99 protein-coding genes, 3 tRNA genes, 4 pseudogenes and 1 riboswitch (1 of these 107 running past the window's edge) are annotated in these 115,343 nt (G+C 52.8%); of the genes and pseudogenes, 65 read left to right on the forward strand and 41 right to left on the reverse strand.

Going from position 1 to position 115,343, the window contains the following annotated elements; translation table 11 throughout:
• Both RJ38_RS19350 and RJ38_RS16455 read right to left on the reverse strand, forming a co-directional pair.
• Positions 1-688, reverse strand: a pseudogene (locus RJ38_RS19350) (IS3 family transposase); the annotation flags it as partial.
• 12 nt (positions 689-700) lie between these two features.
• Complete coding sequence (locus tag RJ38_RS16455; protein ID WP_039019973.1) at positions 701-1,261, reverse strand: hypothetical protein; 561 nt, start codon at positions 1,259-1,261, stop codon at positions 701-703.
• A 427-nt stretch (positions 1,262-1,688) separates the two neighbouring features.
• Here RJ38_RS16455 and RJ38_RS16460 point away from each other — a divergent pair, with 427 nt between their 5' ends.
• Positions 1,689-3,260, forward strand: coding sequence for a bifunctional metallophosphatase/5'-nucleotidase (locus tag RJ38_RS16460; protein ID WP_039019974.1), 1,572 nt, complete (start codon positions 1,689-1,691; stop codon positions 3,258-3,260).
• Positions 3,261-3,362: 102 nt separating this feature from the next.
• Here RJ38_RS16460 and RJ38_RS16465 read toward each other — a convergent pair whose 3' ends face one another.
• Positions 3,363-3,866 carry a hypothetical protein gene (locus RJ38_RS16465; protein ID WP_039019975.1) on the reverse strand — a complete coding sequence of 168 codons (504 nt, stop codon included), beginning with the start codon at positions 3,864-3,866 and terminating at the stop codon, positions 3,363-3,365.
• Between the two features lie 209 nt (positions 3,867-4,075).
• Between RJ38_RS16465 and RJ38_RS16470 the strand changes: the two genes are divergently transcribed.
• A tRNA-Gly gene (locus RJ38_RS16470) sits at positions 4,076-4,149 on the forward strand.
• Between the two features lie 59 nt (positions 4,150-4,208).
• On the opposite strand, the gene RJ38_RS18315 is transcribed toward RJ38_RS16470, so the two are convergent.
• Both RJ38_RS18315 and RJ38_RS16480 read right to left on the reverse strand, forming a co-directional pair.
• Positions 4,209-4,397 (reverse strand): recombinase family protein, encoded by a 189-nt coding sequence (locus RJ38_RS18315; protein WP_052245502.1) that lies wholly within the window; start codon positions 4,395-4,397, stop codon positions 4,209-4,211.
• Positions 4,398-4,641: 244 nt separating this feature from the next.
• Positions 4,642-4,848: a cold-shock protein gene (locus RJ38_RS16480; RefSeq protein WP_039019976.1), complete on the reverse strand. Its 207-nt coding sequence runs from the start codon at positions 4,846-4,848 to the stop codon at positions 4,642-4,644.
• A gap of 708 nt (positions 4,849-5,556) precedes the next feature.
• Between RJ38_RS16480 and RJ38_RS16485 the strand changes: the two genes are divergently transcribed.
• Positions 5,557-7,341 (forward strand): ABC transporter transmembrane domain-containing protein, encoded by a 1,785-nt coding sequence (locus RJ38_RS16485; protein WP_039019977.1) that lies wholly within the window; start codon positions 5,557-5,559, stop codon positions 7,339-7,341.
• A 126-nt stretch (positions 7,342-7,467) separates the two neighbouring features.
• On the forward strand, positions 7,468-9,357 hold the full coding sequence (locus RJ38_RS16490) for an acyl-CoA synthetase (RefSeq protein WP_039019978.1): 1,890 nt from the start codon (positions 7,468-7,470) through the stop codon (positions 9,355-9,357).
• A 151-nt stretch (positions 9,358-9,508) separates the two neighbouring features.
• On the opposite strand, the gene cpaB is transcribed toward RJ38_RS16490, so the two are convergent.
• From cpaB to RJ38_RS16505, 3 genes are all read right to left on the reverse strand, one after another.
• Positions 9,509-10,336, reverse strand: coding sequence for a Flp pilus assembly protein CpaB (cpaB, locus tag RJ38_RS16495; RefSeq protein WP_039019979.1), 828 nt, complete (start codon positions 10,334-10,336; stop codon positions 9,509-9,511).
• Positions 10,337-10,495: 159 nt separating this feature from the next.
• Positions 10,496-10,681, reverse strand: a complete 186-nt coding sequence (locus RJ38_RS16500; protein ID WP_039019980.1) for a hypothetical protein — start codon at positions 10,679-10,681, stop codon at positions 10,496-10,498.
• Positions 10,682-10,871: 190 nt separating this feature from the next.
• A complete protein-coding gene (locus tag RJ38_RS16505; RefSeq protein WP_039019981.1) occupies positions 10,872-11,081 on the reverse strand; it encodes a Flp family type IVb pilin in 210 nt (69 codons plus the stop codon).
• A gap of 439 nt (positions 11,082-11,520) precedes the next feature.
• Between RJ38_RS16505 and RJ38_RS16515 the strand changes: the two genes are divergently transcribed.
• Positions 11,521-12,405 (forward strand): lytic transglycosylase domain-containing protein, encoded by an 885-nt coding sequence (locus tag RJ38_RS16515; protein WP_238321745.1) that lies wholly within the window; start codon positions 11,521-11,523, stop codon positions 12,403-12,405.
• A 103-nt stretch (positions 12,406-12,508) separates the two neighbouring features.
• Here RJ38_RS16515 and RJ38_RS16520 read toward each other — a convergent pair.
• From RJ38_RS16520 to RJ38_RS16535, 4 genes are all read right to left on the reverse strand, one after another.
• Positions 12,509-12,583 (reverse strand) — tRNA-Gly (locus tag RJ38_RS16520).
• A 44-nt stretch (positions 12,584-12,627) separates the two neighbouring features.
• Positions 12,628-12,702 (reverse strand) — tRNA-Gly (locus tag RJ38_RS16525).
• Positions 12,703-12,804: 102 nt separating this feature from the next.
• Positions 12,805-13,197 (reverse strand): MAPEG family protein, encoded by a 393-nt coding sequence (locus RJ38_RS16530; protein ID WP_039019983.1) that lies wholly within the window; start codon positions 13,195-13,197, stop codon positions 12,805-12,807.
• 116 nt (positions 13,198-13,313) lie between these two features.
• Entirely contained in the window at positions 13,314-14,168 is an 855-nt protein-coding gene (locus tag RJ38_RS16535) for a phosphodiesterase (RefSeq protein ID WP_238321746.1), read from the reverse strand.
• Between the two features lie 313 nt (positions 14,169-14,481).
• Between RJ38_RS16535 and RJ38_RS16540 the strand changes: the two genes are divergently transcribed.
• Positions 14,482-16,044, forward strand: coding sequence for a right-handed parallel beta-helix repeat-containing protein (locus tag RJ38_RS16540; protein WP_039019984.1), 1,563 nt, complete (start codon positions 14,482-14,484; stop codon positions 16,042-16,044).
• Between the two features lie 71 nt (positions 16,045-16,115).
• Here the strand turns inward: RJ38_RS16540 and RJ38_RS16545 are convergent, their stop codons facing one another.
• On the reverse strand, positions 16,116-19,556 hold the full coding sequence (locus RJ38_RS16545; protein ID WP_039019985.1) for a pyruvate carboxylase: 3,441 nt from the start codon (positions 19,554-19,556) through the stop codon (positions 16,116-16,118).
• A 222-nt stretch (positions 19,557-19,778) separates the two neighbouring features.
• Here RJ38_RS16545 and RJ38_RS16550 point away from each other — a divergent pair, with 222 nt between their 5' ends.
• On the forward strand, positions 19,779-22,259 hold the full coding sequence (locus tag RJ38_RS16550; RefSeq protein ID WP_039019986.1) for an ATP-dependent helicase: 2,481 nt from the start codon (positions 19,779-19,781) through the stop codon (positions 22,257-22,259).
• An 85-nt stretch (positions 22,260-22,344) separates the two neighbouring features.
• On the opposite strand, the gene RJ38_RS16555 is transcribed toward RJ38_RS16550, so the two are convergent.
• Positions 22,345-22,959 (reverse strand): LysE family translocator, encoded by a 615-nt coding sequence (locus tag RJ38_RS16555; protein ID WP_039019987.1) that lies wholly within the window; start codon positions 22,957-22,959, stop codon positions 22,345-22,347.
• Between the two features lie 98 nt (positions 22,960-23,057).
• Here RJ38_RS16555 and RJ38_RS16560 point away from each other — a divergent pair, with 98 nt between their 5' ends.
• The gene (locus RJ38_RS16560) at positions 23,058-23,501 is read left to right on the forward strand and encodes an Lrp/AsnC family transcriptional regulator (RefSeq protein WP_039019988.1); all 444 of its coding nucleotides are present in this window, start codon (positions 23,058-23,060) and stop codon (positions 23,499-23,501) included.
• A gap of 84 nt (positions 23,502-23,585) precedes the next feature.
• Complete coding sequence (locus tag RJ38_RS16565) at positions 23,586-24,173, forward strand: aspartyl/asparaginyl beta-hydroxylase domain-containing protein (RefSeq protein WP_052245504.1); 588 nt, start codon at positions 23,586-23,588, stop codon at positions 24,171-24,173.
• A 46-nt stretch (positions 24,174-24,219) separates the two neighbouring features.
• Here RJ38_RS16565 and RJ38_RS16570 read toward each other — a convergent pair whose 3' ends face one another.
• Positions 24,220-25,710, reverse strand: a complete 1,491-nt coding sequence (locus RJ38_RS16570; RefSeq protein ID WP_039019989.1) for an inorganic phosphate transporter — start codon at positions 25,708-25,710, stop codon at positions 24,220-24,222.
• Between the two features lie 364 nt (positions 25,711-26,074).
• Positions 26,075-26,287 (reverse strand): DUF1127 domain-containing protein, encoded by a 213-nt coding sequence (locus RJ38_RS16575; protein WP_039019990.1) that lies wholly within the window; start codon positions 26,285-26,287, stop codon positions 26,075-26,077.
• A gap of 268 nt (positions 26,288-26,555) precedes the next feature.
• On the opposite strand from RJ38_RS16575, the gene RJ38_RS16580 reads away from it, so the two are divergent.
• The 9 genes from RJ38_RS16580 to murD all read left to right on the forward strand — a co-directional run bounded on the left by RJ38_RS16580 (position 26,556) and on the right by murD (position 37,416).
• On the forward strand, positions 26,556-27,626 hold the full coding sequence (locus tag RJ38_RS16580) for an Mrp/NBP35 family ATP-binding protein (protein WP_039019991.1): 1,071 nt from the start codon (positions 26,556-26,558) through the stop codon (positions 27,624-27,626).
• A 603-nt stretch (positions 27,627-28,229) separates the two neighbouring features.
• The gene (gene mraZ / locus RJ38_RS16585) at positions 28,230-28,730 is read left to right on the forward strand and encodes a division/cell wall cluster transcriptional repressor MraZ (RefSeq protein WP_202903902.1); all 501 of its coding nucleotides are present in this window, start codon (positions 28,230-28,232) and stop codon (positions 28,728-28,730) included.
• Positions 28,731-28,733: 3 nt separating this feature from the next.
• On the forward strand, positions 28,734-29,732 hold the full coding sequence (rsmH, locus tag RJ38_RS16590; protein ID WP_039019993.1) for a 16S rRNA (cytosine(1402)-N(4))-methyltransferase RsmH: 999 nt from the start codon (positions 28,734-28,736) through the stop codon (positions 29,730-29,732).
• Positions 29,732-30,103 (forward strand): cell division protein FtsL, encoded by a 372-nt coding sequence (ftsL, locus tag RJ38_RS16595; RefSeq protein WP_039019994.1) that lies wholly within the window; start codon positions 29,732-29,734, stop codon positions 30,101-30,103. Before rsmH ends, ftsL begins: the two co-directional genes overlap by 1 nt.
• The gene (locus RJ38_RS16600) at positions 30,100-31,881 is read left to right on the forward strand and encodes a peptidoglycan D,D-transpeptidase FtsI family protein (protein WP_039019995.1); all 1,782 of its coding nucleotides are present in this window, start codon (positions 30,100-30,102) and stop codon (positions 31,879-31,881) included. Before ftsL ends, RJ38_RS16600 begins: the two co-directional genes overlap by 4 nt.
• A gap of 33 nt (positions 31,882-31,914) precedes the next feature.
• A complete protein-coding gene (locus RJ38_RS16605) occupies positions 31,915-33,444 on the forward strand; it encodes a UDP-N-acetylmuramoyl-L-alanyl-D-glutamate--2,6-diaminopimelate ligase (protein WP_052245506.1) in 1,530 nt (509 codons plus the stop codon).
• Positions 33,441-34,838, forward strand: a complete 1,398-nt coding sequence (locus RJ38_RS16610; RefSeq protein ID WP_039019996.1) for a UDP-N-acetylmuramoyl-tripeptide--D-alanyl-D-alanine ligase — start codon at positions 33,441-33,443, stop codon at positions 34,836-34,838. Before RJ38_RS16605 ends, RJ38_RS16610 begins: the two co-directional genes overlap by 4 nt.
• A gap of 6 nt (positions 34,839-34,844) precedes the next feature.
• Entirely contained in the window at positions 34,845-35,930 is a 1,086-nt protein-coding gene (gene mraY / locus RJ38_RS16615) for a phospho-N-acetylmuramoyl-pentapeptide-transferase (RefSeq protein ID WP_039019997.1), read from the forward strand.
• Positions 35,931-36,018: 88 nt separating this feature from the next.
• Complete coding sequence (gene murD, locus RJ38_RS16620) at positions 36,019-37,416, forward strand: UDP-N-acetylmuramoyl-L-alanine--D-glutamate ligase (RefSeq protein WP_039019998.1); 1,398 nt, start codon at positions 36,019-36,021, stop codon at positions 37,414-37,416.
• Here murD and RJ38_RS16625 read toward each other — a convergent pair.
• Positions 37,413-38,087 (reverse strand): M23 family metallopeptidase, encoded by a 675-nt coding sequence (locus RJ38_RS16625; RefSeq protein WP_082005811.1) that lies wholly within the window; start codon positions 38,085-38,087, stop codon positions 37,413-37,415. The two genes, murD and RJ38_RS16625, sit on opposite strands and share 4 nt — an antisense overlap.
• A 12-nt stretch (positions 38,088-38,099) precedes the next feature.
• Positions 38,100-39,284, reverse strand: coding sequence for a BaiN/RdsA family NAD(P)/FAD-dependent oxidoreductase (locus RJ38_RS16630; protein WP_039020000.1), 1,185 nt, complete (start codon positions 39,282-39,284; stop codon positions 38,100-38,102).
• Between the two features lie 210 nt (positions 39,285-39,494).
• Here RJ38_RS16630 and RJ38_RS16635 point away from each other — a divergent pair, with 210 nt between their 5' ends.
• The 19 genes and pseudogenes from RJ38_RS16635 (at position 39,495) to RJ38_RS16730 (ending at position 58,715) form a co-directional block, all read left to right on the forward strand.
• Complete coding sequence (locus RJ38_RS16635) at positions 39,495-40,691, forward strand: peptidoglycan glycosyltransferase FtsW (RefSeq protein WP_052245534.1); 1,197 nt, start codon at positions 39,495-39,497, stop codon at positions 40,689-40,691.
• A 6-nt stretch (positions 40,692-40,697) separates the two neighbouring features.
• On the forward strand, positions 40,698-41,801 hold the full coding sequence (locus tag RJ38_RS16640; RefSeq protein WP_039020001.1) for a UDP-N-acetylglucosamine--N-acetylmuramyl-(pentapeptide) pyrophosphoryl-undecaprenol N-acetylglucosamine transferase: 1,104 nt from the start codon (positions 40,698-40,700) through the stop codon (positions 41,799-41,801).
• A gap of 33 nt (positions 41,802-41,834) precedes the next feature.
• Positions 41,835-43,235: a UDP-N-acetylmuramate--L-alanine ligase gene (murC, locus tag RJ38_RS16645; protein WP_039020002.1), complete on the forward strand. Its 1,401-nt coding sequence runs from the start codon at positions 41,835-41,837 to the stop codon at positions 43,233-43,235.
• Positions 43,236-43,573: 338 nt separating this feature from the next.
• Positions 43,574-43,846 (forward strand): DUF2484 family protein, encoded by a 273-nt coding sequence (locus RJ38_RS16655; RefSeq protein ID WP_039020004.1) that lies wholly within the window; start codon positions 43,574-43,576, stop codon positions 43,844-43,846.
• Positions 43,846-44,100, forward strand: coding sequence for a DUF2484 family protein (locus RJ38_RS16660; protein WP_039020191.1), 255 nt, complete (start codon positions 43,846-43,848; stop codon positions 44,098-44,100). The genes RJ38_RS16655 and RJ38_RS16660 overlap by 1 nt, the downstream gene beginning before the upstream one ends.
• Positions 44,101-44,402: 302 nt before the next feature.
• Entirely contained in the window at positions 44,403-44,783 is a 381-nt protein-coding gene (locus RJ38_RS16665) for a hypothetical protein (RefSeq protein WP_156121916.1), read from the forward strand.
• Between the two features lie 65 nt (positions 44,784-44,848).
• Positions 44,849-45,178, forward strand: coding sequence for a hypothetical protein (locus tag RJ38_RS16670; RefSeq protein ID WP_039020006.1), 330 nt, complete (start codon positions 44,849-44,851; stop codon positions 45,176-45,178).
• 182 nt (positions 45,179-45,360) lie between these two features.
• On the forward strand, positions 45,361-46,305 hold the full coding sequence (murB, locus tag RJ38_RS16675; protein WP_039020007.1) for a UDP-N-acetylmuramate dehydrogenase: 945 nt from the start codon (positions 45,361-45,363) through the stop codon (positions 46,303-46,305).
• A gap of 113 nt (positions 46,306-46,418) precedes the next feature.
• Positions 46,419-47,351 carry a D-alanine--D-alanine ligase gene (locus RJ38_RS16680; protein ID WP_082005812.1) on the forward strand — a complete coding sequence of 311 codons (933 nt, stop codon included), beginning with the start codon at positions 46,419-46,421 and terminating at the stop codon, positions 47,349-47,351.
• Positions 47,348-48,400, forward strand: a complete 1,053-nt coding sequence (locus RJ38_RS16685; protein WP_238321747.1) for a cell division protein FtsQ/DivIB — start codon at positions 47,348-47,350, stop codon at positions 48,398-48,400. The genes RJ38_RS16680 and RJ38_RS16685 overlap by 4 nt, the downstream gene beginning before the upstream one ends.
• A 61-nt stretch (positions 48,401-48,461) precedes the next feature.
• A complete protein-coding gene (gene ftsA / locus RJ38_RS16690) occupies positions 48,462-49,796 on the forward strand; it encodes a cell division protein FtsA (RefSeq protein ID WP_039020009.1) in 1,335 nt (444 codons plus the stop codon).
• Between the two features lie 216 nt (positions 49,797-50,012).
• The gene (gene ftsZ, locus RJ38_RS16695) at positions 50,013-51,614 is read left to right on the forward strand and encodes a cell division protein FtsZ (RefSeq protein ID WP_039020010.1); all 1,602 of its coding nucleotides are present in this window, start codon (positions 50,013-50,015) and stop codon (positions 51,612-51,614) included.
• A 225-nt stretch (positions 51,615-51,839) separates the two neighbouring features.
• Entirely contained in the window at positions 51,840-52,775 is a 936-nt protein-coding gene (gene lpxC, locus RJ38_RS16700) for a UDP-3-O-acyl-N-acetylglucosamine deacetylase (RefSeq protein ID WP_039020193.1), read from the forward strand.
• 185 nt (positions 52,776-52,960) lie between these two features.
• Positions 52,961-53,842 carry an outer membrane protein assembly factor BamD gene (locus RJ38_RS16705; RefSeq protein WP_039020194.1) on the forward strand — a complete coding sequence of 294 codons (882 nt, stop codon included), beginning with the start codon at positions 52,961-52,963 and terminating at the stop codon, positions 53,840-53,842.
• Between the two features lie 24 nt (positions 53,843-53,866).
• Positions 53,867-55,536: pseudogene (recN, locus tag RJ38_RS16710) on the forward strand (DNA repair protein RecN).
• Between the two features lie 113 nt (positions 55,537-55,649).
• Positions 55,650-56,399 carry an alpha/beta fold hydrolase gene (locus RJ38_RS16715; RefSeq protein WP_039020011.1) on the forward strand — a complete coding sequence of 250 codons (750 nt, stop codon included), beginning with the start codon at positions 55,650-55,652 and terminating at the stop codon, positions 56,397-56,399.
• A gap of 25 nt (positions 56,400-56,424) precedes the next feature.
• Positions 56,425-57,390, forward strand: coding sequence for an alpha/beta hydrolase (locus tag RJ38_RS16720; protein WP_238321748.1), 966 nt, complete (start codon positions 56,425-56,427; stop codon positions 57,388-57,390).
• Positions 57,391-57,432: 42 nt separating this feature from the next.
• Entirely contained in the window at positions 57,433-57,864 is a 432-nt protein-coding gene (locus RJ38_RS16725) for a VOC family protein (RefSeq protein ID WP_039020012.1), read from the forward strand.
• 140 nt (positions 57,865-58,004) lie between these two features.
• Positions 58,005-58,715, forward strand: coding sequence for an alpha/beta fold hydrolase (locus RJ38_RS16730; RefSeq protein WP_039020013.1), 711 nt, complete (start codon positions 58,005-58,007; stop codon positions 58,713-58,715).
• On the opposite strand, the pseudogene phaZ reads toward RJ38_RS16730, so the two are convergent.
• Positions 58,716-60,010 (reverse strand): annotated as a pseudogene (phaZ, locus tag RJ38_RS16735) (polyhydroxyalkanoate depolymerase).
• Between the two features lie 134 nt (positions 60,011-60,144).
• On the opposite strand from phaZ, the gene RJ38_RS16740 reads away from it, so the two are divergent.
• From RJ38_RS16740 to RJ38_RS16755, 4 genes and pseudogenes are all read left to right on the forward strand, one after another.
• Positions 60,145-61,950, forward strand: a complete 1,806-nt coding sequence (locus tag RJ38_RS16740) for a PHA/PHB synthase family protein (RefSeq protein WP_039020014.1) — start codon at positions 60,145-60,147, stop codon at positions 61,948-61,950.
• A gap of 136 nt (positions 61,951-62,086) precedes the next feature.
• Positions 62,087-62,527, forward strand: coding sequence for a hypothetical protein (locus RJ38_RS16745; protein ID WP_039020015.1), 441 nt, complete (start codon positions 62,087-62,089; stop codon positions 62,525-62,527).
• Positions 62,528-62,695: 168 nt separating this feature from the next.
• Positions 62,696-63,237, forward strand: a pseudogene (phaR, locus tag RJ38_RS16750) (polyhydroxyalkanoate synthesis repressor PhaR).
• A 26-nt stretch (positions 63,238-63,263) separates the two neighbouring features.
• Entirely contained in the window at positions 63,264-64,250 is a 987-nt protein-coding gene (locus RJ38_RS16755; RefSeq protein WP_039020016.1) for a LysR family transcriptional regulator, read from the forward strand.
• 59 nt (positions 64,251-64,309) lie between these two features.
• On the opposite strand, the gene RJ38_RS16760 is transcribed toward RJ38_RS16755, so the two are convergent.
• The 10 genes from RJ38_RS16760 to secG all read right to left on the reverse strand — a co-directional run bounded on the left by RJ38_RS16760 (position 64,310) and on the right by secG (position 72,791).
• Positions 64,310-65,506 (reverse strand): DegT/DnrJ/EryC1/StrS family aminotransferase, encoded by a 1,197-nt coding sequence (locus tag RJ38_RS16760; RefSeq protein WP_039020017.1) that lies wholly within the window; start codon positions 65,504-65,506, stop codon positions 64,310-64,312.
• A gap of 137 nt (positions 65,507-65,643) precedes the next feature.
• Positions 65,644-66,483 carry an ABC transporter permease gene (locus RJ38_RS16765; protein WP_039020018.1) on the reverse strand — a complete coding sequence of 280 codons (840 nt, stop codon included), beginning with the start codon at positions 66,481-66,483 and terminating at the stop codon, positions 65,644-65,646.
• Positions 66,480-67,361: an ABC transporter permease gene (locus RJ38_RS16770; protein WP_039020019.1), complete on the reverse strand. Its 882-nt coding sequence runs from the start codon at positions 67,359-67,361 to the stop codon at positions 66,480-66,482. Before RJ38_RS16770 ends, RJ38_RS16765 begins: the two co-directional genes overlap by 4 nt.
• Positions 67,362-67,448: 87 nt before the next feature.
• Entirely contained in the window at positions 67,449-68,171 is a 723-nt protein-coding gene (locus RJ38_RS16775; RefSeq protein WP_039020020.1) for a transporter substrate-binding domain-containing protein, read from the reverse strand.
• 31 nt (positions 68,172-68,202) lie between these two features.
• Positions 68,203-69,003, reverse strand: a complete 801-nt coding sequence (locus RJ38_RS16780) for an ABC transporter ATP-binding protein (RefSeq protein ID WP_052245508.1) — start codon at positions 69,001-69,003, stop codon at positions 68,203-68,205.
• Between the two features lie 140 nt (positions 69,004-69,143).
• Entirely contained in the window at positions 69,144-69,575 is a 432-nt protein-coding gene (locus RJ38_RS16785) for a tellurite resistance TerB family protein (RefSeq protein ID WP_039020021.1), read from the reverse strand.
• Between the two features lie 57 nt (positions 69,576-69,632).
• Complete coding sequence (locus RJ38_RS19545; RefSeq protein ID WP_039020022.1) at positions 69,633-69,947, reverse strand: ArsR/SmtB family transcription factor; 315 nt, start codon at positions 69,945-69,947, stop codon at positions 69,633-69,635.
• A gap of 173 nt (positions 69,948-70,120) precedes the next feature.
• Positions 70,121-70,414, reverse strand: coding sequence for a DUF1330 domain-containing protein (locus tag RJ38_RS16795; RefSeq protein ID WP_039020023.1), 294 nt, complete (start codon positions 70,412-70,414; stop codon positions 70,121-70,123).
• A gap of 54 nt (positions 70,415-70,468) precedes the next feature.
• Positions 70,469-72,112, reverse strand: a complete 1,644-nt coding sequence (locus tag RJ38_RS16800) for a CTP synthase (protein WP_039020197.1) — start codon at positions 72,110-72,112, stop codon at positions 70,469-70,471.
• Between the two features lie 277 nt (positions 72,113-72,389).
• A complete protein-coding gene (gene secG, locus RJ38_RS16805) occupies positions 72,390-72,791 on the reverse strand; it encodes a preprotein translocase subunit SecG (protein ID WP_039020024.1) in 402 nt (133 codons plus the stop codon).
• Positions 72,792-73,005: 214 nt separating this feature from the next.
• Between secG and RJ38_RS16810 the strand changes: the two genes are divergently transcribed.
• Entirely contained in the window at positions 73,006-74,301 is a 1,296-nt protein-coding gene (locus RJ38_RS16810) for an adenylosuccinate synthase (protein WP_039020025.1), read from the forward strand.
• Positions 74,302-74,312: 11 nt separating this feature from the next.
• Positions 74,313-74,573 carry a DUF2842 domain-containing protein gene (locus tag RJ38_RS16815; RefSeq protein WP_039020026.1) on the forward strand — a complete coding sequence of 87 codons (261 nt, stop codon included), beginning with the start codon at positions 74,313-74,315 and terminating at the stop codon, positions 74,571-74,573.
• Positions 74,574-74,818: 245 nt separating this feature from the next.
• On the opposite strand, the gene RJ38_RS16820 is transcribed toward RJ38_RS16815, so the two are convergent.
• Positions 74,819-76,915 carry a prolipoprotein diacylglyceryl transferase gene (locus RJ38_RS16820; RefSeq protein ID WP_156121917.1) on the reverse strand — a complete coding sequence of 699 codons (2,097 nt, stop codon included), beginning with the start codon at positions 76,913-76,915 and terminating at the stop codon, positions 74,819-74,821.
• A gap of 123 nt (positions 76,916-77,038) precedes the next feature.
• Here RJ38_RS16820 and RJ38_RS16825 point away from each other — a divergent pair, with 123 nt between their 5' ends.
• Complete coding sequence (locus RJ38_RS16825; protein WP_039020198.1) at positions 77,039-77,767, forward strand: thiamine diphosphokinase; 729 nt, start codon at positions 77,039-77,041, stop codon at positions 77,765-77,767.
• Here RJ38_RS16825 and RJ38_RS16830 read toward each other — a convergent pair.
• From RJ38_RS16830 to RJ38_RS16840, 3 genes are all read right to left on the reverse strand, one after another.
• A complete protein-coding gene (locus RJ38_RS16830; protein ID WP_052245509.1) occupies positions 77,709-78,671 on the reverse strand; it encodes a DMT family transporter in 963 nt (320 codons plus the stop codon). The two genes, RJ38_RS16825 and RJ38_RS16830, sit on opposite strands and share 59 nt — an antisense overlap.
• A gap of 49 nt (positions 78,672-78,720) precedes the next feature.
• Entirely contained in the window at positions 78,721-79,779 is a 1,059-nt protein-coding gene (locus RJ38_RS18320) for a Hint domain-containing protein (protein WP_052245510.1), read from the reverse strand.
• Between the two features lie 148 nt (positions 79,780-79,927).
• Positions 79,928-81,304, reverse strand: coding sequence for an L-serine ammonia-lyase (locus tag RJ38_RS16840; protein ID WP_039020028.1), 1,377 nt, complete (start codon positions 81,302-81,304; stop codon positions 79,928-79,930).
• Positions 81,305-81,525: 221 nt separating this feature from the next.
• Here RJ38_RS16840 and rpiA point away from each other — a divergent pair, with 221 nt between their 5' ends.
• From rpiA to RJ38_RS16865, 5 genes are all read left to right on the forward strand, one after another.
• Positions 81,526-82,308, forward strand: a complete 783-nt coding sequence (rpiA, locus tag RJ38_RS16845; protein ID WP_039020029.1) for a ribose-5-phosphate isomerase RpiA — start codon at positions 81,526-81,528, stop codon at positions 82,306-82,308.
• A 47-nt stretch (positions 82,309-82,355) separates the two neighbouring features.
• Positions 82,356-83,732: a glutathione-disulfide reductase gene (gene gorA / locus RJ38_RS16850; protein ID WP_039020030.1), complete on the forward strand. Its 1,377-nt coding sequence runs from the start codon at positions 82,356-82,358 to the stop codon at positions 83,730-83,732.
• Positions 83,733-83,861: 129 nt separating this feature from the next.
• Positions 83,862-85,013, forward strand: coding sequence for an FtsH protease activity modulator HflK (gene hflK / locus RJ38_RS16855; protein ID WP_039020031.1), 1,152 nt, complete (start codon positions 83,862-83,864; stop codon positions 85,011-85,013).
• Positions 85,013-85,894, forward strand: a complete 882-nt coding sequence (gene hflC, locus RJ38_RS16860; RefSeq protein ID WP_039020032.1) for a protease modulator HflC — start codon at positions 85,013-85,015, stop codon at positions 85,892-85,894. Before hflK ends, hflC begins: the two co-directional genes overlap by 1 nt.
• A gap of 281 nt (positions 85,895-86,175) precedes the next feature.
• Complete coding sequence (locus RJ38_RS16865) at positions 86,176-87,600, forward strand: Do family serine endopeptidase (RefSeq protein WP_052245536.1); 1,425 nt, start codon at positions 86,176-86,178, stop codon at positions 87,598-87,600.
• A 59-nt stretch (positions 87,601-87,659) separates the two neighbouring features.
• Here the strand turns inward: RJ38_RS16865 and RJ38_RS18325 are convergent, their stop codons facing one another.
• Positions 87,660-88,337, reverse strand: a complete 678-nt coding sequence (locus RJ38_RS18325; RefSeq protein ID WP_052245511.1) for a peptidoglycan-binding domain-containing protein — start codon at positions 88,335-88,337, stop codon at positions 87,660-87,662.
• 197 nt (positions 88,338-88,534) lie between these two features.
• On the opposite strand from RJ38_RS18325, the gene RJ38_RS16875 reads away from it, so the two are divergent.
• Both RJ38_RS16875 and RJ38_RS16880 read left to right on the forward strand, forming a co-directional pair.
• Positions 88,535-88,858: a 2Fe-2S iron-sulfur cluster-binding protein gene (locus tag RJ38_RS16875; RefSeq protein WP_039020034.1), complete on the forward strand. Its 324-nt coding sequence runs from the start codon at positions 88,535-88,537 to the stop codon at positions 88,856-88,858.
• Positions 88,859-88,860: 2 nt separating this feature from the next.
• Positions 88,861-89,610 (forward strand): VCBS repeat-containing protein, encoded by a 750-nt coding sequence (locus tag RJ38_RS16880; RefSeq protein ID WP_156121918.1) that lies wholly within the window; start codon positions 88,861-88,863, stop codon positions 89,608-89,610.
• A gap of 57 nt (positions 89,611-89,667) precedes the next feature.
• On the opposite strand, the gene purD is transcribed toward RJ38_RS16880, so the two are convergent.
• Positions 89,668-90,930 (reverse strand): phosphoribosylamine--glycine ligase, encoded by a 1,263-nt coding sequence (gene purD / locus RJ38_RS16885; RefSeq protein ID WP_039020035.1) that lies wholly within the window; start codon positions 90,928-90,930, stop codon positions 89,668-89,670.
• 78 nt (positions 90,931-91,008) lie between these two features.
• On the opposite strand from purD, the gene xseA reads away from it, so the two are divergent.
• Entirely contained in the window at positions 91,009-92,616 is a 1,608-nt protein-coding gene (xseA, locus tag RJ38_RS16890; protein ID WP_039020203.1) for an exodeoxyribonuclease VII large subunit, read from the forward strand.
• A 1-nt stretch (position 92,617) separates the two neighbouring features.
• Here xseA and RJ38_RS16895 read toward each other — a convergent pair whose 3' ends face one another.
• Positions 92,618-93,061: a hypothetical protein gene (locus tag RJ38_RS16895; protein WP_052245512.1), complete on the reverse strand. Its 444-nt coding sequence runs from the start codon at positions 93,059-93,061 to the stop codon at positions 92,618-92,620.
• 170 nt (positions 93,062-93,231) lie between these two features.
• On the opposite strand from RJ38_RS16895, the gene RJ38_RS16900 reads away from it, so the two are divergent.
• On the forward strand, positions 93,232-94,917 hold the full coding sequence (locus RJ38_RS16900) for an NAD(P)H-dependent oxidoreductase subunit E (RefSeq protein WP_052245513.1): 1,686 nt from the start codon (positions 93,232-93,234) through the stop codon (positions 94,915-94,917).
• A 33-nt stretch (positions 94,918-94,950) separates the two neighbouring features.
• Positions 94,951-95,610, forward strand: a complete 660-nt coding sequence (locus tag RJ38_RS16905; RefSeq protein WP_039020036.1) for a lysoplasmalogenase family protein — start codon at positions 94,951-94,953, stop codon at positions 95,608-95,610.
• Here the strand turns inward: RJ38_RS16905 and RJ38_RS16910 are convergent.
• Complete coding sequence (locus tag RJ38_RS16910) at positions 95,605-96,381, reverse strand: BUD32 family EKC/KEOPS complex subunit (protein ID WP_156121919.1); 777 nt, start codon at positions 96,379-96,381, stop codon at positions 95,605-95,607. The genes RJ38_RS16905 and RJ38_RS16910 overlap by 6 nt on opposite strands.
• 115 nt (positions 96,382-96,496) lie before the next feature.
• Here RJ38_RS16910 and ftsY point away from each other — a divergent pair, with 115 nt between their 5' ends.
• The 5 genes from ftsY (at position 96,497) to RJ38_RS16935 (ending at position 101,278) form a co-directional block, all read left to right on the forward strand.
• Positions 96,497-97,510 carry a signal recognition particle-docking protein FtsY gene (gene ftsY, locus RJ38_RS16915; protein WP_039020038.1) on the forward strand — a complete coding sequence of 338 codons (1,014 nt, stop codon included), beginning with the start codon at positions 96,497-96,499 and terminating at the stop codon, positions 97,508-97,510.
• Positions 97,510-98,349, forward strand: a complete 840-nt coding sequence (locus tag RJ38_RS16920) for a hypothetical protein (RefSeq protein WP_039020039.1) — start codon at positions 97,510-97,512, stop codon at positions 98,347-98,349. The genes ftsY and RJ38_RS16920 overlap by 1 nt, the downstream gene beginning before the upstream one ends.
• Positions 98,350-98,355: 6 nt before the next feature.
• Positions 98,356-99,258, forward strand: a complete 903-nt coding sequence (locus RJ38_RS16925) for an EamA family transporter (protein WP_039020040.1) — start codon at positions 98,356-98,358, stop codon at positions 99,256-99,258.
• Between the two features lies 1 nt (position 99,259).
• Positions 99,260-99,880, forward strand: coding sequence for an inner membrane-spanning protein YciB (locus tag RJ38_RS16930; RefSeq protein ID WP_039020041.1), 621 nt, complete (start codon positions 99,260-99,262; stop codon positions 99,878-99,880).
• A gap of 432 nt (positions 99,881-100,312) precedes the next feature.
• Positions 100,313-101,278: a hypothetical protein gene (locus RJ38_RS16935; protein ID WP_202903903.1), complete on the forward strand. Its 966-nt coding sequence runs from the start codon at positions 100,313-100,315 to the stop codon at positions 101,276-101,278.
• A 296-nt stretch (positions 101,279-101,574) separates the two neighbouring features.
• Here RJ38_RS16935 and RJ38_RS16940 read toward each other — a convergent pair whose 3' ends face one another.
• Positions 101,575-102,282 (reverse strand): glutathione S-transferase N-terminal domain-containing protein, encoded by a 708-nt coding sequence (locus tag RJ38_RS16940; protein WP_039020043.1) that lies wholly within the window; start codon positions 102,280-102,282, stop codon positions 101,575-101,577.
• Between the two features lie 236 nt (positions 102,283-102,518).
• Positions 102,519-102,598: riboswitch (SAM riboswitch) on the forward strand.
• Between the two features lie 68 nt (positions 102,599-102,666).
• Here RJ38_RS16940 and metZ point away from each other — a divergent pair.
• From metZ to RJ38_RS16965, 5 genes are all read left to right on the forward strand, one after another.
• Positions 102,667-103,857, forward strand: coding sequence for an O-succinylhomoserine sulfhydrylase (gene metZ, locus RJ38_RS16945; protein ID WP_039020044.1), 1,191 nt, complete (start codon positions 102,667-102,669; stop codon positions 103,855-103,857).
• 97 nt (positions 103,858-103,954) lie between these two features.
• Positions 103,955-105,028, forward strand: a complete 1,074-nt coding sequence (locus RJ38_RS16950; protein WP_039020045.1) for a zinc ribbon domain-containing protein — start codon at positions 103,955-103,957, stop codon at positions 105,026-105,028.
• 158 nt (positions 105,029-105,186) lie between these two features.
• The gene (gene folE2, locus RJ38_RS16955; protein WP_082005813.1) at positions 105,187-106,287 is read left to right on the forward strand and encodes a GTP cyclohydrolase FolE2; all 1,101 of its coding nucleotides are present in this window, start codon (positions 105,187-105,189) and stop codon (positions 106,285-106,287) included.
• Positions 106,288-106,408: 121 nt separating this feature from the next.
• Positions 106,409-107,857, forward strand: a complete 1,449-nt coding sequence (locus RJ38_RS16960) for a TrkH family potassium uptake protein (RefSeq protein ID WP_039020207.1) — start codon at positions 106,409-106,411, stop codon at positions 107,855-107,857.
• Position 107,858: 1 nt separating this feature from the next.
• On the forward strand, positions 107,859-109,454 hold the full coding sequence (locus RJ38_RS16965; RefSeq protein WP_082005814.1) for a 5-guanidino-2-oxopentanoate decarboxylase: 1,596 nt from the start codon (positions 107,859-107,861) through the stop codon (positions 109,452-109,454).
• Positions 109,455-109,598: 144 nt separating this feature from the next.
• On the opposite strand, the gene RJ38_RS16970 is transcribed toward RJ38_RS16965, so the two are convergent.
• Entirely contained in the window at positions 109,599-111,380 is a 1,782-nt protein-coding gene (locus RJ38_RS16970; RefSeq protein ID WP_039020046.1) for a serine protease, read from the reverse strand.
• Positions 111,381-111,538: 158 nt separating this feature from the next.
• Complete coding sequence (locus RJ38_RS16975; RefSeq protein WP_039020047.1) at positions 111,539-112,897, reverse strand: hypothetical protein; 1,359 nt, start codon at positions 112,895-112,897, stop codon at positions 111,539-111,541.
• A 205-nt stretch (positions 112,898-113,102) separates the two neighbouring features.
• On the opposite strand from RJ38_RS16975, the gene RJ38_RS16980 reads away from it, so the two are divergent.
• Entirely contained in the window at positions 113,103-114,032 is a 930-nt protein-coding gene (locus RJ38_RS16980) for a glycine--tRNA ligase subunit alpha (protein WP_039020048.1), read from the forward strand.
• Between the two features lie 72 nt (positions 114,033-114,104).
• Here the strand turns inward: RJ38_RS16980 and RJ38_RS16985 are convergent, their stop codons facing one another.
• On the reverse strand, positions 114,105-115,343 hold the 3' portion of the coding sequence (locus RJ38_RS16985) for an FAD-binding oxidoreductase (protein ID WP_039020049.1). It continues 195 nt past the right edge of the window; the window shows 1,239 of its 1,434 coding nt (coding positions 196-1,434); the start codon falls outside the window, past its right edge — the gene reads right to left on this strand; the stop codon is at positions 114,105-114,107.

Below are 115,343 nucleotides of genomic sequence, written 5' to 3' on the forward strand. Positions count from 1 at the left end.
GTCCAAATGTAGCTGATGTCTCCAGCCCATTTCTGATTGGGGCCAGTCGCTGAGAAATCTTGATCCAACAGATTTGGTGCAATGTTGAACGTGTGGTTGCTGTCCGTTGACGCCTTGTATTTCTGGGTTCTGATGATCTTGATGCCATTCTCGCCCATCAGACGTCCGACCCTGCGATGGCCCACCGGTAATCCCAATTCTTGCAGTTCCTCGGTTATCCGAGGCCGCCCATAGCTTTGCAGGCTTAAGCGATGCTGTTCACGGATGTGAGCCAGGATCACCATATCATCGCGTTGACGCTGGCTCATCGGGCGAACCCGCCACGCGCGAAAACCACGTGATGTGACCCGCATAACTTTGCACAGGAACTCAACTGGCCATTCTTCTTTCCAGGCGTCGATGAACGCAAATCTCACCGGCTTTGGCCTGCAAAGAAGATTGCCGCCTTTTTTAACACTTCCCTCTCCTCGCGCAGCAGACGGACTTCCTTGCGAAGCCGCGTGTTCTCCTTCTCAACGTCTTCATGCGGTCCTGACATCAGGTCATCGTGTTGATGCTGTTAAACCCATTTGTTCAGCGTCGAAAGCCCAACCCCTAAATCTGATGAAAGTTGAGGCCGCGTTAAGCCACTCGTCGCCGCCATGCGCACCGCATCACGCCGAAACTCGTCTGTGTATCTCTTTGCCATTCTCTATCTCCTTCATAGCAAACATTGCTCGAAAGAGACCGGAACTAAACCGCGACAAGACCAAAGAGTGTCAATTACTAACGGAAGTGAACTGGGTAGGCCTGACTTCACAATTTCTTTGGTTCCACCACTTCTTACTGAGTTGAAAAACCAATCACCATTTTTGCCAAAAACAAATAACCAACTGCAACCTAGCGGGAGAGGGTCGCCTGTTGTTCTAAAAACAAGTGTTCCTTGATATGGCACGGCTCCCCATCGCCAATCCCCAGAAACGCCAAACTGTGCCGTCTCTACAAAAGCTTCATGATCCCGCATTTCGAACGTAGCTGTAGCCGTTTCATAGCCCGACCGCATAGCCTGAAGCGCCTCACCATTTGATGTATTCAAAGCGCGCGCTGTGGCAACAAGTATTTCTGGATACATATAGTCAATGCCATATTCGATTACTTCTTGTTGTTCAGCCAGATCGCTAAACCTTTTGGCAATTTCTATAATATCATCTTGCCAAGTGTCTTCCGCTAAGAGCGGCAAAGGAAAAATTAAAATAACTGCAATCAATGTAAAACGCTTCATGCCAAGCACCTTATGTAAGAGTTACATGGGCAGTTATCATTATGATCTGTCTATTTCAATATTTGCTCATGGCCGCAGCGGAGCAAATTAACTCTACCAGATCACCAAAAACGCTCCATTTTGGAACAACCGAAAAACGGCCTATTTTCGGCTGGCAAAAACCCCGTTCAAAACTCAAGCAGTTGTTGAAGGTTTTTGGTCCACACGTGCTAGCAGACATTATCTGCATTGGAGAAAATCGGCAAAGTGGGCTCGAAGCTATCACTCACTAGACAGGGCACACATTGGCTGTCGCCCTGTTGCTGTAAGCTTATTACACCTGCATTTTTTAGAACTACATTGGATCGCGTGGGTGTCGTGACGTCAAGGTTTTGACTCTGGGCGCGTTTGGCGTAACTCTGTGCGTATTCCAACCAGGGGGATTCCCATGAAGAACCGTTTTCTAACAACAGCAGCTGCGCTGGTGATGACAACAGGGGCTGCAAGCGCCGATTATTCACTGACCGTTCTGCACACCAATGACTTTCACGCGCGCTTTGAGCCGATCAGCAAGTATGATTCTGGCTGTTCCGCTGAGAAGAACGCTGAAGGCGAATGTTTCGGCGGCACGGCCCGTCTTGTGACGGCCGTTACAGATGCGCGCGCGCGGTCCAACAATTCCATCCTTGTGTCTGGCGGTGACCAATTCCAAGGCACGCTATATTACACCTATTATAAAGGTGCGATGGCTGCGGAATTCATGAACCAGCTGGGCTATGACGGCATGACTGTCGGCAACCACGAATTTGACGATGGCCCAGAAGTGCTGCGCGGCTTTGCGCAAACCATCAACTTCCCGATCCTGATGTCGAATGCTGATTTCACCAACGAACCACTGATCGCCGATGTGATTGAAAAGTCCACAGTGATTGAACGTGGTGGTGAAAAGATCGGCCTGATTGGTCTGACGCCACATGACACGGATGAGTTGGCAAGCCCTGGCCCGAATATCACTTTCTCTGATCCCGTGCCTGCTGTGCAAGCCGAAGTCGATCGTTTGACCGCGGAAGGTGTGAACAAAATCATCGTTCTGTCGCATTCCGGTTATGTTGTGGACCAACGTGTTGCAGCCGAAACCACTGGTGTTGATATCATCGTCGGCGGTCACTCTAATTCATTGCTGTCAAACACAAATGAACGCGCCGTTGGCCCATACCCAACCATGGTTGGCGACACAGCCGTTGTGCAGGCTTACGCATACGGCAAGCTGTTGGGCGAATTGAACGTTACTTTTGACGACGACGGTAAAATCGTTGAAGCGACCGGCGAACCACTGGTGATGGATGCGGAAGTTTCTGAGGATGAGGCGACTGTTGCGCGCATTGCTGAGCTGGCCGTGCCACTTGGTGAAATCCGCGAAAAGGTCGTGGCGCAATCTGCTGAAGTGATTGAAGGTGATCGTGCTGTCTGTCGCATCCAAGAATGCCAAATGGGCAACCTGATTGCAGACGCGATGCTTGCACGTGTTGCGGATCAAGGCGTGACCATTGCGATTGCGAACTCTGGCGGTATCCGCGCGTCTATCGACACCGGTGAAGTGACCATGGGCGAAGTTCTGGCGGTTCTGCCATTCCAAAACACCCTGTCCACATTCCAGGTTTCTGGGCAGACTGTGATTGATGCGCTTGAAAACGGTGTAAGCCAGATCGAAGAAGTCAAAGGTCGTTTCCCACAGGTTGCGGGTGTGCGCTTTACGTTTGACGCATCTATCGCAGCTGGCGAAGGTCGTGTGACCGAAGTTCTGGTTGCTGATGGTGACGCTTGGGTCGCGATTGATCCTGCGAAAACCTATGGTCTTGTGTCCAACAACTATGTGCGTGGTGGCGGTGATGGCTACAAAATGTTCCGTGAAGCTGAAAACGCATATGACTTTGGTCCAGACTTGGCTGATGTGCTTGCCGAATACATGGCGACACAGGGCGGTTACACGCCTTACCTAGACGGTCGTATCGCACAATAAGAGACTGACTTTATCCGCAACGAAAAGGGGCGCAGAAAGTACTGCGCCCCTTTTGCATGAATGGGCCACCGCATCTAAAACGCAGCATCGCTTGTTCGATTGTCAGTTGCTCGAAGAACTCAAAGACGTGTCTGGCGCGACGCCCCAGTAAATACGTCCGTTGCGCAGGCGAGACGTGCTAGATTTTGTTCGGCTGCCATTGGAATACGCGCTGAAAAAATCCTGATTTCCCGTTTGATTGATCAGCATATAGGTGGTTTGGTAGCCATAGATTGCCCCAGAATTCCACCCAACGCGACTGTTCGTTCCGTTGGCTTTGACCCGACGCGTTGAGCTGTCAAGGTTTTGAAATGCAATGATGTCCCCCTCCACAAGGTAGATTTCAGGGGGCATGAAGTCATTCTTGAAAATAGAAACTTCATACACACTTGGTTCCACTGCGGCCGTCGTTGGATCATCAATGTTTCGGTTAAGAACGTGGTCAATATCTGCGACACCTAAATAGGATTCGACTTGAGATTTTGACATGACTTGCTGGGCCGATGCCATCTGAGCGGAAAAGACTGCGGCAATACAAAGCGCTGAAGTTTTCATGAAATGTGCCATCTGGGCCTCCTTCGGATCAGGAATATCAGACCCGCTCAATTATATTGGCTTAGCCTACTGTGAAATTGGGGCGGTTTTGTGACATTTCCCCGGAACCCTTTACCGTAACAGCCAGGTTTCAGGCTGACATAGGTTTTTCAAAAATGCGAAAAGGAAACCTGCAGACCTCTTGACGTTCCCCGGCAGGTGACATAATCAACATCCAGAGTGCGGGTATGGTGAAATGGTATCATAAGAGCCTTCCAAGCTTAAGGCGCGGGTTCGATTCCCGCTACCCGCTCCAATTTATTATAATTCAATAAAATCAACTACTTAACTGAAGCGTGACACGCTGGATTTGCGTTAATGTGAATCAGTTTTGTTGTGATTTGCGATGCAGTTTTTATCGAATCTGAAATATGGCGGGCTGCGGGCAACGCGATCAAGCTTGTACGCGGTCAACACATCATCCGAATTGGATCGAAGATACGCCATGACTTCCTTCAACACAGGACGATCCTTCTTGGCCCCAGATGCAACTTCGGTGAACACCTTCTCACAGCCTGCATACTTCAGGCATCGATCTGGGCATCAACCGTCTGCCCATCCGTTGAAACTCTTGCGTAACTGGCCAAGCGTTGTCGGGGCGGTGAATCGGCGTAAGTTCATGCTTTCTGTGCAACATTTTAAAGCCACGCCAACCTGATGGTTAGCACGGCTTTTTTGTAAAATGGGCACGTCAGAGATGACGTGCCCATAATTTCATTTAGATTTAGTTCTTACTTAAGAAAGAACCTTAAGCCAGAGCGATGTTTGACGCGTTTTCGCGGCCATCGCGACCAGATTCGATATCGAAAGTCACTTTTTGGTTATCGTCCAGACCAGTCAAGCCTGCTTGCTCAACAGCAGAGATGTGTACAAATACATCATTTTTTCCGCCATCGGGAGCGATAAAGCCGAAGCCTTTTGTTGTGTTAAACCATTTGACAGTGCCAGTAGCCATTGTCGTTCTCCTTTAAAACTGCCCGCAGAATGCAGCAGATCGGCTAAGTCAGCGCAAGATCGAAGACTGAGCCTAAGGAGCAGTGTTGCAGATAGTGGTAACGTCGCGTGCACTACATGGGCATAAAAAAGGAAAAACACAAGGGAATATATAATTTTCAGATTGCGTGCTTTTGCGTGCCGGTGTCACTAAGCGTGTTCTTTGTGAGATTGTTGGTTAGCCATTTGGTGTCAAACGTGCCGTTGTTTTTGAATTATGCGTCAATGATTTGGTCGCATAATTCCGGTTCCAATATCGGTGGCCCTGTGTATCCAGTGTCGGTCGCAGTCTCACACTGTCTATCGTCCGAACAGTCAGGGCATATCGGCCCCAGATCACCCTTAGATGATTGCGCCGTGCCCACAGTGTCTACATGCACTCATATTCTTGCCCTTTCAATCCGGGACAATTCTCGCTGTTGCCCTCGGTGATCCAAGGGCAGGGGGAAGGCTTGTGCGGCAAAATGTGACTTGTTTTCCTTGGGACACATGTTAGGAAAACCCTTGAAAACTCAGGGGTTTCTATATCTGCCTCTTGGGACACAACTACATTGAAAAGATTGGGGAAAAGCTCGGTCGCGTAGCTCGCTATCCGTTCCAACCCTCTCCTCTGCAGTGTTAACATAACGAATTTCGTTTGACGTTCGTGTGCATATTGAGAGTGCAGACCATGGCCAGATCAACAGATTCCTCTGATGAGGATCGAGAAAAGTCCAAAAAAATCAGTGCGTTGCAGGGCCTTTCGCCGTTTGTGAAGCCTTACAAAATGCAGGTGGTTCTGACCTTAATTGCTTTGACCGCGACCGCAGCGTTGTCACTGATTTTGCCAATCGCGGTGCGCAGAGTTGTAGATGGGTTTACCGCTGGCGACGCGCATCTGCTCGATGAGTATTTTGGCGCGGCGCTGGCCGTTGCCGCTTTGTTGGCGCTTGGCACGGGAACGCGTTATTTCTTGGTGACCCGTTTAGGCGAACGCATCGTGGCCGACATGCGCAAAGCGGTGTTCTCGCGCGTGATTGGCTTGTCACCCGAATTTTTTGAGAAGACGTTGACGGGAGAAGTACTGTCACGGATCACGACGGATACCACGATCATTCAATCCGTGATTGGCTCGTCTCTTTCGGTGGCGTTGCGCAACATTCTGATGTTCATCGGTGGTATGATCTTGATGCTGTTTACCAGCGCGAAGCTGACAGGGCTTGTGTTGTTGATCGTCCCTGGTGTGTTGATCCCGATCATCGTTCTAGGGCGCCGTTTGCGGGTGCTTAGTCGAGAAAACCAAGATTGGATCGCGGCCAGCTCTGGCTCTGCTTCAGAAGCCTTGTCGGCGGTTGGAACTGTGCAAGCCTACACACACGAAGCCCGAACAATCGCGCAATTCGATGATGTAACCGAGAAAGCGTTTGGATCCGCGGCAAAGCGTATTTTTACGCGTGCGATCATGACGGTCATCGTGATTTTTCTGATTTTCTCTGGTGTTGTTGGCGTGCTTTGGGTTGGTGCGCGTGATGTGCAGGATGACCTCATGAGCACGGGCGCATTGGTGCAATTTGTGATCTATGCGATCTTGGTCGCTGGCGCGGTTGGGTCGCTGTCCGAAGTCTGGAGCGAACTGCAACGTGCCGCTGGTGCAACAGAACGTTTGGTTGAGCTGTTAGAGACACAAGATCAGGTCAATGATCCGGTGTCACCCGTGAAGTCGCTAGATCGCTCCAGCGGCAATATTCGTTTCGACGATGTGACGTTTCATTACCCTTCACGGCCTGATGTTGCTGCGTTGAAAGATCTAACGCTTGACGTAAAAGCGGGTGAGACCGTTGCGTTGGTCGGCCCGTCTGGGGCTGGGAAGTCTACAATCTTGCAGCTTTTGCTTCGCTTCTATGATCCGGATCAAGGGGATGTCTACCTTGATGGTCACGCATTGGGCGACATGGAACGCGCAGATTTTCGACGCCACATCGCCCTTGTTGCGCAGGACCCTGTGATTTTTGCTGGGTCTGCCATGGAAAACATTCGCTTTGGCCGTCCTGATGCCAGTGAAGATGACGTTATTGCGGCAGCCAAAGCAGCGGCCGCGCATGATTTCTTGCAAGCGCTGCCTGAGGGGTATCAATCAGAGCTTGGCGAACGCGGCGTGATGCTGTCGGGCGGGCAGAAGCAGCGTATTGCCATCGCACGGGCCATCTTGCGCGACGCGCCGGTTTTATTGCTGGATGAGGCAACGTCGGCACTTGATGCCGAAAGCGAACGTGCCGTGCAGCATGCAATTGATGACCTTGCAAAAGACCGCACGACTTTGATTGTGGCGCACCGTTTGGCAACCGTTAAGAAGGCCGACCGGATCGTGGTGTTTGAAGAAGGTCAGATCGTTGCGTCGGGCACCCATGAAAGCCTTGTGAAAGAGGGTGGCCTTTATGCGCGCCTTGCGAAGCTTCAGTTCACCTCTGAGGTTTAAGGTTTTTCCGCCTTCAGGTGCTGGGCCAATGATGGGGATGCAGCGTCAGGCTTGCGTCACGGCACAGTTCCGCCCATTGTGTGACAAAACGTCCATAAAAATGGGACATCAGGGAGGAAGATAAGGATGGGTAAATTTGCCAATCTGGAGGATCTGCTAAAGATCGAAGGCGAAGCCGAAACGTTTGGCGCGCGTGATTTGCCGCGCACCATGCATGACTTTTTAGCTTCGGCGAAAGACAAGAACCCTCACGGGTCGGCTATCAGCTATCAGATTACATCGGGGCCTAAGGATAAGGCGGAAACCCAAAATTGGACTGAAGTGTTTGAAAAGTCCGTCCAAGCCGCGAACCTGTTTCGCCGTCTAGGTGTTGGTGAAACCGATGTCGTTGCCTTCTTACTTCCCAACGCAATGGAGACGGCCCAAACTCTGTTGGGGGGGATGATCGCGGGGATCGTGAACCCGATTAACCCGCTGCTTGAGCCTGAACAGATTTCAGCCATTCTGCGCGAAACGAACGCGACGGTTTTGGTGACGTTAAAGGCCTTCCCAAAGACGGATGTGCCGCAAAAAGCATCAGAGGCGTTGAAAGATGCGCCCAATGTGAAAACCGTCCTTGAGATCGACCTGCTGCGGTATTTGTCACCACCAAAATCCTGGATCGTTCCGCTTATCCGCCCTAAGAATCCTGTAACGCACAGCGCACAAGTACTTGATTTTGTCCGGGAAGCCGCAAAAGAAAACACCACGCTTGATTTTGAAGACAAGAAGGAAGATCGGGTTGCGGCCTATTTTCACACCGGTGGCACCACGGGGATGCCCAAGGTCGCCCAGCATAAATATTCGGGCATGATCTATAATGGTTGGCTTGGCTCGACCCTGTTGTTTGAACCTGAAGACAACGTCATGTGTCCGCTGCCATTGTTCCATGTTTTCGCGGTGTATCCGATCCTGATGTCCATGATTGGTGCGGCGTCCCATGTGATTTTTCCAACGCCTGCGGGGTATCGCGGGGATGGTGTGTTCGACAATTTCTGGAAGCTGTGCGAACGCTATAAAGTCAGCTTTTTGGTCACCGTTCCAACGGCATTATCCGCCTTGATGCAACGTCCTATTGATGCCGATATTTCCACTTTATCTGGTGCATTTTCCGGGTCATCGCCTTTGCCATTGGAACTGTACCGTCGTTTTGAAGAAGCGACCGGGGTGCAAATCATTGAAGGCTATGGCTTGACGGAAGCAACCTGCCTTGTGTCTTGTAACCCTCCCGGTGGCAGTAAAAAGACTGGGTCTGTGGGCATGATGTTCCCGCATTGTGACGTGAAGATCTTGAAGAATACTTCGGATGGTCCAGTGGAATGTGCCGTGGATGAAATTGGTGAGATCTGCATCGACAACCCTGGGGTTTTTGAGGGGTCTACATACACCGAAGTCGACAAAAACCACGATTTGTTCCATCACGATGTCTATCTACGTACGGGTGATCTTGGGCGCATCGATGCGGAAGGGTATCTGTTTATTACGGGGCGGGCGAAAGATTTGATCATCCGTGGTGGGCACAATATTGACCCCGCTGAGATTGAAGAAGCCTTGTCAGGACACCCTGCGGTCGGCTTCGTTGGGGCTATTGGCCAGCCGGATGGGCATTCGGGTGAATTGCCCTGCGCTTATGTAGAGCTGATTGAAGGTGCAGAAACAACCCCTGAGGAATTGATCGCGTTTTCATGTGAACATATCCATGAACGTGCGGCATATCCGAAATATATTGAGATTTTGGATGAGCTACCCAAAACTGCAGTGGGGAAAGTGTTTAAGCCGGACTTGCGCAAACGTGCGATCACCCGGGTCTATAATGCCGCTTTGCTGAGTGCTGGGGTCTCCGCCGAGGTTCACGCGGTTCTTGATGATAAGAAGCGTGGTCTTGTTGCACAGTTGCAGAAAACCGGTGATGTGAGCGATGCTGAAGTGACAAGCTGCCTTGGTCAATTTGTTCGCCCGTGGGAATGGACAGCCTAATATTGGCCGATGTCATGTGAAGCCTCACATCTTCAGGGGCGGATATAGACAGTATAAAAAAAGACCAACCAAGGAAACTTGGTTGGTCTTTTTAAGTATTTAAGCGCATTAACGTTAGATCACCTTGCCAAATACAGATATGCATTGGCTGTTAATCGGGGCACGGGCGTTCAATGTCAGTAACCACTTTGTTTGCGCCGAAGCCGGTCGTCACGTAACATTTTTGTTCCGCTTGTTCGCGTTCTCCAAGCAGATCCCCGGTGCGTGTCAGAATAACTTCGCTGGGGTCCACCAGTTCGTCACTTTCGTTGAGAAGTGAAAGGGTCAAACGACCGCTGGCCTGCGCTTGCGCCAGTCGGGTGACCTGCTGGCGTGTGCCTTCCACCGTGATGGTGCGGGCAATCGTTGCGCCGAAATCTTCAGCGTTTTCTTGTTGGTCAATGGCGACGATCCGTACAGCATTTTGTATCAGCTGGGTCACGCCTTCGCCTTCGCTTTCGCCAGTCCAATAGACATCGACAAGGGCGCCAGGATGTAGGAAACCTGACACGCCAGACACAGCATCAACTCTGATTGTAAAGGCACTTAGGCCTGGGGTGATTTGTGATTGAATGCCCACGGTTTTTCCTGGTTCTGAGACTTTCACATTCAAAACCGGTTCGTTGACTTCCATGATGCGTGCCACGCTGCGATACGCAAGTGAGCTGTCCGGGAATAGCGTTTCTAAGGTCGAAAACGTGCCCTCAGGTAGTGAATCCACAGGCCATTTTACCAAGCGAACATGTTCAGCGGTTAGCTTCTGGCCATAGGAAAGTCGGCTGGTGACGACAAGAATATCGGTGGTTTGGATGTTGATTTGGGTCGATCGAGCATGCGCCAAGGCACCTTGGTAAGCATCCACGCGTTCTTTTACTTTAAATACGGCCAAACCTGCCAAACCGACACCCGCAACAAGCACAAGGCCAAATACAGCACGCATTCTAAATCCTTTCGAAATTCCTATTGTCTTACGGTTGGTAAGACAATTCATCTTTTTTTGAGCATTCCCGCAAAAGATGCAATAGGATAACCAAGTTCAGGTGACACTTGTGCTGAATATACCAATGTATTCGTGAAAAAATCGACAATATTGTGGGTTTTACTCGTCCAAAATCGTCACGGATTCGATTGAGGTCGCGATGGTTTCTGAGCCATCCATAAGGCCCGCTTTGAGAGGCACAAATACGGTGACCGTGAGGAGGATGATCCCGGCGGTCAGCACGACCCAATCTACGGTAATTGCCCCATCGTCATCGTGGGCGAATTTTTTCAACAAATATCTCATTAACTACTCCGCTGGATGGTATCAAACTGTGACTCTGGATGTGACCGTGGCACCGAAATGTGTCGGGAAGTTGATCGTGTTCTGTTGGGATTTTGTTATTTTACCTAACATTTTCGTATAAAAGGGCCACACGACAAAGTGTGGCCCTTCAAAGTTTGTGGCTGCGAAAACCTTGTTTCAGTTCGTCAGATTAGTCGCTAACTGTAGTGGCAATTGCAGATGCGTCAGGTTGGATTTTCCCTAGCTCTGCTGCGATATTAGCTGCTGCTGTGTTAGCACCAGTACCAACAGTTTGTGAGATTACGATGCCCAAGCCAACGATGGCGGCGGTCAGAACAACCCAGTCAACTGTTACAGCACCGGATTCGTCATTCGCGAAGTTTTTGATGAAGTTCAACATTTTGATTTCCTATTTGTTTAATCAACCGCAATGTGCGGCATGTGGTGGCCAATTAAGCCAGTGTTGAAGCCTGCCGTCTGTGCGTTCATCGGGTTGGCCGTTGTGTGCCGCTATATAGCTCTTAGAATGGGGCAAGACTTGGGCGGAGATCAGGTATTTTTTGGCAGGGCGATAATTATAAATAAAATTCGTAAGCAATTGAGATCTATAAACTTTATGAAAATTACTCACGATGAACCCTCGAAGGGGCCCCATGTATCCGTTCATTTGGGCACAAAGGACATATTTGAGCGAATAGTGCTGGCGTCGGGGTGAATGATTTGTCAGAATCCTAGGAATATCTTGAAACTAGGGGTCCGAACGGGGCGTTGAAATGCGAATTGCTTTATCTTGGCCTTCCAGTAGGATGGTCGTCATATCGGAAAACAAGGTGCGGAATATGTTCGAAACCTCTGTGATTAGGGGAATGGCGATTTTCTTGTGTTGTCTCCCTTTACCGATTGGCGCTGACCCTGCTCCGGCGCCAACCGAGTTCACGTTTAAACGTGTGGTGGTTCCTCAAAGCTTTGAGGGGCGTCGCCGGATCAACGTTCAAATTGATCCAGTTGAACAGGCCGCTGCTTTGGCGCTGCCAACGGGGCACCGTGATGCAGAGGTTTCGACGCCTGAAGTTGGCACAGATGACGCGCAAGATATTTTGCAGGCGACAGTACCTGATCTTCCTTATGCTTGGTTTTGGGAAAGCATTTCACCGTCGCTTGAAGATTCTGCCCCCAACCGTTTGGAAATTGCCGAACAGGTTCTAAGCAATCCGCCGGGAGACAGCAGTGTGGCTGTGCCAGCCATGCAAAATCTCCAAGCGGTCGCTGAAAAATATGGACGTGATATTCTTGGTGCGACTGTTGGCACGAAAGTGTCGCCAGCCTTGGCCTTGGCCGTGATCGGAGTGGAATCCTCTGGTAAAGTAGATGCCATCAGTTCTGCAGGGGCGTCAGGTTTGATGCAGTTGATGCCAGCCACAGCGGAACGATTTGGTGTGACGGATGTGAGTGACCCCGTTCAAAACATCAAGGGTGGCGTGGCATATCTGGATTGGTTGATGAAGGAATTTAATTACGATCCGATTGTCGTCTTGGCGGCCTATAACGCGGGCGAGAACGCGGTGCGGCGAAATGGCGGCGTGCCAGAATACGCCGAAACCCGCGGCTATGTGCCGAAAGTTGTCGCCGCATGGACTGTGGCGCGGGGGCTTTGTACAACGCCCCCGGAACTTGCAACGGATGGTTGTGTGTTCATCGTCAATTTGGATGGTAACGGAGGGTAGGGGAACTGTTCCCTACGTGGGGAGATCTTGGTGCCGAGACACGAATTAAAGCCAGCTCTGAAGAAAGCTTGCTTTAAGTTATGTGTATTCTGGCTAAATTATTTGGAGCGGGCGAAGAGATTCGAACTCTCGACCCCAACCTTGGCAAGGTTGTGCTCTACCCCTGAGCTACGCCCGCATCCATTTCCGAAAGGCCTAACCAAACACACTGGGTTGTGTATTTGGAGCGGGCGAAGAGATTCGAACTCTCGACCCCAACCTTGGCAAGGTTGTGCTCTACCCCTGAGCTACGCCCGCATCCTTTCGGTGAGGCTTGATCTAGTGAACCTGCCCTCGACCTGCAAGTGGAAAATGCAATGTGAGGGCAGATTTTTTGTGAAACGGCCTCAGAATACCGTTTTAGAAAATGGCGTGGGCGATATTGGCGATGGCGGCGAAGGTTAGCATCGCAAATGTGATGATCATGCCGTTTTTGCGCAGCGGGATGATTTGCGGGTCAGCGGCCAACCCATGGGCATGCATGACACGCCCCGCGACCAACATCAAACCAAGGATATGACACACCCAAAGCGGTGCGCCCTGAAGTTCCGCCATGAGAAGCAAGATCAAGCCAATAGGTGCGTATTCGACAAAATTTGCATGCACCCGGATACGTTTGTTCAGCAGGCTGTCATCGCCATCCCCAAGGGATACTTTGGCGCTTTTGCGGCGAAAAATGACCTGAAAGCTGAGGTAAACTAAGAAAAGGGCAAGGATGCCGGCGTAAAGTGGGGTAACTGTGGGAATGATCATGGTATGTCCTGTCGTGTGTCGTGGGGCCGCGTATGTGGAGAGGGGAACATGAGTGGTTGAAAATCACAACCTAAGCCAAGGCTTTTCACAGGTTTCCGTTGCGCAAACTACGGTTTCTAATCGTCGTACCCTTGAACGGCATGGCGGCGTGCTTCGTCAAAGTCTTCCGAATGAACGATCACGCCTTCATCGGACAGCAAGATGATCCCATATGCACCCGGTTCTGGAACGGAATGCGCGTAACCTGTTTCACCCAACATCATCGGCATTTGATGAGTCGGACTTTTGAAGATCGTAAAACCAATGCCATGTGCTGTGCCAGAAATTGTACGGTGGATATGTCCGGCAAAAATATGAGCAACATTGGGGTATTGTTTGACCAGGTCGTAAAAGGCGTCGTGATCCATCATTCGGATCGCATCCATCCCATCAAACCCCGTGTGGAAGGGCGGGTGGTGCATAAAGATTGAGACGCGACGCTCGCCTGCGGTATCCAGTTGTTCTTTCAGCCATTCCATTCGTGCGCGACAGAGCGCACCAGCATGGTGGTGTTCGCGCCAGGGCGGACCATCTAAAGTATCCAGACAGATCAGCCGATCTTTGGGACCAAAGGGTGCGGCCCCCTGAAGGTCAATCACGCGCATCAAATGGCCGCTCTCGGTGACCAACTGGTCAGGAAAAGCCTCAAGCAAAGTGTCGCGGCGATCATGGTTCCCAGTCATCAATGTGACAGGCAGTGGCAGATCAGCCAGCAACGGTTTGAGACGTGCAAATTGATCTGGGCGACCGTTATGGGTCAAATCACCGGTCAGGATTAAATGATCCGCGTCCGGATGATGCTTGAGCGCGTGTTTCAACCCAGTGTCAAATCGTTCCAATGGGTCATAGCCGACGATCTTCTCGCCCTCAGATTTGATGTGAATATCGGTAAAGACCAGAATTTTATGGTGCATACGATTTATGGTGGTCATTGGATCCAGTCCTCTGGAGAAAGTTCAAGTGCGAGGCCTCTACGGGTTTGCGCCATCCCGGCCTGCACGAGTGTCTACAACACAAAAGATAGGAGTGATACGAAACGCATTCGGCATCTGATTCCCTTTTAAATAACGTGGCGGGTATGCACTCAGAGGGCAAGGGGAAGCTTAAGCAAAAACCTTGATGGGGCTGTGCCAGAAACGACACGTCACCTGAACAGATGGCTATTGTTAACCGCTTATCGTTGGAACACTGTGAAGTCTGTGCATTGTCCAGACAATCTACGAATATTCAGAAAGGATATGTGTGATGCAATTGCAAACCAGACGCATTGGGCTGTCCACCATTTTGGCGGTCTTTGTAACAACGGGAGGGGGCCTCGCTATGGGGGCCTCCTTTGCGCAGCTCACATCCCTATATGAAACTCAACCGGAAGGCTGCAGTCACGTAATTAAGCCCGGGTGGCTCTGGACCTCCTCCGGTTTGATTAGCGACGCGGTGTCTACTGCACAGGATGGCGATCGTATTTGCATCGCATCCGGCGAATACAAAGATGCGATTACCATTACAAAACCACTTGAGATCATAGGTTACGGCGAGACGCCGCCACAGATCATCTCCGAGACAGCACAGGACATCGTGCAATGGCATGCGCCCGGGGGGAAGATCGAAAATCTGTATCTGACACAGATTGGTGGTGAACCCAGCGGATCTCAGGTCACCGGGCAAAATGGCACGACTGTCTTTCGCGCCGGTCAACCTGACTATTTCTCTCAGGACGCACATTCCGGATTTACTGTCGTGAACGCTAGAGTTTCACTAAACAATATGCATATTCGCAACGATGTGTATTCGGGGATTTACGTGCTTGGGCCTGAGGCAAATGTACAGATCACAGGGTCCATCATTTCTGAAAACGCTGAAGCTGGCATTCTGGCGATTGATCGGGCTGTCATCAGCCTGACAAACAGCATCATTCGCGACAACAGACGGGAAGGGGTACGGCTGGACACGGGCGCGTCTTTCCAGGCCCGTGATTTCAGCCTGTCAGGAAGTGGTTACAGCGGCGTGTTTACTCAAAACGGTGCATCATTTGACATCTCTGACGCGCGCCTTAGCGATGGAAACGCTGGCGGGATTGTCATGGGGCACTGCTCTGGTCCTGGAAGGCTCTCGGATAGCCATATCTCCGGGTATAAAGATGGGCTTGCAGGTATCGCGATGCGTGGAGGGGAAAATCTGACACTTGATAGGATGCAGGTTTCGGGCAATTCTAGGGGGGTATCTTGCCTTCCGGTGTTGAATGCCCCCGGCAGCCCGCCCCTAAATTTAGTTATCACGAATGCAGAGATTTCTGAAAATGGCACAGATGGTGTGGATGTATCTGGGGCCTGTAATGTTCAGATTCAAAACAGCTTGATCACAAAAAACCGTGACAGGGGGATAAACAACGGAGGGGTGCTTCATGTTTCAGGCACGAAGATAACCCGCAACGGGTCAGGTGGTCACCACTCAGCGGGCGTTGTGACAGATGCCGTGTCAGAGATCGTCATGCGTGATACTCTGGTTTCTGAGAATGCTGGAAATGGGATGATCCTCGCTGCCGGCGCTTCGGTTGATATCCGGGATGTCGTGATTTCAGGGCATCCAGAAGCAGGTTTATCAATCCCGCTGCAACGTGAAAACCAGCGGAATTCACGCCCTATTCAGCTTGAACGATTTTTGGCGCAGCACCAGCGAAATGGCCTTTCAGAAGATATGACCTTTCAGTCAGTCAAATTTTCCCAAAATATTGGCGGTGCCTGGCATTTTGTGCGGGATGCCTACGGAGATGACGCGTTTGTCGAGCCGCAACTCATCGGTCTTGAATGATAAACGCGGGGGCCATTGGCCCCCGCGTGTCATTATGATCGTGGATTTATCCCACGAGAAACAGTGACGCTTTATTCCAGTTCGACGAGCAGATCTTTCGCGTCGATTTGGGTGCCTGCGGCCACATGCAATCCTTTGATGATTGCGTCGCGTTCGGCGTGGATGCCGGTTTCCATTTTCATGGCTTCAATCGTCAGCAGAAGGTCGCCCTCTTTGACCTCTTGCCCCTGGGCCACGGCAACCGAAGCAACAACACCGGGCATCGGTGCGCCGATGTGGTTTGCATTGCCTTCTTCGGCTTTGGGGCGGGTGATCGTGGTGGCTTTGACCATGCGGTTTGGCACACGAATAACACGCGGTTGACCGTTGAGTTCAAAGAACACTTTCACTTCGCCGTTCTCGTCAGTTTCACCCACGGCTTGCAGGCGAATTTCCAGAACTTTACCCGGATCGATCTCAGCTGAGATCTCTTCGCCTGGCTCCATTCCGTAGAAGAATGTGCGTGTCGGCAGGGTGCGCACAGGGCCGTAAAGGCGATGACGGCCCATGTAATCAAGGAAGACTTTCGGGTACATCAGGTAGCCCATCAGGTCTTCACCGTCACATTTGTAACCTTCCAGCGTGCTGCAAAGCTCAAGGCGTGTGGCTTCCAGATCAACGGGTTCCATGTCCGCACCGGGGCGGGCCGTGGACGCAGTTTCACCTTTCAGAACTTTGTTCACGATGCCCGCAGGGAACCCACCTGGAGGTTGACCCAAGTTGCCGCGCATCATATCCACAACGCTGTCCGGGAAGGCCACATCGGTGTCGGCGCTTTCGACTTCATCACGGGTCAAATTCTGGCTGACCATCATCAAGGCCATGTCGCCCACCACTTTGGAAGATGGCGTCACCTTCACGATATCACCGAACATCTGGTTCACATCGGCATAGGTGTTTGCGACCTCGGGCCAGCGTTCCTCTAAGCCAAGGCTACGCGCTTGGGCCTTGAGGTTTGTAAACTGCCCACCGGGCATTTCGTGCAGGTAAACCTCAGAAGCCGGGGCGGCAAGACCGCTTTCAAACGCCACATATTGCGCGCGCACATGCTCCCAGTAAGTCGACAGATCACGCACAACCGCGATGTCGATGCCCGTGTCACGTTCCGTGTGACGCAAACCTTCCACGATGGAACCTAAACACGGCTGGGACGTGCCGCCAGAGAACGCATCCATCGCCGCATCTACTGCGTCAACGCCCGCATCAGCCGCCGCCAGAATGGTCGCGCCGGCAATGCCGGATGTGTCATGTGTGTGGAAATGGATCGGCAGGCCGACCTCTTCTTTCAAGGCTTTAATCAACACACGCGCAGCGGCTGGTTTCAGCAGACCCGCCATGTCTTTGAGGCCCAGAACATGGGCGCCAGCGGCCTCAAGTTCCTTCGCCATGTTGACATAATATTGCAGGTCATATTTGGAACGGTTGGGATCCAGAATATCGCCTGTGTAACAGATCGTGCCTTCGCAAACCTTGTTGTTTTCCACGACCGCATTCATGGCGACGCGCATGTTTTCAACCCAGTTCAGGCTGTCAAACACGCGGAAGACGTCAACGCCGGTTTCGGCCGCCTGTTTCACAAAACCCTGCACCACATTGTCAGGATAATTCGTGTAACCCACGCCGTTTGAGGCCCGCAAAAGCATCTGTGACATGACGTTTGGCATTTTTACGCGCAGATCACGCAGGCGCTGCCAAGGGCATTCCTGCAAGAAACGGTACGCCACATCAAAGGTCGCGCCACCCCAGCATTCCACTGAGAATAATTGCGGCAGACGTGACGCATAAGCAGGTGCCGCTTTGATCATATCAATAGAGCGCATCCGGGTCGCCAAAAGGGACTGGTGGCCATCGCGCATAGTGGTGTCGGTCAGCAGCAATTGTGGCTGGGCTTTCATCCAATCCGCAACGGCTTGTGGGCCTTTGGCTTCAAGCAGGTTGCGGGTGCCGGGCTGAATATCCAGCGTGGACATTGGTGCTTTTGGTGCGGCAATCGCCGCATCTGGTTCCGCGCGGCCCTCAGTTTCGGGATGGCCGTTGACGGTGATATCCGCGATATAGTTCAGAACTTTGGTGCCACGGTCGCGACGCTTTTTAAAGCTGAACAGACCTGGGGTTTCGTCGATGAATTTCGTGGCATAGCTGTCATCCAAGAAGGTCGGGTGCTTCAGCAGGTTTTCCACAAACGCGATGTTGGTCGACACACCGCGAATACGGAATTCACGCAAAGCGCGGTCCATCCGGGCAATCGCCGCAGAAGGCGTTTGCGCGTGGGCCGTCACTTTGGTCAGCAAGCTGTCGTAATAACGCGTGATCACGCCGCCCGCATAAGCAGTACCACCGTCCAGACGAATGCCCATGCCGGTCGCAGAACGGTACGCAGTGATACGGCCGTAATCCGGGATAAAGTTGTTTTGCGGATCTTCTGTGGTGATCCGGGTCTGAAGCGCGTGACCATTCAAGCGCACGTCTTCCTGGCTGGTTTTGCCGGTGGCATCCGCAATGGTGGCACCTTCGGCAATGCGGATCTGGGCTTGCACGATGTCGATGCCGGTGACTTCTTCGGTCACGGTGTGTTCGACCTGAACGCGCGGGTTCACCTCAATGAAGTAGAACTTGCCGTCATCCATATCCATCAGGAATTCGACAGTGCCCGCACATTCATAACCAACAAAGGCACAGATTTTGCGGCCCAAAGCGCAGATTTCCTGACGTTGTTCCTCAGACAAATACGGGGCAGGGGCGCGTTCCACGACTTTTTGATTGCGACGTTGTACGGAACAATCGCGTTCAAACAGGTGATACATGCCACCATGTTTGTCGCCGAGAATTTGAACCTCAACATGGCGCGCACGTTGGATCATCTTTTCAAGGAAACCTTCGCCATTGCCAAAAGCAGATTCGGCTTCGCGGCGACCTTCAAGAACCTTTTCTTCAACTTCATCAGCTGAGAAGATCGGACGCATGCCGCGACCACCACCTCCCCAAGAGGCTTTCAGCATCAAGGGATAGCCAACTTCCGCCGCTTCCTTGCGGATTGCATCCATATCATCGCCCAAAACGTCGGTGGCCGGAATGACCGGTACACCGGCTTGCACGGCGACGCGACGGGCTGAATCTTTGTTACCTAGGGCGCGCATAGTAGCCGCTTTGGGGCCGATGAAAGTGATGCCCGCTTCATCACATGCGTCGACGAACTCGGGGTTTTCCGACAGCAGGCCATAGCCCGGGTGGATCGCATCTGCGCCGGACATCTTGGCAACGCGGATGATCTCTGAGATGCTTAAGTAAGCCGCAACAGGCCCCATGCCTTCGCCAATGCGATACGCTTCATCTGCCTTAAAACGGTGCAAACCAAGCTTGTCTTCCTCGGCGAAGATAGCAACGGTTTTCTTACCCATTTCATTGGCGGCGCGCATAATGCGAATGGCAATTTCACCGCGATTGGCGATGAGGATTTTCTTGAATTCCGACATGAGGCTGGTCTCCCTGAGATCTGCTGACCGGACGAGCTTTGCAAATGCTGCACTGCAGCGCAAGAGACTCACCTAGCTTTGTGAGGTTTCTGTAACATTCTGTTCGCTTTTCAGCCTCACATTGCGACGTCCTTGCGCAAAAAAGCGAAACCGTGAAAAAAGTTGCAGAACAATCTGCGAACACTTCTTTTCAAAGCCTGCTGTTCCGGTTAGATTCGCGTCATGAGTGATTTCGACGAATTTGATGCCTTTGAGGCCGCCGCCGCGCCAAACGCCACGCCCGTTCCGTTAAGCCAGCGCGCTATGGGCGCGCGACCTGCAACCTATTTGGATGAGTTAAATCCAGCCCAACGCGAAGCGGTTGAACGCCTTGATGGGCCGGTTTTGATGCTGGCGGGGGCGGGCACGGGGAAAACCAAAGCTTTGACTGCGCGCATCGCGCATTTGATCAACACCCACCGTGCGCGCCCGGATGAAATCTTGGCGGTGACCTTCACCAATAAAGCGGCGCGTGAAATGAAAGACCGCGTGGGCAATTATCTTGGCAATGGCGGTGACTCCATGCGCTGGATGGGCACGTTTCATGCGATTTGTGTGAAGCTGTTGCGTCGCAATGCAGAATTGGTCGGGTTGAAATCGAATTTCACCATCCTTGATATGGATGATGTGAAGCGTTTGCTGAAGCAGTTGATTGAGGCCGAGGGCATTGATCGCAAGCGTTGGCCTGAACGTGAACTGGCCGGTGTGATCGACGCTTGGAAAAACCGTGCTTGGACGCCAGAAAAAGTGCCGACCAGCGATGCTTCGGCGTTTAATGGCAAGGGGCTTGAGCTTTATAAGCAGTACCAACGTCGTCTGCGCGAATTGAACGCCTGTGATTTTGGCGATCTTCTGGTGCATATGGTGACGATCTTTCAGAAACACGACGACGTATTGGCGCAATACCACCGCTGGTTCAAATATGTGCTGGTGGACGAATATCAGGATACCAACGTCGCGCAGTATCTCTGGTTGCGACTGCTGGCGCAGGGGCACAAAAATATTTGCTGCGTGGGGGATGATGATCAGTCGATCTATGGCTGGCGCGGGGCAGAGGTGGGCAACATCCTGAAGTTCGAAAAAGATTTCCCGGGCGCGCATGTGGTGCGTCTGGAACAGAACTACCGGTCGACCCCCCATATTCTCGCGGCCGCAAGTGCCGTGATTGCAGGCAATTCAAACCGGCTTGGCAAGACGCTTTGGACGGAACGCGAAGATGGTGAAAAGGTACGCTTGATTGGCCATTGGGATGGCGACGAGGAAGCGCGCTGGATCGGCGAAGAAGCCGAATCTATTCAACGTGGCACCCGCAGTATGGCATCCAGAAGCCTAGAAGATATGGCGATTTTGGTGCGCGCATCGCACCAAATGCGCGCCTTTGAAGATCGGTTCCTGTCAATCGGCCTGCCGTATCGTGTGATTGGCGGTCCGCGCTTTTATGAACGCATGGAAATCCGTGATGCGATGGCCTATTTCCGCGTTGTCACCAGCCCAGAAGACGACCTGGCGTTTGAACGTATTGTGAATACGCCAAAGCGTGGTGTAGGGGATAAGGCGCTGCAAAATATCCAGATTTGCGCCCGTGAAAACAGTGTTCCGCTGTTGGAAGCGACGCGAATTCTGTTGCGCGATGGGGCGATTAAGGGCAAAGCTAAAACTGAATTGTCCAAGCTGGTCGAAAGCTTTGAGCGTTGGTCTGATATGACCCGTGTGGGGCGGGTTTCCCAAGTTGTTGACGATCATGACGATGATCTGTTTGAGGATATCTCGGAACCTGATGAAACCGTGCAAGTTGGCCATATTGCCTTGGCGGAAATAATCCTGGATGAATCTGGCTACACGTCCATGTGGCAAAAAGACAAAACCCCAGAAGCGCCCGGACGTCTTGAAAACTTGAAAGAGCTTGTGAAGGCGCTTGAGAATTTCGACAATCTGCAAGGGTTCTTGGAACATGTTTCGTTGATCATGGAAAATGACAGCTCTGAGTCGGAAGAAAAACTGACGATTATGACGTTGCACGGCGCGAAGGGCCTGGAATTTCCCGTGGTGTTTTTGCCGGGCTGGGAAGAAGGCCTGTTCCCAAGCCAGCGATCCATGGACGAAAGTGGGCAAAAAGGGTTAGAGGAAGAACGCCGTCTGGCCTATGTGGGGATCACGCGGTCGGAAGCTTTGTGCACGATTTCATTTGCGGGCAATCGCAGGGTGTACGGGCAATGGCAAAGCCAACTTCCAGGCCGTTTTATTGATGAACTGCCCGAAGACCACGTTGAGGTGCTGAGCGCCGCATCGCTGGGGACTGGTGGCGGTCGGTCGTCTGGTTTTGATGATGATTTTTCTGATTTGGGTATGAGCTCAATGCAGAAACGCGCGATTAACGCTGATGGTTGGGACACACCTGGGTTCAAACGCATGCAAGCCCGTCAAGCCGGGGGGGCACGGACATCGGTGACGCCCAAGCGCAAACGTAGCAATCTGATGGTTGATGGGGATGCTCAAGAATTGTTCCGCCCGGGCGACCGAATTTTCCAGACTAAATTCGGCTATGGTACCGTGATGGAATCCAGCCGCGATACGTTGGATGTTGAGTTCGACAAAGCGGGTTCCAAGAAAGTGAAAGCGGGCTTCGTCGTTGCAGCTGACCGGGCAGGGGATGTGCCGTTCTAGGCTGGGTCTAACCGGTCACTGTTTGACCCAGAAACTCCCGCAAACGCTTGGCATCACATATGGAAGCGGCAAGTGTAATAGGATTTTAGATCAACCCCTTGATAATTGGCTCCAACGTCAGAACCAAAAGGGTGGCCATGGTGTAGTTAAACATGCGCAAACGCGTTGGGCTTTGAAGCCAACGACGGATCTGCGTTCCTGCCCAGGCCCATGTGCTGACGGATGGAAGGTTGGTGCAGGTGAACGCCAAGGCAACCATCAAGGACGTCACCCACAGTGGCATCGCATCGCTTGCGATCGGTGCATAGGCAGTCTGGGCGGTGATCGCCATGTAAATGGCCTTTGGGTTGACCCACTGAAAGGCCGCGGCTTGCAGAAACGTGAAGGGTTTCCCGCCTTCTTTGGCTTCCCCAGGGGCGCTTGCTGTGGCGATCTTATAGGCCAGATATAGCAGATAAATTGCGCAGACGATGGTGAGGATCAGTTTCAGTTTTGGGAAAGTGTCAAAAAGCTGAAGCAATCCGAGACCCAGCAGAAACACCATAAACCCATGGCCCAGCGAAATCCCCGCCATATGGGGGATTGAGCGTCGAAACCCATAGTTGGCTCCCGAGGCCATCAGCATCAGATTATTGGGGCCAGGGGTGATAGAGCTGACAAAAGCGAAAGTGATCAGGGCGGGTAGAAAGTCGAATGTCATGGCGTTGTCCTTATTGCCTGCTGATCATTGCGCAACTCCGACGCAAGTCTGCATCTTTCTTGTTTGATATTCTCGTATGTTTGCAATTATTATCTAGAATGGATCATAAATCAGAAGAAATATTGCGAATTCTTTCCCGTGAAGGGCGGATTGCAAACACCGAACTGGCGGACCGCGTTGCGCTGTCGCCGTCAGCCACTCTGCGCCGCGTGCAAGACATGGAACGGCAAGGCGTGATCAAAGGCTACCGCGCGGTGGTGGATCGGGACAAGACCGGGGCTGGCTTTGCCTGTTATGTGCTGGTCGGGCTGGCGGATCATTCTAAACAGGCACAGGCGGGTTTTGAACAAGCGATTGCAGCGGCTCGCGAAGTGCGGGAGTGCCATAACATTGCCGGGGCGCATGAATATCTGCTTCGCGTCGAAACCGCAGATCTGCAAAGCTACAAGCATTTTCACACAGAAATTCTGGGCACCATCAAAGGCGTGGCGTCCATTAGCAGTCTTGTGGTTATGGGAAGCTCTAAGGATGAACGGGCGTAGCACTTGGCTCTGTTGTGTTTGTATCGTTTTGCTCCTAAGCTGAAGGCGCATTGCAAATTTGACATTTAGGTGGCAGTCAGTTTTATGAATATCGTTGCTTCGAAACTCCCCCGTGTTGATATTCCTCTTCATTATCGTCAGCTTGGGACGGTGGATATTGGCCGGCTGTTGCCGCGCGTGATTGCTTTGACTGAGGAGGATTGGCTCAAGGGGACCAGGGGGCGCAGAAATGCTTTTCCGGGACTTGAACAGACGAAGACAATTAACCTGCGGTTCGTCGAAAATCTGGATGATCCTCTGACGTCATATTCATTACCGGATTTTGAAGACTGGAAAGCGCTTTTGTGTCCGATTTGTGATCAGGCGATTGTATCTTATGGTTACAAAGACCCTCAGCTCAGCAAGGTGATGCTGACACAGTTGCCTGCGGGCACTCATATCAAGCCCCACACAGATGCGCGTGCAGGCAACCTCTACACGCATAAAATCCATGTTCCACTTGTTACGCATAGGGATGTTTTGTTTTATTCCCGGGGGGTGCCATTCCACATTCCTCTTGGGGAAGCGTGGGAAGTGAACAATGTTGATATGCATTCAGTCTGGAACCAGTCCCGGATTGATCGCGTTCACCTGATTTTTGAAATATATGATGCTGCATTGATTCGGGCCTGACAAAGGGCGATGAACTTTTCGCCCTTTGTGTTCTTGTATGTGGTCTTTATCCTGCGAAGGTGGTCAATCCGAAGAAGATCACCGCCGACAGTGTAGCGGCCGCGGGTACGGTGATGACCCAGGCTGCGATGATCGTCATGAAGTGCGACCGGCGTACCAATTTGCGACGCGCGCGTTCTTCGCGAGACAAAGCAGGGCGATCAGGCACTTCCCGGCGGGCCTTTTTAAGGCGACGTTCAGCGTCCCATTCGCGGAAAAATCCAACCCCGAACACACCGCCAACGGCAATGTGGGTCGAGCTGACCGGCAGGCCAAGCCAGCTTGCAACAATCACGGTGATCGCAGCAGACAAAGCCACACAATAGGCGCGCATGGGGTTCAGTTTGGTGATCTGGCCACCAACCATGCGGATCAGTTTCGGGCCAAACAAGAATAGGCCGAAGGAAATCCCAAGTGCACCAATCACCATCACCCAGATCGGGATGCTGACGGCGGCGGTAAAGTCGCCGGATTGTGAAGCCTGAACGATGGCGGCCAGCGGACCAACGGCGTTTGCCACATCGTTCGCGCCATGGGCAAAGCTGAGCATCGCCGCGGATACGATCAATGGGATCGCGAACAGAACCTTCAGAGATTTGTTGCGGTTCTCAAGGCCTTCAGATTGCTTTTTCACCACAGGAATCATGATCGCCCATGTCGCCGCCCCAAGGGCAACACCGATCAAAAGCGCTGTTTGCAGATCAATCTTGATGATCTTTTTCAGCCCCTTCACGGACAGGTAAGCCGCAAATGCACCTGCCATGATCGCGACCAATACAGGCACCCATTTGCGTGCGGCGGCGATTTTGTCGTCTTGATAGATGATGCGAGATTTGATCAGCCAAAGAAAACCAGCGGCAACCAAACCACCCAACACAGGTGAGATCACCCAGCTGGCAGCAATTTTACCCATGGTTGGCCAGTTCACAGCTGCAAAACCAGCGGCGGCAATGCCAGCGCCCATCACGCCCCCAACAACGGAATGCGTGGTGGAAACCGGTGCGCCAACCCATGTGGCGAGGTTCACCCAAAGTGCGGCGGCCAAAAGTGCGGCCATCATTGCCCAGATGAAGGTCGATGCATCACCCATGCTTTCAGGCGCGATAATACCCTTGGCGATGGTGGAAACGACGTCGCCACCTGCAATCAAGGCGCCGGCACTTTCAAATACCACTGCGATCAGGATCGCGCCCCCCATGGTCAGCGCATTCGCACCCACCGCAGGACCCATGTTGTTGGCAACGTCATTCGCGCCAATGTTCAGGGCCATATAGGCACCAAAACAAGCCGCAATCACAACGATGGCAGTGTTGTTGCCATCGGTGCCAAAGAACAGAACCGCGAACAGCCCTGCCAGCATGATAAATACAAATGCCAAGCCTGGTCCAACCAATGGGCGCGACATGTAATCTGTCGCAGTCTCGAGGTTGGAATAGCGCGCTAGATCCCGGTCCAGCGTTTCAAGATGGCGAGCGTCGTCGTTCTGGTTTTCACCCATGAGTCTATCCCTCGTAAAACTAAGGGTCGTTATTCATGTCTGGCAGCGTGACGCAAGGATTCTGTCACAAATCAGTGATAAATTGTCGTGGGTGTCGCAGAAATAAAAAACGGCGATGCCCGGGAGGAGGTGGGCATCGCCGTTACTATAAACCCGGACAAAGGGAGGAGAAGTCCAGGCTTTAGATCTGCGCAGCAAAGGGAGGAGAAGCCTTGCAGATCTTTTAGCTCAGGGTCAGGGAGGAGCGACCCATCACATATCGTGTGCACCAATTGGTGCGGTGTAATTGCGACAACTTCGGGGAGGAATTCGAAGAGCCGCTAAGCCAGATCACAAAGGGAGGAGAAGTGATCTGGCCTAATTCTTAGACGCCGTAAACGGATTCACGTGCGATGGCTGCGATACCGGAACGTGAAAGACCAAGGTCGTTCAGCTCACGGTTGGACAGCTTTGACAGCTCGTTGAATGTTTTGTTGTACAGGCGGCGGTTCGCAAGGCCTTCAGTGATGCGGGCGAAGAAGCCTTGAACACCTGAGGTCGCAGTTGCGGAGAATACTGTTGTGTTAGCGTATGCCATTTTATTTATTCCTTATCATCTTGCCGATGCGCCGTATTGCGCTGGCTCCGTTGTGTTGAGGTCAAAATAGGAATTTTCCGCGATTGCACAACTGGCCAAATGATCAATGCCGCTATGCAGCAATTGCATGGCTCATTACGTAAAGGTAAAGGTGATGTAACAAAACAGCCTGGGCGCGGTATCAAACGGTGGTAAATCTCTGTTTTCCAGGGCAAAAGGTTATCAATCTGTGGCAAAGACGACATATCCCTGAGGAGGGCCTCATCCGATGAGCGACCAAAAAATGATTCTTGCAGAGCTTGCGCGCGTTCAGTTGCCCGATGGCGGTAACTTGGTGAGTCGCGATCTTATTCGCGCGCTTTCTGTAAATGACGGTCAGGTTCGCTTTGTGATCGAAGCCGATAGCGCCGAAATGGCCGCAAAGATGGAACCTATCCGCAAGGCCGCAGAAGATCTGATTGCGGGTCTTCCTAACGTGTCTTCGGCATCAGTTGTGCTGACGGCCCATGGGCCAGCCGCGCCAGCAAAAGCCCCGCCCGATCTGAAGGTGGGTCGTCATCCGACAAAACAGGATGGCCCCATTGGTGTGCCTGGCGTGGATCACATTATTGTCGTGGCATCTGGCAAAGGTGGTGTGGGGAAATCCACGGTTTCTTCTAACCTTGCTGTGGCTCTTGCCAAGCAAGGCCGCAAAGTTGGCTTACTGGATGCAGATATTTACGGCCCATCGCAGCCGCGCATGATGGGTGTGAACAAACGCCCTGCCAGCCCAGATGGCAAAACCATTATCCCGCTGCACGCCCATGGTGTGACTGTGATGTCGATTGGCCTGATGGTAGAAGAAGACAAAGCCATCGTTTGGCGTGGCCCGATGTTGATGGGGGCTTTGCAACAGATGTTGGGGCAGGTGGAATGGGGCAAGCTTGATGTTTTGATCCTTGATCTGCCACCTGGCACGGGGGATGTGCAGCTGACGCTTTGTCAGAAAACCAAAATGGATGGCGCGATTGTTGTGTCGACCCCGCAAGATGTTGCGCTGATTGATGCGCGTCGTGCACTGGATATGTTCAACACGCTTGATACGCCTGTGTTGGGGCTGATTGAAAATATGTCAGCCTTCCATTGTCCGAACTGTGGCCATGAAAGCCATATCTTTGGTCATGGTGGCGTAAAGGATGAGGCTGCGAAGATTGGTGTGCCCTTCTTGGGCGCTTTGCCGATTGACCTTGAGACCCGTCTTGCTGGGGATGCTGGTACGCCGATTGCCGCAGGCGAGGGGCCGGTGGCGGATGCATATGCGGCGCTTGCGCAAAAGCTGGTTGATGCAGGCAAAGCCTAAGTCGCTGTGCGGATGAAATGATTGCATGGGAATTCATGGGTGAATCTGTGGGTTCCCATTTTTTTGGCCTGGGATTTCACGGTTTCGCAATGGGAAGACCTATTCGAATTGGGCTGGAAGCCTAAAAATAACCATCAAAAAAAGTTATTTGAAATTTTTTTGGGAAAGCGTGGTGCGCTGCGCAGTCACTACATATAGTGGGTGAGGTGTCATTGCTTCGCCACAATCTGTATCAATTAAGCCAATTTTGACCAAATTTGGGTGGCTGAAATTTTCGGTTGTACAATTTTGCCCGTAAAAAACTATTGATTTCCATGAATTCCCATGGCATCCCTATTTGCAGATGGACGGGAATTAAGGGGCATCAAGACCCCATGAACCAAGTCAGGTTTCATACAGGCGCCCGCTTCATCGAAAAACGACAGATCCGGCGCGTGAGCGAGCAGACATCCCTTTGATGGCACGCGTAGCTGGGCTTCCCCACAAAGTGGGACATGGGCGGCAGGTTGAGCAGTGGCAGCAGCTCAACCTGCCGTTTCCCTTTCGGGGGTAACTTTTTCGACCCATTTGGGTCACGGGACATTTAATACGGGAGCCGCATCAGTGGTCCGCAGGTTCAGAGGCGAAAGCCACCATAAGGTGGATGCAAAGGGCAGGGTGTCTATCCCGGCCTCTTTTCGCCGTGTGCTTGAAGCAGGTGATCCGAACTGGTGTGAAGGCCTGAACCCCGAGCTTGTGATCGTTTACGGCGACGAAAAACGTCCACAGCTTGAATGTTTCACCATGGAGGCAATTGACGATGTGGAAAGCCGCATCGAGAAAATGCCCCGTGGCAGCAAGCGCCGTAAAGCGCTGCAACGTCTTTATAACACACAATCTGCGCATACTTCGGTGGATGAAACCGGGCGTTTGGTTCTGTCTGCGAAACTGCGCGACAAGTTGGACCTGGATGGAATGGCGTTTTTTGCCGGTAACGGTGATACGTTCGAAATCTGGAAGCCAGAAACATATGACGCAGAAATGAATGCCGATCTTGAGGCAGATGATGATTTTGATCCGGATGCTGATCCGTCGATCTATTTGGATGGTGAAGAGGGGCTTTAAGCGATGACTGACGCAGGGCCTGAGAAAAAACCACATATCCCCGTATTGCTGCGCCCGATTTTAAAGGCGATTGCTCCGGTGTCCGGCCTTTGGCTGGACGGCACTTTTGGCGCTGGCGGCTATACGCGCGGCTTGCTTGATGCTGGTGCGGATTGCGTGATCGGCGTGGATCGCGACCCATTGGCGCTAGAGATGGCAGCACCATGGGCCGGTGAATACGGTGATCGTTTACGCCTGAAAGCGGGCAATTTCGCGGATATGGATGTTCTTGCTGGTGAATTGCTGGACGGCGTTGTGCTTGATCTGGGCGTGTCCTCTATGCAGCTTGATCTGGCAGAACGTGGCTTTTCTTTCATGAAAGACGGCCCGCTTGATATGCGGATGAGTCAAGATGGTGTCTCTGCGGCGGATGTCGTGAATTCGGCGTCTGAAGCGGTGTTGGCAGATATTCTGTTTCAATATGGTGAAGAACGTCAGTCGCGCAGAATTGCCAAGGCGATCATTGCTGCGCGTGCGGATGCGCCGTTTAAGACGACTTTGCAACTGGCGGATTTGATCGAGAAAACCCTGCCGCGTAAAAAGCCGGGGCAAAGTCACCCTGCAACCCGCAGTTTTCAAGCGTTGCGCATTGCGATCAACGATGAATTTGGTGCATTGATTGCCGGGCTTGAGGCAGCTGAACGTGCGCTGAAACCTGGTGGGCAACTGGCTGTTGTGACCTTTCATTCTTTGGAAGACCGCGTTGTAAAACGCTTTCTTGCGGCGCGCTGTTCAAGCGGGGGCGGCGGAAGCCGTCATGCGCCTGCAACGGCAGGTCGTTCCCCTGAGTTTACCCAAAAAATGCGCCGTGCCATTGGACCGGATGATCAGGAATTGGAAGAAAACCCGCGTTCACGTTCCGCGCGTTTGCGCGTGGCAGAACGCACGGATGCAACACCGTCTCCCTTTGATCGCAAAGGCATGGGCCTGCCGAAACTAACCCTGGACGGAGGTGTGATCTGATGCGCAGTTTTATGTTCCTTGTGACGGGTCTGGTGGTGATGGGTTTGGCCTTTTGGGCTTACCGTGAAAATTATCGCACCCAAGAAGTGACGCGCGAAATCCGTTCGCTGCATCTGGAAATCGCTGAAGCACGGGGCGCTTTGTCCATTCTGAATGCTGAATGGGCCTATTTAAACCGACCTGACCGTTTGCGCGAACTTGCTGAATTGAATTTTGACAGCTTGGGATTATTGCCGCTGACGGGCGCACATTATGTACGCGTCGATCAAGTGGCGTGGCCGGCACCCGTGACCTTGCTGGACCAAGTAGAGGCCCCTGTGGAAACCATGGGCGTCTTGCTGGATGCATCTGCGGGCGGAGACAGCCAATGATCCGGACACCTCTGCGCCCCCTCGCGCGTATCCTTTCAGCACGCGACAAAGGGGAAAACCCAGACCGGATCGAACGCGATAACATTCGTGCGCGCCATGATGAAATTCAAGGTCGGGCTCGGCACCGCGCCGAAGGCCGTTTGTTGGTGTTATCCGTATTTTTCTTAGCAGCGTTTTCTGCTGTTGGTTTGCGCATGGGGTCGATTTCCGTATCGGTCCCGGAAGAGCCACGTTCAGGCGGGGCTGGCGACAGCATCCTGACCCAACGTGCTGATATTACCGATCGAAATGGGAATATCCTTGCGACCAATATCGCGACCTATTCTTTGTACGCCCATCCGCAACAAATGATTGATCCTGTGGCTGCTGCCGCACGTTTGGCCGAGATTTTTCCTGATCTAGACGGAGAACAGCTGAACCGCCAGTTCACAGGTGATCGTAAGTTTGTTTGGGTCCGTCAGAAACTGAGCCCCGAGCAACGACAAACTGTGCATGAAATTGGTGAACCTGGTTTGTTGTTCGGCCCACGCGAGATGCGACTTTATCCCAACGGCGCCCTTGCGGCACATGTGTTGGGGGGGGCGTCTTTTGGGCGCGAAGGTGTGCATTCAGCAGAAGTTATCGGCGTTGCAGGCGTTGAAAATGTCTTTGACGAAATGCTGCGTGATCCGGCGAATAATGGTGCGCCGCTAAGATTGTCACTTGATATGACGGTGCAGGCCGTTGCGGAAGAAGTTCTGGGCGGTGGCATGCAATTGATGAATGCCAAAGGTGCTGCGGGTGTGTTGATGGATGTGCATACCGGCGAAATTATCTCGCTGGTGTCCTTGCCAGATTTCGACCCCAATGAACGCCCTCGCGTTCTGACCGAAGGGGATCAGTCTGACAGCCCATTGTTTAACCGTGCGGTGCAGGGTGTGTATGAGCTGGGGTCAACCTATAAATTGTTTGCCCTGGCGCAGGCGATGGACGCGGGTTTGATCAGCGAAAACACGATGATCGATACGCAAGGCCCGTTGAAATGGGGCCGTTTTAACATTCGTGACTTTCACAATTATGGACCGACGTTGTCGACGACGGATGTGTTGGTAAAGTCATCTAACATTGGTACGGCGCGCATTGCGCAGATGATTGGTGCAGACCGTCAACGCGAGTTTTTGACATCACTTGGGCTGACAGTGCCATCCCCAGTCGAGATCCTCGAAGCTTCAGGCAGCCAACCGTTGTTGCCATCAAATTGGTCAGAACTGTCTACAATGACGATCTCATACGGGCATGGTATCAGCGCAAGCCCAATGCATTTGGCGGCCGCTTATGCGTCTGTTGTAAATGGTGGCACGCGGGTTGTGCCGACGTTGTTGCTTCAAGATGGGGTGCAAAATGGTCCGCGAGTTGTGTCCGAAGAGGTGTCGCGCATCTCCCGTGATATGCTGCGCCAAGTGGTGACACGCGGCACGGCAAGTTTTGGTGACGTTGAAGGTTATGAAGTGGGCGGCAAGACGGGTTCCGCAGATAAACCACGTCCGCAGGGCGGCTATTATGATGACAAGGTTATTTCGACCTTCGCATCAATTTTCCCCGCGTCGAACCCAAAATATGTGTTGATCGTGACATTGGACGAGCCATCTATCGAAGGTTTGGGCGAAATGCGCCGTACAGCGGGCTGGACCGCAGTTCCTGTTGCTGCAGAATTGACACGCCGCGTCGCGCCGCTGCTTGGGTTGCGTCCACAAGTTGAAACCTTGCCCCTTACTGCGGTAACACTCACCAGTAATTAACGGTAATAGAATCAACGGCCAGGGGGTAAGGCGATGGGACACACAACGGGATCACAAGGCCTTGTGCCAGCGCCGCGCCCGCTTTCAGATTTGGGTCTGCACGCCCGGGGGGACTGGGATGTACAAATCTCAGGGCTTTCTGTTGATTCTCGCGACGTAAAGCCAGGGCATTTGTTTGCCGCTTTGCCTGGTGTGAAAGTGCATGGCGCGGAATTTATTCAATATGCATTGCGCATGGGCGCGGCGGCGGTTTTGACGGATCCCGAAGGGGCGGAAATTGCTGCGAGTGATCTGGCGTCTTACCCTGAGGTCGCGGTTGTCGTCGTGGAAGAACCCCGCGCTGCATTGTCGTATTCGGCGGCGCTTTGGTTTGGGGCACAGCCTGATGTTATGGTGGCGGCGACGGGTACGAATGGAAAAACATCCGTTGCCACATTCACCCGCCAAATTTGGGAAGAGCTTGACTTGGCAGCTGTGAACTTTGGCACCACTGGGGTTGAGGGGGCGTTTAGTGCGCCATTGAACCACACAACGCCAGAACCCATCACATTGCACCGTTTGCTGGCAAAGCTGAAAAGCGAAGGCATCACCCATGCCGCTATGGAAGCGTCATCGCATGGATTGGCGCAAAGCCGGCTCGATGGGGTGCGCTTGATGGCGGCGGCTTTCACGAATTTTAGCCAGGATCATTTGGACTATCACACCGACTTTGACGATTACTTCAACGCCAAAGCGGGCTTGTTTGACCGTGTTCTTTCCGATGACGGCACAGCGGTGATCAATATTGATGACTCGCGGGGCAGTGATATGTTGGGCATTGCGCACAGCCGTGGGCATCAAGTCCTGACCATTGGGCGTCGCGCGGATGCGGATCTTCGGATCATGGGGCAGCGATACGATGCCACCGGTCAGGATCTATTGTTCGAATTCATGGACAACAGTCACCACACCCGCTTGAAACTTATCGGGGGATTCCAAGCCGAGAATATCTTGGCAGCCGCTGGTTTGGTGATCGGCACCGGTGTTCCGCCAGAAGAGGTGTTTGAAACATTACCACGTCTGGGAACCGTGCGCGGGCGGATGGAATTGGCCGCAACGCGGGACAATGGCGCGCCTGTATTTGTGGATTATTCCCATACCCCGGATGCGATTGCTTCGGCGTTGAAGGCGCTGCGACCTCATGTGATGGGACGTATTGTGGCGATCGTTGGGGCTGGTGGGGACCGTGACACAACCAAACGTCCTTTGATGGGGCAGGCTGCCTGCGAGAATGCAGATGTTGTTTTTGTGACCGATGACAATCCGCGGTCCGAAGATCCGGCGGTGATCCGTTCTGCCGTGATGCTGGGCTGTGCGAAAGTGACAGGTATCACTGCTTTGGAAGTTGGCGATCGTGCAGAGGCAATCCTGCGCGGTGTGGATGCGCTGGGGCCAGGGGATGCTTTGCTTATTTGTGGCAAAGGACATGAAACGGGTCAGGTCGTTGGGGATCAAGTGCTTCCATTTGACGATTGCGAACAGGCAAGTGTGGCGGTTGCCGCATTGGAAGGGCGACTGACATGAGCTTGTGGACAGCGAAAGACGCGACGACTGCGACAGGCGGTCGGCCCGTTGGGGATTGGTCTGTTAATGGGATTTCAATCGACACACGTTCGATTGCGCCAGGTGATTTGTTTGTTGCCCTCAAGGCCGCGCGCGATGGCCATGATTTTGTTGCCCAAGCCCTTGCAAGAGGTGCGGGGGCTGCATTGGTCAGTCGGATCCCTGATGATGTTCCTGCGGATGCGCCCTTGCTGGTGGTCGATGATGTTTTGACGGCGCTTGAGAATTTGGGGCGCGCAGGGCGTGCGCGTTTTACGGGGAAATTGGTTGCCGTGACCGGATCCGTAGGCAAAACATCCACAAAAGAAATGCTGCGTACGGTTCTGACACGCCAAGGGCAAGTGCACGCGGCCGAGGCGTCGTTTAACAATCACTGGGGGGTGCCCATTACATTGGCACGGATGCCGGCGAACGCAGATTTTGCGGTGATTGAAATCGGCATGAACCACCCCGGCGAAATCGCGCCTTTGGCAAAAATGGCGCGTCCGAACGTGGCGATGATCACGACGATTGCGCCGGCGCATTTAGAAGCATTTGACAACATTGAAGGGATCGCACGTGAGAAAGCGGCGATCTTTGAGGGATTGGACGTTGATGGGATCGCGGTATTGCCGGGGGATATCTCGACCAGCGATATCCTGAAAAGGGATCAATCGAACGCGATCCTGTTTGGCGAAGGCGATGAGCCTTGGAAACTTAAGTCGGTTCAACTGAATGCAGGGCAAACGATCATTCAAGCTGATATCCCAGCGGGCGAGCTGCTGTTTAAGCTGGATTGCGCAGGGCGTCACTTCGCCCGCAACGCAATCGGGGCGCTTGGCGCGGTGGCGGCTCTTGGGGCAGACGCAAGTATTGCCGCACAGGATATGGTCCATTGGATTCCACCTGAGGGGCGGGGCCAGCGCGAAGTCTATTGTCTTGATGAGGTTGGGGGCGAGACGTTCATTTTGTTGGATGACGCCTTTAACGCCAATCCGGCATCAATGGCAGCGGCATTGGAAGTGCTTGCGTCAGAATCGGCGGCGACCCGACGTGTTGCTGTGCTTGGGGATATGTTGGAACTTGGCCCCACTGAAATTGATGATCATATCGCTGTCGCTGATCATGACGTTTTGTCAGATGTGGATCTCGTGCATTGTGTTGGCCCTCGGATGAAAGCTTTGTGGGATATTTTGCCTGCGGATAAGCGCGGACTGCATGTTGAGGCGGCGGATGGCTTGTTACCTGAATTGCGTAATCTGTTGCAACCTGGTGACGCTGTCTTGGTAAAAGGTTCAAAAGGGATAAAGGTCAGCCTTGTGGTTGACGCACTGCGCAAGCTGGGTCATCCGCTGCAGCAGAAAACGGAAGGATAGGGTAAGATGCTGTATTGGTTAACGGAGCTTTCAGACGGCGGGGATTTTTTCAATCTATTCCGCTACATCACCTTCCGCGCAGGCGGGGCGTTTTTTACCGCACTTCTGTTTGGGTTCATCTTTGGGCGTCCCTTGATCAATTTGCTGCGTCGCAAGCAATCTCATGGGCAGCCGATCCGCGAGGATGGCCCTGAAAGCCACATTTTGACCAAGGCTGGCACACCGACAATGGGCGGTGTGCTGATCTTGGGAGCACTGCTTGTGGCGACCGTTTTATGGGCCCGTTTGGACAATGGTTTTGTCTGGATGGTGTTGTTTGTCACCGCAGGATTTGGCCTGATTGGATTTGCGGATGATTACGCAAAAGTCAGCAAAAACAACACTGACGGCGTGTCCGGCAAGATCCGTTTGGCGGCTGGGTTTGCAATCGCTGCCACGGCTGGCTTTTGGGCGCTGACCTTGCACCCGGAACCTTTGGCAGGCCAACTTGCGCTTCCGGTTTTTAAAAACACGCTGATCAATCTAAGTTGGTTTTTCGTGCCCTTTGCGATGATTGTCATCGTCGGATCAGCCAATGCTGTGAATTTGACGGATGGTTTAGACGGGTTGGCAATCATGCCTGTGATGATCGCTGCTGGCGCGCTTGGTGTGATTGCTTATGCGGTTGGTCGGGTCGACTTTACTGAATATTTGGACGTACATTACGTGCCTGGCACGGGCGAGTTGTTAATCTTCGTGTCTGCTTTGTTTGGCGGGGGCTTGGGTTTTCTTTGGTATAATGCCCCACCCGCCGCGGTCTTCATGGGCGATACTGGATCCTTGGCGCTTGGCGGCGCATTGGGATCGATTGCTGTGGCCACGAAACATGAGTTGGTTTGGGCCGTGATTGGCGGTTTATTCGTGGTCGAAGCCCTGTCCGTGATCATTCAAGTTCTGTACTATAAGCGCACTGGCAAGCGGGTGTTCTTGATGGCGCCGATTCACCACCATTTTGAGAAAAAGGGCTGGGCCGAGCCACAGATCGTGATCAGGTTTTGGATCATTGCATTGATCTTGGCTTTGATTGGTTTGGCGACATTAAAGGTACGCTAAAAGAACGGGCGGGTGCCCTGTTCGCTACAGCGGGCACTTTTGAATATTTGTAGTGGATGAAAAGGGCACAGCCCGACAGGAGAGCGCGATGATACCGGTACAGGGATTTGAGGGCCGCAAAGTTGGCGTATTGGGATTGGGGCGGTCTGGCTTGGCTGCGGCTGCCGCGCTTGAGGCCGGCGGCGCTGAGGCGCTTTTGTGGGATGACAGTCAAGAAGCGCGCGATATCGCTGAGGGCAAAGGTTTCATTGTTACAAACCTTATGCGTGAAATGGATGAGTTGGCGGCTTTGATCGTTTCTCCCGGCATTGCGCATCTTTACCCAACACCCAACCCTGTGATCGCCGCGGCTTTGGCCGCTGGTGTGCCGGTGGACAATGATATTGGCTTGTTCTTCCGATCCTTTGCGACGTCGGAATGGGCCGAATTGGAGGTCACGCCAAAGGTGATTGCGGTGACGGGATCTAATGGAAAATCTACGACCTCTGCTTTGATCCACCACTGTCTTGAAGTCGCGGGAAAGCCCTGTCAGTTGGCCGGGAATATTGGCCGGGGGGTGTTGGATATTGATCCAGCCCATGACGGCGAAGTTGTGGTGCTAGAGCTTTCATCTTATCAGACAGAACTTGCGCGCAGTTTGACCCCAGACATTGCTGTGTTCACGAACCTTTCCGAAGATCACCTAGATCGCCATGCGGGAATGGGAGGTTACTTTGCCGCCAAACGTCGTTTGTTCGCCGAAGGCGGGCCTGATCGCGCAGTGATTGGTGTGGATGAGATCGAAGGTCAATATCTGGCCGGACAGCTTTCAGATGGCATGTCGGACGATCAGGTCATCCGCATTTCTGTAACGGGCAAGGTTGGCGGCATGGGTTGGAATGTCACTGCCAAAAAAGGCTTTCTCGCTGAACGTCGCAAGGGCAAGCAAATTGGTTCTATTGATCTGCGCGACATGCGTGGATTGCCTGGGCGGCACAATCACCAGAATGCCTGTGCGGCCTATGCGGCGTTGCGCGCCTTGGGGATTGCGCCACGCGTGATCGAGAAAGGCTTTGAGAGCTTCGGCGGCTTGCCACACCGTTCTCAGCACCTTGGTGAAAAGAACGGCGTTGCCTTTGTGAATGACAGCAAAGCGACAAATGTGGATAGTGCTGCGCAAGCATTGCAGGCGTTTAAGAACATTCGCTGGATTGCGGGTGGGCTTGGCAAAGATGGTGGGATTTCCGGATTGTTGGAACATCTTGGCAGCGTCAAGAAAACCTATCTTATTGGCCATTCCGCGCGCGATTTTGCGTTGGAATTGGGCGAGGTGGATTACGCGATTTGCGAGGTGATGGAACGCGCGGTTGAAGCAGCTTTTGCTGAGGCTGAACCGGGTGACACAATCCTATTGGCCCCAGCCGCCGCGAGTTTTGACCAATATCCAAACTTTGAGCTGCGCGGAGATGCCTTCGCTGCGGCGGTTGCGAAAATTCTTAACAGTTAATTGCAATCCAACGGGTAGATCATGCCGCGTGGTGGGGGCTGTTGTTTGGGGAATTTGGGCATCAGTTGCAATCTGCCGGATGGCATTTGCATCTGTTCCAGCGGGTTGATCGCCTGCGCATTGTCAATCCACCAATAATCCCGCCGTCCGCCGGATGGGGTGGTTTCACTTTCCCAAGTGAGATCATCTAAGGCGTCTGCACGAATTTCCCACAATTCGAAATGGGTTTCCGCGCGAAATCGGGGCTGATTTCCGGGATGTCGTGTTTTGCCAATGGTATCGCCAAGTTCAAGGCGCTCACCAGGCTGCAAATCCTGCATGTCGCCCCGTTGCAAATGGTCGAATTCCGACAACCAGATGTGGCCTGTGTCGGGATGGCCCAAATCGCGGGGAAGATGCTGGATCAATATGTTCCAGTCTTCGCCCCAACTGTGATCACCGCGCCAAGTGGCGACCACGCTTCCGGATGCGGGGCTGACCACTGTGTCGCCAAACGCGCCGAAATCGATGCCGACATGCGGGGTCTCGCGCATGCTTCCATCGAGATCATACAGGTCGCCAAAGAAGGAGGTGATCTTTCCGCATGTCATCCCGTCGGGATAGGTCAGTATTTGTTCGGGCTTTCGTGGTTCAGCCGTTGAGGCTGGGGCGGGAGTGAGGGCTGTTAGCATCGCCAGTATGTATCAATTCGATGCCGCAGCCGTTCCACAGGCCACACCCGATGCCCAGGCCCATTGGAAATTGAACCCACCAAGCCAACCCGTGACATCGACGACTTCGCCAATGAAATATAGGCCGGGAACGGATTTAACTTCCATGGTTTTTGAGGACAGCGTATTCGTGTCAACGCCTCCAAGCGTGACCTCTGCGGTGCGGTAGCCTTCGGTGCCGGATGGGGTCATCGCCCAGTTTCGCAGCTGAGAGACCAGCGCATCAATGGCCACGTCGGAATGATCTGCCAAGTTTCCGCTGCAGTGCAATTCTTCCGTCAGCAATGTTGCCAATCGCTTGGGGAAATATTCCGACAGTGCGCGTGTCATGCCGATGCCGCCTTTGGTTTGACGTTGGTTCTTTAGTTCTGCGGCAAGATCAAGATCGGGTAGCAATGACAGCGAGATCGGCTCGCCCTCGGTCCAATAGGATGAGGTTTGCAACACCGCCGGACCAGATAGGCCGCGATGGGTGAACAGAAGGGCCTCATCAAAACTGGTGGTGCCCGCGGTGATGCGCGAAGGAACGGCAAGACCTGCAATAGATTTCAGTTTTTCCAACAGCGCACCTTGGAAGGTAAAGGGAACAAGCCCGGCGCGTGTGGGAATGATGTTGAGATCAAATTGTTCCGCGATCTCATATCCATAGCCCGTTGCGCCCATTTTAGGGATGGATTTCCCGCCACAAGCGACCACAAGTTTCCGACATGTCAAAGGGCGTTCATTTGCGTGCAGCTGAAAGCCATCTTTGTGACGGCGGATGTTCGAGACGCGGGTGTTTAACTGTAGCGCAACGTTTGCGGTTTTCATTTCGGCAAGCAACATGGCGATGATGTCCTTGGCCGAGTTGTCACAGAACAATTGGCCCAAGGTTTTCTCGTGCCAGGTGATGCCGTGGCGATCCACCATTTCGACAAAATCCCATGGCCCAAAGCGGGACAGGGCGGATTTGCAGAAATGTGGATTTTGGGACAGGAAGTTATCTGGCCCGGCGTACATATTGGTGAAGTTGCACCGCCCGCCACCGGATATTCTGATTTTGTCACCGGCAGATTTTGCGTGATCCAAGACCAATATGCGCGCGCCAAAACGCCCTGCGGTTGCTGCGGCCATCATGCCTGCGGCACCGGCTCCGATGATGATAACGTCGTAATCCATAACGACCTATGACCATGGACGGCGGAATTGTGCAAGAGGGCAGGCGCGGGCTGGTCAGATCGTCTCAAACGCGCTACAGTTGGATTTAGACCCGGACAACCGGGCGCGATTGAGCAGTCGCACATTTTGATGATCACCAGAGCAATCTGGGGAAGAAACGTGTTGGGCCCTGATTTATGGGCCTCATTTGAGGCAGAAGAGGCATTTTCCATGACTGAGATGGTCTTTGGCGCAGTTCCCGTCACCCGTGGTGAACCGGTATTGCCACGGTGGTGGCGTACGATCGATAAATGGACTTTGACCGGCGTCTTGATCCTGTTTGGGATCGGGATTTTCTTGGGCCTTGCTGCATCCCCTCCGCTTGCCGCGAAGAATGGCTTTGCTGCGTTCCACTATGTTGAACGCCAGGCGATCTTTGGCGGCATGGCTTTGACTGTCATGGTGTTGACGTCGATGATGTCACCAAGTCTTGTGCGTCGCTTGGGCGTTTTGGGGTTTGTCTGTGCCTTTATTGCCTTGGCCCTGCTGCCTGTTTTGGGTACAGATTTCGGCAAAGGCGCGACACGTTGGTATTCGCTTGGCTTTGCGTCTGTGCAACCCTCTGAGTTCTTGAAGCCCGGCTTTGTGATTATCGCCGCATGGCTGATGGCCGCGAGCCAAGAAATTAACGGCCCTCCTGGTAAAACCATGTCGTTTGCATTGACCGTGGTGGTCTGTACTTTCCTCGCTTTGCAGCCTGATTTTGGTCAAGCATGCCTTGTGTTGTTTGGCTGGGGTGTGATGTATTTCGTGGCAGGCGCGCCGTTTGCTTTGCTAGCCGGAATGGCGGGTGCTGTGGTTTTTGTCGGAATCGTCGCTTATAATAATTCTGAACATTTCGCACGCCGCATTGATGGTTTCATGAGCACCGATGTCGATCCCACCACGCAAATGGGATATGCGACAGATGCGATCCGTGAAGGTGGTCTGTTTGGCGTTGGCCTTGGTGAAGGCCAGGTTAAATGGTGGCTGCCAGATGCCCATACCGATTTCATCATTGCTGTTGCCGCAGAAGAATACGGCCTTGTTTTGGTGGTGATCATCATCGCGGTATTCGCTTTGATCACACTGCGTTCATTACTGCGCTTGATGCGAGAACGCGACCCGTTCATTCGCTTGGCGGGCACGGGCCTTGCTTGCATGTTTGGTGTGCAAGCCTTCGTGAACATGGGCGTTGCCGCACGTATCTTGCCTGCAAAAGGCATGACGCTTCCCTTCGTAAGTTATGGTGGATCGTCTTTGATTGCTGGTGGCATTGCACTTGGCATGTTGTTGGCACTGACGCGCGAGCGGCCACAGGGCGCAATTGGTGATCACTTCCGCCGGGCTGGCCATTACAGCGGTCATCCTGTTCATACTCGGGGTTAAATACGAATGACTAAAACACCATTCATGGTAATTGCTGCTGGCGGCACGGGGGGGCATATGTTCCCGGCCCAAGCGTTGGCTGAAGAGATGTTGCGCCAAGGTTGGCGGGTGAAACTGTCCACGGATGGGCGCGGCGCGCGTTATACGGACGGGTTTCCGCATGTGGTTGAAATCGAAGAAATCACATCTGCGACCTTTGCGCGTGGTGGCAAACTTGCAAAGCTTGCTGTGCCTTTCAAAATCCTAGGTGGCATCCTTTCCATGACCCTACGCATGATGCGTGACAAGCCCGATGTGGTTGTGGGGTTTGGCGGCTATCCGGCGATCCCGGCTGTGACCGCGGCTTGGATGCTGCGTTTGCCTCGGATGATACATGAACAAAACGGTGTGCTTGGGTGGGTGAACAAACTGTTTGCCAAGCGGGTTGATACGGTTGCTTGTGGCACATGGCCAACGGATTTGCCCGCAGGCGTCGAGGGTTTTCACACGGGGAACCCTGTGCGGGGCTCAGTGCTTGAAAAAGCCGGGGCACCGTATATTCCGCCGGGTGATTATCCGATGAGCATACTTGTGATTGGTGGGTCCCAGGGCGCGCGAATTTTATCTGATGTCGTTCCTGAAGCCATCGCAAACCTTCCAATAGATATGTTGCGCAACATCAATGTTTCACATCAAGCGCGGGGCGAAGATGAAGATCGTGTGCGGGCCTTCTATGACCAAGCGGGCATTCGTGCAGACGTGCAACCATTCTTTCGAGATGTGCCGCGACGCATGGGCGAAGCGCAGCTTGTGATCAGCCGTTCAGGCGCGTCTAGCATTGCGGATATCAGTGTGATTGGGCGTCCGTCCGTGCTGATCCCTTTTGCTGCTGCAACGGGTGATCATCAGACTGCCAACGCGCGTGGGTTGACCGAAGCGGATGCCGCGGTGTTGATCCCAGAATCCCTGCTTGATTCCGCGACGCTCAGCAGGCATATCACGGCAATTCTGGAAAATCCTGATGCCGCAATTCAGATGGCGCACAGCGCGCTGGAACAAGGTCGACCGGATGCCACAGAAGCGCTTGTCGCTCTTGTTGATAAATTATCTCCTGCCACGCCGAACACATAACAGTTTGGTGCCTAACGTATAGAAAGTACCGATATGAACGCCGCAGCCACCAAACTTCCCATTGAAATCGGTCCAATCCATTTTACGGGAATTGGCGGTATCGGCATGTCGGGGATCGCGGAAGTTCTGCTTGAGCACGGCTATACGGTGCAGGGGTCTGATCTGAAAGCATCCAAAATCACCGCACGCCTTGAGCGCCTTGGCGCAACAATTTTTGTCGGTCAGAAAGCAGAGAACCTTGAGGGCGCTGCTGTGGTTGTGATCTCATCCGCGATTAAACCGGGCAATGCGGAACTGGACGAGGCACGCCGCACGGGCATGCCTGTTGTGCGTCGCGCTGAGATGCTTGCTGAGTTGATGCGTCTCAAGTCTAACATTGCGGTCGCGGGCACTCATGGCAAAACCACCACCACAACAATGGTTGCGGAATTGCTGGTCAAAGGTGGCATTGATCCAACAGTGATCAACGGCGGTATCATCCACGCTTATGGTTCTAATGCACGTATGGGCAAAGGGGATTGGATGGTGGTTGAGGCCGATGAATCTGACGGCACATTTAACCGCTTGCCAGCGACCATCGCGATCATCACCAACATCGACCCGGAACACATGGAACATTGGGGCGATTTTGACGCTCTGCGTCAGGGGTTTCGTGATTTTGTTGAGAACATTCCGTTTTATGGCATCGCGGTTTGCTGCACGGATCACCCAGAAGTGCAATCGTTGGTTGGTAAAATCACTGATCGCCGTGTTGTCAGCTTTGGATTTAACCCACAGGCCGATGTGCGTGCGGTGAACCTTGAGTGGAAAGCTGGCGTTGCGCATTTCGATATCGAGTTGAATTCTGAGGGCACTGTGATCGAAGGCTGCACCTTGCCAATGCCGGGTGACCACAATGTGTCAAATGCGCTGTCTGCCGTGGCGATATCGCGCCATCTGGGCATGAAACGTGATGAAATCCGCACCGCTTTGGCTGAGTTCGGTGGCGTGAACCGCCGCTTTACCCGTGTGGGCGATGTCAACGGTGTGACCGTGATTGATGACTATGGTCACCATCCGGTTGAAATTAACGCAGTCCTGAAGGCTGCGCGCAATGCAGTGTCCGAAGGCGGGCGCGTGCTGGCGATCCATCAACCGCACCGCTTTTCTCGTCTACATGATCTGTTTGAGGACTTCTGTACCTGCTTTAACGACGCGGACGTGGTGGGCATCACCAATATCTTTGCCGCCGGGGAAGAACCGATTGAAGGGGCTGGCCGTGACGATTTGGTCGCGGGCCTCACGACACATGGCCATAAAAGCGCCCATGTTGTGGATGATGAAGCTGGCATGATGGAGTTCCTGAACACCCATGGTCAGCCCGGCGATATGCTGGTTTGCCTTGGGGCGGGAACGATTTCCACTTGGACGAATGCCTTGCCTGAAAAGGCCTGAACCGGATCATAGCAGATCCCTGAAACAGAAAAGAACCTGACGCTGATGGCCGTTCTACCGCTCTATCTGATTGCTGTGATTGGTCTTGGTTGGTGGGTGAGCAATATCGCGGTTGCGATTTCCCGACGTGCCGCGCATGTGACAGCTGCGGTGATTTTGACTGTCGTGTTTTTTGGTTGCCTGTTAGGGGCGAATTTGGACAAGGACACCTCAGATCTTATGCCGGGGGATATGTTCATAGTCTTGTTTGTACTCTTTGGAGGACCTATGTGCATTGCATTCGGGGTGGGGTTGCTTATTGCGTCGATGCGTATACGTCGACATGCGGAGGCAGGCGAATGACTACATCTCTGATCCTAGCCTGTGTTTGGGTTATTGCGGCGACGATAACGGCGCTTTTGCCGATGCGGTTGCAGTTTCCTCCCGGGCTGAGTTTGTTGGTTATCGCACCGTTTTTGATTGGGTTTATAGGCTTTGAACATGGTGTTTGGCTGGCTTTGGCTGGGTTTCTGGGGTTTGTATCTATGTTCCGCCGCCCGTTGATTTTTTATGCACATAAATGGAGCGGGCGTGCCGCTGTTGGCGCGACGCAGACCGAGGATCGTTCATGATCAGTATTTCCCTCGCCCTTGCCTGTATTTGGATGATTTCCGCCAATCTTCTGGCGATGCTGCCATCGCGCGATAATTATTGGACCAGAGCGTATTGGTTGATGGGCATTGGCGTGCCGCTGCTGGGGTTTGTCTGCTGGGAGAACGGCCCTTGGCTGACGTTGCTGGTCATGGCGGCGGGCTTGTCAATGTTGCGCTGGCCCATCGTCTATCTGATGCGCCGGATCCGGCGTCACTTGGGCGGTCAGGAATGACATCTGGATACGACACGTCGGCCAAGTTCGACACGCAAGGTGATCTGACCCAGTTCTGATCCGTTGGTTCAGTTACTGGATTTATTGCCACTATAGCACCAAGATACAGGATCAATGGCGTTACAGATTCTGCCCGCATCCTGATCCCGGAAAATATACTTCCAGATCAGGAGCGAAGCAAAAACACAAACATGATTACAAATACTATGCAGCCTTTGTCGCGTCAAAAGGTTGCTATTTCGTGACCGAAATAAGAAATTTTCAAGATTGTTTTGGGTGCAAAATTTGTTCATTGTGAAAATATGATAAAAGCTAAAGATATCAACGACGCAGGCGACCTGAAGCTCTGGTTAACCCAGTTCCCAACTGAGACGCAGGAAGACCAAGATTACCTGCGCAGTATTTCCATTCAGATTGCCCATCGCGCCGCCGCACGCGTGTTGCCTTTAGAGTGGCAATTCGAAGGGGCGCGCAAGAGCAGCTTGAACGATTTGCTGTTCTTGCGTTGCAATCTGATCTCCGGTGGTGCCGGCGCTATGCCGCCTAAGGCAGTCATAGGCTTCGGCCGTGCCGTTGACACTGTGCAGGCCACCTATGCCGTCCATGAGGGCTATGATACCGATCCGCGGATACTGTCATTGCTGCCACTGCAACCGAGGTCATCGATTGTGCTGCCAACGTAGTACGTAACTTTATTGTCCCCGACGTTGCCTTTTACGCGGTCCGTGCCGCCTTTTGTGCGGACTGTGTGGCGATTGAAAATGGTGAAAACATCACGGGGCTGAAATTGTGGCTCGATGGGGGGAATGTCTTGGCTGGTGGGTGGGGGGATTTGTGTGTTGCACTGCGTGATCCTGCCGGTGGAAATGATCCGGAGGGATGGGAATTCTGGATTGATTTCTATGAAGGCCAGCTGTCCGGCCACCCTTTGCCTCTGGAGCTGATCAAAGATATTGCGATCAGTGGTGATATTGATTGGAAAAGTGACAACGCAAGCATCAACGCGGCGATTGGTGCGATTTACAGGCGTTTCAAGAAGGCTGCGAGCCACACAGTTGAGCGGTCTCAAACATGCTAGGGGCAATAACAGAGCCACTAGGGCGGCCTGAAGGTGAAATAATTCAAGAGGCCGTGTCGGCTTTTGACAATGGGTGACGCATTGGTTGCTGTGTGTTGCCGGAGTTGTGCATGGAGGAAACAAGTTTGCTCAGATCGGTAAAACGGTTAAAGACAGTGGCGTTTCCAGCAACTGAGGCCCCGATGACCGAACTGACCAAACTTTCCGATCTCCCGCAGGTGCGTGGCACGTTGACTGAAAATCGTGATCTGGCGTCGCTGACTTGGATGCGTGTGGGTGGCCCTGCGGATGTGTTGTTTCAGCCTGCGGGTATTGATGATCTGGCGCAGTTCCTCAAGGCGCTGCCTGCGGATGTTCCTGTGTTTCCCATGGGTGTTGGGTCGAATTTGATTGTGCGTGACGGCGGGATTGCGGGTGTTGTCATCCGGCTGGGGCGCGGCTTTAACGCGATTACGTTTGCGGATGGTGTCGTCACTGCGGGTGCGGCGGCGCTGGATGCCCATGTGGCGCGCAAAGCGGCAGAGCAGGGGCTTGATCTGACGTTCCTGCGCACGATACCTGGATCCATTGGCGGTGCCGTGCGGATGAACGCGGGATGCTATGGGCAGTATCTTGCCGATGTGTTCCACACTGCGACGGCGGTGACGCGTGAAGGTGATGTGGTTGAGTTAGGCGCGGGAGATCTGCAATTCGCCTATCGCCAGAGCGAACTTCCTGATGGGTGGGTTTTGACCCAAGTGCGTTTGAATGCTCCGTTGGGTGAGGCGGACGATTTGGTCGCCCGGATGGATGCGCAGTTGGCAAAACGTGATGAAACGCAGCCGACGAAAGATCGCACGGCGGGTTCGACGTTTCGCAACCCAGCTGGGTTTAGCTCGACGGGGCAGGCAGATGATACCCATGAATTGAAAGCATGGAAGGTTATTGATGATGCGGGCATGCGCGGTGAGCGTCTTGGCGGGGCCGAGATGAACCAGATGCATTCCAATTTCCTGACAAACCGAGATGGTGCCACGGCTGCTGACCTAGAAGGGTTGGGGGAACATGTACGGAAAAAGGTTTACGAAACCAGCGGTATTACGTTACAATGGGAAATTATGCGTGTGGGACGACAGCAGGCAGATTAACTGTCGCTCATATTTGCAGTCACTGGGAAGACCCAGGGCTGAAAGTTGTAAAACGCGATCCATAAAGGGCGTGAAATGGCCGAACATAAGGCCAAAGGCGGTTAGAGGTGACGATGTCGAGCAGGACAAGTCTCCGGATAGTAGTATTGATGGGCGGACCTTCAGCTGAACGCGAAGTGTCTTTGTCGTCTGGTCGCGAATGTGCGGCGGCTCTCCGGGGTGAAGGATTTGAAGTTATCGAGCTGGATCCTGGGAAGGATGCAGGGCAGGGCGCTGACCTTGTTGCGCGCCTATCTGAGGCCGCGCCCGACGTTGTGTTTAATGCTCTGCATGGTCAGTACGGCGAAGATGGTTTAATTCAAGGCCTGTTGGACTGGATGGGCTTGAAGTACACACATTCCGGCGTGTTGGCTTCTGCGATATCTATGGATAAAGAACGCTCTAAGGCGATTTTTCGCGCTGCAGGTCTCCCGGTTGTTGAAAGTATCGTGGCGACCGCGGAAGATGTGCGGGCGCGTCATGTGATGCAGCCGCCTTATGTTGTGAAACCTGTGAACGAAGGGTCCTCCGTGGGGATCTATATCGTGAACGAAGGGGCCAATACGCCTCCGCAATTGTCTGATGATATGCCCGAAACTGTGATGGTGGAAGCCTTCGCGCCAGGGCGGGAATTGACATGTACGGTTTTGGGGTCTGACTGCCCGCGCGCATTGGGCGTGACGGATATTATCACCGATGGTTGGTATGATTACGCTGCGAAATACGAAGCCGGCGGGTCGCGTCATGTGATCCCTGCGGACATCCCCTCGGATATTTACGCTGCTTGCCAAGATTTTGCATTGCGCGCGCATGCGGCGTTGGGCTGTACAGGCGTAAGCCGCACCGATTTTCGGTGGGACGAAGCCCGTGGGATTGATGGCTTGATCATTTTGGAAACAAACAATCAACCAGGCATGACCCCTACGTCTTTGACGCCCGAACAAGCAGCCCATGAGGGTATGGATTTCGGCGCATTTTGTCGCTTCCTGATTGAGGATGCGCTATGAACGACTTCCCCTCTGGCCCAGTCTTTGATCCTGCATTGCATGGACGTGCACGGCCACACCAACCAGAGCGCCCTCGGACCCAAGAAGAAATGGAAGCGGAAAATCAAGCTCGGATCCAAGCGCGTATCCAAGCACGCATTCAGGCCCATATTGAGACGCATGGTCATTTGCAGCCTGCATTCCAGCCAGCCGCCGCGCCGCGCCGCGCGGACCCTGCGCCAAGCCGTATGGCCTATCGCATGCAACGCTTGTCTTTGACGCCGTTGTTTCGAGGTTTTTTGCGCTTAGGCGTCCCAGCAATTGCTGCGATTGGGGTGGGGATGTTTGTTCTCAACAACGATGATGCGCGTGAGATTATTAACACTCAGGTTGAAAGCCTGCGGAATGCCTTTGAAGAGCGCCCTGAATTTATGGTGCAGGCGATGTCGATTGACGGTGCATCAGAAAAAGTTTCGGCAGATATTCGTGTTATCTTGCCGTTGGATTTTCCCCTGACCAGTTTCGACATGGATCTTGAAGACATGCGCCGCCAGATCACCGAACTGGCCCCGGTTGCTTCGGCCAGTTTGCAGGTGCGTGACGCGGGAATTTTGCAGATTGACGTGATTGAGCGGGTGCCAGCTGTTGTGTGGCGGGGACCGGAAGGTGTGTTTTTGCTGGATGCAGACGGGGTTCGCATTCGTGAACTTCTTGCACGTGCCGAGCGCCCAGATCTGCCCTTGGTTACTGGTGTTGCTGCCGCTGAAGCCGTGCCGGAAGCGCGCCGTTTGATGGCCGTTGCAGCCCCCTTAGAGCAGCGCTTGCGCGGGCTTGTGCGTGTGGGTGCTCGTCGTTGGGATGTGGTTTTTGATCGTGATCAGCGTGTGATGTTGCCAGCTGATGATCCTGTATCGGCGTTGCAGCGTGTTATGGCGCTGCATCATGCGCAGGACCTGCTGGAACGCGATATTACGACAATTGATATGCGCATCGCTGAGCGGCCAACATTGCGTTTGGCGCAGGGTGCAAAAGAAGAATTACAACGCATTCGCGCGATGATGAGTGAGTGATGAAAAGATTTATGCCGGGGTGTGAGGGACATATTTTGGCAAACGAGGCAAGGGATTAGCGATGAGCGGTCTATACGAAACACAACGAGCAATGCGCAACATGCGCAAGGCGGCGATGCAACGCGGTGTGATCGCGGTTTTGGATGTTGGCACATCAAAAGTGGCCTGCTTGGTGTTGCGATTTGATGGCAATGACAGGGCGATGGACCTTGATGGGGTCGGTCCTTTGGCTGGTCAAAGCGGCTTTCGCGTAATCGGAGCGGCGACAACACGGTCACGTGGTGTGAAGTTCGGTGAAATCGACGCGATTCAAGAAACGGAACGTGCCATTCGGACTGCGTTGCAGGCCGCACAAAAGATGGCGGACGTACGGGTTGATCATGTAATGACCTGTTTTTCAGGCGCCAATCCCCGCAGCTATGGCCTTGCAGGTGAAGTCGATCTTGAAAGTGGCCCTGTTTCTGAAGGCGATATCGCACGGGTTTTGGCTGGGGCGGATGTGCCTGATTATGGACAGGGGCGCGAAGTTCTACACGCGCAACCGGTCAACTTTGCTGTGGATCACCGGTCTGGATATGGAGACCCGCGCGGGCAGATTGGCAACCGTTTGGCTGCGGATCTGCATATGCTTACGATTGACGCGCATGTCATTCAAAATATTCTATATTGCGTGAAGCGCTGTGATCTCGAATTGGCTGGGTTGGCGTCGTCGGCCTATGTGTCCGGCGTTTCGTCCCTCGTTGAAGATGAGCAGGAGTTGGGTTCTGCTTGTGTCGACCTAGGCGGTGGATCCACAGGGATTTCAGTCTTTATTAAGAAACATATGATTTACGCTGACGCAGTGCGTCTTGGCGGTGATCACGTGACAGGCGACGTTTCTGTTGGGCTACAAGTGCCTTGGCAGACAGCTGAACGTATTAAAACATTGCATGGCGGTGTGGTTGCGACGGGTATGGATGATCGTGAGATGATCGAAACCGCCGGCGAAACGGGCGATTGGGAACATGATCGGCGACAAGTGTCGCGGGCGGAACTGATTGGTATCATGCGGCCTCGTGTGGAAGAAATATTGGAAGAGGTTCGCGCGCGCCTAGATGCGGCGGGATTTGAAAGCCTTCCTGGTCAAAAGATTGTGTTGACGGGCGGCGGCAGTCAAATTCCCGGATTGGATGGGCTTGCCAGTCGCATCTTAGGGCAGCAAGTGCGTCTTGGTCGACCCATGCGGGTGCAAGGATTGCCGCAAGCGGCCACAGGGCCAGGGTTTTCGTCTGCAGTTGGGCTTTCGCTTTTTGCGGCCAACCCGCAAGATGAATATTGGGATTTCGATGTTCCGACCGAAACTTACCCCGCACGCAGCTTGCGTCGAGCGGTGCGTTGGTTCAAAGACAACTGGTAGGTTCGAAAATCAGTTTTTCCGGGCCTGGGTCTTGCGATTCTGGCGAAATCCCGCGCAAATGGATTGGTAAAACACAATATTTTGTACTTAGGTGACTTTTTTAGGTGACGTTGCGCGTTCGTCACGGTAGAATCGTCCAAACAAAGATTATTCGATCAGGCAAATCAGTGGGACAACTGGGTCAGATCAGATGGTAACAAACAGGCGGATAATAACATGGCACTGAATTTCACGAATTCCGATCAGGAAGATCTAACCCCCCGTATAACCGTTTTTGGTGTCGGTGGTGCGGGCGGCAATGCTGTCAACAATATGATCGAGAAAGAATTGGATGGCGTTGAATTCGTCGTCGCCAACACGGATGCGCAAGCATTGCAGAGCTCGCGTTCGCAGGCTCGCATCCAAATGGGCGTTAAAGTTACCGAAGGTCTTGGTGCTGGTGCACGCCCTTCCGTTGGTGCCGCTGCTGCAGAAGAAACGATCGAAAGCATTGTTGATCATCTTGCCGGCGCACATATGTGTTTTATCACCGCAGGTATGGGGGGGGGCACTGGTACTGGTGCCGCGCCAATTATTGCGCAAGCTGCGCGTGAATTGGGCGTGTTGACGGTAGGTGTTGTGACCAAGCCGTTCCAATTCGAAGGCAATAAGCGGATGAAGCAAGCCGAAGAAGGGGTTGAAGCCCTTCAGAAGGTTGTGGACACGCTGATCATCATTCCAAACCAGAACCTTTTCCGTCTGGCGAATGAAAAGACGACATTCACTGAGGCGTTTTCACTTGCTGATGACGTGCTTTATCAAGGTGTTAAAGGTGTGACGGATCTTATGGTTCGTCCTGGCCTGATCAACCTCGACTTTGCTGATGTTCGCGCCGTAATGGACGAAATGGGTAAAGCGATGATGGGCACCGGCGAAGCTGAAGGCGAAGATCGCGCTGTTCAGGCGGCTGAAAAAGCCATTGCGAACCCACTGCTTGACGAGATTTCTTTGCGTGGCGCGCGTGGCGTGTTGATCAACATCACTGGCGGTTATGACCTGACATTGTTTGAACTTGACGAAGCGGCGAACCGCATTCGTGAAGAAGTTGATCCAGAAGCTAATATCATTGTTGGTTCCACATTGGATACAACGCTTGATGGTATGATGCGTGTTTCCGTTGTTGCAACTGGTATTGATGCGCGTGACGGTTCGGCTGATATGCCTGTCCCGCGCCGCCGTTTGGCTGAACCTTTGGCGCAAGAAACTGCTGCTGAGGTCGAGGTGGCTGCTACGTCAACACCTGCTGACGTTACCGCGAATCCTGCGATGCCAGAACCTTCGCTTTTTAGCGAAATTGATGCAACTGTTGCGGCGGCTACGGCAGATCAGCTTGAGGGATCTGCATCTGATGATGCGCTTCCACCGCCCGCTTATCAACCTGCCCCGCGCATCGAAATGGCACCGACCGAGCCAGCAGCGTCTGAGTTTGTAGCACCTCGTGCACCTGCGGCAGGCACGCCATCTCCCGAGGCGCTTGCGCGTCTTCAGGCCGCGGTTCAAAATGCACCGACACCTGTTGCTGCGCCTGCTGTCGAAGCATTGGCGCCGCGCCCAGCTGCAGTCGCAGCGCCGCGACCGGTGGAACCCGCTTCTGAGCCTAAGCAACGCTTTGGGATCAACTCATTGATCAATCGGATGACAGGTCATGCAGGGGAGGGCGATGCAACGCCACGTCCTGCGATGGCTGCCCGGGATCTGAATTCTCACCCCGAGGAAGACAGTGACATGGAGCAAGAGCGGATCGAGATCCCTGCATTCTTGCGTCGCCAAGCGAATTAAATCCCTTTGGCAAGCACCTGTGTATTTCGAAATCAGCCCGCTTCCGCGGGCTTTTTTCTTTTGATATTAGTGGGTTGATCTGTGGTTGATCTTTTTAAGCGAAGAATTGCCTATGCTGGAAATCTGATGTTTCAGTTGGTTACAAAGATTGAATTGTCTCTTTTGGGCCGACGGCCTATCTATCTGCAGCGGGCAGAAAAGTCCGTGTTCAACCCGAGGTTCGTTTTGCAGACAACTGTTAAAAATTCCGTTAGCTTTTCTGGTACCGGCCTTCATTCCGGAAAACCCGCGACACTCACTGTGTGCCCGGCTTCCGCAGAATATGGCATTTGGTTCCGGCGCACGGATTTGTCTGGTAATACATTGGTTCCTGCGCGTTGGGATGCTGTGATTGAAGGTGCCGCGCTGTGTACTCGATTGCGCAATTCTGCGGATGTTGAGGTTTCCACCGTTGAACATATCATGGCTGCCCTTGCGGGTTGCGGAATTCACAACGCGTTTGTTGAGGTCGATGGACCGGAAGTGCCCATTTTGGATGGCAGCGCACGCCCATTCGTTGAAGGGCTGATGCGGGTCGGAACGCAAGTGTTGAATGCGCCAGTTCGCGCGTTTGAAGTGTTGAAAACTGTAGAGGTTCGCCAGGGCGAGGCCGTTGCCCGCCTTGAGCCATCCTCCAGCCTGTTCATCGACTTCAAGATTGAATTTTCCGACGCCGCGATTGGCAATCAGGGCAAAACTCTGAGCCTCTCGAATGGTAATTTTGTGCGTGAGCTCTGTGACAGTCGTACATTCTGCCGTCAAAGTGATGTCGACGCGATGCGTGCCAATGGGCTGGCATTGGGTGGCACCATGGAAAACGCGGTGGTTGTGGATGGGGCTAAGGTGTTGTCTCCTGGCGGCTTGCGTCATGATGACGAAGCTGTGCGCCACAAAATGCTTGATGCATTGGGTGACTTGGCATTGGCAGGCGCACCAGTTTTGGGACGCTATACAGGGTTTCGCGCGGGTCATGCGCTGACAAACCAATTGTTGCGTGCATTATTTGCCGATCCTAATGCGTTTCGGATGATTACTTGTAGCTCCGATACCGCTGCGCGCCTTCCCGGTGCTGGGTTGCATAAAAGTGATCTACCTGAAGCATCTGTGCAGGCTATCGCCTAAATCTGAATTTTGGCGGCGTCTCATTGCCCTTATTTTCTTGAAAATTATCCGTGGCTTGGCGAATGTCAGCCCGTTGTGCATCGAAATTATGCGAAACCCGTTTTGCCGCAGATTTTTCTGTGCTAGACCAAACAAGACCAAACCGGGTTTTGCCGGATAAAACGAATTTCAGGGTAGGCCTGCAGATGAAAACAGTGTTGAAAACCGTTAGTCTAATTGCTGTTATCAGTGTGTTATCTGCTTGCGGTAGTCGTGATGCGGAAAGCCCAAAGCGTGGCTTCTTGGGGGGCTTTTTTACCAATAAGAACGAAGAGCCATCGCTCGAAAGCTTCACCGCGGAAGAGATCTTTCAGCAAGCAGAATATGCGTTGGAAAACAGACGCAAGCCGGACGAAGGCATTAGGTTGTTTGGCGAAATCGAACGGCTATATCCATATTCTGAATTCGCTAAACGTGCATTGATTATGCAGGCTTTTGCGTATCATGGTGCGAATGATTTCGAAAACAGCCGTGCAGCTGCACAGCGTTATATCGATTTCTATCCAGCGGATGATGACGCGGCCTACGCGCAGTATTTGCTGGCTTTATCTTATTATGACCAGATCGATGAAATCGGTCGCGATCAAGGCCTAACCTTCCAAGCGTTGCAATCCCTGCGCACAGTGATCGAGCGTTATCCTGATACAGAATACGCCCGTTCCGCCATCTTGAAATTTGATCTCGCCTTTGACCACCTTGGGGCGAAGGAAATGGAAATTGGCCGGTATTATTTGTCACGCGGCCACTATGCTGCTGCGATCAATCGGTTCAGGGTTGTGGTGGAGCAATTCCAAACCACCAGCCACACCGCCGAAGCATTGCATCGTTTGGTCGAAGCGTATCTGTCGTTGGGCCTAACGGACGAGGCCCAGACTGCTGCTGCCGTTCTTGGTCACAACTTCCAATCGTCTGAGTTCTATCAAGACAGTCACAACCTGTTGACCGGGCAAGGGCTTGCGCCGAACCCACGTGGCAACAATTGGTTGGCCCAGATTTATCGTCAAACCGTGAAGGGGGAATGGCTCTGATCGGGCCACTCTCGGGGGGACTATATGCTCCGTACGGTTGAAATCCGTGACATGTTGATCATCGATCGGCTGGAACTTGCTTTTCAGCCGGGCCTTAATGTGCTGACCGGCGAAACCGGGGCGGGCAAGTCAATCTTGCTTGATTCATTGGGGTTTGTTCTTGGCTGGCGCGGTCGTGCTGAATTGGTGCGGCAAGGGGCGGAACAGGGCGAAGTGACCGCTGTTTTCGATTTGACGACTGACCATCCTGCACATTCGATTTTGGCCGAAGCCGGTTTGCCGGACGAAGGTTCAGAGTTGATATTGCGACGCATCAATACACGTGATGGGCGTAAAACCGCGTGGGTGAATGATCGGCGCGCGTCTGGCGAGGTTCTGCGCCAGCTTTCCGAAACGCTTTTGGAATTACACGGGCAGCATGATGATCGCGGCCTGCTAAACGCGCGTGGCCACCAGAAATTGTTGGATGAATACGGTGGGTTTGCATCTGGACCGCTTGCAAAAACGCGTAAGGCGTGGCGCATATTGCGAGATGCGGACAATGCTTTGTCAGTTGCGAAGCGCGTTTGATTGAACTGAGATCAGAGGAAGATTTCCTGCGTCATGCCGTGGACGAGTTGGACGGCCTTGCGCCTGAACCCGGCGAAGAGGCCTTGCTTGATGCTGATCGACGTCGCATGCAGGGTGCTGAAAAAGTTCGTGCGGATGTGTCGCGTGCCCATGATGCCTTGTCCGGGCGCGGGGCTGAGGGGCAGATGTCTGATGCCCTGCGTTGGTTGGAGGAGGCGGACGGCCCAGCCGAAGGCCTATTTGCTGAGGCGATTACAACATTGTCGCGTGCCATGAATGAGTTAAGCGAGGCGGAAACGCTGGTGGCGCGCAACATGGATGCGCTCGACTTTAACCCGACTGATCTGGAACTTTGTGAGGAACGTTTGTTTGCGATCCGTGGCCTTGCCCGGAAGCATTCTGTGCAAGCTGATGATTTGGCGGGATTTGCCGATGGGTTGCGGGCGCGTCTTGCTGCGTTGACCGGCGGTGAAGCGGATCTTATTGGTTTGGAATCCGCCGCACAGGAAGCTCGCGCTGCGTTTGACGCAGCGGCTGAAAAATTGCGCGATGCTCGTCGTAAGGCCGCGACGCGACTTGATCGGGCAATGGCTGCAGAACTTGCCCCGCTCAAGATGGAACGGGCCGTATTTACGACTGAAATCACCGACGCGGCTGCGGGGCCTGATGGCATTGATTTGGTCGGGTTTCGTGTTGCAACAAACCCGGGCGCACCTTCAGGACCATTGGACAAAATCGCATCTGGCGGTGAATTGTCGCGCTTTTTGCTGGCATTGAAAGTGTGTTTGACTGGCGAAGATTCTACCTTAACCATGATTTTCGACGAAATAGATCGTGGTGTTGGTGGCGCGACAGCGGATGCGGTCGGGCGCCGTTTGGCCACGTTGGCCGATGGTGGACAAGTTTTAGTTGTTACGCATTCGCCGCAGGTTGCAGCACTTGGTGCGCATCACTGGCGGGTTGAAAAACACTCGGGTAAAACGGAAACGATCAGTCGCGTTGTGCCTTTGGCCGCGTCTGAACGTGTGGATGAAATCGCGCGTATGCTTTCCGGGGATCGGATTTCTGAGGCCGCGCGTGCCGCTGCACTTGAATTGTTGAACGCGGGGAAAACGGTGGCCTGATCCGTAAATCGGGCTGGCTAGAACCCTTGACGCTTTCTCAGAATTTTTCCCGTGTATTAGAACCCGGTATCGGGTAATTTTGAACACAATCAGTTCTGTACGAGGGGACAGCAATGACCAACTACCTTGAGACCAATCAGGGACGTAAAATCGCTTATCATAAGACTGGCGGAAATGGCCCAACTGTGGTGTTTCTCGGTGGACTGAAATCCGACATGGAGGGCACCAAAGCCATCCACTTGGAATCCTTTTGTAAAGCACGCGGGCAAGGGTTTTTACGGTTTGATTATTCTGGACACGGAGAAAGTTCAGAAGCGTTCACCGATGGATGTATTGGTGATTGGCACGAAGACACGATTGCGGCTGTGACGGCTCTCACGGTTGGTCCGCTGGTGGTTGTCGGGTCGTCCATGGGGGGGTGGCAATCCCTGTTGCTGGCGCGCGCGATGCCCGAGCGTATCGTGGGATTGATTGGCATAGCTGCCGCACCTGATTTTACCGAAGATGGGTATTGGGCCAGTTTTTCGGACACGCAAAAAGAAACACTTGAAACCCAAGGTTATGTTGAGTTGCCATCGGATTACATGGAGCCATATATCATCACAAAGCGGATGATCGAGGATGGTCGTAACCAATTGGTCTTGCGACGTGATCTGGAACTTCCATTTCCAGTGCGCCTTTTGCAAGGGACCGCAGATACTGCTGTCAGCACAGAAACTGCCGTGCGTTTGTTGGAACATGCAAACAGCCCTGACATGCAGCTTAACTTGGTTAAAGATGCGGATCACCGGTTTTCGGATGAAGCGTGCTTGGCCTTGATCGAAGCGGCAGTGGCAGAGTTGACCGCGCTGTCCAATGCGTAGGTTTGGCAAGACGCTGGGGCGTGTTTTGCTTGTCGCGTTTCTTGCGCTTGTGGGATTGTTTGTGTTTGGTCCACGCACCCCTGGGGACGTTGTCGCAGAATTTAATCCAAAAGTGATCGGAGATAATCCAGTCGCCTATTTTGAGGGCCAGGAAGCGCGTTTTTCTGACATTACGCCCGGCGCTGAAAAGCGCATTGTTTGGGCTGGTGATCAAGGTCAGGTCACGGCCCAATCGGTGGTCTTTATCCACGGGTTTTCTGCGACCTCGGAAGAGATACGCCCCGTACCTGATTTGATCGCCACGCATTTGGGAGCGAACCTTGTGTATACGCGGCTTGTCGGGCATGGGCGTGGAGACAATGAGCTGGGCAACACAACGGTGCAAGCCTGGTACAATGATTTGGCTGAGGCCATGGCCGTTGCGCGTTTGGTCGGGAATGAGGTCATTGTCATTTCAAATTCCACGGGTGGCACGCTTGTTGGGCTGGCTGCGACGGGCGATGATGATGGCATCCTAAGTGATGTTATAGCGAGCATCTTTTTGTCGCCTAATTTTGCATTAAACAGTGTCGCGGCCCCCTTGCTAACCCAAGGTGGGGTTGAGTGGTATTTGCCACTTTTGATCGGCAAAAACCTTAGTTTTGACGTGAAAAATGAAATGCATGAAATGTTTTGGACGAACCGTTATCCGTCTCGTGCATTGTTGCCTGTTGCCGCCGCAGTCAAGGAATTTTCGGCGCGAGATCACAGCATTGCAGCGATACCGGCTTTGTGGATCTTTTCGGATGAAGATCAAGTTATCGATCATCGCGAAACGCGCCGTGTCGCTGCTCAATGGGGTGGGGGGCGCGTGATCTCCACTTTAGCACCCCAAGATGTGCCTGACGGGAACGATCCCTATCAGCATGTGATTGCGGGTGATGTGATGTCGCCTGGCATGACAGGGCCTGTTGTTGACCAAATAATCGCATGGGTTGACGCCTTGCAATAGCTGTGAACAGAGTGTGAACACTTGTTTAGGGGAGCTCACATAATGGAACAACGCGTTAGTCTGATTACACTGGCTGTCGAGGACACTGACCGCGCCGCAGATTTTTACGAGGCCCTTGGCTGGACCCGTGTTGAAAGTCCCGACGGTGTTATCGCTTTCGACCTAATTGGCCAGACGTTGGGTCTGTATCCAAAAGCGGCCCTGGCGGATGAACTTGGAATTGATGTATCCCAAATTGGCGGGTTTTCGGGGGTTTCGTTTGGCCACAACCTGCGTACGAAGGAAGAGGTCGCCCCTTTTCTTGATCGTGCGCGTGCGGCCGGAGGCAAGATCCTGAAGGAAGCGCAGGATGTATTTTGGGGAGGGCACCATGGCTATTTTGCCGATCCAGACGGGCACGTCTGGGAAGTTGCGCATAATCCCTTTTCGCCACTCGGGGCGAATGGAGAATTCCAATGGAATGGTGCCGAGTGATCGATGGCGTGAAAGCCACATTTCATGTGAAAGCATGAGGTTGCTTCAAGATGACTAGGCAGGCTTGCGCAAGTGGCCTAGGAAAGATGCAACGAACGCGCTGCAGCAAGTGGCCGATATAGAGCAGACGGAGACGCCAAATGTCCGAGCCCGTGGTTTTGGTTCCAGGCATGATGAGTGACGCGCGCGTGTTTATGCCGCAAATCGTAGAACTTACGAAAACGCATTCTGTGCAGATCGCGTCGTTGGGACTGTCAGATACAATTCGCCAGATGGCGGCTGATATTCTGGCCAGCGCACCACAAAATTTTGCGCTTGTTGGGCATTCTATGGGGGGAATTGTTGCGATGGAAATGCTGCGCCAAGCGCCGGATCGCATCAATCGTTTGGCGTTGATTTCAACCTCGGCCACCGCAGAAGGGCCAAGTCAGGCCGCGGAACGCGAACCCTGTATCGTGCGTGCAAAAGCCGGGCGTTTGGCTGAGGTCATGACGGAAATGATGCGCCCAGAGTTCTTCCATGATGGTCCTGCAAGGCCGCAAGTTTTGAAACTTATTCAAGAGATGGCAACGCGTCTTGGGCCGGATGTGTTTATCCGTCATTCTCGCGCGCTGCAATCCCGACCAGACCAGCAACGCACCTTGCGCACAGCGCGACTTCCAATGTTGGTGCTTGGCGGTGCAGATGACCGGATGACAGCACCTGCACGCTTGGAATTTATCGCGGGTCTTGTTGCCGATGCCGAATTACACATTCTGCCAAATGCCGGACATTTGCCCATGGTAGAGGCCGCAAGTGCGGTAACAAGTGCCCTTCAAACTTGGCTAAACAGGCCTTTGATGTTGCGATAATTACGCTTTCTGAGCTGATGATTTGCGCTTTTTCTTACCAGCAGGGGAGGTATTAGCCGCACCTTCATCCGAATTTGAATCGATGAAGTCCAAAACCAAGGGACGGATGTTGTTGCGCCAGCTTTTGCCTGCGAAAATTCCGTAATGACCTGCACCATCTTCTAGGTGAGACGCTTTTTTGCTATCCGGCAGACCTGTCAGAAGGTCCAGGGCGGCAATGCATTGTCCCGGTGCTGAGATATCGTCTTTGCTGCCTTCCACGGTCTTTACCGCAACGGTGCTGATGGCACCTATATCAACCGGTTTGCCTTCAATCGTGAAGATGTTTTGCGCAATTTCACGTTCTTTGAATATACGTTCTACGGTGGAAAGGTAGAATTCCGCCGTCATATCCATGACAGAAAGATATTCGTCGTAAAAACGGTGTGCTTGTCATGTTCGCCGCCCTCGCCGGCAGCAACACGCATGATTTGATCTGTGAAGGCTTTGCTGTGTTTCTCGGCGTTCATTGACATGAAGCTTTGAAGTTGCAAAAGGCCTGGATAGACCATGCGCCCACAGCCTGCATATTTTGCACCGACCTGTTGTATCACGCTTTCTTCAAGCTGGCCCATCGTTACGCGGCGCCCGAAATCTGTCACGTCAGTCGGTGCGGCATCTGGGTCAACGGGCCCCCCGATGAGTGTCAACGATTTTGGCTGCGCGGCAGGATCTTCCGCTGCGAGATATGCTGTCGCGGCCAAGGCAAGGGGAACGGGCTGACACACTGCAATCACATGGGTGTCCGGCCCCATATGCTTCATAAAATCGGCAAGATATAGGGTGTAATCTTCGACGTCGAATTTACCGGTTGAAACTGGAATGTCGCGTGCATTGTGCCAATCCGTGACCCAAACATCGCAGTCCTCCAGCAGACTTTGCACGGTTGAGCGCAGCAAAGTCGCATAATGGCCAGACATGGGGGCGATCAACAGAACGCGGCGCTTCATTGGGGCGCGGCCCTGAACGTCGACGCGAATGAGATCGCCAAAGGGGCGGGCGACTTCAACTTCGATCTCGGCGATATGATCGCGTCCATCGTCGCCAACTACTGCGTGCAAGTTCCAGTCAGGCTTTGCCACCATGCGCGCAAAACTGCGTTCGGTGACTTCCCCCCAGGCTGCCATCACGTTAAAGAAGGGGTGGGGGAACATTCCAAAGGCGGGATATGAAGACATCGCCAAAGCCGAAGCGCCCAACCATTGGTTGGTATTGCGCATCGTCTCCATCAGATCGTAGGTTGCCATATACCGCATTGCATCGTTCCCATGACTGTTCTTTCTGCATTGCAGAAAGAAAATTGTAATACTGTTGCAACATTTCTCTGATTGTTGAGAAGCATAATCAGCGAGATGCTGCATAGCAGCGAAAGTAGTGTGGAAAGTAGCTCATGACAACCGAAGATCACAAAATTGATACCACTGATCCGGAAATGACCGAAAAGTTCGCAGAAAACCTAGCCCGCGTTGAAGCACTTTCGCAGCGTCTCATGACCAGTTATTCCCAGAAGACACCGATTAATCCGGCTTTGGAAGGCCCGGGGCAGGACGTGTATATGAAGGCGATGTCGGGCTATATGTCAGAAATGTTGGCGAATCCAACAAAGATATTCGAGCACCAAACCGGGTATTGGACACAGTCTGTCGCACATTTCATGGAGGCACAAAAGGCTGCCTCTGGCGGACAGGTCCCGAAAGATAGCGGCTCAACGGATCGCCGGTTCGCGGCAGATAGTTGGGCGACAAATCCATGGTTCAATTTCGTCAAACAGCAGTATCAGATGAATTCTGATGTGTTACGCCAGATGGTTGCGGATACCGAAGGCCTTGCACAGCAGGATAAAAAACGGCTGCAATTTTTCACCAACCAGATCATCGACATGTTGGCACCAACCAATTTTTTGGGAACGAACCCAGATGCATTGGAACGGGCCGTTGAAACGCAAGGGCAAAGCTTGATTGATGGGCTTGAGAATCTGGTAAACGACTTGGAAGATCACAATGGGGATCTTACCATTTCGCTCGCAGATCGGGATGCTTTTCAGGTCGGTGAGAATATCGCAACGGCCAAAGGCGATGTGGTGTTCCGCAATCGGATGTTTGAACTTATTCAGTTTTCGCCCACAACGGAAACCGTACGTAAGATTCCGCTTTTGATTTTCCCACCATGGATCAACAAGTATTATATCCTTGATCTAAAACTCAAAAACTCGCTCATTCAATGGGCTGTAGATCAGGGGTATACGGTATTTGTCGTCAGTTGGGTGAACCCGTCGGATGACTTCGCCGATGTGGGGTTGGATACATATATTGAAGAAGGTTACTTCGCGGCGATGACGGCAGTGAAGGAAATCACCGGCGAGAAACAGTTGAATGCTGTTGGATATTGCGTGGCGGGAACCGTACTGACATTGACCCTCGCGCTCATGCAGAAACGTGGTGATAAGACGGTGAAAACGGCGACGTTCTTCACGACAATGACTGATTTCTCGGATCAGGGCGAGTTCTCGGTGTTTCTGGGAGATGATTTCGTTGACGGAATTGAGGCCCAGATTAACACGGATGGGATCCTCAAATCATATTTCATGTCTCGGACGTTTTCCTATCTGCGTGCCAACGACTTAATCTATACGCCTGCGATCAAAAGCTACATGATGGGTGAGGCCCCTCCGGCATTTGACCTGCTGTATTGGAACGGTGACAGTACCAATCTGCCCGGGCGCATGACCATCGAATATCTGCGTGGGCTGTGCCAACGCAATGAATTATACGAAGGTGTGTTTGAGATTTGTGGCGAGAAAATTTCATTGAAGGATGTGAAAGTTCCATTGGTTGCAGTGGCTTGCGAGACCGATCACATTGCAGCATGGAAAAGCAGCTTTAATGGTTTCCGAGAGTTTGGGGCAAAAGACAAAAGTTTCATTCTGTCTGAATCCGGTCATATTGCGGGGATTGTGAACCCTCCAAGCAAGAAGAAATATGGCCATTATTTGAATGGGGCACCGCAAGGCAACCCGGATGATTGGCTTGAAAATGCCACCTTTCATGCGGGAAGTTGGTGGCCAACTTGGGCGACGTGGCTGGACGAGAAATCCGGGAAAACACTGGCGGCGCATGTGCCAGCACGGAAACCAGGAAGTGACGAATATCCCTCTCTCTGTGCTGCGCCAGGGACCTATGTGAAAGCCCATTCTTAAGCATTTGTGAAATACATGCTGCGGTGCAGAAAAATACTTGAAATGCCGCGCTGCAGCATTTATATACCACATATAACAGATTTCAGCGGGCGGCGCTTTCCTCCCTTCTTACGCCCGCAAACACGGAGCTTATACAATGGCTAAAACACCTGACTTCACCAAAACCATGCAGGATTTCATGGGCAATTTCCCAATGGACACGTCAGCTTTTGAAGCTGCATTTAAAAACAACGCAGCATTTGCCGAAAAGATGTCAAAAGTTGCTCTTTCAGCGGCTGAAAAATCTGCAGAGATCTCCAGCAAGTGGACAACTGAAGCTTTGACCAAAGCTGGCGACATGTCAGCTGCAAAAGCAGAACCCGCTGACTATGGCAAGTCCGTTACGGATTTCGCTTCTGCATCCACCGAACTGGCTGCAGAAAACATGGCTGCATTCGCTGAAGTTGCCAAAAAAGTTCAAATGGAAACTGTTGAACTGATGATGGCAGCTGGCAAAGAAGCTGGTGAAGATGCTTCTGCTGCTGTGAAAAAAGCAACTGACGGTGTTGCAAAAGCTGCGAAAGCCGCAAGCAAGTAATACGTTTACATATCGCGCCGTTTCCTCCTCCCTTCGGTACGCGATGTTCAAGGCAGCCTTTCATAGGCTGCCTTTTCTTTTTCTTGCATTTGTGTGCAGCTCGCATAATCTTCTCTGCACTGCAGAAGATCCGTGATAAGGATGTGCAAAGTATAAAAGGGGAAGAATGTGGGCCAGACTGCCAAGCCATTGTTGATTAAACGCTACGCCAGCAGGCGCCTGTATAACACAGAAACCAGTGATTATGTGACGCTTGAAGACATCGCGGGGTTTATTCAGGCGGGGCGTGAAGTGCAGATCATTGATCTCAAAAGTGGCGATGATCTTACCCGACAGTATCTATTGCAAATCATTGCAGAACGCGAAAGTCGCGGTGAAATATGTTGCCGATCAATGTGTTGACTGACCTTGTGCGCAGTTACACCAACCATGCGCAAAGCGTTGTGCCTGACTTTTTGGCCTCAAGTTTTGAGATGTTGCGCGATGGTCAGTCCCAGATGATGGAAAACCTAGGCACGATGAATCCGATGGCCAACATGCCTGGATTTGAGATTATGAAAGCCCAACAAGAGGCGTTCATGAAGACGATGACAGCTGGTGTCGTCACCCCAGAGGCGACGCCTGCCGAAGGTAGCAACGAAGGTGAACTGGCGCAAATCAAAGAACAGCTTGCTGAACTTCAAGCTATGATGAGCAAAATTGGGAAATAGCCCTATCTCTTTCAGGGGAAATCTGGATGGTTGAAAGTTCGGGGAAAGTTACCCTCTGGGCCATTGAAATCTTCTTGGCCACCGCAGACGAAGGCGCGATTTCTGCTGCGGCTCGGCGTGTGGGGGCCAGTTCGTCTGCGGTGTCACAACAGTTATCAAGCTTGGAAACGGCCCTAGGTGCTGTCCTGTTGGACCGGTCCACGAGACCCGTCAGCTTGACACCGGCAGGTGCAATGTTTCGTCGGCGTGCCTTGGTGATCTTGAACGAGGCCGAGCAAGCAAGGGTAGAACTTGCCAGTTCAGATTTCTCAACGCTGACGCGCTTTCGCATTGGAATTATTGAAGATTTCGACGCAGACGTGACGCCAGCGCTGTTATCAGAGATGGCGTCAGATTTATCGGATTGCCAGTTTTTACTGGAAACTGGTGCAAGCCATAAATTGAATGATTTATTGGATTCGCGTGCGTTGGACGTGATTGTGGCCGCCGATATGGGGGCTGCTGCGGACTGGATGGAGGTGCACCCATTGATGGAAGAACCCTTCATCGTTGCGGTGCCCAGGGGGGTGGTGAAGCAAGGCCTTGAAGGGGCCGCCTTCATTAATGCTTTGGGAAATCTTCCATTGATTCAATACACGCCACGCCATGTAATGGGGCGCCAAATTTCCGCGCATCTCGCGCAGCAAAATCTACGACTTTCTCACCGCTTTGAGCTGGACAGTTATCATGCGATTATGTCGATGGTCTCCCAAGGGGCAGGGTGGAGTATCCTAACCCCACTGGGCTTTTTACGTGCTCAAAGATTTCATGATGGTGTCGATTTATTCCCACTGCCTTTTGCGCCTCTGTCTCGCACTATTTCTCTATATGCGCGGCGCGATGTACTGGGCGAAATTCCGGCGCAGGTCGCCTGCCGTTTGCGGAATCTGTTGCAGCGTGTGACGATTGATCAGGCCCGTCAGCATATGCCTTGGCTTGGCGATCAGCAGAGAATTCTTGAACCCAAGTGTTAACCATAGACCAGAGCTGAGGGGCTGCGACGCAAAGACAGGATCATTGTGTCGCAGCATTGTTAAGATTTACACGTTAGATTTACCAGGTCCGCAGCGCGTGTCAGAGCGTTAATGATATAATCCAATTCGTCCCGCTTCAGGCGTGCAGGCAGTCGTACATCACAGGCGCTCATTAGCATCTTGCGGGTCATGGGCAACTCGCCTTGGTCATCGATGAACTGCCAATTCCAGAAGGCGCGTGCGTTGTTCTCTGTGGTGCCAAACACTTGTACGGCAACCCCTTGTTCGGAAGACGCGGCGACATAGGCCTGCGTTTCTTCTGCGGTGAAATTCACGAGGTTAAACTGAATTGAATCAGGGGCACGTAGTTCCGGCGCAAGGGCTGGGGGAACATCAAGCCATGCAGATTGATTCAGGCCCTCAGCAACATAATCATGGTTGCCACGACCATCTTCCACACGGCGCGGTACTTCGGCAATTTGTGGGCGGATCACAGCAGCGGAAAGATTTTGCATACGCAGGTTATAAAGTGGCAGCTTGTTTTGCCATTTCTCGAATGCATCGTGCAGAACCGGATGCTTTTTCCAGTTGTGTTCATAGGCGCCTGACATGATCACGGCCTGTGCCACAAGATCAGCATCATCGGTGACAAGAATGCCGCCTTCGCCTGCGTTGATCAACTTGTAGGATTGGAACGAGAAGCAGCCGATTTTGCCAATCGTGCCGATCTTTGTACCATTCCAAAGTGTGCCAAGGGAATGGGCCGCGTCTTCAATTACAGGGATGTTTGCCGCGTCACAAAGCGCCATGATTGCGTCCATGTCGGATGTGTGGCCGCGCATGTGGCTAATGATGACGGCTTTCGTCTCAGGCGTTAGTTTGGCTTTGAAATCATCTAGATTCACGCGGTAGTTGGCGCCGACCTCAACAAGAATTGGCTTACATTCAGCGTGGACAACTGCAGAGGGCACAGCTGCGAAGGTGAAGGCTGGGATCAACACACGGGCGTCTCGGGGCAATTGCAGTGCCTTAAGAGACAGGAACAATGCGGCAGAGCAGGAGGATACAGCTAGGGCGTATTTTGTGCCCATAAACTCTGCGAATTCCTGTTCTAGAAGGGCCACTGGGGAATTCTCCGGGGCGGTGTAGCGGAACAGATCGCCAGATTTTAGCAGGCGGTCAATTTCGGCGCGGGCGGCTTCAGGGATGGGTTCGGCGTTGTATACGTTTGGGGCCTGAACTGCGGTATCTTTCATGACGGTCGCCTCTCTTTTCGAAATTCTAAATTCTTACTTCAGAAAAACAATAAGTAGGGGGTGCTGAGAAATCCATAGAAAAAGCCACAAGAGGTGTCATTCCCTTGCGGCTTTGTGGTTTTTGGGCCGTATTTTGCTTAGCGGATCAGCTTTGGGCGGTATTTGATCTTCTGTCGGCTGTTTGACGGCAGATGCCGGTTCAACCTTTTGTTGATCCATCCGTAAATTCCGATGACCACGAGGGTCAGGAGGATGAAGTAAAATGCCAAAATTGGGTAGGGGACGAAGGGATTGAACGTCTTATCCGCGAAGTAACTTGCGTAATACAACGCGTCGCCCTGCTGACGCCAGGCGGGGAAGCTTGAGAAGAAGACCAATGTTGTCGCATGGAACATGAAGATTGCTTCGTTGGTATATCCAGGCCAACCCAAGCGCAGCATGGTTGGGAAAATGATGCGGCGAAACCGTGCCCAGCCTGATAACCCATAGGCATCTGCGGCCTCAATGTCGCCCTTGGGGATGGATTTCAACGCTCCATAGAAAATCTCGCCGGCATAGGCGGACGTGTTGAGGAACAGCACAATCAGCGCGCCCATCCAAGCTTTGGTCAGCCAACGGGTTTCAACGGTGATTTCTGCGAATCCGAGGTTAATGTCCATGCCCAGTTTTGGCAGCAACACGAAGGTTTCATAAGCTAGGAAAAATTGGATAAACAGGGGGGACCCCCTGAAAATAAATACAAAAATCTCGGCCGGTTTGCGGAACCATGGATTACTACTGAACTTTCCCAAAGCCACGGCGGTGGACATGAAAAATCCAAAGAACAGCGCCAAAACACCGAAATAGACATTCCAGATCATGCCGGACCCAATCAGGGTGAATTGATCGCACAGCGTAAAATCTGACTTGGGCAACAGGCGTTCGCCATAGCCCAACGAGCGGAAAGCATAGCTTTGTACAGTGTCCCAACAGCTCATGATGTGGCCTTTCTTGCGGCTTCGCCCCCGGCAGTGGCTTGGCCGTGTGTGAGGCGTGCCATCACGCGATTTAGGATGAGTTCACTGAGTTTGGTCAGGGTGAGATAGAACACGAGCAGACCAAGGAAATACCACAGCCGCCAATCTGGGTGCGGATAGGCAAACGCGTTGGTTTTAAGCCCACCCAGCTCTTTTGCCCAATACACAACATCACGCACCCCAAGTAGGAACAGTAGGGGGGTGGCTTTGATTAGGATCATCCATAGATTGGACAGGCCGGGCAGGGCGTAAACCCACATTTGTGGCACTAGGATGCGCCAGAAAGTTTGACGGTTTGACATGCCATAAGCTTCGCCGGTTTCCATTTGGGCGCGGGGCACAGCCCCCATAGCGCCATATAGAACATTGGCCGCAAAGGCGCCAAACACGATGGCAAAGGTCAAGACTGCCAGCGAAAACCCATAGCTTTGGTGCACGAAGGTCGAAGATTCGGATAAGGGCATTTTGGCAGCGCTACAGACGACAAAATCATTCCCCTGACGAATGGCATCGGGCCAATCGGGGCATTTGATTTTGTGACGCAGCCACTCAATCCCTTGATCAAGGGCGATGACGAAAAATAGGAAGAATGCGATATCTGGCACGCCGCGCACAACTGCGGAATATGTCTTGCCCAACCAGCGCAGAGGGGCGAAATGCGAACGGGCTGCGGTCGCGCCAACAAAGCCAAAAAGCAAAGCGACAGGGGCCGTGATCGCAAGCAACAGTAGCACGGTGAAGATCGATGAAAAGGCAGTCAGGTGCTTGGTCGTTGTCATGTAACAACTGATCCAGGCCCAGCCTTCGATCAATGAGGGGTCAGCGCAGTAAGAAAACATCAGGGTGCCATCGGTAGGAGCAGATTGAACAATGGTGTTCAAAAAAGGGGAAGGCCTGCGTGGCCTCCCCCAATATTTCGACGCAAATTAGAATGTTTGCGCTTCGTCACCGAAGTACTGAGTGATCAGAGCGTTCAATGTGCCGTCGTCTTTCATGGTCTGAATAGCAGCATCAAATTTCGCGCGCAATTCACCATCAGATTCACGCAGGCCCATGCCGATGCCACCACCAAGTGGGACAAGGTCGCCAACGATCATCAGCTCACCGCCGGATTCAGCTGCGATTGGCTTTACGTAGTCTTCGTCTGCAAATACAGCGTCAACTTCGCCGTTTTTCACAGCCGCAACAGTTTCGTCAGGTGTTGCGAATTCAACCAATGTTGCGCCAGATTCAGCAACGTGACCCGCCTGGATAGTTGCGGCCTGTGCGGAAATCACAGCGGTCGACACGTCAACGTCGGCAGATGTCGCCATATAGGCAGATGCTGAAGGAGGTGTGTAGTTTTGTGTGAAATCAATGACTTCGTCGCGTTCGTCGGTGATGGACATGCCCGCGATGATTGCGTCGTAGTTGCCGGACACAAGGTTTGGAATAATTGAATCCCACTCGTTGATCACCCATTCACATTCCAGTTCCGCGCGTTTGCACAGCTCGTCACCCACTTCACGTTCAAAACCAGCGATCTCGCCGTTGTCGTCGATGAAGTTATATGGAGGGTATGCGCCTTCAGTGCCAAGACGAACAGTGTCAGCAACACCCATGCCGGTCATAAGGGCCAGGGTTGCAGCGGATAGGATCAGTTTTTTCATTTTTCTCTCCCGAAAGTTAAGCGCGTTATTGTTAGTCTGCAGTCGTTGCGCTTAGGAACTGTTGCAGACGTTCGGTTTGTGGGTTTTTGAACAGGTCGGCTGGCGCGCCTTGTTCTTCAATGCGGCCTTGGTGCAAAAACACGACGTGATCAGACACATCATGGGCCATTTTCATGTCATGCGTCACAATCAACATTGTGCGCCCTTCTTCGGCCAAGGATTTGATAACTTTTACAACTTCCTGTTCTAGTTCAGGATCAAGCGCGGATGTTGGTTCATCAAAAAGTAGGGCTTTGGGTTCCATGCACAAGGCGCGCGCGATGGCGGCACGTTGTTGTTGGCCACCAGAAAGCTGCGCGGGCCAAGCATCACATTTGTCGCCAATGCCCACTTTGTCGAGGTATTTGCGCGCAGAGGCTTCAGCCTCGGCCTTATCGCGCCCCAATACAGTAATCGGTGCCTCCATGACGTTTTGCAGGATCGTCATATGGGACCAAAGGTTGAACTGTTGGAAAACCATAGAAAGATTGGTCCGCATCTCGCGTATTTGATCTTTATCGGAAGGGCGACGATCATGACCTACACCCTTCCAGCGCACGGGATCACCGCAAAACAGGACTTCACCCTGTTGGCTATCTTCGAGCAAGTTACAACAACGTAAAAGCGTCGATTTACCTGATCCGGATGACCCAATCAGTGACACCACATCGCCGCGGTTTGCGTGAATATCAACACCTTTCAACACTTCCAGCTGACCATAGGCTTTGTGCAGGTCACGGATTTCGATAACAGGCTCGGCCTGTGGGGTATCGGAAGATTCGGTTTTATTCACGTTTTATATCTCTGAGCGCAACTGTTTGGGTTGCCGGGGATTAGTCCTGAAAACCACATTGATTGCAACGCCAAATCGGATGTTTCTCGGAGCGTTTTATTTGTCAGATGAATATTTTGGCTCAATACTGCTGTTTACTCTTATTGCACGCGCTGACGGGCTTTGGCAGAATCAACGTCACTTAGACCAAGTAGATTGGCGACCAGGCGCAACTGCGTGTCTTCTTGTGCGTCTCGTTCACCGTCTGCAAGGGCGATGGCCCAAAGGGTTTCCATAATTTCAAGACGTGCTTCGTGTTTGACAGCGTCTTTGATTGCCTGAGTGAAACGCACGGTATCAGGCGCCTCGCTTTCTAGGGTTTCTGCATCGTGGCGAAGCTGTAAGGCAGCGGATTCGTTGAGTTGATAACGATCAGCAAGGCGTCGTGTGATTTCCCGGGCCTCGCTGTCAGCATAGTCGCCATCGCTGCGTGCAACACGCACCAATAGGGCCGCGAGCGCCAGGCGCGCATCGGGGGCTGACAGGGGGGCAGGGGCGGGGGCCGTCATACGGCGCAGTAGATCAGCAAACATACCAAAGATATATGCATGAATTATTTGTGGTGCCAATATTGTTTTTAAATATGCGCGTTACGCCGCGCAGGCAGATTGGTATCGTTTGTTCAGAATTTCGAAAACCAAATCCATCGAATGTCGTAGGGTGTCAGGAGATAGCTTATACCATGTCTCAAGGCCTTTGCGTTGCCGCGTGACAAGCCATTTCCGTTCCATTTCGCGGAGGTGGTGGACAAGTGAGCTGTCGTTTATCTGCGTTTCAGCTTGAATACGCGAAAAGTTTAACTCGCTTCCCCGCGCTTCAGATAGCAGGCGAAAAATCTTTATTCGACGCGGGTGAGATAATGCGCCTAAAGCCGAAGCTAGGTCGCTGTTTTCACAAGTGTGCATTTATGTCTCCTTTTGCAGAGATCATCACTACCTGTGGTTAATTTCCCGTAAATCGGAATAAACTGTTGTGTCTGCATGCATCTCACCATTTTCCTAGAAAACTAGAAAACTAGAAAACTAGAAAACTAGAAAACTAGAAAACTAGAAAACTAGGGGGGGTAGACCCGAAGCCTTTACTCTCCATAGCCTTCGACGATAACCAAATCCCCTTGTGATACAGGATCACGCAACGCTTTTGCCGCTTGGTATTCGGGGCTTTGGTAACAGGCCATCGCAGTTTCATAGTCGGTGAATTCTATCACGACATGACGCGCCTTTGCTTGCCCTTCCATAACCTCGCCAGCCCCGCCACGGATCAGAAATTTGGCGCCGTATTTCGCGAACGGTTCTGCGTTGGCTGTGCGATAGGCCTCATAGGCAGCTGGATCAGCTACATCTACATGGGCAACCCAATAAGCTTTCGGCATATTCACATCCTTCCAAAGAAAAGCCCCGCCGGACGGATCGGGCGGGGCAGCGTGTTAAACGAGACGAGAGGTGTCCATGGCAGCTCGGACGAAGTCAGCGAACAATGGATGGGGTTCGAATGGCTTAGACTTAAGCTCTGGGTGGAATTGCACGCCGATGAACCAAGGATGGTCTTTCCATTCTACGATTTCAGGCAGACGTCCATCTGGCGACATGCCCGAAAATTGCAAACCACATGCTTCGAGTTGTTCGCGGTATTTTACATCAACTTCATAACGATGGCGGTGGCGTTCCTCGATCGCGGTGCCGCCGTAAGCCTGCGCCACGCGTGAGCCTTTAACAAGGGTTGCATCATATGCGCCCAAGCGCATGGTGCCCCCTTTTTCATCGTCGGCTTTGCGTTGCACCTTGGTGTTGCCTTGGATCCATTCTTTCAGGTGATAGACCACGGGCTCAAACCTCTTCTCGCCGGACTCATGGTCGAACTCTTCAGAACCCGCATCCGTCAGGCCGGCTTTGTTACGCGCGGCTTCGATCACAGCCATTTGCATGCCGAGACAAATGCCAAGATAAGGCACTTTGTTTTCGCGGGCATATTGCGCCGCTTTGATTTTGCCTTCTGTGCCACGTTCACCGAAGCCGCCAGGCACCAAGATGCCGTGGAAACCCTGCAGGTATGGGGTGGCATCTTCTTGATCAAACAGCTCCGCATCGACCCATTCGATTTTCACCTTGGTCCGATTTGCCATGCCACCATGGGTCAGGGCTTCGGCGATAGACTTATACGCATCTTCAAGTTGGGTGTATTTGCCAACGATGGCGATTTTCACTTGGCCTTCGGCGTTGATGATACGTTCATGCACATCGTTCCAGCGATCCAACTTCGGGGCAGGGGCGTGGGCCATATCAAAGGCAGCCAAAACCGCGCGATCCAGGCCTTCGCGATGATACACCAGCGGCGCTTCATAGATGGACTTCATGTCCTGTGCTGCAATCACAGAATCTGGACGCACATTACAGAACAGGGCAAGTTTTTCACGTTCTTTTGCAGGAATTGGCCCTTCCGAACGACAGACCAACACATCCGGCGCGATCCCAATAGAGCGCAATTCTTTTACAGAGTGCTGGGTTGGCTTCGTCTTCAATTCACCCGAGGCCGCCATATATGGCAACAGCGTCAAGTGCATAAACACGCAATCACCACGTGGTTTATCATTGGCAAACTGACGGATCGCTTCAAAAAAGGGCAGACCTTCAATGTCGCCTACAGTGCCGCCAATTTCGCACAGCATGAAATCAACTTCATCTTCGCCAATGTTGATGAAATCTTTGATCTCATTGGTCACATGCGGAATCACCTGAATGGTCTTCCCCAGGTAATCGCCACGGCGTTCCTTGGCCAAGACGTTGGAATAAACGCGGCCCGACGAGATAGAATCAGTGTTGCGTGCCGCAACGCCGGTGAACCGTTCATAATGCCCAAGGTCCAGATCGGTTTCTGCACCATCATCGGTGACAAAAACTTCGCCGTGTTCAAACGGTGACATAGTGCCTGGATCAACGTTCAGATAAGGATCAAGCTTGCGCAGACGTACCGTATAGCCACGTGCCTGAAGCAACGCGCCCAAGGCAGCAGATGCAAGACCCTTGCCGAGACTTGAAACAACTCCACCTGTGATAAAGACAAATTTGGCCATTGGCGCTGGCGCTCCCCGTGATGATAATTGACTGATCTGAGGCTTCAAAAACCACAGTATCACGGGGTTTGTCATATAGCGGATTCGGGGCAATCTGGCAATGGCCAGCACCGCCAAACCATCGAGAAATACAAAATTCCGCCGAAAGCAAAACGCAAGATACTGTGGGGTACAAACGCCCCGAATCAAGTTATTGTGGTTGTAGGATGTCATTTTGGGGCGCAAGCACCCCAAAAGAATTCATATGTTTTGGTGCAAGCCGAAGAGGTTCTTCGGTTTACTCGCTGGCTGCGGGCGTTTCTGTTACTGGGGTAACATATTCAGGAACTAAGCCTGCATCACCGGTTGAAGGTGGCAGCAAAGACCCTTCACCAAGTGGATTGTCAGGAATTTCAACCGTCGTAGGCGCGGTGCCTCCGATTTGGTCAATCACAGAACCACCATTGGAGTTTTTCGCAGCAAAGATTGTCAGGGCAATTGAAGCCGCGAAGAACGCGATACCAAATAGCCAGGTCAATTTCCCAAGCGCGGTTGCCGCTGCACGGCTGGACATTGCGCCACCACCGGCACCGCCGCCACTGCCCATCCCAAGGCCACCGCCTTCAGAGCGTTGAAGCAGAACAACAACGATCAAGCAGAATGCGACGATCAGAAGAATGACGAGAAGTACGTTTTCCATGGAGCAGGCCTTGCGAATGTGAGTTGTGCTTATTTATGCGCAAGCGACGTTCCCCGCAACCCCTGTGCTTGGGCGGAACGGAAATTCTGTTTGATCTTGTTCCGATCTGGTCGAAATTGCGCCCTCTGCGTCATATTAACGGTAGCCGGGAGGCGGCGCAGACGTTATAGGGGCTTCGGTTTACTTACATATCTGCAGAACAGGTGGAAATATCATGGCCAATGTTGTCGTAGTCGGCGCCCAATGGGGCGACGAAGGAAAAGGCAAGATCGTTGACTGGCTTTCAGAGCGCGCGGATATCATCGCACGTTTTCAAGGCGGTCATAATGCGGGCCATACACTGGTCATCGACGGGAAAGTTTATAAGCTGAACGCGCTGCCTTCTGGTGTCGTGCGTGGTGGCAAGCTTTCAGTTATTGGTAATGGCGTGGTGCTTGATCCATGGCACTTGATCAAAGAAATCGAATCCATTCGTGGTCAAGGCGTTGAAATTTCGCCCGAATCTTTGATGATCGCAGAAAACACGCCGTTGATTTTGCCAATTCATGGCGAACTTGATCGGGCGCGTGAAGAAATTGCGTCTAAAGGCACCAAGATCGGCACAACCGGTCGCGGCATTGGCCCAGCATATGAAGATAAAGTTGGTCGTCGTTCCGTGCGTGTTGCTGATCTGGCTGACGATGCAACTTTGGAAGCCCGCGTTGACCGCGCACTTCAGCACCATGATCCGCTGCGCAAAGGTCTGGGTATCGAAGCCATTGACCGCGATGCGCTGGTTGCGCAACTCAAGGAAATCGCGAAAGAGATTCTGCCTTATGCTGCGCCGGTTTGGAAAGTTCTCAATGAGAAACGCAAAGCGGGCAAGCGAATCTTGTTTGAAGGTGCGCAAGGCGCGCTTTTGGATATTGATTTCGGCACATATCCTTTTGTGACGTCCTCCAACGTGATTGCTGGCCAAGCGGCAACAGGTGTTGGTATGGGGCCAGGCGCGATTGATTACGTTCTGGGTATCGTGAAGGCTTATACCACACGTGTTGGCGAAGGTCCGTTCCCGACTGAATTGGATGATGAAGATGGCCTGCGCCTCGGTACCCGTGGTCATGAATTTGGCACAGTCACGGGTCGTAAGCGTCGCTGCGGTTGGTTTGATGCAGCTTTGGTTCGTCAAACCTGTGCGACCTCCGGTGTGACAGGCATTTCATTTACAAAGCTTGATGTTCTGGACGGATTTGAAACTCTGAAAATTTGCGTCGGCTATGACCTTGATGGCAAAGCATTGGACTATCTTCCAACCGCCGCCGACGAACAAGCACGTTGCAAACCCATCTATGAAGAGATGCCAGGTTGGTCTGAAACCACAGAAGGCGCGCGCAGCTGGAACGATCTGCCTGCCAATGCGATTAAATACATAAAACGCGTTGAAGAATTGATCGAATGTCCTGTGGCAATGTTGTCGACATCTCCCGAACGTGAAGATACCATCCTTGTAACTGATCCGTTTGAAGACTGAGGAAACGACACATGTCTCTGACATATAAAACGCGTAGGCGTCTGGCACTGTTCCTGCTTTTGATATGGATGCCATTTTATATCATTGCAGCTGTTACGATCATGGGGATGTTGCCGCGCCTTCCATTTGTATTGGAATTGGCTGTGTACATCTTGTTGGGGGTGCTTTGGGTTGTGCCGTTTAAGCCCGTGTTTATGGGGGTTGGCAAAGCTGATCCAGATGCGGAAACACCATCGGACGTCACTGTTAAAGTCGCTGACGTATCTGAGTGAAGGGCGCATGCCTTAATGAAAACACCAAGAAAAGCGCCCTTTGTGGCGCTTTTTTGTATCTATCCTACTGCGATGACATCACGGACCAATTGCGTATGAACTTACTTAACGCACAGGTGACTTCCTGAACTGTTCTGGGACGCGGTACTCTCAAGATCAAGCTGCCGGTTCATGAACTTATATCGGCCGCAGGCAATGCGACGCTGTACTTGCATAAGCGACCAAATCAGTTTTCGCGGCACGATTTATGGATGAAATTGTGATGTTTCCGAAATGCTGAACAGGCCACGGCTGGCCCGGACAAGCACTTGGGCGCGCACCAGATTTCCGAAGGCGCGTAGACTATCTTTGCGACTGAAGCTGCCCTCGTCCATGACGCTTGCAACCAATTGCATCACTTGCGGACGACTGAATTGCGCGTGCCCCTCAATCCAAGTAAGCCATGCGGCCGCCGCTTCCAGATACTCGCCACAGTTCTCAGCGCCTTTGTCATCTGCGAAGCTCTGGAAATTCTCCCAAGGGGATGTCAAAGCCTCATCCTGAACGACTTCGAGGCTCGCCAAGTCAAGTGCAATCGAGCTGCGTTGTACGCGCCGTGGAGTGATCGGCTGCACTTGCGAAGCTTTTGAAACCGGAACGTCAGAATGAGCCGCATCATCGTTTGACGGGGTGGAAATACGTTGCTCGGACACCAGAATCAATGGCGGCGGGCGGGTATCATTGCGATCGGCCTGATCAGAAGGTTTGACGCGACGCGCACGGCCTTGGTCTGGGGTTGGTTTAACAACCGAAGCCAGATCCGCACGATAGGCTTCAATATCTTCGTCTTGATTGGGGACGCGACGGATGCGCCGATCGGCAACAGTTGCAGCCACAGCCGCGCGCAAATGTGAGATCGCAGATCGCCTGTTCTGACCGTCAGGATTTTCAAGTTGGGAATTGGTCTCATCGATCAGACGGCTGACGGACACATCGTGTTCATTCGGTGTTTCACCGTCGTCGCGTGCAAGAGGATGATCCAATCTGTCCTGCGCGGCGTCGATATGAGATCGGTCGAGTGTTGCAGGGTCACTCTCTTGCATATCATCATCGGATAATTGTGATAACTCCCGGATGAGATCCGCTTCCGCGGCCTCCGAAAGTGATCCGGCGTCAGGGGTGGCTGCGGCCAAATCGTCGAAACCTTGTTCTTCAGGCGCCTGATTATCTGAGGGAACGACAGCATCTTTATTCGATGGCGCATCATTTGGGGTTAACAGCAAGATAGGCAGCGTTTTACCATCTGTTGCGGCCTCCTCTTCATCAGTGTCTGGAAGGTCGGAGACAACCTGATCCAAGATGAGAGGCACAGCAAGATCACCCGCATCTTCTTCGGATTCTAGCGTCGTGATAACCGTTTCAGGTTTGGCTGTTTTGGCTTTTTCCGCGAAGTCGTTTTGCTCCGTGAGAGCTGCGTCGCTTGCCTCAGGTCCCTCGAATGTGGACTGTGTGGCTTCATGGGGTGTGGTCTTGGCCTCAATCGCTTGAATGCGGGTTTCCGGTTTAGCGGATACTTCGCGGGTTTGAGTGTCCATATCTGGGTTTTTTGGGTCCGCGCTTTCCGGGGCTGAAGGGCTCGCGTCAATATCGACATATTCTTCGGACGCACCGTCCAAACTTTGCGACTGATTTTCGTTGGAAACTGGGGTGCCGTTATCATTGGAATACATGTCTTCCAGCGCCGCTGCGATGTCGGGCGTTGGGGGCGAAACTGTGGCGGATGCTGCTGCGTGTTGATCTTCAGAGAACTCGTTGGGCGGTAATGCGTCTGTGTTGCGGGCGACAACCGCGCGAATGCGTTCGAGCTTGTCCAATGCAGAGACTGATTCTATGGCATTGTCATCGCTTGAATGTTCTTGCGGGGCCTCGGTTTGCGCAGTTTCTTGATCGCTATCATCATCTGTCTGATGAAGTTCGGAAAGGGGGGCAGGTGAGGTGTTTTCCGTCAGAATCGGATCGGCTGGTGCCAATACCGGCGCGTCTTCTAATGGGACGTCGTCGTCATGTGCCGACGTGGGCGTATTTTCAACGTTAAGGGGCTGCGCGCGTAGGGTAACATGATCATCCGGACCAAGTTCTGCCACGATATGATCAGTGGGATGGGCGCCGTCGTCCCCGGCTGCCACAGCCGCAAGAACATCCAGATCATGCCGCATTTCGGAGGTGCCAAATGACGGATCTTGGGTCGCAATTTCACGGAAATGTTCCGTGATCAATTTCATCGTCGTAAATGAATCCTCAAATCCTTCCAATGTGCATGAAAACGTCCCATAAGAAACGGTCAAGATTTTGTTCGAACTCATGATCATACAGCTCACTTTTGTTTTCGGCACTTTCTGCGTATCTGGCAGAAGTTTACAATTATGCACACAACCGAGGTTTTTCCTGTATAAATTTAGGGCGGAAATATGACGGACAGTTCCACAATGACTGAAATACCTGAAAACCACTGTATTGTATATGATTGTGCGCCTGTTTTGCTGGTGGGAGGGGGCGAAATATCAGCGAAGTCGTTAGAATTGTTAGCAGTATTTCCGGGCAAATTTGTGGCTGCCGACGGTGGAGTAGCTCATATTCTGGACGCCAATCATCAACCAGAGGCGGTTATAGGCGATTTCGATTCTCTTACCCCGGACTTGCTATCCGCACTTCCAAGTGAGTGTCTGCATCGGATTTCCGAACAAGATAGTACCGATTTTGAAAAAGCGATTTCCCGTATCGATGCGCCGCTGATTTTGGCCGTTGGATTCACAGGGGGGCGGCTTGATCATGAACTGGCGGTGCTGCACGGAATGTTGGCGTTTCCAGAACGGGTTTGCATTTTGATCGGCGCCGAAGATATTCTGTTTCTTGCCCCGCCCCATATCGACCTAGACCTGCCTGCAGGCACGCGTTTTTCTGTGATGCCTCTGGCCCTGGTTATTGCCGAAAGTGAAGGGCTGAGATGGCCTTTGGGTGGGCATGAATACGCGCCAGGCTTTAGAATTGGCACATCAAACGAGGTGCAGCCTGGGGAAGGGGAGGTCGCAGTGTCGCTGGATGTTGATCGGCCCACCATGTTGGTGATTCTGCCAAATGAACATTTAGATCGTGTTACTAGTTCTCTGCTGCGGGTGTCGTCGCACGGCGTGCGATGGCCTGCTCGCGCCAAATAATATACAATCCAGCAGATGTGGTGACGAGAATTCCAATCGCTGCCAACCCGTTAGGAAAGTCCTGAAACATCAACCAACCGATAATGGTTGCGAATGGGATCTCGAGATACTGCATCGGGGCAAGCGTTGCGGATGGGGCGTAACGTAGGCTCCAGGTCATCAGCAAATGCCCGATTGTGCCCAACGCCCCGATCAATGCCAAATACCCCCAAGTTCCAGCGGTTTCCGGGGATTTGAAGATGATGGCATCACCAATCAGACCTTCGGGCGGTGCGACAAGGCCAAGCAAGGCCAAAGGTATGAGTATAAGCAATGCAATGCCGCCAGAAACCGCCTGTAACGCAATGGGGTCGGCTTGACGTGCAATCTGGCGTGTAACCAACATGAATAGAGCGAAGTCCACGGCGACACCAAGAGGCAGAAACGCCGGTGCGCCGACCTGTGCAAAGCTGGGCTGCACGACCAAAAGTGTACCGATAAACCCAACGATACAGGCGAAAATTCGGTGACGTCCGATGGTTTCATTCAACACGAAACGGCCAAGGATCAGCATGATAAACGGCATGACAAAAGCGATGGCAATGGCGTCGGCTAAGGGTAAGTAACGCAATGCGCTGAACATCATGCCAATGCCGAGGATATGAAGAACCGTGCGTGCAATCACCAACCACAAGGTCGTTCCGCTGCTGCGCCAAGGCAGACGTCGGATCATGACCAGTGGAAGAAGCAGGATGACTTGTGCGGCAAAACGCACCATGACAAGTTCCAACAACGGAAGTCGGTCACCAAGAATTTTCGCAAATGCATCCCCGGCCGGGGCCGAAATGCAAAAGCCGAGCATTAAGAGAATGCCAAGAAGGGGACGATCAAATTGGGCGTCGGGCTGATGTGTCTGTGTGCTCATATCGCCAGGCTATGGAGCGCGGCACAAAGGTGCAACCGCTTTCCGGCTTTCACATGACAGAGGCGTCGAACATGGGTTTGTCATTGGCGAGAGAACGATGCACGAACCGCTGCACTTGGGCTTTCTTGACTTTGGCTGCGCCGACTTTGTGAAGCCCGTGTTGCTGCAATTTTGGAAAAAGGGTTGCGATTTCTTGCCGTGCCTCGGAGGATAGAGCCGTCAGGGTTTGATCGCCCAGGTATAGGCTTTCACAGGCCAAACCAGCGGAGGTCAAAAGTTCATGTTCTTTCAACAAAATATGATAATAACTGACCGCTTCACAGCTGTCGTCTTGAAAAACACCGGGAATACAGGTCAGCTGATGGGCGGGCACAAATATTTGATCTTGTCCGAACATGCGCCGAGCGATTGCAGAGCCCAGAACAACACGGTGTTGACGTGACAGGCGCAGGTCACGCAATGGCAAACCATTGCCCAAAGAACATTGTGAAATCACGATGGGGCGCAATTTGGGATTTGTGTGCAGAGCGGCTTGGTTCACAGTGCTGCATCCGATCCACTGAATTCTCTGTGCGGGTTGGTTCCGGACGCTGACCAAGTCACCAGCTTTAAGTGTCTCGATGGATCGTTCGCCCGATGGCGTATTGATCAACGTGCCATCCGCAAAACAAATGATATCGGAGACTGCCATCGTACCGGCTGCTTCGGATTCCGTTAGGGACAGCGTGCCCGTGGCAGAAATTCGACTGAGATCAAAATCTTCCGAAAACAGAATGAACATATCGCCGTTTGACGCTTCCCAGAAGGCAAAATCGGCACCAGCCCCAAAACCACTGCCGCTAGAGGAAATACCGTTCGTGTTAATACGGTTGAGCGTGGTGGCAGAGCTGTCACCAGGAAAGGTGACGTTTAAACTGTCATTCCCATTCAATTGACCGTTATTGTTGGCGTCATCCATTGTGGCGTTCAAATCAAATCCCGTCCCAACAACGGTCATACCTGTCAGATTTGCTAGATTATTACTGCCGGAACCGGTGAAACTTGATGGCGTAAGCGGATCAATCGCGAAAAACTTCGAAAAATCGACGACGCCAGAGATGATGGCCATGACTGCTTACCCGAAAACTATGAAATACACATCTTTGCGGCCTGTCCGCACGAAATTGATACACATGTCTCGGAAATGCGTCAACATAAACGAATCATTAATTTTTAAATGATTCGTTTATGTTGGAATTTTAAGTTTTCGTTTGAAATCAACAGTTAGGAATGTTGACAGCCAGGCCACCCAGAGAGGTTTCCTTATACTTATTGTGCATGTCTTCACCGGTCTGCCGCATGGTTTCAATTGCGCTGTCAAGGGGGACAAAGTGCTCACCGTCGCCGCGCAGGGCAAGGGACGCCGCCGAAACCGCTTTGATTGCACCTAAGCCATTGCGTTCGATACAGGGCACCTGAACGAGTCCTTTGACCGGGTCACATGTCATGCCAAGATGATGTTCAAGCGCGATTTCTGCTGCGTTTTCAACTTGCTGTGGGGTCGCCCCCATAACGGCGGCCAGACCTGCCGCAGCCATAGCACTGGCAGATCCCACTTCGGCCTGACAGCCCGCTTCGGCACCAGAAATAGACGCGTTATGTTTGACCAAGCCGCCAATCGCCGCTGCCGTCAATAAGAAGTCACCGATCTTGGATGGGACCGCGCCGGGCACATGATCAAGCCAATACCGGATTGCTGCCGGTAAAACACCTGCAGCCCCATTGGTTGGTGCCGTTACAACTTGCCCACCCGCCGCGTTTTCTTCGTTCACGGCCATGGCGTAAACGCTCATCCAGTCGTTGATGGTATGCGGGGCAACGAGATTGATGCCACGTTCCGCCTGAAGCGCCTCGTGGATCCCTTGCGCGCGACGGCGCACATACAGGCCACCGGGCAGGATGCCATCCGTGACCAAGCCACGATTGATACAGTCGTTCATCACATTCCAAAGACGATCAATGCCTTGTTCAAGTTCAGACGGGCTGCGCTTTACCAATTCATTTGCGCGCTTCATCTCAGCAATGCTTTTGCCGCTTTTAACCGCCATCTCAAGCATTTCTTTTGCGGATTCAAATGGATAAGGGAATTCAGATCCAGGTTCAGCCGCTGTGGCGGGGTTTTCCAATTCATCAGCGGTTAGAACGAAACCACCGCCGATTGAATAATATGTTTCACGTAGGATCACATCGCCTTGGTCATCCGTGGCCATCAGTTGCATGGCGTTGGCATGGCCGGGCAGGGGGTTATCGTAATCGAAAATCATGTCTTTTTCGATGTTGAAATGCAGGGTGCCTAATCCGTCAGGAGAGATCTTGCGAGTCTTACGGATCTGGGCAAGGGCCTCTTCGGCTTTGTCATTGTCGTAATCATCGGGCACAAATCCGGCAAGGCCCAAGATGGTCGCGCGATCCGTTGCGTGACCCACACCCGTGAAAGCCAGCGATCCGTGCAATGAGGCGCGCAGACCTTCCACATGGAATGGGCTGCTGCGCAATTTGTCTAGGAACAATGCGGCCGCAACCATCGGCCCCATTGTATGGCTTGAAGATGGGCCAATGCCGACCTTGAACATATCGAATACGGATAGAAACACGCGCGCCCCCTAGAACTGGCCCTAGACCTGATCGCCTCGGTGTAATGGGAAGATTGAACACTTCATTATCCAAAAGCGACGTATTCACGGGGCATTGCGTAGAAAGGCGCCAAAATGCAACAAAACCTTACCAATTCCATTCGACTTCGGCTGATTTCCCCTCTCGCCTGGATAGGGTAGGTTGCGTATAAAGCGGCATCACATCAACAGAGAGTCGTCCCATGACCCAAGATATGTCCCCCATCGAGAAAGCTAAATTCGTAGCTGCGCAACGTTCGGTACAATATGTTGAAGATGGGATGAAGGTCGGACTGGGCACGGGGTCGACCGCCGCGATGATGGTGAAATGTCTCGCGGATCGTGTGCGCGAGGAAGGTTTGAACATTCAAGCGGTTCCCACTTCCACACGCACCGCAGATCTTGCACGCAGATTGGGCATTAAGGTTATCACATTGGATCAGGCCCGCTGGCTTGACGTGACGATTGATGGCGCGGATGAGTTTGATTCAAATCTCAACTTGATCAAAGGGGGCGGGGGGGCGCATTTGCAGGAGAAAATCGTCGCAACCGCATCTGATCAGATGGTTGTGATCGCGGATGCAGCGAAATCTGTTGAAACGCTTGGGGCTTTCCCTTTGCCCGTTGAAATCTTGGCCTTTGGTGGTGAAACAACCAAGGCATTGATCGAAGAAACCCTTGTGGGCATGGATGTTCTTGGGCGCGAAGTGACACAGCGCATGAAGGGCGATACGCCTTTTCTCAGCGATGAGGGTAACCACATTCTTGACCTGCACTTAAACCGCATAGGCGATGCCCGCCAACTGTCTTTGATGCTGAACCAAATCCCCGGCGTGGTTGAGAATGGATTGTTCATCGACATTTGTGACGTAGTTGTGATCGGTCATGGGGATGGAAAAATCGAGCTGCGCGATCTACATGCAGGGACAATCACAGAAGAAACAGCTGCGCCCGGTGAAAGCGACAACCTGTTCTCTGATATATAAAACCGCATATAAGCGGCTGACGAGTTTTAGCGCGAGAGGATACCGCCATGACATTCGACTACGATCTATTTGTGATTGGCGGGGGCTCTGGTGGGGTTCGTGCTGCGCGTGTGGCTTCTGCAGAAGGTGCTAAAGTTGCCTTGGCCGAAGAATATCGCATGGGTGGCACCTGTGTGATCCGGGGCTGTGTGCCGAAAAAGCTGATGGTTTTTGCATCTGGTTACAAAGACTTGGTGCAGGATGCGCAGGCCTATGGCTGGGATGCCTCCGTTGGTGATTTCGACTGGAATGTCTTCCATCCGAAAATGCATGCGGAATTGGATCGCCTTGAAGGCATCTATCGCAACATTCTGAAAAACAACAATGTTGAGGCTTTCGATGCCCGTGCGACGATCAAAGATGCGCACACTGTGATCCTATCTACTGGCCAAGAAATCACTGCGAAACATATTCTGGTTGCCACAGGCGGCACGCCCTTCACCCCGAATGTGGAAGGTGCAGAACACACAATCACCTCGAATGAGATCTTCCTGCAAGAGAAACTGCCAGAGCGCATTTTGATTGTTGGCGGCGGTTTCATTGCCTCTGAGTTTGCCTGCATCATGCATGGTCTGGGCGTGAAGGTGACGCAATTCTATCGCGGTGAAATGATCCTGCGTGGCTTTGACAAAGGCTCCGCCACTCATATTGCCGATGCAATGAAATCGCGTGGTATTGATCTACAATTGGGTGCGGATGTGGCGAAGATCGTGAAAACCGATGCCGGTCTGGAAGTGACTGGGAAAGATGGCAGCACCCAAATCTTTGACGCTGTGATGTATGGCACAGGTCGCGTGCCTGCTACCAAAGGCATGGGTCTTTCTGAGGCCGGCGTGAACCTTGGCCGTAAGGGCGAAGTGCTGGTGGATGCTTATTCCCAGACCTCTGTTCCTTCAATCTATGCTGTGGGCGACGTGACCGACCGCATCAACCTAACGCCGGTTGCGATTCGCGAAGGTATGGCCTTTGTGGAAACTGTGTTTAAGGCCAATCCAACGCCGGTGGATCACGAATTGGTGCCATCTGCCGTGTTCACACAGCCTGAATTTGGCACAACCGGCCTGACTGAAGAAGAAGCGGTTGCATATGCTGCTGAGCATGGCCCGGTGGAAGTATACACAACGGCGTTCAAAGCCATGCAATCCGGGTTTGCCGGGCGCGAGAATAAAGTCTTCATGAAGCTTTTGGTCGATCAGCACAAACGCACGGTTCTGGGCTGTCACCTTGTGATGGACGGCGCGGGCGAGTTGATTCAGCTTGCGGGCATTCCTGTGAAAATGGGTGCAACCAAGGAAGATTTCGACCGCACCTGCGCTGTTCATCCAACGATGGCCGAGGAACTTGTGACCATGAAAACGCCGTCTCACGTGATTGGCGGCGCATAAAGCGCGCGAAAATCGGATAAAAATGCATTAAGCCGGGCGGAGATCCTCCTCCCGGCTTGAATTTTACCCAAAAGACGTCCACTTAGGGTGTTGAACTTTTACACATGACCAAAGAGGGAATAAACCCGTATGTCAGGTAACAACGGCGGCCCTTGGGGCGGCGGAGGCGGCGACCGCAACAAAGGCGGAGATCGCAACAAAGGCGAAAATGATGGGGGCCGCAATGGCCAACGTCCGGGCAATGACGGCCCGCAAATCCCTGAAATCGACGAATTGATGAACAAAGGCCGCGAACAGCTGCGTGTTCTGATGGGCGGCGGTGGCAATCGCACCGGCGGCGGCGAAAGTGGACCCACGCCAGAAATCGGCAAAGGTGCCGTGGTTCTGGGCCTCTTGGCTGCAGTTGGCCTTTGGCTGGTTGCCAGTACCTATACAGTTAAACCAGAAGAGCAATCGGTCGAACTGTTCCTTGGCAAATATTCATCCACCGGTGGACCCGGCTTGAACTTTGCCCCTTGGCCACTTGTTTCTTATAATAAGTTCCCGGTCACACGCGAGCAAATCGTCGACATCGGCGTTGGCGGACGTGGCTCTGAGGCGGGCCTCATGTTGACGGGTGATGAAAACATCGTTGATATTGATTTCCAAGTTGTTTGGAACATCAATGACCCAGCACAATTCATGTTCAATCTGCGTGATCCGAACCTGACAATTGCGGCTGTGTCTGAATCCGCGATGCGTGAAATCATTGCACAATCTGAACTTGCGCCGATTTTGAACCGGGATCGTGCGTCTATTGCGCTGCGTCTGGAAGAACTGATTCAATCCACGCTTGATAGCTATAATTCCGGCGTGAATGTCGTGCGGGTCAACTTTGACCGTGCTGATCCACCTGAAAGCGTAATCGACGCCTTCCGTGACGTGCAAGCTGCGGAACAAGAACGCGACCGTCTGCAAAAAGAAGCGGATGCTTATGCGAACAACGCCCTGGCGCAAGCCCGTGGTGAAGCCGCACAGGTTCTGGAAGTTGCCGAAGGCTATCGCGCCCAAGAAATCAATGGTGCCGAAGGTGAAGCCAGTCGTTTCACAGCCGTTCTTGGCGAATATCAAAAAGCACCAGAAGTAACACGTCGTCGTCTTTACCTTGAGACAATGGAAGAAGTGTTTAGCAATGTGGATAAAATCATCCTCGACAGTGACGCGGGTGGTGCAGGCCAAGGTGTTGTGCCTTACCTACCACTGAATGAACTTCGCCGCAATTCCACCGGAGGGAACAACTGATGCGTAAATCCGCCCTTCTGCTGCCAGTCCTGGCAGCCCTAGCTTTCCTTGGCATGTCTTCTGCCTATATCGTGACTGAAATCGAAAATGCGCTGGTTCTGCGGTTTGGCCGCGTTGTTGAGGTGAGAGAGGATCCTGGCCTCTATTTCAAAGTGCCGTTTATGGATGACGTTGTGCGTTATGACAGCCGCATTTTGTCGCGTGATGTTGAACCGCTTGAGGTCACACCACTTGATGATCGTCGCTTGGTTGTTGATGCGTTCGCGCGTTACCGCATTGCGGATGTCAGCCAGTTCCGTTTGGCCGTTGGTGCTGGTGGCGAAGCCGCTGGTGAACGTCGCTTGGATTCAATCCTGCGCTCGAAAACGCGTGAAATTTTGGGTTCGGTCAGTTCAAACGACATCCTGAGTTCTGATCGTGCCGTGCTTATGCTGCGTATTCGCAATGCCGCTATTGCCGAAGCAGAGGCCCTCGGTCTTGAGGTCATCGACGTGCGTTTGAAACGTACGGATTTGCCACGCGAAAACTTGCAGGCGACCTTTGATCGTATGCGGGCTGAACGTGTGCGTGAAGCAACTGATGAACGTGCCCGTGGTCGTGAAGCCGCCCAGCGGATCACAGCGCTTGCCGATCGTACTGTGGTTGAACTTGTGTCTGACGCGCGTCGTCAATCTGAAATCATCCGTGGTGAAACCGATGCGCAGCGCAACGCGATCTTTGCTGAAGCTTACGGTGCCGATCCAGAATTCTTTGAATTCTATCGCTCGCTTTCCGCTTACCGAGCTTCCCTGAAAGGCAGCAACACCACCATGGTTTTGTCACCTGACAGTGAATTCTTTAACTATCTCGGCAACGCAACAGGCGCGGCCCCGGCAGAATAGGCGCTGCTCTCAAAAATGTGAGAAGGACCGGCAAGGAATTGCCGGTCCTTTTTCGTTGGATAGGCGGAATTTGCGATTTTCCACCGATAATAGGCCGTTTTTGCACCAAAGCGGTTGAAAAGTTGGACCAGACAGCAAACTATAGAGACAACCCCGGCAAGATCTGTCGGGCGAATAGCAAGGCCGCGTCACCGTGATCGGTCTGCGTCTCGAAAAGGAGTTTCGGAGTGAAACCTAAAGCAATTGCGCTTGCCGTTCACAAGTCTCAACATAAATCTCTGATGCAGGGGCTGTGGCTGACCATTCTCGCCAGCGCGCTACTTTTGGCCCAGGCCATACAAGCGAACGCCCGCCCGGATAGTTTCGCCGACCTTGCAGATCAGGTCAGCAACGCGGTGGTGAATATCACCACGACAACAACGGTCGCAGCACGCGGCGGCCCGGCACCGGTGGTGCCCGAAGGATCCCCCTTTGAGGATTTCTTCCGCGAATTTAATGACCGTAACAACCGGGATGGTGGCCAAGGCCAAGCCCCACGCCGCAGTCAAGCGTTGGGATCAGGTTTCGTCATTTCGGAAGATGGCTTCATCGTCACTAATAACCATGTGATTGAGGGCGCGGATGAAATCCTAATCGAATTCTTCACAGGCGAAGAGCTGCCCGCGACCCTTGTTGGTACGGATCCAAACACTGACATCGCATTGCTAAAAGTCGAAACGGACGAAGTTCTAACCTTTGTGCCCTTTGGCGACAGCGACATCATGCGCGTTGGCGATTGGGTGATGGCGATGGGCAATCCACTGGGGCAGGGGTTCTCTGTTTCGGCTGGGATCGTGTCGGCGCGCAATCGCGAATTGTCTGGCACCTATGATGATTACCTTCAGACCGATGCTGCGATCAACCGCGGCAACTCTGGTGGTCCGTTGTTCAACCTGAACGGCGAAGTGATCGGCGTGAACACGGCGATCCTTTCCCCCAATGGTGGGTCCATCGGGATCGGCTTTTCCATGGCGTCCAATGTTGTGACTAAAGTTGTCGATCAGTTGAAAGAATTCGGCGAAACCCGTCGTGGTTGGCTTGGCGTTCGCATTCAAGACGTTAGCGATGATGTTGCCGAAGCGCTTGGTCTTGCGGATACGGCTGGTGCGTTGATCACTGATGTCCCTGCGGGCCCTGCGGAAGAGGCGGGCCTGTTGCAAGGCGATGTGATCTTGTCTTTTGATGGGGTTGAGGTCGAAGATACCCGTGGTCTGGTGCGTGAAGTTGGCAATGCCGAAGTTGGCAAAGCGGTGCGCGTGTTGGTTTATCGTGATGGCGGTACGGAAACTGTTCTCGTGACCCTTGGCCGTCGTGAAACAGCCGAAGCAGGTGCTGCCCCGATGGAAAAACCTTCCAGCGAGGAACCACAGACCGCCGATATTCTTGGTATGACTTTGTCTGCTGTGAATGATGACCTGCGTGCGCAGTTGAGCCTCCCGGACGCGGCCACAGGTCTTGTTGTGATGGGGCTGGAAGCGGACGGTGTTGCAGCTGCTAAGGGGTTGCAGATCGGTGACGTAATCACTGAGGTTGGTCAGCAGCCAGTGCTTGCCATCGCTGACTTTGAAGCGCGCATTTCTGAAGCCAAAGAGGCCGGACGTAAATCGCTTCTGATGCTTGTACGTCGTGGCGGCGATCCGCGTTTTGTGGCGTTACCGTTGAACTAAGGTCATTCAGTTCCAAGCGATAAAAAGCCCCCGTCTGTTTCAGGCGGGGGCTTTTTCTTTTAGATATCTGTCAGCAGGTCAGTGTCCGTTTGGGTCTCTGATGCTGTTTCCTGAGTGGGGGGAGACACTGCAATTTCAGGTTCCTCATCACGTGGGATCTCGATCAAGCCGAACGCACGTGCAGACTCCAGTGACAAATAGGCTGAATTTAAACCGGATGCGGTTTGGTATGCTCGGATTGCCGCACGGGTTTTATGGTCAAGGGTTGACGTGACTGCATCGTTGTAATGGCCCCGGGCTTGCAGGGAACGTTGCAAAGACGCGAGAAATTCTTCCGTTAGCATATTTGCGCAAGGGGTTTCGAAATTTAGAATCTTGCGCGGCGTGATGATCTTTGTCGTGGTCTCATTGCGCCAAACTGACGGGGCCGTGACTGTGCCATTGCCATTGCCATTGCCATTGCCATTGCTGTCACGCTGTTCGGGTTGCACCAAGACATCTTGGGTGACGGTTTCAGTCACGGCGGGTTCATAATCCAACGCCCAGCATCCGGGCGCTTTGCCCGCTGAGCGAGGCAATTCAGGCGCGGCGGCGGGAGTGTACCCAATTTGAATGCCCGTTTCTGGCCCTGAACTGGGATCACTGCCTTGCGGAGCAACGCAGGCCATCAGAGACAGGCAAGGCAGCGCGATATATGCTCTGACAGCCGCTGATTTCACTGTGAACCTGGGAAACATATCGGACCTCGTTTGTTTAGTGGCAAATTAGGGGATTTCGGAACGGGGCGCCAGTCATTCTATGCCGGGATTCACGGTTTTGTCCTTTTGTTGCCTGGCATATTCATGGGGGGACCATTTCGGACTGGATTGCGGATCAATTGCGGGCTAAGGATTCATCTCAGGAACCCTACTGATGTAAGAAGGCAGGTCAGACCATGGCTAAAATCACATATATCGAACACAGCGGCACCGAGCATGTTGTTGAAGTTGCAAACGGATTGACCGTCATGGAAGGCGCCCGTGACAACAATATTCCGGGCATCGAAGCAGATTGCGGCGGCGCCTGTGCCTGTTCCACATGCCATGTGTATGTGCACCCAGATTGGGTTGAGAAAGTTCCAGGCAAAGATGCGATGGAAGAAGACATGCTGGATTTTGCGTTTGAACCAGATGCAGCACGTTCGCGCCTGACCTGTCAGATGAAAGTCACTGATGCGATGGACGGCTTGGTCGTTCAAATGCCAGAAAAACAAATCTAACCATGTTTTTCGCGCCGCGTCCAATGCCCCGCCTGTTGCGTGATGGCATACGCGGCGCGTTGATGGCTCTGTGCCTGTTGCATATACCCCTACAGGCTGATGCGGGTGATGAAATCACATCGGCGCGCTTTCTTGGGGAAACCACACTCTATCCGCATGGGGTCCTTGGGGATAAAGTCGAATTTACCACGTTACGCATTGTGACTGCACGCGGCGCTGTCGACTATAATGTCGCGCCAGATCATGTGTTTGAAGATCTTGAACCACGTCTGTGGAACATTGACGCACTGCCTGGTCCCGAGGTGGTCGTGATCCTAAGCAGTGTAACGCAGGGGGCATCCTTGGCTGTTTTCAATGCAGATGGCCTTCTTGCGCGCACCCCTTTCATCGGTCGGAAAAATCGCTGGCTTGCCCCGATTGCAGCTGCAGATTTGGATGGGGATGGGACCGCAGAAATTGCGTATATTGACCGTCCACATCTCGCAAAGATGCTTCGTGTTTGGCGGTTGAGCGCGGGGCAACTTGTTGAAGTAGCCTCGGCGCAGGGCCTTACAAACCACAGAATCGGTGATGCATTTATTCAAAGCGGGTTGCGTGACTGTGGCAGAGGCCCAGAATTGGTGACCGTCGACGCTGATTGGCAGCATATTGTGACAACCCGATTTGATGGCACAAACCTTCATAGTCGAGAAATTGCCGAATATCGTGGCCCAGACAGCATAAAAAAAGCGCTTGTTTGTCGCGGGACTTAGGTCATTTTTATTCTGACACAATCGCGAGGAGGTGGGCGTGACCCCACCAACCTAAGATTACAAAGCGCGCCAACCAATGTCGGAACGGGTAAAGCCCTCAGGCCACTCGATCTGATCAACTATGGCATATGCGCGTGCTCGGGCTTCTGTTAGGGTTTCGCCCCGGGCAGTCACGTTTAACACGCGTCCCCCCGTCGCAACGGTCTGGCCGTCTTGCAAAGCAGTCCCTGCATGGAACACCATGTTTTTGCTGTCTTCTACCAATGCGTCCAATCCACCAATGACGGATCCCTTGTCATAGGCGCCCGGATATCCTTTGGCGGCCATGACAACTGTAATCGCCACATCATTTGCCCAATTTACTTGGACCTGATCCAGCGAACCTTCCGCCGAGGCGATCAACAGGTCCAAGACCTGCCCCCCAAGGCGCATCATCAACGTTTGACATTCGGGGTCGCCAAAACGCGCGTTATATTCCACTAAGCGCGCATGACCGTCTTTTATCATGAAACCGGCGTATAGAACGCCTTGGTAGGGCGTTCCACGTTTTGCCATCTCAGCCAATGTTGGCTCAATGATTTCGCGCATCGCGGTTGCCGCGATCTCATCGGTTAACACCGGCGCGGGCGAATATGCCCCCATGCCACCCGTATTGGGGCCTTTGTCGCCGTCGAAGACGCGTTTGTGGTCTTGTGCCGTGCCGACGGGCAGGGCGTTCACGCCGTCACATAGAATGAAATAGGATGCTTCTTCGCCATCCATGAATTCCTCGATGACGACTTCTGCGCCCGCGTCGCCAAAAGCGCCGTCAAACATGTCATCAATCGCGGCCAAGGCCTCGGCTTCGGTCATGGCAACCACAACGCCTTTGCCCGCGGCAAGGCCGTCAGCTTTCACCACAATCGGTGCGCCTTGGGCACGGATATAATCTCGTGCGGCATCCGCATCGGTGAAATGTGCCCAAGCTGCAGTCGGTGCGCCCGCCGCATCACAAATCTCTTTGGTGAATGCCTTAGACGCCTCAAGTTGTGCCGCCTGTTGGGACGGTCCAAAACACAGGATCCCAGCGGCGCGCAAACGATCGGCAACGCCATTGGCAAGCGGCGCTTCCGGACCGATTACCACGAAATCAATCGCGTTTTCCTCAGCGAATGCCACAACTGCGCCGCCGTCATTGATATCAAACGCCGCACATTCTGCGATGGATGCCATGCCTGCGTTGCCCGGTGCGCAAATCAAACGATCACACTTTGGGTTCTGTTTTACCGCCCATGCCAGCGCATGTTCACGCCCGCCGCTGCCGAGGATCAGGATATTCATAAAGCACCACCTGTGGTCTTGGGTTTCGTTGATTTGCGTTCTATGGTGGCTTTGAGCACAAAACAAGTATGGCGCGACATGTCCGATCTTTTTGAAGAACCTGCGGAAGCGGGCAACAACACCCCTGAGTTCTCGGTATCAGAGATCGCGGGCGCGGTGAAAAAGACCATTGAGGGGGCTTTTGGCCGTGTGCGCGTGCGTGGTGAGGTCGGTCGCGTGACTTTGGCGCGCTCGGGGCATCTGTATTTTGACATCAAAGATGATCGTTCGGTGATCGCGGGTGTCAGTTGGAAGGGCCAAGTGTCTAAACTTGCGGTGGTTCCCGAAGAAGGCATGGAGATCATCGCCTCGGGCAAGCTCACCACATTCGGATCACAGTCGAAATATCAACTGACAGTGGACGCGGTTGAGGTCGCAGGCGAGGGCGCTTTGATGGCCTTGCTTGAGAAACGCAAAAAGACCTTAGCCGCTGAAGGTCTGTTCGGCCCGGACCGGAAGAAAAAGATCCCATTCCTGCCAGAAGTGATCGGCGTGATCACATCGCCCACCGGGGCCGTGATCCGCGATATTTTGCACCGTTTGGCAGACAGATTTCCGCGTAAAGTTCTGGTTTGGCCTGTGGTCGTTCAAGGCGATGCCAGCGCCGCCCAAGTCGCACGCGCGATTGAGGGGTTTAACGCCATGACGCCCGGCGGCGCTTTGCCCCGGCCTGATCTGTTGATCGTGGCGCGCGGAGGTGGATCAATTGAAGATCTGTGGGGGTTTAATGATGAAACCCTGGCCCGTGTCGCGGCGGCATCTGACATCCCTTTGATCTCAGCTGTGGGTCATGAAACCGACACCACATTGATTGATTTCGTTTCTGATCTGCGCGCCCCAACGCCGACGGCTGCAGCGGAACACGCGGTGCCAGTCCGGGCCGAGCTTTTGGCTTGGGTGCAGGATCAAGATGCGCGGCTTACCCGGGCTTTGACACAGGGATTGTCGCGTCGGGGGGAACGCCTGAAGGATTTATCGCGGGCTTTGCCGGACGCTGAAAACCTTGTGAACACTGCGCAGCAACGATTTGATCGCTGGGCTGAAAAACTTGATCCGTCGTTGCGCCAAGCGGTGTCGGAAAAACGATTACAGCTTGAAAAAACCTCAGGGGTTCTGCAACCGGCTGCGCTGCGCGGCCAAATTAAGTCACAGAAACAGCGCCTTGAAGCCTTGTCTGACAGGCTGTCATCCGCACCCGATCGCGGATTGGGCCGTAAACGTCAGGACTTTGACGGTCTGTCACGCCGCTTGCGCCCAACACAGGTGCAAACGACCCAGATCAATGGCCGGCGCATGGCGCAGACTTTGTTTCAACGTCTGTCCGTGGCGGCGGTTGGTCAAGAACAACGTCGGATGCAGCGCCTCGAATCTTTGGATCGGATCCGTCAAACCCTTGGGTATAAGGCGACATTGGCACGTGGTTATGCCGTGGTGCGCGGCGATGGGGATCTGGTCACAACACAGGCAGATGCATCTGCTGCCGCCACGCTGATGATTGAGTTCGCGGATGGCACGCTGGATGTTGGTGAACAGTCTGGTTCCGCAGGTGAACCTTCCCGTCCGACTGGGGGGCGTAAACCCAAGATTATCCGCAGCGGCGTCAAGGATGCAGCGAAAGACGATGGGAATCAGGGCAGCTTATTCTGACCTAAGCCCCAACATCGGGGCCAAGGCAATACAGTGGATCATCACTTTGCTTAAGCTCCACCAAGGTTCGATCTGATTCTATGGTTGCACCGTCAGGCACGACGGTCATAAGGCCTTGATTTTCAAAGACGGTCCAGCATTGTGGGTCATCGCGGTGATCATAGATGAAACAAATTTGACCGTCTTCAGGGTACCATTCTCCGGCGACGCAATTCCCGTCAAGAAACGACCAGCGCACCCGACGATTATCGAAATACTCTTCGGCACCATATTGCGCACCAGCTTGCCCAAATACGAAGGTTTTCCCCAATGTAAGCCGATCAAAAGCCTCAGGGCCTAACGCTCTTGATGATTTGGGGCTTTCCGCAAATACAGCTTGGGTGGACAGGGTAAGGGCGCAAATGGCGCCAATGCGATAGACGTTTTTACAAGTAATTTTGAACATACTCAAAAACTATCGCCAGATGCAGACCCTGACCAGTGCGAAAAACGTCAATTGCTGCGCCTCTGACCCTCAAATTGTCGTTTTTTTGAATGGTGAAAATCCTACAAGAGGCTATGTTTTGCCCAAACTACATAGCCAGACGTCGGATTCCCGGCGGAGCGAACGGAGGATTGGTCGTGGATAACAGAGCAGGGGTCTGGAAATCAGGCAAAGGCAAGGGCCGTCACACACCAAAAGGCCGTCAGCTTGACGACCAAGCACATCAGGATGTGCTGGACCTATTGGGTGATCGCCCACGTCGTCGTGACCTTTTGATCGAATTTTTGCATTTGGTGCAGGATAAGTTCGGTCATATCTCAGCTGCACATATTCGCGCCTTGGCGGAAGAATTGCGCACAGGTCAAGCCGAAGTGTTTGAAGTTGCAAGCTTCTACGCTCATTTCGACGTGGTGCGCGAAGGCGAAGCTGTTCCACCGGCGCTGACTATTCGCGTTTGTGACAGCCTGTCATGTGAAATGGCTGGGTCTGAAGCGCTGCAAAAAGCTTTGGAAGACGGGCTTGATGCCTCTGAGGTGCGTGTGATTCGTGCGCCATGTATGGGGCGTTGCGACACAGCTCCGGTGCTTGAAATCGGTCACAACCACATTGACCATGCGACGCCTGAACTGGTGAATAAGGCGATTGCGGCGGGCGACACTCATGCGCATGTCCCTGATTATGAAACGCTTTCTGCCTATGTTGCAGACGGCGGCTACGCCGAGTTGAAATCCCTGCGCGCCAATGGCGACTGGGAAGCTATTCAGGCAAACCTGAAAGAAGCGGGCCTGCGCGGTCTTGGTGGTGCTGGTTTCCCATCTGGCATGAAATGGGGCTTTGTACGCGCCAACGCAGGCACTCGTTATCTTGCCGTGAATGGCGATGAGGGCGAGCCAGGCACATTCAAAGACCGCTATTATCTTGAACGCACACCGCATCTGATGCTGGAAGGCATGTTGATCGCGGCTTGGGCTGTCGAAGCAGAGACCTGCTTTATCTACATGCGCGATGAATATCCTGCGGTTCTTGAAATTCTTGCGCTTGAAATCAAAGCCTTGGAAGATGCAGGCCTTGTTGAACCAGGATATATTGAACTGCGTCGCGGCGCGGGTGCGTATATCTGTGGTGAAGAAAGCGCGATGATCGAAAGCATCGAGGGCAAACGCGGCATGCCACGTCACCGCCCGCCTTTCGTGGCCCAAGTTGGTATCTTCAATAAGCCAACGCTTGTGCATAATGTTGAAACCCTTCTGTGGGTTGCACGCATTTGCCGCGAAGGCGCATCTGTCCTGAATTCCGTTGAGAAAAACGGCCGCAAAGGTTTGCGCAGCTATTCCGTATCTGGTCGTGTGGCGAAACCTGGCGTGCATCTTCTGCCTGCCGGTTCCACCATCACCGATATCATTGAAGCCTGCGGTGGCATGTTAGAGGGTCACAGTTTCAAAGCCTATCAACCCGGCGGCCCAAGCTCTGGCCTGCTGCCTGCGCATATCCATGATGTGCCACTTGATTTCGACACGCTTCAGCCGCTGGGCACCTTTATTGGGTCCGCAGCTGTGGTCGTTCTGTCTGACAAAGACAGCGCAAAAGAAGCGGCGATCAATATGCTGCGGTTCTTTGAAGACGAAAGCTGTGGCCAGTGTACCCCGTGCCGGGTAGGCTGTGAAAAAGCTGTGAAGCTGATGGAAAAAGACACCTGGGATCAAGGGCTGTTGGAAGAGCTGGCGACGGCGATGGGGGACGCGTCCATCTGTGGTCTTGGCCAGGCGGCGCCAAACCCGATCCGTCTGACCATCAAGCATTTCGCTGACGAAATCTGACGCTAAAGAATAGGCGTCTTGCAAAGGGCCGCCATGTTTTTATTCGATGTGAAGATCATGATCTTGACCGCTGCCATTTTGGCGGCGGTCTATTTTTTTGCCTATTGTTACAAAGCAGCAAGTTGGACAAAAACCACGGTTAAAACCATGTCGGTTTTCTTGCTGGGCGCTGTGGGTTTTATCGGCGGGGCCGAGGGGCTTTTGATCGCAGGCCTGGTGATGTCAGCCCTTGGAGATTTCTCGTTGTCGCGCGATCAAGAACCCATGTTTCTAGCCGGGGTCGGGGCGTTTGCGATGGCCCATGTCACCTATGTGATCCTATTCCTGACGACGCCGGGGGCGGGGATGCATCACCTATCCAGCACGGATTGGTGGCTGATCCTGGGTCTGTTAGCCTATGGTACGGTAATGATGGTGGCACTTTATAAAAATGCGGGCGATTTACGCTTTGCTGTCTGCTTTTACGTGCCAATCATCTTGGCGATGGGCGTGTCGGCCTTAATGATGCCGGGCGGCTATCTTGGAGTGACTGTTGCAGCGTTTCTGTTCATGTTGTCTGACAGTGTTTTGGCGTCCGAAATGTTCCTGCTGCGTGAAAACCACCCCCTGCGACGCGTGACGCCGTTTGTGATCTGGTCAACATATTGGTTGGCGCAAGTCGGGTTTCTTCTGGCCTATCCCGTGGGATTATAGTCCTGTCGCTTGCACCACGTCGCGCCCTGCAAACAAGTCAAAGACCATGGGGATTGCTTTGAATTCTTTTGCTTTTCCGGGTTTTCGCCATTGAATGGGCTTGGTAAGCCAGTCGACCCATCTCATTCGATCACAATAGTCCACAGCGCGTTCCCAAGTGCCATGTGGGTTTTGGGCGCGGTAGGTTTCCAACGCGATGGACAGCTCAGGAGTTATCCCTTGGCGGCTGGCTAGGGCGGAATGTGCGAAGATCAGCAGATCCTGCATATGGCCTTTCTTGGTGTTGCGTTTGGGTGCGAAGCGTTCAAAGTCGAGCAGGGTGATTTTGCTGTCTTTCCAACAAAAATCGCGGATCGCAGGCCGCCCATGGCTGATGTTTTTTGTGTGGAGCTGTGCCAAAGCATCCCCGGCCGCAACGAAAGCAGGCATGCGATCTTTGAGTGATTTTTCGGGGCTTTGCAGAAGATGTTGAAGATTGTCACCGCTGTCAGACAGCACAAAATAACCGGGACCTTCCGCAATGATTTCTGGCACGGCAGCGTTCAAAGCGTTCAGTTGATGCAGAGCTTGGCGTTCTGTCTCGAAGCTGCTGGCGGCGTTACCTTTTTGCAATCGCATCCGCAGAGACAGACCTTCTTCACGTTTGACCCAGTAAAATGCGCCTTGATGTTCTAAGCGTGAAACGCGCGCGTTATTCTGGGCAAGATGGGCTTGAACCGCACCATTTAGGCCGGATGGAGGATGTGAATCTGATGATGTCATAAACCGCATATAAAAGCTTCGTGTGGGTGTTTCAAACCCAGAAAGGGGAAAATCGCTGATGCCCCTTCCATCTGCGCCTTGGGTGGCTTAACTGAATGGAGGTAATTTCCCGAGGGGGCAGGCGATGTCGTTCTTTAAAAAACTCAAAAACCGTCTGACACGCAGTTCTGATAAACTGGGTGATGGCCTAGATGCGATTGTCGAGGATTCCGTTGCAGAGGCTGAGGCAACTCCTGATGTCGATGATGGCCCCGGGTTGGTGTCGCGTGTGCTTGGGCGTGGCACGCCCGGGGCGCCGAAACGTGAGCTCGATGATGAAATGTTGGAACAGCTCGAAGAGCTGTTGATCTCGGCTGATATGGGCGTGGACACCGCATTGCGTGTCACGGCAAACATGGCTGAGGGACGGTTTGGCAAGAAATTATCGACCCAGGAGATCAAAGACCTTTTGGCGGAGGAAGTGGCGCGGGTGATGGAACCTGTTGCGCGCCCTATGCCGCTTTACGCCAAAAAGCCCCAAGTTGTTTTGGTCGTGGGTGTGAATGGCGCCGGCAAGACCACGACGATTGGGAAGCTGGCCAGCCAGTTTCGCGCTGCGGGGAAGTCCGTGGTGATTGCCGCCGGTGATACATTCCGTGCGGCAGCTGTTGAACAATTGCAGATCTGGGGCGAGCGTGCAGGCGTGCCTGTTTTGACCGCACCGGAAGGATCCGACCCGGCCAGTCTTGCCTTTGATGCGATGGTTCAGGCGGAAGCGGACGGTGCAGATCTTTTGTTGATCGACACCGCAGGCCGGTTGCAAAACCGCCAAGATCTGATGGAAGAGCTGTCAAAAATTGTGCGTGTCATTCGCAAGAAAGACGAAACCGCGCCACATAACACTTTGCTCGTATTGGATGCGACCACGGGGCAAAATGCGTTGAACCAGGTTGAGACCTTTCAAAAGCTTGCGGATGTGACCGGGCTTGTGATGACCAAACTTGATGGCACGGCCCGCGGTGGTGTGTTGGTTGCATTGGCTGATAAATTTGGCCTGCCGATTCATGCGATTGGCGTCGGCGAGCAGATTGACGATTTGGATGCGTTTGACCCAGAAGATTTTGCAAAGGCCCTAACCGGCGCGGGAGATCTAAGCTGATGACCTTCAAAACACCAATTTTCGCCCTTGCTTTTGTTGGTTTGGCCTCACCTTTGTTGGGGGAAACCGATTGCGGATCCGAATGGGTTTTGATCGGCAGAGCTCTGAACGCACAGGCATCGGGTGCTGTCCTTGATGGATCCCAATGTCACGTAGAAAACGTTACTTGGCTCGGATCTGCGACCGCCGACAGCTTGAATTGGAACATTCCTGATCTGACCCAGGCCGTTTTGGACGATCGCCTGCCTTATTCCGTAAATATCAAAATTTCCGGCATGGTTGAGGATAATCCGTCCCCGGAAATGGGGGCATTGGCCGGAAAACCGGTGGACTTAGCGCTTGATTATTCTTGGGATACGACAAGCCGAATCCTTAATTTATCCGAGATCGCAGCAACATTTGATGATGGTCAAAGCGCCCGGGTGCAAGGCAAGCTGTCTGGCCTTGATTTGTCATCGATGCAGATCTCAGCTATGCAGGCGGCTTTAACGGATTTGGACGTGCGCCTTTCTGGCGATGATCTGCTGGCGCTGATCTTAAACCCAGCGCTTGAAGAACTTGCTGAAAATGAAGCATCTCAGGTGAAAGCCGCGCATGATTTCGTTGATCAGTTGCCACAAGCCAGCTTTGATTTGGGCACAAGACTGGCGTTGAAATCACTGGCAACCGCATTGCCCACCCCCAAGGATGTGCGTATCACGATGACATCTGAAACGGGTCTTTCAGTCCTGCGTATGATGCCGGTGATGAGGCAAGATGACCCCAACATGGCCGAGATCCTTGCTATCTTGTTCTCAGGAGCAACCGTTGATGTCACATATCCTTGGAATGTTGAATAACCGACCATGAGCGCTTGGCTGATCTCTCTGGAAGGCACTGAAGCAGGGCACCAACTGGCCTTGGTGTTGGCTTTATCTGCGGCTTTTTTGCATGCTGTCTTTGGCGCAATGCAAAAGGGCCGTTTTGACCCATGGGTTATGCGTGGGGCGATTGATCTTTCCTATTTCGTGATAGCGGCGCCAATCGCCTTGTTCGTGGTGCCATGGCCGGAACCCCACATGTGGCCCATCTTCGCCGGCGCTTTTGTTATTCATTTCATTTATAAATACCTACAAGCATCTGCTTATCAGCGCGGTGCCTATACTGTGGTCTATCCTGTGGTGCGTGGCATGGGGCCGTTGTTCACGATCATTGGCGCGGGTTTTGTCTTCAACGAGACCTACTCGCTGACGCAATGGGGCGGGGTAATGTTGCTGGTGGGCGGGATTTTCGGGCTGGCCTTGTACAACTATAAAACCATGCTGACGGATCGCCGCGAGCTGCTGCAGGCATTGGGACTTGCCGTGCTGACCGGGGCGATGGTTGCGGTTTACACGACCTATGATGCATGGGGCATTCGCGCCACGGCGGATCCTTTCACTTTCCTTGCTTGGTTTTTCATGCTTGATGGGCTTGCGATGCCATTCTTTGGCTGGCAACGTTGGAAGATGATCACCCCACGCCCGCCGATTATCCCGCTGTTCAAACGTGGGATCGCGGGGGCTTTCATTGCTTATGCTTCTTTTGGCTCGGTGATGCTGGCGACACGGCTTGATAAGGTCGGGGAGGCGGCGGTTTTGCGGGAAACCAGTGTCGTTTTCGCAGCTGTTATTGGTGTTGTATTCTTGAAGGAAACCGTCGGGCCGCGTCGATTGTTTCTTATGGCGCTGATTGCGCTTGGCGCGGTTTTTGTCGAAACAGGAGGCTGATATGAGCCCAGACGAACGTCACGAAAAAGAACTGAAACCCTGGGTCAAGCCTTTGCTGGAATTCGGACCGATCCTGTTGTTCTTCGTGGCATATGGCCGGTTGAAAGCGCAAGAATTCACGATCCTTGGCGAAGTCTATTCTGGTTTTATCGTTGCTACGGGTTTGTTCATTCCCTTGCTGATGATCACGACCTTCATCCTATGGCGTTTGACAGGTCATCTGTCAAAAATGCAAATTATGACGCTTGTGTTGGTGGTGGTTTTTGGGGGGCTGACAATTTGGTTGAATGACGCAAGTTTTTTCAAAATGAAGCCAACAATCCTGTATATATTCTTCGCGTCCGCACTTGGCGTTGGTCTATTGCGCGGCGAAAGCTATATGCAGACCATGATGGATTCCGCACTGCCTTTGACCGATGAGGGCTGGTTGATTTTAACAAAACGCTTGGCGCTCTTTTTTGTCGCCTTGGCCGTTACCAATGAATTTGTTTGGCGCACCATGTCAGAAGACGCCTGGGTGAAATTTAAAACCTTCGGTCTCATGGGGGCGATGTTCGCGTTTTTCTTGGCCCAAAGCAGCCTGCTTGCGCGCCATTCAACGGAAGACAAAGACGAAAGCTAAAGGTATGAGGGGGCGGCCCCTCGTGCCTCCCCCATGTTGATTGCCCAAAAATGTGCAACACATTCTTAGCTGGGATATTTTAGGTGGGTGGGGGAGAGCTGAGAGTTTGATGGCCACGGACAGAAATGCGGTCTATATTTGTCGAACGTCAGACAAATTTTACCTTCGCGTCAAAAGTTGGCCTGTCCTGCGAGACGCAGACGTATGTATCACACACAACGAATGCCCGGTTTGGGTCCAATGTAACAATTGCTGTAGTATGTACGACTGGCTTCTATCCCCAGCTAACCAAAAACCTTCGACAATTGCTCGCGTGTTGAATGGGGCTTGTGGCAGCAGCAAACAATGCGATTTTTTCCAAAATCAAACGTTTAAGTGCACCAAAGTTTCTCAAATGGTGGTAACTCAATATATAAGTTAGACATGTTTCTCATGTGCACCACACGTAACCAGTTTTCAGGAGTTTGCATGCTGCCTACTATTGCATACGATATAGAAATGGCTTCTTTCCCCGTAGGTGAAGTTGCCCTTGATAAAGATCATGGTTGGGTGTTTGGCTTGCCACGCGGCATTCGCACTGAAGAATGGCCCCTTGATCCGGTCACAGGGTCTCCTTTGATGCATGGTTTCACCCTTCTGTTACCAGAGCAGTATCGATGTCATGGGCCAGAGATTGTTGGACTTAGCTTTTTCGCGACCCCTGCGGACTTAAACGATGGGGGTGCGCAGACAGACAAAATTTTTTCTGATTTAATCCTAAACGGTACGCACGCGATCAAACCGACGTTTGATGAACGGATGTGGAATATGGCACGCCTGAAGTCATCCACGGATCCATGGCGTGCGTATCGAAGTCATGCTGCAAACAAACACCCCCGTTTACATAGGATTACCGATGTTCTTGATTACCATTATGCGATCATTTTGTTGACGGCTGAAGAGATCAACGGCCCTCAAACAGCACCACCAAACTTACCCATGCGCGATGGTAAAAAGCCAACGTGGATGACCAAAGGAGCTGCTGCCAATCTTGAACTCTATGAACACAAGAACCTAGGCGCTGTTCCAGAAAACCGGATCGATTGGAATCTTGCTATAAAATTCAACCCACGTGTTAATGACCCAAATGCTGGCAAAACTCCGTTGGAAGATTGGGGAGATAATTCTACGGCATCAGGTTACATCAACTCGCATGATCGTGAGAATAACTATGCTTTGCATGGGTGGGCAAAGGACCATGGTTCTGAGCATATCGGCGGAACCATGCGCTCGGTACAAGGTATCCCTGAGATGTCCCCTTACTATGTCGAGTTCGAAGAATATTTTGGCGGGTATAATTTTGGGTCTGGCAACGCGCAGCTTGACTTCAAAGAAATGAAATTCGACTGGGCTTGCTAAAAATTCCTATGAATGTCCCCCCCAAAGACCGTTTGTTGAAGGTATTTTTCTTGAAGAAGTCATTGGGGTAAATGCAGCGAAAGCTCACTTTGTCCCGCGTTATCGACCTAGGGGGCCCCTGTGATGATCGTGCGCTTGGGGGCCGCAACTCTTGACGTCGGGGTCAATATTGCGTGATGAGGTTCAGGAAACCGGCGACATTAAGATGAATATTTGCTGCGCCCGCCCTGTACTCAGCAATACAGGGCGCTTCATTTTGATCTAACGAAATCCCGCAGGGGTGGGGCAGAACCCCCTCATCCTTTGCGTTTGAATAACAGATCTTGGGCCTTTTTGTCATCTTGCAGGTTGGATCTGTTTTCAGCAGCCAAAGCTTTCCCAGCAATCACTCCTGGACGTGCAGAAACCGCATCCAGCCAGCGTTTCATATGGGGTTTATCTGATAGATCCTGTTGCTGGCCTTCCCATAAAATGGCCCAGGGCCAGATCGCGATATCTGCGATGGAAAAGAAATCTCCGGCCACGAATTCGCGATCAGCAAGGCGACGGTCTAACACGCCATAGAGGCGCGCGGTCTCATTGCGATAGCGGTCTTGGGCGTAGGGGATATCTTGGGGGGGATCCATTGCTGGGGCGTATTTTAGGAAGTGATGCGCCTGTCCTGCCATGGGGCCGAGTCCGCCCATTTGCCACATAAGCCACTGTTCAACTTCAATGCGATCGCGCTGGGTTTCACCATATAGCTTACCGGTTTTACGCGCGAGATATTGCAGGATTGCGCCGCTTTCAAAGATCGACACCGGCGCGCCATCAGGCACATCGTGATCTACAATGGCCGGCATTCGATTGTTCGGCGCGATTTTTAGAAACTCAGGCGCAAATTGGTCGCCCGCGCCAATGTTTACCAAATGCGTTTGGTAGGGCAGGTTAAGTTCTTCCAAGGCAATGGAAATTTTCCAACCATTGGGCGTGGGCCAATAGTGCAGGTCGATGGGCTGTGTCATTGCGGCGTCTCCTTACATTCCGTTTTGATGATTGCAGGTTCTGACGCGGGAGCAAGAGCGAATAGGCTCGGGTCGTGCACATAATCGTGACTGAGTTTGGCCGTGGCGGGGTTTGGCCGTGATTGGGTTTGGCCGTGATTGGGCTTGCCAGAATCGGGCTTGGCAGCGAGACCCTCAAATCCCTCATGTTTGCTTGATGTGATGAAACACTTGACCCGACTCACTGCCTGGCGCTATCCACGTGCTGTGGTGATTTGATCTACCGGATTGCAGGCCACGTTAAATATACTGCTAAAGAGGTCTGGGTTTACCTACATCCCGTGCCTTTTTGGTACGGGTTTTTTTTGGTTCGGCGTTAGGCCGGACAACAATGGAAGATATGAGATGACTGAGCGCAAACAGAAATATCACCCCCGCACGCAGCTTGTGCATGGTGGCACCACACGCAGCCAATTCGGCGAGCTGTCTGAGGCGATGTATCTGACGCAGGGCTTTGCCTATGACAGTGCCGAACAGGCCGAAGCGCGGTTTATCAGCTGCCCCGACAATGAATTTATCTATGCACGCTATGGCAATCCGACTGTGCGGATGTTTGAGGATCGCATTGCGATGCTTGAAGGCGCTGAGGCGGCTTTTGCAACGGCCTCTGGTATGGCGGCTGTGAATGCTGCGCTGACGGCGCCATTGAAGGCGGGCGATCATGTGGTGGCTGCGAAGGCCTTGTTTGGCTCGTGCCTTTATATTCTTGAGGACATCCTGCCGCGTTTTGGCGTTGAGGTCACTTTTGTGGATGGCACGGATTTGGGCGCGTGGGAAAAGGCGCTGCGCGCGGACACCAAGATCGTGTTCTTTGAATCCGTTGCCAACCCAACGCTTGAAATGATCGATGTCGAAGCTGTTTGTAAGCTTGCGCATGACGTGAATGCTACGGTTGTGGTTGACAATGTTTTCGCAACGCCAGTTCTGTCACGCATGTTGGAACGCGGGGCGGATGTCGTGGTGTATTCCGCAACCAAACACATCGACGGGCAGGGGCGTTGTCTGGGTGGTGTGATCCTTGGATCTCGCGAATTTGTGCGTGGGACCTGTGAGACCTATTTGAAACATACCGGCGGATCCATGAGCCCGTTTAACGCCTGGGTGATGTTGAAGGGCCTTGAAACCATGGACCTGCGTGTGCGTGCGCAAGCGGATAACGCGATGCAGATTGCGAGTGCATTGCAGGGGCATGAAAAACTAGAGACAGTTATCTATCCTGGTCTTGCAGATCACCCTCAGCATGATTTGTGCAAAGCTCAAATGCAGGCGGGTGGTACGGTGATTGCGCTGGTTTTGAAGGGCGGGCAAGCGGAAGCCTTTCGCATGCTGAACGCCTTGGACATCGTGACGATTTCGAACAACCTTGGGGATGCCAAAAGCCTTGTGACCCACCCGTCCACCACGACGCACCAACGTTTGTCTGATGAGCAACGTGCGGAATTGGGCATTGGTGACGGGCTTGTACGTCTATCGATTGGTCTTGAAGACGCGGGTGACTTAATCCAAGATCTCAAAAACGCCTTGAGCGCCGTATAAACCCGCCGCGTTCCTCCGCCCATTGAGGACCGAGGAGCGCGGCCCGGCATTGGCCAGGCGGGACATCGTTGTTATCGTTTTTATGAGGGATTTTTTCATGAGTAGATTTTCATCTTCACGCCGTCCAGCCATAATTTATGGCATCGTTATGTGGGCCATTTCGTTCGTTATCGCTGGCTTTCTCATCCAGTTGGGCGGGTCAATCATTGCGGATGTACCACTGTCCAGCGCACCAATCCACCAAACGGATTTTGTTGATCAAGTCGCGGAAGAAACCCTGAACGAGAAAATCGCGGGTCTGCGCGTTGCACAACGGGATGGGGCGCGAGACGTTGAAGATTTGCAAGCCAAACGCGCGGCCTCGGAACAAGAATATCTCAGCGCGCGTACCAGTTTTGACAATTGGATCAAAACCCGCAGTGCCACGGAATCTCAAGATCAAAACCCAGAAGTGATTGCGCGCAGTCAGGGCCTGGATGCTTTGAATGCCGCGCGAAATGATGCGCGCCGTGAATTGCAAGCGGCGCAGGCTGGGCAGCTTAACTTGTCGCGTCAGGAAGAAGACCTTCACAGTGAACAATCGGCGTTGCATAGGGCCGCTTATGCGCCTTACCAAAAGGCGCTGCGTGCTGAAACGCTTAAGATATTCCTGATCCGTTTGTTGATTTTACTGCCTCTTTTATTGGTCTCTGCGTGGTTGATTGCCAGAAAACGTCAAAGCGCTTACTGGCCATTGTTTCGGGGGTTTATCTTCTTTTCCGCCTTTGCATTCTTCGTGGAACTGGTGCCCTATCTGCCATCTTATGGTGGGTATTTTCGGTCCACCGTTGGCTTGGTCATCGCGGGGGTTGCGGGGAAATACGTGATCACTGCTATGCGTCGTTACCTTGAGAAAAAGAAGTCTGAGGAAAGCAAAACGGAAGCTGAGCGTCGAAATATGATTTCATATGAGGTGGCTTTGAAAAAGATGTCATCGCAGATTTGCCCCAGCTGTGACCGAAGCTTTGGTAGCAAAAAAGACGTGATATCCGACTATTGTGTGCATTGTGGTTTCTGTCTTTACAACAACTGCAGCAGCTGTGATGCGCGGGACAATTCTTTCCATAAGTTCTGCGGTACATGTGGCACGCAAAAGGCGGATCTGGATTTGACCGCATCCCCATCCGCATAATTGTGGATAGGACGGGTGAACCTTAGCGTCGGCTGAAGGCATATGCCGCAAAATAGCGTGGTAAATGCCGCAAAACCCGATTGCGCCGCCGGAATTTGCGCGGTATTTGCCGCGAAAGCTGTTATAGTGATTGCAGAAAATTGCCTCAGGGGTCCGCTATGGATACGTTTAACCCAGAAACCAAATCTGTTTCACGCAAGGATGCGGAAGCGGCGTTAAAGCTGTTACAGGACTGGGCGGCTGAGGCCACGGTCACGGAAGTTGCTGAATTGCACCCTTCCGTTGCGCGCCTTCTGCCTGGGCAGGAAGTTGCGAATTACCCTGCCTTGGCAAGGGCTTATCCTGAAGAGTTTACCGTTGATGAGGCGTATAAAGCGTCTTTGCCGGATCTCCAAAATGGTCCTGAAAGCCTGATCAAAGGCGCCAAACGTAATATTCAGCACGTGGGGATTTCAAATTTTCGCCTGCCGATCCGTTTTCATCGCCGCGATGGGTCGGACATCACGCTTGAGGCCTCAATCACAGGCACCGTCAGCCTTGAGGCGGGGCGCAAGGGCATCAACATGTCGCGTATCATGCGCACGTTTTACACCCACTCAAAGAAGACGTTTTCCTTTGATGTGATCCAAGATGCGCTTGCCGATTACAAAACGGATCATGACACATTTGATGCCCGTATTCAGATGCGCTTTTCTTTCCCTGTGGAAGTGACAAGCCTGCGTTCTGGCCTTGCAGGTTATCAGTATTATGATGTGGCACTTGAGTTGACGGAAACCGCTGGCGAGAAAAAACGTATCATTCACTTGGATTATGTTTATTCATCCACATGCCCATGTTCTCTGGAATTGTCAGAACATGCGCGCCAAGTTCGCGGCCAACTGGCAACGCCGCATTCCCAACGTTCTGTTGCGCGTGTGTCTGCGGTGATGGGCCCATCCGAGGACCGTTTGTGGTTCGAAGACTTGATCGATATTTGTCGCAAGGCCGTTCCGACCGAAACCCAAGTCATGGTGAAGCGCGAAGACGAACAAGCTTTTGCTGAGCTTAATGCCGCCAACCCGATCTTTGTGGAAGATGCAGCGCGTTTGTTTGCTGAAGGCATGCAGAATGAAACCCGAGTTGAGGATTTTCGCGTCATCGCCAGTCATCAGGAAAGTTTGCACAGTCATGATGCAGTGTCCGTTTTGACAGAAGGGGATACCTTTCTATCTGAAAGTATCGATCCAAAATTATTTAGCACGCTGTTCCACGTCGGTTAACAAAATCCAAGTGGCCTGACCGTTCTATATGAATGGTTTATGCATAACATATGCGTAGAATATGCTGGGTATATTCTGGCAATCTCTTGACAGTTTGCAGTTGCTGGGTGAAGCCTATTGGATGTTTGATTTGCGCCCTGTGGGCTATGTAATCGGCCTCCTGGTGGCCTGTCTCGGGATGACCATGTTGGCGCCTATGGCCGTGGACTTGCGCGATGGCGACGGGCATTGGGTCGTGTTTCTTGAAAGCTCGGTGATCACCACATTGACGGGTGGTTTGGTTGCCCTGGCCTCGATGAATGGGGTGCGCGAAGGCCTTACCATTCGCCAAACCTTTCTATTGACCACGGGTGTCTGGGTTGCCCTGCCGATGTTCGGCGCCTTGCCCTTTGCATTGGGTGTTCTCGAAGCCAGCATGGTTGATGCGTTTTTCGAAGCTATGAGCGGGCTGACAACCACCGGTGCCACCGTCGTGTCTGGGCTTGAGGATTTGCCCCGAAGCCTGCTGTTGTGGCGTGGGCTTTTACAGTGGTTTGGCGGCGTTGGTATCATCGTTGTCGCAATGGTATTTCTGCCTGAGTTGCGCATTGGTGGTATGCAGATCTTTAAGTCCGAAGGGTTTGATACGTTTGGAAAAATTCTTCCACGCGCCACCGAAATCTCTAGCCGTATCTCGGTGATATATGTTGGTTTGACCCTTGCGTGCACCATTACATATATGGCGGGTGGCATGGGGCGTTTTGATGCGGTGGTTCATGCGATGACCACTGTGGCGACAGGGGGATTTGCGAATTATGATAGCTCGTTTGGTGAATTTTCGCCCCTCGCACAATATGGCTGTGTTGTCTTCATGCTGCTCGCCGCTTTGCCCTTTGTGCGTTACGTCCAGCTGATTTCTGGCAGTGCTCAGCCTTTGCTTCGCGACAGCCAAGTACGGGCTTTTTTTGGCACCGCAGCGGCGTTGATCCTGTCCTTATCCCTGTGGCGTTGGAACGTCGAAGGTGGCACCGATGAAGCCCATTTTCGTGAAGTTCTGTTTAACACGGTGTCGATCTTGACCGGCACGGGATACGCCAGCGCGAACTATATGCTATGGGGCAGCTTTGCGGTCACGCTGTTCTTTATCATTGGCCTGATTGGTGGTTGTGCGGGGTCTACCGCATGTTCGATTAAGATTTTCCGCTATCAACTTTTGATCACCTCAGTGAAATCGCAGATTCGCCAAATCCATTCGCCTCACGGTATGTTCGCGCCCAGATATGAGGGCAGAAAAGTGCCCGAGGATGTTTTGAGCTCTGTAATGTCGTTCTTTGTGTTTTTTATCGTGACCCTGGGCGTTATTGCTGTGGCATTGGGCATGACTGGCTTGGATTTCACCACTTCAGTTTCGGGGGCGGCTGCTGCTTTGGCGAATATTGGCCCCGGCCTTGGAGACAAGATTGGTCCCGCAGGAAACTTTGCGGGGCTCAGTGATACGGCGAAATGGATCCTGACAGCAGCGATGCTGATAGGGCGACTTGAATTGATGGCGGTCTATGCCATTCTGACGGTGAACTTCTGGAGAGACTGACATGAACACATCCCTGACCCGCCCACTTGGTGCGCAGATGTCCCATATGCTGAAAAATCGCGGTGTGGATGTGATTTTTGGCATTCCCGGCGTGCACAATGTCGAACTGTACCGTGGCATTGAAGAAGCTGGCATTAAACATGTTTTGGCCCGTCACGAACAGGGTGCGGGGTTTATGGCAGACGGCTATGCCCGTGCGACCGGCAAGCCTGGCGTGGCCTATCTGATTACGGGGCCTGGCCTGTGCAATGCGATGACGCCGATGGGGCAGGGATATTCAGATTCTGTGTCGATGTTGGTGATTTCATCTTGCTTAGACGAAGTGGCAAACCGCCGTGGGCAATTGCACCAAATGAAAGATCAAGAGGGGGCCGCTCGGACTGTGTGCGATTGGTCAGAGACCGCTTTGACGGCAGATGCCGCTTATGGGTTGATCGACCGCGCCTTGGTTGAGTTCGAGACCAAACGCAAACGCCCCAAGCACATACAAGTTCCAATCGATGTCCTAGGTGCGTCGGTCGCCGGGCCATCAGATGATGGTTTGCGTGGCAGCCTTCCACTGGCCCGGCCTGAGGACGTTGCGGCTGTGGCTGAGTGGTTGGGGTCTGCGAAACGCCCGATGTTTATTTTTGGTGGAGGTGCTGTTGCGGGCTACAATGAGGCCCGCGAACTGATGGCTTTGACCGGTGGTGCGTGTTTTACGACCTATGCAGGTCGCGGTGTCGTTGCTTCGGATAATCCGTTGAATTATGGCGCTTATCTTTCCACTCCAGACAGCACGCGTGAGATCGAAAGCGCAGATTTGGTGATCGCGGTTGGCACTGAACTTGCTGAGGTCGACATCTGGCGGACAACGATTGGCAAATGCGCCACTTTGGTTCGTGTGGATATCGATGCCGAAAGTCTGCAAGATGCCCACCGGGCAGATTTGCCTGTGATGGGGGATGCAAAAACCTTCATGCGGGATGTGTCCGATTTGCTGGCCGGGCATAAGCACAACAGCCAATGGGATGCGGCGCATGTGAAATCTTGCATCGCGGGTTGGCGCGCCGAAACCGATGCGGCCCGTCCAGGTGTTGCGAAGTTCGGGGATGCTTTGGCAGAAATATTACCCGAAAATACGATGATATATTCCGATATGACGCAGATTGCTTATGTGTTGAAAAACACGCAACCTGTGGATCGCCCGGGGCATTGGCATCACCCATATGGCTTTGGAACCTTGGGCTATGCCCTGCCTGCTGCGATTGGTGGTAAAGTCGGGGTCGGTGATGATCCAGTGATTTCCATTATCGGTGATTATGGCTTCCACTACACCATGCAGGAACTTGGCGTTGCAGTCGAGTTGGGCCTGAGCTTGCCAATTATTCTTTGGGACAATGGGAAGCTAAAAGAGATCGAAGACGCGATGGTGCGCAGTCAAATCGCGCCAAATGCGGTCATCGCGCAGAACCCAGATTTCTGTAAATTGGCCGAAGCCTTTGGGGCGAAGGCCGTTGCACCGGAAGACATCGCGGGCTTCAAAATCGCCGTGACAGATGCTTTGAACGCGGATGGGCCGACATTGATCTACATCACCCCGGATGTGGGGGACTAACGACGTTCATGATGCACGGGCGATGCTGGAAACCAGTTCCAAAGCCGGGATGAACTGGACCTCGGCCACGTGGACATGAGAATATGTATAAATGTAAAAGGCGCACCAAATGGTGCGCCTTTTCAACGTGATATCGTATGGGGCTTAGTTCCAGCAGCTGACCAGAACGGTCATATCCGCAGCCAGCGCGGTCAATTCTTCTGGGGCGATTTCCGCAGTATCTTCTGGCGCCGTTGGCGTGATGTCATTGGCGAACAAAAGATCTACGATTGCGGTGCTGCGTGCGGCAAAGCGGGTGATTTCTGGTAGCCTCTGGCCTTCTGGGGACGTGGCGGGCTTCAGCATGCCGATTACTGCACCGGATGTGTCAAAGACTGGACCGCCCGCATCACCAGGCTCTGCAAGAAGGGCAAGACGCTGGATCGTATCTTCGCCATTCAGGCCACGGATGTCTTCCAGGCGCCCATAGGTCAGGGTTGCCGCCGGCAGTACACCTTCAAACGGAAAACCAGCGATAATGACATCGGATTGAATGCGTGCGACACCGTCCCGCATCGCTGCAACGGCGGTGGGGGCAAGGCGTGATTTCGGGCGCAAGGCTGCTATACCAAGAGTGCTGTCAGAGAAAATGACTTCGGCCTCAGTATCGTGGTTCAAAGTGATCTTGCTGCATTGCGCGATCACATCTGTGGTTGTCAGAGTGGTGCCGTCTGACGCGACGAAAAATCCAGAGCGGGATAGGGCTGGCTTGCGGATCTCAAGGCCAGAGATCAAATCGATGCTTTGGTCTTCGCCTGGTGCGCCGGCGGACAGGGGCAGAGTGGTGCCGGTGTTGGGGGTGAAGTTCGATTGCATTGCGCTTAACACGCGGGTGCGACGGCGCTCATCGCCAACGGGCCAAACCAGCGTAAAGCCCTTCACTTCACCATTGGCGAAGCGGGCTTCCGTGTGGCTGATGAAGTCACTGTTCTCACCGGTAAGAGTGAAGCTGTTGGCTTCTTTGCTGCGAGGGCCTTGTGGGGGAACCACATCAAGGGTTTGCATGATGTCGTAGAGACCATGGAGCGTGGCTTGCGTACCAGCTTGTGAGATCAAAAGCACCCGCACGCCGCTGTCATCTTTGGCGTCGAAGTGCACAAATGGGTATTCCTCGCTTGATCGGGTGATCAGGGCCGAGGGGATATCAAGGGTGATGCCAGCCTGCGCGTCATGGTGCGATACCATCCCAATACCGGCAAGGACTTCGTTATAAGTATCAACAAGTTGACGGCGTTGGAGCGTGGTTAAAACCCCAGTTTCCTCAAAGCCATTCGCGGCTTGCCACGCGGACATTGAGCGACGTGTTCCACGACCAAATGATCCATCAATCGCTGCGTTATAAAACCCGTCCCATTGCATCGCGACCTGTAGTTCTTTGCGTTCATCGCGCGTTAGATTTCCTTCAGAACGACGGGCTTCACGTGGGGTCTCATCTGGCAAAATGGGAGAAGAGACCTCAAGAACAGTCTCGGCGGGCACCACAGGTTCCGCTGGGGCAACTGGGACAATCGGATCTGCGGGCACCGTAGATTCTGGGTTGGCCAAGGCCGTGGCCCCCGTGGGCCAAAACTGGCGCGAATAATCGGAACTGATGGTGATGTAAGAATCGCGCGGGATCGCCCCACTGGATTTCAACGTACGCATCCGGGTTTCGGCATCAGTTGCCGTATAGGGACCAAGCGCGATGGCATACCAACCAGAATTCATCCGGAACCCATTGACTTCAAACAATTCATTCGACCAAGCCCGTGCACGTTGTTGGGCAGCTTGCAAATTGGACTTGGCTTCGATTTGAACAAAAGATGTATTTTGTGCGGAAGCAAAGGACGTCGAACCGATCACGAACGAGGGGACTATAAGGAAGGCAGCGAAAAGGCGCGAAAGCATGTGGGTACCCTGTCTGGAAAGTTGAATTCCGTGGTAGCTAGCAGAATGAACCCGGCTTGCACATGCCGATGAGCGGGACGTGGAATTTTGATGTGAAGGTGCGGCAGAATTGTTGTGGGGAAGACCCACAACGTCAACTGCCGCACCTCGCAATTGAATTATGCTTCATATTCCTTTGCGTCTTCTGAAATGGCATCTGTTGAGACATCCGTTGCTGACGCGCGATCGTCTCTGATCTTGGGCGCGCTTTTTTTCCAAGCCATTAAATTTGAACCGATCTCCCGGTAAAATGTAGGAACAATACCCTCAAGATCTGAAATGAAGTTTGCTTGTTGAGTGAACCGCGCACCAAGCCTTTTTGAATGGAAAATATGAAAGCTATGCGGCGATAGGTTCTCTTTCCCTTCCGACGCTTTGTCCGAATTTTCACGCAGCATAGCGACTGGGAATTGTGTTGGATCATTGCGCCCCGGCCACATTAACCGGATGAACAAATCGTCTGTCTTTTCTGTCTTTACCTGCTTTAAAAGCCAATTTAGGCGAGCTTTTGTCGATACCTTATCTTCAGGTGCCCGCAGCGTCATACCGACATCGATGCAGCGTCGTGTTATGTCTGCAGTGACCTCAAGAACTGCCGCAGTATCTGGAATTTCCAAGGACGCAGTAAGCTGACGGTGTTCACGTAATGCGGTGATTTCATCCTTCGTTCTTAGGGTGAGGTCGCTGTGATGTTTTCGGCTGAGGCGTTCGCTGACGTGGGTTTCGGTCATGCGACTTAGAATGAATGACAAGTCCCGTGTTTCCTGATGCCATGCACTGACGACGGTTGCTGCATCGGGGGACTTAGAAGGGATAACGCCGCCGCTAGAAACAAGTTTGTTTAGCTCGACCCATTCTTTGGGCATACGGTCAAAGCCTTTCACACCAGCACTTTCGTGGGACAGAAACCTTCTGAGTTCATTCAGAAGCATGCTTTGGTCTGCGTCGGTGACATTTTCTTGATTGAGCAACAGATCTGCCACGGTCAAAATATACATCCAAGACCAATGAAAGACTGGGATCTTCGATTTGCTTTTTTGTACTTCTTCAATTGGATGTGCGGCGGGGGTGGTTGCGAACTGGTTTGAAATCGTAATGACGCAATCAATTGCATTGTCTTTTGCGAGTTGGCGGTATTTTTCGATTTGGGGCGCATTAAGATCGTTTGAACCAACCTTGGCTTCAATCAACGCTCTCCATTCGCGGCTTCCGGTTTTGAGCACAATAAGGCCATCAGGGCGGTCTTTTGTATCACTCGGGCGATTTTTTAGAACAACCTCTGTGTAGGTTTCAACTTTGGTTCGCACGCCAACACGCTGCCCAACACTTTGCATGAGGTCAGCGCCGAATTCGTCGACTTTAGCCAAGCAAGCCAGAACAATTGATGTCGTTCGACCTTCTTTTGATGTGGTTGATAGAAGAGGAAAAAGACGCGCTTGTTCGCCTTGAATAAGGTATTCGGGAAGTTTTTCTGACATAAAATAAATCCATTAAAAGGTGTAAATATCAAACACGCACAACTACAACATGTCAAATTTTGTCCAAGCGGGGCACATAGGGTTAGGCCGTGTTACACGGGTTGTCTGACAAATAGCCGTTTTGAGCCACATGGTTGAGTTGCATTTCCTTCCATCCCACCCTATTGGATGTTCAACATATATTGCGATAATGGCGGGCTGACCGATGGCGGGTACACATAACAAACCGACTTGTTTCCAGGAGATCATTCTCCGTTTGCAAAACTATTGGGCGGCTAAGGGCTGTGCGATGATGCAGCCTTACGACATGGAAGTGGGCGCGGGAACGTTTCACCCTGCCACAACTTTGCGTTCGCTTGGGACCAAACCTTGGGCTGCGGCCTATGTACAGCCATCGCGTCGCCCAACTGATGGACGTTACGGTGAAAACCCCAATCGTTTACAGCATTATTACCAATATCAGGTACTGATCAAACCCAGCCCCTCTAACTTGCAAGAATTATACCTTGGGTCGCTTGAAGCGATCGGTGTCGACATGGAAATGCATGACATCCGTTTCGTTGAGGATGACTGGGAAAGCCCAACTCTGGGGGCTTGGGGCCTTGGTTGGGAAGTTTGGTGCGACGGCATGGAAGTGTCTCAGTTCACCTATTTTCAACAGGTTGGTGGCCATGATTGCACCCCTGTATCCGGTGAGTTGACGTACGGGCTGGAACGTTTGGCGATGTATGTGCTGGGCGTGGACCATGTTATGGACATGCCGTTTAACGCACCAGATGCTTTGATCCCGCTGACTTATGGTGATGTGTTTAAACAGACCGAGGAAGAATACGCGCGTTGGAACTTTGACGTGGCAAACACAGAAGTTCTGCTGCGTCACTTTGAAGAAGCCGAAGCGGAATGCGAAGCGATCCTCGCGCAGGAACATGATGATCCCAAAACGGGGAAGCGCATCATCATGGCGCACCCGGCCTATGATCAATGCATCAAGGCCAGCCACATTTTTAACCTGCTGGATGCGCGTGGCGTGATTTCTGTGACGGAACGGCAAGCTTACATCGGGCGTGTGCGTGCGTTGTCAAAGCAATGTGCTGACGCCTTTGTGCTGACCGCGGCTGGTGGCGCGGCTGCTTAAGTGGCCATTTTTTGAATTTGGAAACACCCGTTAGGTAAACCTGACGGGTGTTTTTTATTGCAGACTGGAACGTTACGGCAGAACCTTGCCCGGATTCATGATGCCTTTTGGATCCAACGCGGCTTTGATCTTGTGCATCGCGGCAAGGGCGACCGGATCTTTCTGTCGTGCCATGGACGGGCGTTTTGAGCTGCCAATCCCGTGTTCCGCACTAAAGGATCCGTTTAGATCCGTGACCAAATCTTCTATCGCTTCCATCACACGGGTTTTTAGTGCTGGATCAATGCCGCCGAGGTTATCCTGGGGAAGCACACCATAGTGAATGTTACCGTCGCCCAAATGGCTGACGATGGTGCTGCGCATGCCCGGTACAATTGGGGCGAGGGTTTCACGGGCGCGATCCAGAAAGCACTCAACCTGGTCAAGGGGTACCGAAACATCAAAATCAATTGCTGGGCCTTGCGCTGTGGCAACCTCATAAGCGCTTTCGCGGATATGCCAAAATGCCTCGCGCTGGCTGTCGTTCTGGGCAATGGCTGCGTCCAGAACCTCGCTTGCCTCAAATCCATCTGACAAGGCTTCTTCAAGCAAGCCCTCAATCAAGGGGCGCCCGTCTTCGCCGGGGCTGGCAAGCAGTTTCGACGTCGCGCCGAGCTCTGTTAGGATGTTGACCTTGCCGGGTGTTTCCAATGGAAATGCGCGATCACGATTAAGAGATTGATACCCTGTGATGTGGTTTTCGGGCATATATTCAAAAGCTTCGACAGCGCCACCGCTGGTGTCCTGCAGTCTACGCAATAGGCGAAGGGCAGCGGACAACGACGAAACTGACACCAAAGCGGTTGCACGGGCAGTGGGGGCGGGGTGCAGTTGCAACACGGCACGGGTGACGACGCCAAGCGTACCCTCAGCCCCGATTATCAGGTCTTTTAAGGCATATCCGGTGTTGTTTTTGTAAAGCGCGTTCATCAAATTCATGATGCGTCCCCCTGGTAAAACAACTTCCAGGCCCAAAACCAAAGCGCGGGTGTTGCCATAGCGCAAAACATTGGATCCCCCGGCATTTGTTGAAATATTTCCGCCGATCATGCAGCTGCCACGAGCGCCGAAAACCAAGGGGAAAATCAGGTCGTGTTTTGCGACGGCGTCATGAAGGTTTTGCAGGATGACGCCAGCTTCGACCGTGACGGTTCGGGTCTCGACATTCACATCGTCAATTGCATTCATGCGCGCCAAGGATAGAACAATTTGGCGCTCGTCTGTGGTTGGGGTCGCGCCACCTGCAAGGCCTGTGTTGCCGCCTTGTGGAAC

Source organism: Halocynthiibacter namhaensis (assembly GCF_000812685.1).
In the GTDB taxonomy this organism is placed as follows: Bacteria; Pseudomonadota; Alphaproteobacteria; order Rhodobacterales; family Rhodobacteraceae; genus Halocynthiibacter; species Halocynthiibacter namhaensis.

Coding starts and splice junctions, on each gene's coding strand:
- RJ38_RS16455 (WP_039019973.1), bottom strand. CDS start 1,261: ATGAAGCGTTTTACATTGATTGCAGTTATTTTAATTTTTCCTTTGCCG.
- RJ38_RS16460 (WP_039019974.1), top strand. CDS start 1,689: ATGAAGAACCGTTTTCTAACAACAGCAGCTGCGCTGGTGATGACAACA.
- RJ38_RS16465 (WP_039019975.1), bottom strand. CDS start 3,866: ATGGCACATTTCATGAAAACTTCAGCGCTTTGTATTGCCGCAGTCTTT.
- RJ38_RS16480 (WP_039019976.1), bottom strand. CDS start 4,848: ATGGCTACTGGCACTGTCAAATGGTTTAACACAACAAAAGGCTTCGGC.
- RJ38_RS16485 (WP_039019977.1), top strand. CDS start 5,557: ATGGCCAGATCAACAGATTCCTCTGATGAGGATCGAGAAAAGTCCAAA.
- RJ38_RS16490 (WP_039019978.1), top strand. CDS start 7,468: ATGGGTAAATTTGCCAATCTGGAGGATCTGCTAAAGATCGAAGGCGAA.
- cpaB (WP_039019979.1), bottom strand. CDS start 10,336: ATGCGTGCTGTATTTGGCCTTGTGCTTGTTGCGGGTGTCGGTTTGGCA.
- RJ38_RS16500 (WP_039019980.1), bottom strand. CDS start 10,681: ATGAGATATTTGTTGAAAAAATTCGCCCACGATGACGATGGGGCAATT.
- RJ38_RS16505 (WP_039019981.1), bottom strand. CDS start 11,081: ATGTTGAACTTCATCAAAAACTTCGCGAATGACGAATCCGGTGCTGTA.
- RJ38_RS16515 (WP_238321745.1), top strand. CDS start 11,521: ATGTTCGAAACCTCTGTGATTAGGGGAATGGCGATTTTCTTGTGTTGT.
- RJ38_RS16530 (WP_039019983.1), bottom strand. CDS start 13,197: ATGATCATTCCCACAGTTACCCCACTTTACGCCGGCATCCTTGCCCTT.
- RJ38_RS16535 (WP_238321746.1), bottom strand. CDS start 14,168: ATGACCACCATAAATCGTATGCACCATAAAATTCTGGTCTTTACCGAT.
- RJ38_RS16540 (WP_039019984.1), top strand. CDS start 14,482: ATGCAATTGCAAACCAGACGCATTGGGCTGTCCACCATTTTGGCGGTC.
- RJ38_RS16545 (WP_039019985.1), bottom strand. CDS start 19,556: ATGTCGGAATTCAAGAAAATCCTCATCGCCAATCGCGGTGAAATTGCC.
- RJ38_RS16550 (WP_039019986.1), top strand. CDS start 19,779: ATGAGTGATTTCGACGAATTTGATGCCTTTGAGGCCGCCGCCGCGCCA.
- RJ38_RS16555 (WP_039019987.1), bottom strand. CDS start 22,959: ATGACATTCGACTTTCTACCCGCCCTGATCACTTTCGCTTTTGTCAGC.
- RJ38_RS16560 (WP_039019988.1), top strand. CDS start 23,058: ATGGATCATAAATCAGAAGAAATATTGCGAATTCTTTCCCGTGAAGGG.
- RJ38_RS16565 (WP_052245504.1), top strand. CDS start 23,586: ATGAATATCGTTGCTTCGAAACTCCCCCGTGTTGATATTCCTCTTCAT.
- RJ38_RS16570 (WP_039019989.1), bottom strand. CDS start 25,710: ATGGGTGAAAACCAGAACGACGACGCTCGCCATCTTGAAACGCTGGAC.
- RJ38_RS16575 (WP_039019990.1), bottom strand. CDS start 26,287: ATGGCATACGCTAACACAACAGTATTCTCCGCAACTGCGACCTCAGGT.
- RJ38_RS16580 (WP_039019991.1), top strand. CDS start 26,556: ATGAGCGACCAAAAAATGATTCTTGCAGAGCTTGCGCGCGTTCAGTTG.
- rsmH (WP_039019993.1), top strand. CDS start 28,734: ATGACTGACGCAGGGCCTGAGAAAAAACCACATATCCCCGTATTGCTG.
- ftsL (WP_039019994.1), top strand. CDS start 29,732: ATGCGCAGTTTTATGTTCCTTGTGACGGGTCTGGTGGTGATGGGTTTG.
- RJ38_RS16600 (WP_039019995.1), top strand. CDS start 30,100: ATGATCCGGACACCTCTGCGCCCCCTCGCGCGTATCCTTTCAGCACGC.
- RJ38_RS16605 (WP_052245506.1), top strand. CDS start 31,915: ATGGGACACACAACGGGATCACAAGGCCTTGTGCCAGCGCCGCGCCCG.
- RJ38_RS16610 (WP_039019996.1), top strand. CDS start 33,441: ATGAGCTTGTGGACAGCGAAAGACGCGACGACTGCGACAGGCGGTCGG.
- mraY (WP_039019997.1), top strand. CDS start 34,845: ATGCTGTATTGGTTAACGGAGCTTTCAGACGGCGGGGATTTTTTCAAT.
- murD (WP_039019998.1), top strand. CDS start 36,019: ATGATACCGGTACAGGGATTTGAGGGCCGCAAAGTTGGCGTATTGGGA.
- RJ38_RS16625 (WP_082005811.1), bottom strand. CDS start 38,087: ATGCTAACAGCCCTCACTCCCGCCCCAGCCTCAACGGCTGAACCACGA.
- RJ38_RS16630 (WP_039020000.1), bottom strand. CDS start 39,284: ATGGATTACGACGTTATCATCATCGGAGCCGGTGCCGCAGGCATGATG.
- RJ38_RS16635 (WP_052245534.1), top strand. CDS start 39,495: ATGACTGAGATGGTCTTTGGCGCAGTTCCCGTCACCCGTGGTGAACCG.
- RJ38_RS16640 (WP_039020001.1), top strand. CDS start 40,698: ATGACTAAAACACCATTCATGGTAATTGCTGCTGGCGGCACGGGGGGG.
- murC (WP_039020002.1), top strand. CDS start 41,835: ATGAACGCCGCAGCCACCAAACTTCCCATTGAAATCGGTCCAATCCAT.
- RJ38_RS16655 (WP_039020004.1), top strand. CDS start 43,574: ATGACTACATCTCTGATCCTAGCCTGTGTTTGGGTTATTGCGGCGACG.
- RJ38_RS16665 (WP_156121916.1), top strand. CDS start 44,403: ATGATAAAAGCTAAAGATATCAACGACGCAGGCGACCTGAAGCTCTGG.
- murB (WP_039020007.1), top strand. CDS start 45,361: ATGACCGAACTGACCAAACTTTCCGATCTCCCGCAGGTGCGTGGCACG.
- RJ38_RS16680 (WP_082005812.1), top strand. CDS start 46,419: ATGTCGAGCAGGACAAGTCTCCGGATAGTAGTATTGATGGGCGGACCT.
- RJ38_RS16685 (WP_238321747.1), top strand. CDS start 47,348: ATGAACGACTTCCCCTCTGGCCCAGTCTTTGATCCTGCATTGCATGGA.
- ftsA (WP_039020009.1), top strand. CDS start 48,462: ATGAGCGGTCTATACGAAACACAACGAGCAATGCGCAACATGCGCAAG.
- ftsZ (WP_039020010.1), top strand. CDS start 50,013: ATGGCACTGAATTTCACGAATTCCGATCAGGAAGATCTAACCCCCCGT.
- RJ38_RS16705 (WP_039020194.1), top strand. CDS start 52,961: ATGAAAACAGTGTTGAAAACCGTTAGTCTAATTGCTGTTATCAGTGTG.
- RJ38_RS16715 (WP_039020011.1), top strand. CDS start 55,650: ATGACCAACTACCTTGAGACCAATCAGGGACGTAAAATCGCTTATCAT.
- RJ38_RS16725 (WP_039020012.1), top strand. CDS start 57,433: ATGGAACAACGCGTTAGTCTGATTACACTGGCTGTCGAGGACACTGAC.
- RJ38_RS16730 (WP_039020013.1), top strand. CDS start 58,005: ATGTCCGAGCCCGTGGTTTTGGTTCCAGGCATGATGAGTGACGCGCGC.
- RJ38_RS16740 (WP_039020014.1), top strand. CDS start 60,145: ATGACAACCGAAGATCACAAAATTGATACCACTGATCCGGAAATGACC.
- RJ38_RS16745 (WP_039020015.1), top strand. CDS start 62,087: ATGGCTAAAACACCTGACTTCACCAAAACCATGCAGGATTTCATGGGC.
- RJ38_RS16755 (WP_039020016.1), top strand. CDS start 63,264: ATGGTTGAAAGTTCGGGGAAAGTTACCCTCTGGGCCATTGAAATCTTC.
- RJ38_RS16760 (WP_039020017.1), bottom strand. CDS start 65,506: ATGAAAGATACCGCAGTTCAGGCCCCAAACGTATACAACGCCGAACCC.
- RJ38_RS16765 (WP_039020018.1), bottom strand. CDS start 66,483: ATGAGCTGTTGGGACACTGTACAAAGCTATGCTTTCCGCTCGTTGGGC.
- RJ38_RS16770 (WP_039020019.1), bottom strand. CDS start 67,361: ATGTTTTCTTACTGCGCTGACCCCTCATTGATCGAAGGCTGGGCCTGG.
- RJ38_RS16775 (WP_039020020.1), bottom strand. CDS start 68,171: ATGAAAAAACTGATCCTATCCGCTGCAACCCTGGCCCTTATGACCGGC.
- RJ38_RS16785 (WP_039020021.1), bottom strand. CDS start 69,575: ATGTTTGCTGATCTACTGCGCCGTATGACGGCCCCCGCCCCTGCCCCC.
- RJ38_RS19545 (WP_039020022.1), bottom strand. CDS start 69,947: ATGCACACTTGTGAAAACAGCGACCTAGCTTCGGCTTTAGGCGCATTA.
- RJ38_RS16795 (WP_039020023.1), bottom strand. CDS start 70,414: ATGCCGAAAGCTTATTGGGTTGCCCATGTAGATGTAGCTGATCCAGCT.
- RJ38_RS16800 (WP_039020197.1), bottom strand. CDS start 72,112: ATGGCCAAATTTGTCTTTATCACAGGTGGAGTTGTTTCAAGTCTCGGC.
- secG (WP_039020024.1), bottom strand. CDS start 72,791: ATGGAAAACGTACTTCTCGTCATTCTTCTGATCGTCGCATTCTGCTTG.
- RJ38_RS16810 (WP_039020025.1), top strand. CDS start 73,006: ATGGCCAATGTTGTCGTAGTCGGCGCCCAATGGGGCGACGAAGGAAAA.
- RJ38_RS16815 (WP_039020026.1), top strand. CDS start 74,313: ATGTCTCTGACATATAAAACGCGTAGGCGTCTGGCACTGTTCCTGCTT.
- RJ38_RS16820 (WP_156121917.1), bottom strand. CDS start 76,915: ATGAGTTCGAACAAAATCTTGACCGTTTCTTATGGGACGTTTTCATGC.
- RJ38_RS16825 (WP_039020198.1), top strand. CDS start 77,039: ATGACTGAAATACCTGAAAACCACTGTATTGTATATGATTGTGCGCCT.
- RJ38_RS16830 (WP_052245509.1), bottom strand. CDS start 78,671: ATGAGCACACAGACACATCAGCCCGACGCCCAATTTGATCGTCCCCTT.
- RJ38_RS18320 (WP_052245510.1), bottom strand. CDS start 79,779: ATGGCCATCATCTCTGGCGTCGTCGATTTTTCGAAGTTTTTCGCGATT.
- rpiA (WP_039020029.1), top strand. CDS start 81,526: ATGACCCAAGATATGTCCCCCATCGAGAAAGCTAAATTCGTAGCTGCG.
- gorA (WP_039020030.1), top strand. CDS start 82,356: ATGACATTCGACTACGATCTATTTGTGATTGGCGGGGGCTCTGGTGGG.
- hflK (WP_039020031.1), top strand. CDS start 83,862: ATGTCAGGTAACAACGGCGGCCCTTGGGGCGGCGGAGGCGGCGACCGC.
- hflC (WP_039020032.1), top strand. CDS start 85,013: ATGCGTAAATCCGCCCTTCTGCTGCCAGTCCTGGCAGCCCTAGCTTTC.
- RJ38_RS16865 (WP_052245536.1), top strand. CDS start 86,176: ATGCAGGGGCTGTGGCTGACCATTCTCGCCAGCGCGCTACTTTTGGCC.
- RJ38_RS18325 (WP_052245511.1), bottom strand. CDS start 88,337: ATGTTTCCCAGGTTCACAGTGAAATCAGCGGCTGTCAGAGCATATATC.
- RJ38_RS16875 (WP_039020034.1), top strand. CDS start 88,535: ATGGCTAAAATCACATATATCGAACACAGCGGCACCGAGCATGTTGTT.
- RJ38_RS16880 (WP_156121918.1), top strand. CDS start 88,861: ATGTTTTTCGCGCCGCGTCCAATGCCCCGCCTGTTGCGTGATGGCATA.
- purD (WP_039020035.1), bottom strand. CDS start 90,930: ATGAATATCCTGATCCTCGGCAGCGGCGGGCGTGAACATGCGCTGGCA.
- xseA (WP_039020203.1), top strand. CDS start 91,009: ATGTCCGATCTTTTTGAAGAACCTGCGGAAGCGGGCAACAACACCCCT.
- RJ38_RS16895 (WP_052245512.1), bottom strand. CDS start 93,061: ATGTTCAAAATTACTTGTAAAAACGTCTATCGCATTGGCGCCATTTGC.
- RJ38_RS16905 (WP_039020036.1), top strand. CDS start 94,951: ATGTTTTTATTCGATGTGAAGATCATGATCTTGACCGCTGCCATTTTG.
- RJ38_RS16910 (WP_156121919.1), bottom strand. CDS start 96,381: ATGCGGTTTATGACATCATCAGATTCACATCCTCCATCCGGCCTAAAT.
- ftsY (WP_039020038.1), top strand. CDS start 96,497: ATGTCGTTCTTTAAAAAACTCAAAAACCGTCTGACACGCAGTTCTGAT.
- RJ38_RS16920 (WP_039020039.1), top strand. CDS start 97,510: ATGACCTTCAAAACACCAATTTTCGCCCTTGCTTTTGTTGGTTTGGCC.
- RJ38_RS16925 (WP_039020040.1), top strand. CDS start 98,356: ATGAGCGCTTGGCTGATCTCTCTGGAAGGCACTGAAGCAGGGCACCAA.
- RJ38_RS16930 (WP_039020041.1), top strand. CDS start 99,260: ATGAGCCCAGACGAACGTCACGAAAAAGAACTGAAACCCTGGGTCAAG.
- RJ38_RS16935 (WP_202903903.1), top strand. CDS start 100,313: ATGTGCACCACACGTAACCAGTTTTCAGGAGTTTGCATGCTGCCTACT.
- RJ38_RS16940 (WP_039020043.1), bottom strand. CDS start 102,282: ATGACACAGCCCATCGACCTGCACTATTGGCCCACGCCCAATGGTTGG.
- metZ (WP_039020044.1), top strand. CDS start 102,667: ATGACTGAGCGCAAACAGAAATATCACCCCCGCACGCAGCTTGTGCAT.
- RJ38_RS16950 (WP_039020045.1), top strand. CDS start 103,955: ATGAGTAGATTTTCATCTTCACGCCGTCCAGCCATAATTTATGGCATC.
- folE2 (WP_082005813.1), top strand. CDS start 105,187: ATGGATACGTTTAACCCAGAAACCAAATCTGTTTCACGCAAGGATGCG.
- RJ38_RS16960 (WP_039020207.1), top strand. CDS start 106,409: ATGTTTGATTTGCGCCCTGTGGGCTATGTAATCGGCCTCCTGGTGGCC.
- RJ38_RS16965 (WP_082005814.1), top strand. CDS start 107,859: ATGAACACATCCCTGACCCGCCCACTTGGTGCGCAGATGTCCCATATG.
- RJ38_RS16970 (WP_039020046.1), bottom strand. CDS start 111,380: ATGCTTTCGCGCCTTTTCGCTGCCTTCCTTATAGTCCCCTCGTTCGTG.
- RJ38_RS16975 (WP_039020047.1), bottom strand. CDS start 112,897: ATGTCAGAAAAACTTCCCGAATACCTTATTCAAGGCGAACAAGCGCGT.
- RJ38_RS16980 (WP_039020048.1), top strand. CDS start 113,103: ATGGCGGGTACACATAACAAACCGACTTGTTTCCAGGAGATCATTCTC.